At 54.8% G+C, this 115,343-nt stretch carries 97 protein-coding genes, 4 tRNA genes and 2 pseudogenes (2 of these 103 only partly in view); 53 read left to right on the top strand and 50 right to left on the bottom strand.

Features of this window, described 5'->3' with window-relative positions; translation table 11 throughout:
* Both livH and CFI10_RS15445 read right to left on the bottom strand, forming a co-directional pair.
* On the bottom strand, positions 1-299 hold the 5' end (the start) of the coding sequence (livH, locus tag CFI10_RS15450) for a high-affinity branched-chain amino acid ABC transporter permease LivH (protein WP_091827273.1). The gene continues 628 nt to the left of window position 1, outside the view; only the first 299 of its 927 coding nucleotides appear in the window; its start codon is at positions 297-299; its stop codon lies beyond the left edge, outside the window.
* A 57-nt stretch (positions 300-356) separates the two neighbouring features.
* Positions 357-1,481 carry a high-affinity branched-chain amino acid ABC transporter substrate-binding protein gene (locus tag CFI10_RS15445; protein WP_091827274.1) on the bottom strand — a complete coding sequence of 375 codons (1,125 nt, stop codon included), beginning with the start codon at positions 1,479-1,481 and terminating at the stop codon, positions 357-359.
* 219 nt (positions 1,482-1,700) lie between these two features.
* Between CFI10_RS15445 and CFI10_RS15440 the strand changes: the two genes are divergently transcribed.
* From CFI10_RS15440 to CFI10_RS15405, 8 genes are all read left to right on the top strand, one after another.
* Complete coding sequence (locus CFI10_RS15440; protein ID WP_206836084.1) at positions 1,701-2,270, top strand: hypothetical protein; 570 nt, start codon at positions 1,701-1,703, stop codon at positions 2,268-2,270.
* Positions 2,271-2,293: 23 nt separating this feature from the next.
* Positions 2,294-2,644, top strand: coding sequence for a putative quinol monooxygenase (locus CFI10_RS15435; protein WP_206836082.1), 351 nt, complete (start codon positions 2,294-2,296; stop codon positions 2,642-2,644).
* 143 nt (positions 2,645-2,787) lie between these two features.
* Positions 2,788-3,207 carry a hypothetical protein gene (locus CFI10_RS15430; RefSeq protein WP_206836080.1) on the top strand — a complete coding sequence of 140 codons (420 nt, stop codon included), beginning with the start codon at positions 2,788-2,790 and terminating at the stop codon, positions 3,205-3,207.
* Between the two features lie 46 nt (positions 3,208-3,253).
* Entirely contained in the window at positions 3,254-3,634 is a 381-nt protein-coding gene (locus CFI10_RS15425) for a hypothetical protein (protein ID WP_206836078.1), read from the top strand.
* Between the two features lie 52 nt (positions 3,635-3,686).
* A complete protein-coding gene (locus CFI10_RS15420; protein WP_206836075.1) occupies positions 3,687-4,277 on the top strand; it encodes a CBS domain-containing protein in 591 nt (196 codons plus the stop codon).
* 128 nt (positions 4,278-4,405) lie between these two features.
* The gene (gene nifJ, locus CFI10_RS15415) at positions 4,406-8,050 is read left to right on the top strand and encodes a pyruvate:ferredoxin (flavodoxin) oxidoreductase (RefSeq protein WP_242530017.1); all 3,645 of its coding nucleotides are present in this window, start codon (positions 4,406-4,408) and stop codon (positions 8,048-8,050) included.
* A complete protein-coding gene (locus CFI10_RS15410) occupies positions 8,043-9,044 on the top strand; it encodes a dihydroorotate dehydrogenase-like protein (RefSeq protein WP_206836072.1) in 1,002 nt (333 codons plus the stop codon). Before nifJ ends, CFI10_RS15410 begins: the two co-directional genes overlap by 8 nt.
* 166 nt (positions 9,045-9,210) lie before the next feature.
* A complete protein-coding gene (locus tag CFI10_RS15405) occupies positions 9,211-10,992 on the top strand; it encodes a sensor domain-containing diguanylate cyclase (protein WP_206836070.1) in 1,782 nt (593 codons plus the stop codon).
* Here CFI10_RS15405 and CFI10_RS15400 read toward each other — a convergent pair.
* Positions 10,967-11,872 carry a MurR/RpiR family transcriptional regulator gene (locus tag CFI10_RS15400; protein ID WP_206836067.1) on the bottom strand — a complete coding sequence of 302 codons (906 nt, stop codon included), beginning with the start codon at positions 11,870-11,872 and terminating at the stop codon, positions 10,967-10,969. The two genes, CFI10_RS15405 and CFI10_RS15400, sit on opposite strands and share 26 nt — an antisense overlap.
* A 192-nt stretch (positions 11,873-12,064) precedes the next feature.
* Here CFI10_RS15400 and CFI10_RS15395 point away from each other — a divergent pair, with 192 nt between their 5' ends.
* The 5 genes and pseudogenes from CFI10_RS15395 to tnpC all read left to right on the top strand — a co-directional run.
* Positions 12,065-13,327: a pyridoxal phosphate-dependent aminotransferase gene (locus tag CFI10_RS15395; protein ID WP_206836064.1), complete on the top strand. Its 1,263-nt coding sequence runs from the start codon at positions 12,065-12,067 to the stop codon at positions 13,325-13,327.
* A gap of 105 nt (positions 13,328-13,432) precedes the next feature.
* Complete coding sequence (locus tag CFI10_RS15390; RefSeq protein ID WP_206836061.1) at positions 13,433-14,344, top strand: Tar ligand binding domain-containing protein; 912 nt, start codon at positions 13,433-13,435, stop codon at positions 14,342-14,344.
* Positions 14,301-14,618: an IS66 family insertion sequence element accessory protein TnpA gene (tnpA, locus tag CFI10_RS15385; RefSeq protein ID WP_206836058.1), complete on the top strand. Its 318-nt coding sequence runs from the start codon at positions 14,301-14,303 to the stop codon at positions 14,616-14,618. The genes CFI10_RS15390 and tnpA overlap by 44 nt, the downstream gene beginning before the upstream one ends.
* Positions 14,619-14,650: 32 nt before the next feature.
* Positions 14,651-14,986 (top strand): IS66 family insertion sequence element accessory protein TnpB, encoded by a 336-nt coding sequence (tnpB, locus tag CFI10_RS15380; RefSeq protein WP_206835047.1) that lies wholly within the window; start codon positions 14,651-14,653, stop codon positions 14,984-14,986.
* A 235-nt stretch (positions 14,987-15,221) separates the two neighbouring features.
* A pseudogene (gene tnpC, locus CFI10_RS15375) lies at positions 15,222-16,718 on the top strand (IS66 family transposase); the annotation flags it as partial.
* Between the two features lie 319 nt (positions 16,719-17,037).
* Here the strand turns inward: tnpC and CFI10_RS15370 are convergent.
* Positions 17,038-18,075: an IS110 family RNA-guided transposase gene (locus tag CFI10_RS15370; RefSeq protein ID WP_206836051.1), complete on the bottom strand. Its 1,038-nt coding sequence runs from the start codon at positions 18,073-18,075 to the stop codon at positions 17,038-17,040.
* Positions 18,076-18,164: 89 nt separating this feature from the next.
* Here CFI10_RS15370 and CFI10_RS15365 point away from each other — a divergent pair, with 89 nt between their 5' ends.
* Complete coding sequence (locus CFI10_RS15365) at positions 18,165-19,028, top strand: methyl-accepting chemotaxis protein (RefSeq protein ID WP_206836049.1); 864 nt, start codon at positions 18,165-18,167, stop codon at positions 19,026-19,028.
* On the opposite strand, the gene acnA is transcribed toward CFI10_RS15365, so the two are convergent.
* The 5 genes from acnA to CFI10_RS15340 all read right to left on the bottom strand — a co-directional run bounded on the left by acnA (position 19,029) and on the right by CFI10_RS15340 (position 28,821).
* On the bottom strand, positions 19,029-21,746 hold the full coding sequence (gene acnA / locus CFI10_RS15360; RefSeq protein WP_206836044.1) for an aconitate hydratase AcnA: 2,718 nt from the start codon (positions 21,744-21,746) through the stop codon (positions 19,029-19,031).
* 45 nt (positions 21,747-21,791) lie between these two features.
* Positions 21,792-24,221: a Lon protease family protein gene (locus tag CFI10_RS15355; RefSeq protein ID WP_242530016.1), complete on the bottom strand. Its 2,430-nt coding sequence runs from the start codon at positions 24,219-24,221 to the stop codon at positions 21,792-21,794.
* Positions 24,209-25,459, bottom strand: coding sequence for an MgtC/SapB family protein (locus tag CFI10_RS15350; protein ID WP_091827286.1), 1,251 nt, complete (start codon positions 25,457-25,459; stop codon positions 24,209-24,211). The genes CFI10_RS15355 and CFI10_RS15350 overlap by 13 nt, the downstream gene beginning before the upstream one ends.
* Before the next feature lie 158 nt (positions 25,460-25,617).
* Positions 25,618-27,132 carry an acetyl-CoA hydrolase/transferase family protein gene (locus CFI10_RS15345; RefSeq protein ID WP_206836041.1) on the bottom strand — a complete coding sequence of 505 codons (1,515 nt, stop codon included), beginning with the start codon at positions 27,130-27,132 and terminating at the stop codon, positions 25,618-25,620.
* Between the two features lie 327 nt (positions 27,133-27,459).
* Positions 27,460-28,821, bottom strand: coding sequence for a DEAD/DEAH box helicase (locus tag CFI10_RS15340; protein WP_206836038.1), 1,362 nt, complete (start codon positions 28,819-28,821; stop codon positions 27,460-27,462).
* A gap of 139 nt (positions 28,822-28,960) precedes the next feature.
* Here CFI10_RS15340 and CFI10_RS15335 point away from each other — a divergent pair, with 139 nt between their 5' ends.
* The 8 genes and pseudogenes from CFI10_RS15335 to CFI10_RS15295 all read left to right on the top strand — a co-directional run bounded on the left by CFI10_RS15335 (position 28,961) and on the right by CFI10_RS15295 (position 37,247).
* Positions 28,961-29,422: a C40 family peptidase gene (locus CFI10_RS15335; protein WP_206836035.1), complete on the top strand. Its 462-nt coding sequence runs from the start codon at positions 28,961-28,963 to the stop codon at positions 29,420-29,422.
* A gap of 516 nt (positions 29,423-29,938) precedes the next feature.
* Positions 29,939-30,913 carry an ABC transporter substrate-binding protein gene (locus CFI10_RS15330; protein ID WP_206836031.1) on the top strand — a complete coding sequence of 325 codons (975 nt, stop codon included), beginning with the start codon at positions 29,939-29,941 and terminating at the stop codon, positions 30,911-30,913.
* Positions 30,897-33,688, top strand: a pseudogene (locus tag CFI10_RS15325) (bifunctional diguanylate cyclase/phosphodiesterase). Before CFI10_RS15330 ends, CFI10_RS15325 begins: the two are co-directional and overlap by 17 nt.
* A gap of 78 nt (positions 33,689-33,766) precedes the next feature.
* Positions 33,767-33,854, top strand: a tRNA-Ser gene (locus tag CFI10_RS15315).
* 23 nt (positions 33,855-33,877) lie between these two features.
* Positions 33,878-33,953, top strand: a tRNA-Asn gene (locus CFI10_RS15310).
* 44 nt (positions 33,954-33,997) lie between these two features.
* Positions 33,998-34,073, top strand: a tRNA-Lys gene (locus tag CFI10_RS15305).
* A 15-nt stretch (positions 34,074-34,088) separates the two neighbouring features.
* Positions 34,089-34,164: transfer RNA gene (locus tag CFI10_RS15300), tRNA-Lys, on the top strand.
* 239 nt (positions 34,165-34,403) lie between these two features.
* Positions 34,404-37,247: a transporter substrate-binding domain-containing diguanylate cyclase gene (locus tag CFI10_RS15295; RefSeq protein ID WP_206835979.1), complete on the top strand. Its 2,844-nt coding sequence runs from the start codon at positions 34,404-34,406 to the stop codon at positions 37,245-37,247.
* Positions 37,248-37,364: 117 nt separating this feature from the next.
* Here the strand turns inward: CFI10_RS15295 and CFI10_RS15290 are convergent, their stop codons facing one another.
* The 4 genes from CFI10_RS15290 to CFI10_RS15275 form a co-directional block, all read right to left on the bottom strand.
* Complete coding sequence (locus CFI10_RS15290) at positions 37,365-38,351, bottom strand: TRAP transporter substrate-binding protein (RefSeq protein ID WP_242530201.1); 987 nt, start codon at positions 38,349-38,351, stop codon at positions 37,365-37,367.
* 104 nt (positions 38,352-38,455) lie between these two features.
* Positions 38,456-39,664, bottom strand: a complete 1,209-nt coding sequence (locus tag CFI10_RS15285; RefSeq protein WP_206835977.1) for an NAD(P)/FAD-dependent oxidoreductase — start codon at positions 39,662-39,664, stop codon at positions 38,456-38,458.
* A 24-nt stretch (positions 39,665-39,688) separates the two neighbouring features.
* Positions 39,689-40,009, bottom strand: a complete 321-nt coding sequence (locus CFI10_RS15280) for a 2Fe-2S iron-sulfur cluster-binding protein (RefSeq protein WP_206835973.1) — start codon at positions 40,007-40,009, stop codon at positions 39,689-39,691.
* Positions 40,010-40,011: 2 nt separating this feature from the next.
* Complete coding sequence (locus tag CFI10_RS15275; RefSeq protein ID WP_206835970.1) at positions 40,012-41,151, bottom strand: aromatic ring-hydroxylating dioxygenase subunit alpha; 1,140 nt, start codon at positions 41,149-41,151, stop codon at positions 40,012-40,014.
* A 186-nt stretch (positions 41,152-41,337) separates the two neighbouring features.
* Here CFI10_RS15275 and CFI10_RS15270 point away from each other — a divergent pair, with 186 nt between their 5' ends.
* Complete coding sequence (locus CFI10_RS15270) at positions 41,338-42,117, top strand: helix-turn-helix transcriptional regulator (protein WP_091827297.1); 780 nt, start codon at positions 41,338-41,340, stop codon at positions 42,115-42,117.
* Between the two features lie 30 nt (positions 42,118-42,147).
* Here CFI10_RS15270 and CFI10_RS15265 read toward each other — a convergent pair whose 3' ends face one another.
* The 5 genes from CFI10_RS15265 to greB form a co-directional block, all read right to left on the bottom strand.
* Positions 42,148-43,221, bottom strand: coding sequence for a sensor histidine kinase (locus tag CFI10_RS15265; RefSeq protein ID WP_206835967.1), 1,074 nt, complete (start codon positions 43,219-43,221; stop codon positions 42,148-42,150).
* Positions 43,208-44,401 (bottom strand): response regulator, encoded by a 1,194-nt coding sequence (locus CFI10_RS15260; RefSeq protein WP_206835964.1) that lies wholly within the window; start codon positions 44,399-44,401, stop codon positions 43,208-43,210. The genes CFI10_RS15265 and CFI10_RS15260 overlap by 14 nt, the downstream gene beginning before the upstream one ends.
* A complete protein-coding gene (locus CFI10_RS15255) occupies positions 44,385-44,522 on the bottom strand; it encodes a hypothetical protein (protein ID WP_206835960.1) in 138 nt (45 codons plus the stop codon). Before CFI10_RS15255 ends, CFI10_RS15260 begins: the two co-directional genes overlap by 17 nt.
* 20 nt (positions 44,523-44,542) lie before the next feature.
* The gene (locus CFI10_RS15250; protein WP_206835956.1) at positions 44,543-49,258 is read right to left on the bottom strand and encodes a PAS domain S-box protein; all 4,716 of its coding nucleotides are present in this window, start codon (positions 49,256-49,258) and stop codon (positions 44,543-44,545) included.
* A 161-nt stretch (positions 49,259-49,419) separates the two neighbouring features.
* Positions 49,420-49,920: a transcription elongation factor GreB gene (gene greB / locus CFI10_RS15245; protein ID WP_206835952.1), complete on the bottom strand. Its 501-nt coding sequence runs from the start codon at positions 49,918-49,920 to the stop codon at positions 49,420-49,422.
* Positions 49,921-49,993: 73 nt separating this feature from the next.
* Here greB and CFI10_RS15240 point away from each other — a divergent pair, with 73 nt between their 5' ends.
* On the top strand, positions 49,994-50,425 hold the full coding sequence (locus CFI10_RS15240) for a hypothetical protein (protein ID WP_206835949.1): 432 nt from the start codon (positions 49,994-49,996) through the stop codon (positions 50,423-50,425).
* 56 nt (positions 50,426-50,481) lie between these two features.
* Positions 50,482-51,396, top strand: a complete 915-nt coding sequence (locus CFI10_RS15235) for a DMT family transporter (RefSeq protein ID WP_206835946.1) — start codon at positions 50,482-50,484, stop codon at positions 51,394-51,396.
* On the opposite strand, the gene CFI10_RS15230 is transcribed toward CFI10_RS15235, so the two are convergent.
* The 9 genes from CFI10_RS15230 to CFI10_RS15190 all read right to left on the bottom strand — a co-directional run bounded on the left by CFI10_RS15230 (position 51,364) and on the right by CFI10_RS15190 (position 59,123).
* Positions 51,364-52,338, bottom strand: coding sequence for a zinc transporter ZntB (locus CFI10_RS15230; protein ID WP_206835942.1), 975 nt, complete (start codon positions 52,336-52,338; stop codon positions 51,364-51,366). The genes CFI10_RS15235 and CFI10_RS15230 overlap by 33 nt on opposite strands.
* Positions 52,339-52,351: 13 nt before the next feature.
* Positions 52,352-52,744 carry a hypothetical protein gene (locus tag CFI10_RS15225; protein WP_206835940.1) on the bottom strand — a complete coding sequence of 131 codons (393 nt, stop codon included), beginning with the start codon at positions 52,742-52,744 and terminating at the stop codon, positions 52,352-52,354.
* Positions 52,716-53,003, bottom strand: coding sequence for a hypothetical protein (locus CFI10_RS15220; protein WP_206835936.1), 288 nt, complete (start codon positions 53,001-53,003; stop codon positions 52,716-52,718). The genes CFI10_RS15225 and CFI10_RS15220 overlap by 29 nt, the downstream gene beginning before the upstream one ends.
* On the bottom strand, positions 53,000-53,827 hold the full coding sequence (locus CFI10_RS15215) for a putative RNA methyltransferase (protein WP_206835933.1): 828 nt from the start codon (positions 53,825-53,827) through the stop codon (positions 53,000-53,002). The genes CFI10_RS15220 and CFI10_RS15215 overlap by 4 nt, the downstream gene beginning before the upstream one ends.
* Positions 53,824-54,966: a succinyl-diaminopimelate desuccinylase gene (gene dapE / locus CFI10_RS15210; protein WP_206835930.1), complete on the bottom strand. Its 1,143-nt coding sequence runs from the start codon at positions 54,964-54,966 to the stop codon at positions 53,824-53,826. Before dapE ends, CFI10_RS15215 begins: the two co-directional genes overlap by 4 nt.
* Before the next feature lie 75 nt (positions 54,967-55,041).
* A complete protein-coding gene (dapD, locus tag CFI10_RS15205; RefSeq protein WP_206835927.1) occupies positions 55,042-56,073 on the bottom strand; it encodes a 2,3,4,5-tetrahydropyridine-2,6-dicarboxylate N-succinyltransferase in 1,032 nt (343 codons plus the stop codon).
* Positions 56,074-56,115: 42 nt separating this feature from the next.
* Positions 56,116-56,463: an ArsC family reductase gene (locus CFI10_RS15200; RefSeq protein ID WP_206835924.1), complete on the bottom strand. Its 348-nt coding sequence runs from the start codon at positions 56,461-56,463 to the stop codon at positions 56,116-56,118.
* A 10-nt stretch (positions 56,464-56,473) separates the two neighbouring features.
* Positions 56,474-57,670 carry a succinyldiaminopimelate transaminase gene (dapC, locus tag CFI10_RS15195; RefSeq protein ID WP_206835921.1) on the bottom strand — a complete coding sequence of 399 codons (1,197 nt, stop codon included), beginning with the start codon at positions 57,668-57,670 and terminating at the stop codon, positions 56,474-56,476.
* A 76-nt stretch (positions 57,671-57,746) separates the two neighbouring features.
* The gene (locus tag CFI10_RS15190) at positions 57,747-59,123 is read right to left on the bottom strand and encodes a class II fumarate hydratase (protein WP_206835918.1); all 1,377 of its coding nucleotides are present in this window, start codon (positions 59,121-59,123) and stop codon (positions 57,747-57,749) included.
* A 203-nt stretch (positions 59,124-59,326) separates the two neighbouring features.
* Here CFI10_RS15190 and CFI10_RS15185 point away from each other — a divergent pair, with 203 nt between their 5' ends.
* Positions 59,327-60,328 (top strand): hypothetical protein, encoded by a 1,002-nt coding sequence (locus tag CFI10_RS15185; protein ID WP_206835916.1) that lies wholly within the window; start codon positions 59,327-59,329, stop codon positions 60,326-60,328.
* Here the strand turns inward: CFI10_RS15185 and CFI10_RS15180 are convergent.
* Entirely contained in the window at positions 60,325-61,017 is a 693-nt protein-coding gene (locus tag CFI10_RS15180) for a hypothetical protein (protein ID WP_206835912.1), read from the bottom strand. The two genes, CFI10_RS15185 and CFI10_RS15180, sit on opposite strands and share 4 nt — an antisense overlap.
* Positions 61,018-61,125: 108 nt before the next feature.
* On the opposite strand from CFI10_RS15180, the gene pdxH reads away from it, so the two are divergent.
* Positions 61,126-61,773, top strand: coding sequence for a pyridoxamine 5'-phosphate oxidase (pdxH, locus tag CFI10_RS15175; RefSeq protein ID WP_091827312.1), 648 nt, complete (start codon positions 61,126-61,128; stop codon positions 61,771-61,773).
* Between the two features lie 49 nt (positions 61,774-61,822).
* Here the strand turns inward: pdxH and CFI10_RS15170 are convergent, their stop codons facing one another.
* On the bottom strand, positions 61,823-62,083 hold the full coding sequence (locus CFI10_RS15170; RefSeq protein ID WP_091827313.1) for a hypothetical protein: 261 nt from the start codon (positions 62,081-62,083) through the stop codon (positions 61,823-61,825).
* 437 nt (positions 62,084-62,520) lie between these two features.
* On the bottom strand, positions 62,521-62,715 hold the full coding sequence (locus tag CFI10_RS15165) for a hypothetical protein (RefSeq protein ID WP_091827314.1): 195 nt from the start codon (positions 62,713-62,715) through the stop codon (positions 62,521-62,523).
* 186 nt (positions 62,716-62,901) lie between these two features.
* Between CFI10_RS15165 and CFI10_RS15160 the strand changes: the two genes are divergently transcribed.
* Complete coding sequence (locus CFI10_RS15160; RefSeq protein ID WP_175527677.1) at positions 62,902-63,039, top strand: hypothetical protein; 138 nt, start codon at positions 62,902-62,904, stop codon at positions 63,037-63,039.
* 60 nt (positions 63,040-63,099) lie between these two features.
* Here CFI10_RS15160 and dacB read toward each other — a convergent pair whose 3' ends face one another.
* The gene (gene dacB / locus CFI10_RS15155) at positions 63,100-64,509 is read right to left on the bottom strand and encodes a D-alanyl-D-alanine carboxypeptidase/D-alanyl-D-alanine endopeptidase (protein ID WP_206835909.1); all 1,410 of its coding nucleotides are present in this window, start codon (positions 64,507-64,509) and stop codon (positions 63,100-63,102) included.
* 99 nt (positions 64,510-64,608) lie between these two features.
* On the opposite strand from dacB, the gene CFI10_RS15150 reads away from it, so the two are divergent.
* The 4 genes from CFI10_RS15150 (at position 64,609) to CFI10_RS15135 (ending at position 71,093) form a co-directional block, all read left to right on the top strand.
* Entirely contained in the window at positions 64,609-65,199 is a 591-nt protein-coding gene (locus tag CFI10_RS15150) for a DNA-J related domain-containing protein (protein ID WP_206835907.1), read from the top strand.
* A 154-nt stretch (positions 65,200-65,353) separates the two neighbouring features.
* Entirely contained in the window at positions 65,354-66,727 is a 1,374-nt protein-coding gene (locus tag CFI10_RS15145) for an efflux transporter outer membrane subunit (protein ID WP_277987761.1), read from the top strand.
* Positions 66,724-67,950, top strand: a complete 1,227-nt coding sequence (locus CFI10_RS15140) for an efflux RND transporter periplasmic adaptor subunit (RefSeq protein ID WP_206835902.1) — start codon at positions 66,724-66,726, stop codon at positions 67,948-67,950. The genes CFI10_RS15145 and CFI10_RS15140 overlap by 4 nt, the downstream gene beginning before the upstream one ends.
* A complete protein-coding gene (locus tag CFI10_RS15135) occupies positions 67,947-71,093 on the top strand; it encodes an efflux RND transporter permease subunit (protein ID WP_206835900.1) in 3,147 nt (1,048 codons plus the stop codon). The genes CFI10_RS15140 and CFI10_RS15135 overlap by 4 nt, the downstream gene beginning before the upstream one ends.
* A gap of 4 nt (positions 71,094-71,097) precedes the next feature.
* Here the strand turns inward: CFI10_RS15135 and CFI10_RS15130 are convergent, their stop codons facing one another.
* Positions 71,098-73,791: a DUF2339 domain-containing protein gene (locus CFI10_RS15130; RefSeq protein WP_206835897.1), complete on the bottom strand. Its 2,694-nt coding sequence runs from the start codon at positions 73,789-73,791 to the stop codon at positions 71,098-71,100.
* A gap of 106 nt (positions 73,792-73,897) precedes the next feature.
* Here CFI10_RS15130 and CFI10_RS15125 point away from each other — a divergent pair, with 106 nt between their 5' ends.
* Positions 73,898-74,281, top strand: a complete 384-nt coding sequence (locus CFI10_RS15125; RefSeq protein WP_206835892.1) for a DNA-J related domain-containing protein — start codon at positions 73,898-73,900, stop codon at positions 74,279-74,281.
* A 24-nt stretch (positions 74,282-74,305) separates the two neighbouring features.
* On the opposite strand, the gene CFI10_RS15120 is transcribed toward CFI10_RS15125, so the two are convergent.
* Together CFI10_RS15120 and CFI10_RS15115 are read right to left on the bottom strand one after the other, a co-directional pair.
* On the bottom strand, positions 74,306-75,628 hold the full coding sequence (locus CFI10_RS15120) for a multiheme c-type cytochrome (RefSeq protein ID WP_206835890.1): 1,323 nt from the start codon (positions 75,626-75,628) through the stop codon (positions 74,306-74,308).
* A gap of 10 nt (positions 75,629-75,638) precedes the next feature.
* Positions 75,639-76,190, bottom strand: coding sequence for a cytochrome c3 family protein (locus CFI10_RS15115; protein WP_206835887.1), 552 nt, complete (start codon positions 76,188-76,190; stop codon positions 75,639-75,641).
* Between the two features lie 146 nt (positions 76,191-76,336).
* On the opposite strand from CFI10_RS15115, the gene CFI10_RS15110 reads away from it, so the two are divergent.
* From CFI10_RS15110 to CFI10_RS15100, 3 genes are all read left to right on the top strand, one after another.
* Positions 76,337-76,906 carry an NMCC_0638 family (lipo)protein gene (locus CFI10_RS15110; protein WP_206835884.1) on the top strand — a complete coding sequence of 190 codons (570 nt, stop codon included), beginning with the start codon at positions 76,337-76,339 and terminating at the stop codon, positions 76,904-76,906.
* The gene (arfB, locus tag CFI10_RS15105; RefSeq protein WP_206835881.1) at positions 76,907-77,320 is read left to right on the top strand and encodes an alternative ribosome rescue aminoacyl-tRNA hydrolase ArfB; all 414 of its coding nucleotides are present in this window, start codon (positions 76,907-76,909) and stop codon (positions 77,318-77,320) included.
* 118 nt (positions 77,321-77,438) lie between these two features.
* Positions 77,439-78,287 carry a pirin family protein gene (locus CFI10_RS15100; RefSeq protein ID WP_206835879.1) on the top strand — a complete coding sequence of 283 codons (849 nt, stop codon included), beginning with the start codon at positions 77,439-77,441 and terminating at the stop codon, positions 78,285-78,287.
* A gap of 147 nt (positions 78,288-78,434) precedes the next feature.
* Here CFI10_RS15100 and CFI10_RS15095 read toward each other — a convergent pair whose 3' ends face one another.
* Together CFI10_RS15095 and CFI10_RS15090 are read right to left on the bottom strand one after the other, a co-directional pair.
* A complete protein-coding gene (locus tag CFI10_RS15095) occupies positions 78,435-80,048 on the bottom strand; it encodes an IS1182 family transposase (RefSeq protein ID WP_242530015.1) in 1,614 nt (537 codons plus the stop codon).
* A 46-nt stretch (positions 80,049-80,094) separates the two neighbouring features.
* A complete protein-coding gene (locus CFI10_RS15090) occupies positions 80,095-80,637 on the bottom strand; it encodes a periplasmic heavy metal sensor (RefSeq protein ID WP_206835871.1) in 543 nt (180 codons plus the stop codon).
* Between the two features lie 312 nt (positions 80,638-80,949).
* Here CFI10_RS15090 and CFI10_RS15085 point away from each other — a divergent pair, with 312 nt between their 5' ends.
* Both CFI10_RS15085 and CFI10_RS15080 read left to right on the top strand, forming a co-directional pair.
* Complete coding sequence (locus tag CFI10_RS15085) at positions 80,950-82,254, top strand: IS1380 family transposase (RefSeq protein WP_206835870.1); 1,305 nt, start codon at positions 80,950-80,952, stop codon at positions 82,252-82,254.
* 259 nt (positions 82,255-82,513) lie between these two features.
* On the top strand, positions 82,514-82,909 hold the full coding sequence (locus CFI10_RS15080; protein ID WP_425270405.1) for an SPASM domain-containing protein: 396 nt from the start codon (positions 82,514-82,516) through the stop codon (positions 82,907-82,909).
* Between the two features lie 25 nt (positions 82,910-82,934).
* Here CFI10_RS15080 and CFI10_RS15075 read toward each other — a convergent pair whose 3' ends face one another.
* Together CFI10_RS15075 and CFI10_RS15070 are read right to left on the bottom strand one after the other, a co-directional pair.
* Positions 82,935-83,624, bottom strand: coding sequence for a DUF3087 family protein (locus CFI10_RS15075; protein ID WP_242530014.1), 690 nt, complete (start codon positions 83,622-83,624; stop codon positions 82,935-82,937).
* Positions 83,625-83,643: 19 nt separating this feature from the next.
* Complete coding sequence (locus CFI10_RS15070) at positions 83,644-84,567, bottom strand: LysR family transcriptional regulator (RefSeq protein ID WP_206835869.1); 924 nt, start codon at positions 84,565-84,567, stop codon at positions 83,644-83,646.
* Between the two features lie 95 nt (positions 84,568-84,662).
* On the opposite strand from CFI10_RS15070, the gene CFI10_RS15065 reads away from it, so the two are divergent.
* Positions 84,663-86,594, top strand: coding sequence for an FAD-dependent monooxygenase (locus CFI10_RS15065; protein ID WP_206835866.1), 1,932 nt, complete (start codon positions 84,663-84,665; stop codon positions 86,592-86,594).
* A 125-nt stretch (positions 86,595-86,719) separates the two neighbouring features.
* Here the strand turns inward: CFI10_RS15065 and pobA are convergent, their stop codons facing one another.
* From pobA to CFI10_RS15040, 5 genes are all read right to left on the bottom strand, one after another.
* Positions 86,720-87,940 carry a 4-hydroxybenzoate 3-monooxygenase gene (gene pobA / locus CFI10_RS15060; protein ID WP_206835863.1) on the bottom strand — a complete coding sequence of 407 codons (1,221 nt, stop codon included), beginning with the start codon at positions 87,938-87,940 and terminating at the stop codon, positions 86,720-86,722.
* Positions 87,941-88,093: 153 nt separating this feature from the next.
* Entirely contained in the window at positions 88,094-88,999 is a 906-nt protein-coding gene (locus tag CFI10_RS15055) for a helix-turn-helix domain-containing protein (protein ID WP_206835860.1), read from the bottom strand.
* Between the two features lie 72 nt (positions 89,000-89,071).
* Positions 89,072-90,358, bottom strand: coding sequence for a TRAP transporter large permease (locus CFI10_RS15050; protein WP_206835857.1), 1,287 nt, complete (start codon positions 90,356-90,358; stop codon positions 89,072-89,074).
* A complete protein-coding gene (locus tag CFI10_RS15045) occupies positions 90,355-90,867 on the bottom strand; it encodes a TRAP transporter small permease (protein WP_206835854.1) in 513 nt (170 codons plus the stop codon). Before CFI10_RS15045 ends, CFI10_RS15050 begins: the two co-directional genes overlap by 4 nt.
* A gap of 26 nt (positions 90,868-90,893) precedes the next feature.
* Complete coding sequence (locus CFI10_RS15040) at positions 90,894-91,913, bottom strand: TRAP transporter substrate-binding protein (protein ID WP_206835851.1); 1,020 nt, start codon at positions 91,911-91,913, stop codon at positions 90,894-90,896.
* Positions 91,914-93,474: 1,561 nt separating this feature from the next.
* Between CFI10_RS15040 and nadC the strand changes: the two genes are divergently transcribed.
* Together nadC and CFI10_RS15030 are read left to right on the top strand one after the other, a co-directional pair.
* Entirely contained in the window at positions 93,475-94,311 is an 837-nt protein-coding gene (nadC, locus tag CFI10_RS15035; protein ID WP_206842211.1) for a carboxylating nicotinate-nucleotide diphosphorylase, read from the top strand.
* Between the two features lie 143 nt (positions 94,312-94,454).
* Complete coding sequence (locus tag CFI10_RS15030; RefSeq protein WP_206835848.1) at positions 94,455-94,916, top strand: MarR family winged helix-turn-helix transcriptional regulator; 462 nt, start codon at positions 94,455-94,457, stop codon at positions 94,914-94,916.
* A 310-nt stretch (positions 94,917-95,226) separates the two neighbouring features.
* Here the strand turns inward: CFI10_RS15030 and CFI10_RS15025 are convergent, their stop codons facing one another.
* Positions 95,227-96,507 carry a Rieske 2Fe-2S domain-containing protein gene (locus tag CFI10_RS15025; protein WP_206835845.1) on the bottom strand — a complete coding sequence of 427 codons (1,281 nt, stop codon included), beginning with the start codon at positions 96,505-96,507 and terminating at the stop codon, positions 95,227-95,229.
* A 313-nt stretch (positions 96,508-96,820) separates the two neighbouring features.
* On the opposite strand from CFI10_RS15025, the gene CFI10_RS15020 reads away from it, so the two are divergent.
* From CFI10_RS15020 to CFI10_RS15000, 5 genes are all read left to right on the top strand, one after another.
* A complete protein-coding gene (locus CFI10_RS15020; RefSeq protein ID WP_206835842.1) occupies positions 96,821-97,750 on the top strand; it encodes a PDR/VanB family oxidoreductase in 930 nt (309 codons plus the stop codon).
* A complete protein-coding gene (locus tag CFI10_RS15015; RefSeq protein ID WP_206835838.1) occupies positions 97,707-98,897 on the top strand; it encodes a Gfo/Idh/MocA family oxidoreductase in 1,191 nt (396 codons plus the stop codon). The genes CFI10_RS15020 and CFI10_RS15015 overlap by 44 nt, the downstream gene beginning before the upstream one ends.
* A gap of 3 nt (positions 98,898-98,900) precedes the next feature.
* Positions 98,901-99,887 (top strand): ABC transporter substrate-binding protein, encoded by a 987-nt coding sequence (locus tag CFI10_RS15010; protein WP_206835835.1) that lies wholly within the window; start codon positions 98,901-98,903, stop codon positions 99,885-99,887.
* Positions 99,888-99,990: 103 nt separating this feature from the next.
* Positions 99,991-100,575, top strand: a complete 585-nt coding sequence (locus CFI10_RS15005; RefSeq protein WP_206835833.1) for a putative antibiotic biosynthesis monooxygenase — start codon at positions 99,991-99,993, stop codon at positions 100,573-100,575.
* 483 nt (positions 100,576-101,058) lie between these two features.
* On the top strand, positions 101,059-101,802 hold the full coding sequence (locus tag CFI10_RS15000) for a class II aldolase/adducin family protein (protein ID WP_206835830.1): 744 nt from the start codon (positions 101,059-101,061) through the stop codon (positions 101,800-101,802).
* A gap of 27 nt (positions 101,803-101,829) precedes the next feature.
* On the opposite strand, the gene CFI10_RS14995 is transcribed toward CFI10_RS15000, so the two are convergent.
* The 6 genes from CFI10_RS14995 to CFI10_RS14970 form a co-directional block, all read right to left on the bottom strand.
* Positions 101,830-102,702 carry a DMT family transporter gene (locus CFI10_RS14995; RefSeq protein WP_206835827.1) on the bottom strand — a complete coding sequence of 291 codons (873 nt, stop codon included), beginning with the start codon at positions 102,700-102,702 and terminating at the stop codon, positions 101,830-101,832.
* 41 nt (positions 102,703-102,743) lie between these two features.
* Positions 102,744-104,651: a TRAP transporter permease gene (locus CFI10_RS14990; RefSeq protein ID WP_206835824.1), complete on the bottom strand. Its 1,908-nt coding sequence runs from the start codon at positions 104,649-104,651 to the stop codon at positions 102,744-102,746.
* A gap of 37 nt (positions 104,652-104,688) precedes the next feature.
* The gene (locus tag CFI10_RS14985; protein WP_206835821.1) at positions 104,689-105,684 is read right to left on the bottom strand and encodes a TAXI family TRAP transporter solute-binding subunit; all 996 of its coding nucleotides are present in this window, start codon (positions 105,682-105,684) and stop codon (positions 104,689-104,691) included.
* 336 nt (positions 105,685-106,020) lie between these two features.
* Positions 106,021-107,016 (bottom strand): aldo/keto reductase, encoded by a 996-nt coding sequence (locus tag CFI10_RS14980; protein WP_242530013.1) that lies wholly within the window; start codon positions 107,014-107,016, stop codon positions 106,021-106,023.
* A 28-nt stretch (positions 107,017-107,044) separates the two neighbouring features.
* A complete protein-coding gene (locus CFI10_RS14975) occupies positions 107,045-107,998 on the bottom strand; it encodes a Gfo/Idh/MocA family oxidoreductase (RefSeq protein WP_206835818.1) in 954 nt (317 codons plus the stop codon).
* Positions 107,999-108,148: 150 nt separating this feature from the next.
* A complete protein-coding gene (locus CFI10_RS14970) occupies positions 108,149-109,369 on the bottom strand; it encodes a LysR family transcriptional regulator (protein ID WP_206835814.1) in 1,221 nt (406 codons plus the stop codon).
* 147 nt (positions 109,370-109,516) lie between these two features.
* Here CFI10_RS14970 and CFI10_RS14965 point away from each other — a divergent pair, with 147 nt between their 5' ends.
* The 7 genes from CFI10_RS14965 to ltrA all read left to right on the top strand — a co-directional run.
* Positions 109,517-110,530, top strand: a complete 1,014-nt coding sequence (locus CFI10_RS14965; RefSeq protein WP_206835811.1) for an amidohydrolase family protein — start codon at positions 109,517-109,519, stop codon at positions 110,528-110,530.
* A 15-nt stretch (positions 110,531-110,545) separates the two neighbouring features.
* Positions 110,546-111,223 (top strand): 4-carboxy-4-hydroxy-2-oxoadipate aldolase/oxaloacetate decarboxylase, encoded by a 678-nt coding sequence (locus CFI10_RS14960; RefSeq protein ID WP_091827346.1) that lies wholly within the window; start codon positions 110,546-110,548, stop codon positions 111,221-111,223.
* Positions 111,216-112,280: a 4-oxalomesaconate tautomerase gene (locus CFI10_RS14955; RefSeq protein ID WP_206835808.1), complete on the top strand. Its 1,065-nt coding sequence runs from the start codon at positions 111,216-111,218 to the stop codon at positions 112,278-112,280. Before CFI10_RS14960 ends, CFI10_RS14955 begins: the two co-directional genes overlap by 8 nt.
* A gap of 20 nt (positions 112,281-112,300) precedes the next feature.
* Positions 112,301-113,173, top strand: coding sequence for an amidohydrolase family protein (locus CFI10_RS14950; protein ID WP_206835805.1), 873 nt, complete (start codon positions 112,301-112,303; stop codon positions 113,171-113,173).
* Positions 113,174-113,187: 14 nt separating this feature from the next.
* Positions 113,188-113,550 (top strand): protocatechuate 4,5-dioxygenase subunit alpha, encoded by a 363-nt coding sequence (locus CFI10_RS14945; RefSeq protein WP_091827348.1) that lies wholly within the window; start codon positions 113,188-113,190, stop codon positions 113,548-113,550.
* The gene (locus CFI10_RS14940; protein ID WP_206835801.1) at positions 113,543-114,382 is read left to right on the top strand and encodes a class III extradiol dioxygenase family protein; all 840 of its coding nucleotides are present in this window, start codon (positions 113,543-113,545) and stop codon (positions 114,380-114,382) included. Before CFI10_RS14945 ends, CFI10_RS14940 begins: the two co-directional genes overlap by 8 nt.
* A gap of 509 nt (positions 114,383-114,891) precedes the next feature.
* On the top strand, positions 114,892-115,343 hold the beginning of the coding sequence (ltrA, locus tag CFI10_RS14935; protein WP_242530012.1) for a group II intron reverse transcriptase/maturase. It continues 955 nt past the right edge of the window; only the first 452 of its 1,407 coding nucleotides appear in the window; the start codon lies at positions 114,892-114,894; its stop codon lies beyond the right edge, outside the window.

The following is a 115,343-nucleotide window of genomic DNA, read 5'->3' as shown; positions in this document are numbered from 1 at the left end:
CGCAGGGGCCGATAGGCCACCCGCTCGATTGCATAACCATAGGTGGATGAAATAATCACCGCCGTGATCAGTGCCAGCAAAAGGATGATCGGTAATGAACCCACCCCCATGGTGACCAATCCGATGATGGTGATGAAAGCGGTATAGGTGCCGATCATGTAGACCTCGCCGTGGGCGAAGTTGATCATGCCGATAATGCCGTACACCATGGTGTAACCGATGGCGATCAGAGCGTAGGTTGAGCCGATGGTCAGTCCGTTGATCAGCTGCTGCAGGACATAGAGGGCGGTTTCACTCATCTGCATTCTCCAGGCTGCGAGCCCCGTCAGGTAGACGGGGCTCAGACGGGACGGAGTTTATTCGCTGAGAGCGGTCTTGCTGCCATCGGCGTGGAGGCGGTACACCATGAAGGTGGATTCGGTCAGGTCCCCCCTTGCGTCGAAACCAATCTCGCCGATGGTGGTATCAAAGCGGTTGGCTCGAAGATATTCTGCCAGCGCATAGGGGTCGGTTTCGCCAGTGGCCTTGATGGCGTCGGTCATAACCTGTATTGCGGCATAAGCCGGGAACACGAACGGACCTGAAGGGTCTTCATTTCGTGCCTTGAAGGCTTCGGTCAACGCGGCATTTTCCGGGTTCTGGTCAAAGCTTTTCGGGGCGGTGGCCAGTACGCCTTCCATCGCCTCGCCTGCAATGGCAGCCAAGTCCGAATTCACTACCCCCTCAGGACCCATGAACGGTACATCAAAGCCCTTTTCACGGGACTGTCGCAGAATCAGCCCCAACTCCGGGTGGTAACCGCCGTAGTAAACGAAATCAATATTGTTGCGCTTGAGCTTGGCGATCAGCGCCGAGAAGTCCTTGTCGCCAGGGGTAACACCTTCAAACATCTCGGCTTCGATGCCATCGGCAGCCAGCAGATCCTTAACGGTTGTGGCAAGGCCTTCACCGTACTGCTGTTTGTCGTGAATAACGGCCAGCCGCTCCGGTTTGACGTGATCACGGATATGCGCCGCCGCCAGGCTGCCCTGAAGACTGTCCAGGCCGATGGTGCGGAAAATCAGCTCATATCCCTTTTCGGTAATGGTGGGAGAAGTGGATGCGGCGGTGATCATCAATACGCCCTCTTCCTCGTAAATATCCGAGGCCGGTTCGGTTGAACTGGAGCAGAGGTGGCCGATTACGTGCCGAATATCATCATTGACGATGCGGTTGGCGACGGCCACAGCCTGTTTGGGGTCGCAGGCATCATCGTAAATAATGCCTTCAAGCGTCTGACCGTTGATGCCACCGGCCTCATTGATCTGGCGGATCGCCATCATCGCGCCGATCTTTTGCATGTCACCATACTGGGCAACGGGGCCGGTAACAGGGCCTGCAATACCGATTTTCAGAGATTCAGCCTGTACGCTGGAGACTGCGGCCAGCAGTGAACCTGCCGCCAGCAGGGTTTTTCCGAAAGATCCGAACGTCTGCTTCATGTTATTCCCCTATGGGCTTCTAGTCAGGGCGGCCGTCCCGGCTGAGGTGCCGCCTGTTATATTTGTTGGTGACTATCGGTTTGATTATTACACAGTTTTTTTATATCTGCGTAACCTCGATAGGTGGCACCTGCAGGATCTGCTACACTCGCGCCATCATACGGGGCCGCGATTGAAACCAGCAAAACCCTTGCCACTTTTAACACCCGAGAGGTGCCTATGCGCGCGTATTTCTCATCTTGTTTTCTGTTCATGTTCCTGCTTGCACTCCCGTTGGGAGTGCAAGCGGACAGTTTGGGTGAAGCGGCGATAGAGGCTTATATCGATAGCCTGGGGCCGGTGCGGCAGCTGGGTGAAAAGCTGCAGGCCGAAGGCAAGCAAAGCTTCCTCGAACGTGAAATCACGCCGCGCAACGGTGAGCTGTTTGACCCCCACACCCGGGGGGTAAAAGTGTTGCAGCGAGAATCAACTGATGACTACAGCGAGCTGGGTCGGATTGTGCGCCAATATGGCTTTACCAGTGCGGAGAGTTGGGCGCTGACCGGTGACCGTGTTGTGCTCGCTTACGGTGCGATCAAGGCCGAGGCGGAAAGCCCTGAAATCCTGCAGCTGGCACAGCAGATGCAGGGAATGGATCCGCAAATGCTGCAGCTAGTGCCACCGGAGATGCGTCAGCAGATGGAGCAGGCGGTGAGTATTGCGCGCACACTGGCGCAGGTACCGGCGGCAGACAAGCAGAGTGTTAGGCCCTACACAGCTCAACTGGACCGTATTTTTTCCCAACCCTGAACACCAAAGTAAGGAGAGGCGGCATGTCCTCACTGGTTTATTGCACTGCCCAGTTCAAGCCTCGGCCCGGCAAGGAAGCCGAGCTGTTTCGCGCATTACAGATGCTGGAACCCAACGCCCACCGTGAAGATGCCTGTGTGCAGTACACGGTGACGCGTCAAATCAGCAGCCCCTTTGCCGAAGGCACCAGTTTTCCGATTGTGTTCCACGAAATCTGGAGCGATATGGAAAGCTTTGAGGCGCACTGCCAGCGCAAGGAAATCGTCGAATTCTTCGAACGTTATTGCAAGGCTGAAGATGGTCTGGCCGAAGACTGGAATGTTTGTATATATACTGACGAGCCGGAAAACTTCGACGCGCCCCAATTCGGATAGGTCTTTGCACCATTCAGGTGCAATTTTCCGGCCGGCGGACCTGTTCTAGCCCTGAAAACGCGGCGAGTGGGACTGGTCCGTTTCTTGCTTGAGTCCTTCTGTATCCGAGTAAAGTTAGCGGTCATGGATAAACGGAGGCGACCATGGGCACACTTGCGGCTGATTTCGGTGGACTGACAGCGCAACTCTTTGAACTTGTTCAACTGCGGGCAACAGGCACCCTGTTTGTGGTCAGTGCAGATAACCATGCGGCTCAGGTTGTGCTGTCCAAGGGGCAACTGCTGGGTGTTGCATATAATGGGCTGCACAATGAAAACGCAGTGGCTCAGCTGGCCAGTCTGGCACCACTGCGTTTTTCCTTTACACCCGAGCTGATCTATCCACTGCTGGAAACCCTGTTGCCTGACCAGGCGGAGCAGTTGCTGGAACGCCTGGGGTATCGCGACACGCCGGCTGTTGCACATCCGCTCGTTGAAGAGGACGAGCCGACCGACTCTGTGGCAGCGCCGGATGGGTCCAGAACCCCACTGATGGTGTACCGCGGGCGTGTTATTCAGGGGTAACCCTATTGACACTCAAGCTGACAGGCCTATCCTGAATTTGACACCTTTGTCTGTTGAGGTTGATCCGTTGCGATCAAAATTTGCCTGTTGGTTTCATGTTGCCGAGATGCCTTCGGCAAGAACGATCGGAAAGCCGACTGTTCTGTTTCTTTTGGCAGTATTGCTGTTTTACGGTTTTGAGGGCGGTGCAGTCCCCAAACCGGGAGACGAAAGCCTTGCCGTCATCAGTACCGACTTGCTGCTGGATAACACCCAGACTGACACCGATTTGTTTCTGCCGCAGCCATTACACACCTCCTGTGACAGCCTGCCTGCTCCTTGCCTCGACGAAATAGCTGATCAAAGGGAATCAACCTTTGAGGCTTCTTACCGGTCACGCGCACCGCCGTTCGCCTGCTTTTGTGGCAGCCATAACACTATCGGCTAGAGGCCGATCTGGATTACCGAACGGAGCGCTGGTACAGCGCGAGGAAAAGAACATGAAGAACTACCATGAGCTGAAAACCATCGGTCTTGAGGACTACACCCGCCTTGCTGAAGGTGCAGATCACGCCATCACCAACCTGGATTCACCGGCACAACTGGTGATGACCGATTTTCGTCAAACACCACCACTGACCATGAATCTGACCGAAAGCATCAGTGATGCCACCCAGGCGATGCGCAAGGTGCATGTGCGTTCGGTCATCGTCACCGACAGCAGCAAGGCTTTCCGCGGCATCCTGACCGTGATCGATCTGGAAAGTCGCAAGGTGCTCAGCCAAGCTACCAGCCTGGGCCTCAAGCGTGAGGACCTGAGTATCAAGGACGTGATGGTCAGTCGTGACAAGCTGCGCGGAGTGCCATTTTCAGCCCTGCAACAGGGTACCATCGGCGATCTGCTCAAGACGCTGCGTCATGAAGGTAGCATGCACATGCTGGTGGTTGACCCGGAGTCACAGGAGATCTGCGGCATTATTTCTGCCAGTGAAATTGCCCGTCGTTTGCAGGTGCCGGTCGAAATCAATCTTCAGGCGTCCAGTTTCCGCGATCTTGTGGATGTGCTTTTCGGTCGTGGAGAGTCCGTTTGATCCCTTTGTTAACGGACCCTAAGTTCACGGGGCGTTGAATGAGCGTGGCTGAGGTTGGCACAGGTCAATCTCGGCTACTGCAGGATCTGCCATACTGAACGCTTAATCCCGGATAACAGGAGTTGGGCATGGCCAGGTCAGAAACACGGATGATGGATGGCAACGAAGCAGCTGCCACCATCGCCCACCAGCTCAATGATGTCATCGCCATCTATCCGATAACGCCGGCTTCGGTGATGGGTGAGCTGGCTGACAGCTGGAGCAATGCGGGGCGCCCCAATCTCTGGGGCAGTGTGCCGGAAGTGATTGAGCTGCAGAGCGAAGCCGGTGCCGCTGGTGCCGTACACGGTTCACTTCAGGCCGGAGCCAAAACCTGCACCTTCACCGCCTCGCAGGGGCTGCTGCTGAAAATCCCCAACATGTTCAAGATTGCCGGTGAGCTGACGCCGACGGTGTTTCATATTGCGGCGCGCTCGGTGGCAACTCACGCACTGTCAATTTTCTGTGACCACAGCGATGTGATGGCTGCACGCACCACTGGCTTTGCTATCCTGGCTTCAGGCAATGCGCAAGAGGTGATGGATATTGCCACCATTGCCGAGATGGCCACGCTGGAAGGGCGGGTGCCGGTGCTGCACTTCTTCGATGGCTTTCGTACCAGCCACGAAATCAGCAAGGTAGAGCTGGTTACAACGGCCCAGCTGCAGCAGCTGATCGATCCCGGTTTGATCAGGGCCTGCCGTGACCGAGCACTGTCTCCCGAGCACCCCTTTATTCGCGGCACCTCACAAAACCCGGATCTCTTTTTTCAGTCACGCGAAGCGTGTAACCCCTATTACGACGCCTTTCCGGCCATTGTGCAAAACGCAATGGATCGCTTTGCAGCGGTTACGGGCCGCCAATATTCGCTGTATGAGTACAGCGGAGCCAACGATGCCGAACGGGTCGTTGTGGTGATGGGATCAGCCAGCCAGACGGTGGTTGAAACCGTAGAACATCTCAATGCCGAAGGCGAAAAGGTTGGGCTGCTGAACGTACGCCTGTTCCGGCCTTTTGCCTCTGAGCGGCTGCTGCAACAGCTGCCGGACACTGTGCGTGCCATTGCGGTGCTGGATCGCACCAAGGAGCCTGGCTCGGATGGCGAGCCGCTGCTCAAGGATATCACCACAGCTGTTTTCAACGCCTGCAGCGAAGATGCCTGGCGGGGCACTGGACTGCCGCGCATTCTGGGTGGGCGCTTTGGCCTGTCATCAAAGGAGTTTACTCCCGGCATGGTCAAGGCGGTGTTCGACCATCTGGCCCGCCCGGAAGGCAAGCGTGAATTTACCATCGGTATTGACGACGATGTCACGCGCCTGAGCCTGCGTTGGGATGAAAGCTTTCGCAACCGTGCCGCGAGACAGCAGGTGCAGGCCGTTTTTTACGGCCTGGGAGCAGACGGAACGGTATCCGCCAACAAGAACAGCATTCGCATTATCGGAGAAAAGCCAGGTCGGTTTGCGCAGGGGCACTTTGTCTACGATTCGAAGAAATCCGGTGCGGTCACCGTCTCGCATCTGCGTTTTGGTCCTGAGCCAATACGCTCGGCCTACGAGGTTCAAAGCGGTGAGGCTGATTTTGTTGGCTGTCATCAGCCCGTTTTTCTGGGTCGCTATCCGATGCTGGAAAAGGCAAAACCGAAAGCCACCGTGCTGATCAATACGCCTCTGACGGGAGAGGTTTTCTGGCAGTCGCTGCCGCAGCCGGTGCAGCGGCAGATGATCGACAGGCAGCTGAAGGTTTGGCTGATCGATGCCTATCAAGTGGCGGCTGATGTCGGGCTTGGCAAACGCATCAATACCATCATGCAGACCTGCTTTTTTGCGCTGACCGATATTCTGCCTAGAGATGAGGCGATTGCGCAGGTGAAAGCCGCTGTTGAGTCCACCTACGGCAAGCGCAGCGCGCGTATTGCACAGATGAATATTGCAGCCATCGACAATGCGCTGGCACATTTGCAGCCCTTTGACGTGCCGGATCAGGCACAGAGCCTGATACCGATGCACCAAGTGAATGCTGCTGACGCGACTGCTTTTGTGCGCGAAGTCACGGCAGAGTTGATTTCTGGGCGCGGCGACAGGGTACCGGTCAGCCGGATGCCCATCGACGGTACCTGGCCCAGTGGCACGGCGGCCTATGAAAAGCGGGATCTGGCACTTGAGTTGCCGCAATGGGAAGAGGAGCTCTGTACCCACTGCGGCAAGTGCGTCTTCGTTTGCCCGCACTCGGTGATCCGTTCCAAGGCGTTCCCCGAAACGCTGCTGAAAGGGGCGCCCGAAGGCTTCAAGGCAGTGCCAATCAAAGGCGCGAAAGACTTCCCTGAGGGTACATTGATCAGATATCAGGTCTCGCCTGATGATTGCACTGGCTGTACCCTCTGTGTCGAGATATGCCCAATTCATGACAAATCGAACCAGAGCCGCAAGGCGCTGAACATGGTTCCCAAGGACGATATCCTGGTACGTGAACGGGCTAACTGGGAGTTTTTCCGCCAGCTGCCGGAGTTTGACCGTACCGGGCTCAAGGCCAGCACCATGAAAGGATCCATGCTGATGCAGCCGCTGTTCGAGTTCAGTGGCGCCTGCTCCGGCTGTGGTGAGACGCCTTACATTCGGCTGCTCAGCCAACTGTTCGGTGATCACATGCTGGTTGCCAACGCAACTGGCTGTTCGTCTATTTATGGCGGCAACCTGCCGACTACTCCCTGGACGATGAACGCGGAAGGGCGTGGACCTGCCTGGAACAATTCCCTGTTTGAAGACAACGCCGAATTTGGCCTCGGCATGCGGGCCGCGCTGGACAAGCAAACGGAATACGCTATTGAGCTGCTGCAGGCCTTGAGTGACCGACTGGAAGCGCACCTGGTGGAGGAGTTGCTGCAGGCTGATCAGAACGATGAGGCCGGTATCCGTGCCCAGCGAGAGCGGGTTGCGAGGCTGCGCCAGCGCCTGCAGGGAATGGATGACTTGCGTGCGCATGAGCTCTATCACCTGGCAGACAAACTGTGTCGTCACAGTGTCTGGATTATCGGTGGTGATGGTTGGGCCTACGATATTGGCTACGGTGGGCTTGATCATGTGCTGGCGTCCGGTCGTAACGTCAATATTCTGGTGCTGGATACCGAGGTCTATTCCAATACCGGTGGCCAGACTTCCAAGGCAACGCCGCGCGGTGCCGTCGCCAAGTTCTCCGCCGGCGGCAAGCCGGTGGCGAAGAAGGATCTGGCCCGTATCGCCATGGATTACGAGCACGTCTATGTCGCTCATGTTGCCTATGCCGCCAAGGATATGCAGACATTGCACGCCTTTCAGGAGGCTGAAAGCTGGGACGGTCCTTCACTGATCATCGCCTATTCACCCTGTATTGCGCATGGTTTTAATCTGGCTGGCGACAACCATGCGCATCAGCGCCTGGCGGTAGAATCCGGTCACTGGCCACTCTTCCGCTACGACCCGCGCCGGGCCGAGCAGGGCGAGAATCCGCTCAAACTGGATTCCAAACCGCCTTCCATCCCCTATGCTCAGTTCGCCCGTTCCGAGGCGCGTTTCAGCATGCTTGCACGGGCCAACCCCGAAGCGTCCAAGGTGTTTCTGGAGCAGGCCCAGAGGGAGGTTAACGAACGCTACCACCGCTATGAACAATTGGCCGGACTGAGCTGGTCCGCCGTAGAAAGTGCATCGGCAGAGAGTGCGCTTGCCGGCACAGAGCCGGAAACAGGAGGCCAGAATGAGTAAGCGATTGCATACCCGCTATCTGGGGTTTGAACTGGATAGTCCACTGGTGCCTTCAGCTTCACCGTTGACAGCCACACTGGATGGCGCCTGTCGGCTCGAAGATGCAGGAGCCGCGGCCATTGTCATGCACAGCCTGTTTGAGGAAGAGTGCAGCCGTGACCATGAGCTGCTGCATCATTTCTTGTATGAACAGGAAATAGGGCACTTTGAATCGGATGATTTTCTGCCCGTACCTGATGCCTTCCGTACCGCTGAAGAGCATTATCTCGAAAGGCTGCAGAGTATGAAGTCGCGCCTGAAAGTACCGGTGATCGCCAGCCTCAACGGGGTCAGCCGAGACGGCTGGGCAGAGCATGCCGTGCAACTGGCACAGGCCGGCGCCGATGCACTTGAGCTGAACATCTATCATATAGCGGCTTCGGTACGCGAGAGCGGCGCCGAAGTGGAACAGCGTTATCTGGATATCCTCACCTCAGTACGGGCAGCCGTACCGCAGTTGCCGCTGGCGGTGAAGCTGTCGTCCCGCTTTTCCAGCCCGGTGCATATGGTGAACCTGTTGCGTGAAGCGGGTGCTGATGCGGTGGTCCTATTCAACCGCTTTATTGAGCCAACGCTGGATCTGGATACGCTGAAGATAAAACCCCAATTGCAGCTGTCCAGCCCGGCCGAGTTGAATGAGCGTCTGCGCTGGGCTGCAATCATCCGTGCTCAGGTGGCGCTGGATATGGCGATTACCGGTGGCGTGCATACCGGTGAAGATGTTATTCGCACTCAGCTCGTCGGTGCCGAAGCCGCTCAATTGGCCAGCGTGCTGATGCAGCAGGGAGAGGGTGTGCTGAAGCAGATGCGGGACACGATCCTGAACTGGCTGGATCAACATGAATATGAATCTTTGGATCAGCTGCGCGGCAGTGTCAGTTATGCCCGTGCCGAGGACCCCTCCGGCTGGGAGCGGGCCAACTATCTGGATACACTGGATCAGTGGTGCCCTTGAGGCAATGCGCGAAAGAAATGTCTTATAAAGGGAAAAGATTTTTCATTGAGCGGATTTTTTACTTTTCTCGGTTAACCGATCAGTTATCATCTATAGTCATTCAATACATTCATATGTCACCAAATAGTGACACACCCTCAGGGTCGAGGAAGGGGAGAAGTGCTGGTTGAATCTTAAATCAAGGCTCAGCCTCCTCGCAGTCGTACTGATTCTTGCGTCAGCCGCTGCTGTCTGGATCTCGGTTCAGACCCTGGCAGAACGGATCATTACGGAGTGGGCGCTCAGATACGTTGAAAAGCAGGTTCTTTACGATAAGGAGCGGGTGCTGCAACCGCTGCTGCGTGAGATCGTGCTTGCACGTCAGCTGTCGAGTTCACCGGTGTTGATCGAATGGCTGGAAGACCCGGATAACATCCTCGCCGAGTATCATGGCTTGATGGAGCTGGAGCGTTACCGCGAAAGCTTTACCGACAGCAACTATTTCCTCGGTATATTGCGCAATGGGCACTATTATTACAACAATGCCGAAAACGAGTTTGCCGGCGACCAGATGCGTTACCGGCTCAGTGCCTCTGAGCCGGCAGATCGCTGGTTCTTCGATTTGATCGAGCAGAACCGCGACCTGCATATCAATGTTAACCCTGATGCTCACCTCGGCGTTACCAAGCTATGGGTGGATGTGCTGCTGCGTAATCCCTCGGGTGAGGTTCTGGGAGTTGCCGGTACCGGCCTCAATCTCAGTAGTTTCCTCAATGATATTGTCGACAGCGGTGAAGAGGGCATCACCAGCCTGTTCGTGAATCATCAGGGCGCGATCCAGCTCTATCGCGATCAGTCGATGATAGATTTTGCCAGTCTCACCAAGAATGACAATGAACAGAGCCGTTTGAGCGTGATGATGCCGGGCGAAGACTACACACAGTTGAAGCAGGCCATGGCGCAGGTGAAGGAAGACCCCCAGGAAGTGATCAGTCGGTTTGTCACCCTCGATGGCAAACGCTATCTTGCCGGGGTGGCATATCTGCCTGATATTGATTGGTATGAAGTCACCCTGATGGACCTGCACCGTTTGCTGCCGCTAAGCCGGTTCAACTCCATTCTGATGATATTTGGTATTTCGCTGCTGATTACGGTACTGGTGTTTCACATTGTACTGGGCCGGGTGGTGCTGGAGCCTCTTCAGGCGCTGGACCGGGCCATTCGACGTTTCCGTAAGGGAGAATACACCGGCGAGCCACTGAATGTGCGTGCCAGTGGTGAAGTCGCACGGCTGGTGGAAGAGTTCGAAAAAATGAGTCGTGAGGTATACGAAGCGCGCACCAACCTTGAGCAGAAGGTACAGGAGCGGACCGAGGCGCTGAACCAGCTCAGCCAAACCGACCCATTGACCGGCTTGCTGAACCGTCGTGGCATGGATCAGCGTTTGCGGGAAGAGCTCAAGCGCAGTGCCCGCGAAGGTCGTCCACTGGGTATCATCTGGATTGATCTAGACCTGTTTAAGGAGATCAATGATCGCTACGGTCATGCTGTCGGCGATGAAGCCCTGGTGGTGGTGGCGACGGTGTTGCGTTCGGTGTTGCGTGAGTATGACGCGGCCTCACGCTGGGGGGGGGACGAATTCCTGATCATGATCCGTGATGCAGACAGGGGCTTGGTCGAACATATCTGTGAGCGTCTGCTGCGAGTAATCCGCGGTCAGGTAGTCAGAACACCCTGTGGTGCATCCCTGAGCATGACCTTCAGTATTGGTGCCAGTCTGACCCACACCGAAGACCATGAAGAGGTGCTGCGGCAGGCTGATGCCGCGCTCTATGCGGCTAAACAGGATGGGCGTAACGGTTATCGGCTTTACACTGAGGTACTGGAGACCCAGTCTATCCTTGAAGTTGTGGATCAGACGGAAGGTCTGGCGGAAGCCGGTATTAAAATTCGTCATTCAGTCGATTGATTAACTCCTCTCGCAGGCTCAGCCGTTTCACCGCATCTTCACCGAGCAGGCGGGCCGTTTGCAGCAACAGGGTTTCACTCAAAAACTGGCTGGCAATCATGCTGTTGGTGTACAGCGGACTGTCGCCAGAGCTGATCAGGGTACAATCGGCCAGCTGTGCCAAGGGGGAGTGATGGCTGTCGGTGAGGGTCAGCAGGGGCAGGCCATATTGATGTGCCACCTGGGCAAGCATCACCGAATCCCGACTGTACGGCTCGGAACCGAACATCACCAGCAGGTCGCGCTTGCCCAGCTCGGCCAGCGCCTGCGCCTGACCTTCTCCGGCCGCGCCGACCACCGCCGTATCATCGCGAATCAGTCCCAGCATGTAACTGAACATTACCGCCAAGCCGAATGACTGGCGCCGCCCCGCCACACGGATACGGCGCGCCTTGACCAGCATCCCGGCAGCCGTCAGCAGCTGCTCTTCATTCAGTTGGCCGGCGCTTTGGGTCAGGTTGTGGATCTGACGCTGCAGATGCTGACCGACCCGGCTGGATATGCTTGCATTTTGATCACCGCTCACCAGTGCGCTCGCCTGTGCGCTGTAGTAGCGTCCCGGTTGGCTCAGTGCCTGACGGAACAGGGCCTGAAACTGCACAAAACCGGTAAAGCCCAACAGCTTGGCCAGCCGGGTCAGTGAGGCGGGGCTGACCCCCGTGGCTTGTGCTAGCTCGGTGATGCTTTGGGTCGCGACCAGACGAGGATCATCCAGCATCAGACAGAGCGTGTTCAACAGCCGCTTGCCCATCGGCAGCTGCAACTCGCCGCGCTTGAGCAGGGATGGTAGCTTGCGCAGCTGAGACAGTGAGCCGGGCGGAAAGGTGAAAGGGGTGCTCATCGCATTTTTATTCATTTTTATCCCGGTTTTGCCCCGTATTCCTATCTTCATGAAAATAAAAGATAAATAACGGCTCTGATGAAAAATCTGTCTGAATTATGAAAATACTTTTCCATATATTAGTCCATTATTGAAAAGATTTTCAGCTGGTCCATATTACCCCACATATCAATACCCACAGGACCCGCAATCATGTCAGTCGATGCCTATCTTCGCCCCATCAACCACTCCGAAACACTGCTGATCAACGAGCGCTCAGGTGCACTTGAAGCCAGCCGCAAGGTGTTTCGTTTCGGTTTTGGCCAGTCACCCTTTCCGGTGCCGGCGGAGGTGTCGACACGCCTGAGCGAGCACGCCGCAGAAAAATCCTACCTGCCGGTGCAAGGGCTGAAGCCTCTGCGTGAAGCTGTAGCCACATTTCATCGAGAACAGGATGGTGTGGACTGGCAGGCTGAGCGGGTACTGGTAGGTCCGGGCAGCAAGCTGCTGATTTATGCAGTGATGGCGGCGTTTACTCGCGCCGAAGTGCTGTTGATTTCTCCCAGCTGGGTCTCCTATGAGCCGCAGGCGCACTTGGCCGGTCATGCGGTACATCGACTGCAGACTACAGCAGAAAGTCATTGGCGACTGGGCGCCGAGCAACTGGAACAGTTCTGCGTCGAGCGTGAGCAGCCCGAGCTGCCGCTGATTCTGGTGCTGAACTACCCCGGCAACCCCAGTGGCACCACCTACAGCGAAGCCGAACTGCAGGCGCTGGCCGGGGTGATGCAACGCTACAACATTCTGGTGATCAGTGATGAGATCTACGGCATGCTCAACCATACAGGTCAGCATCGTTCGCTGGCGCGCTACTATCCGGAAGGCACACTGGTAACCGGTGGGCTGTCCAAGTGGTGTGGAGCCGGTGGCTGGCGCCTGGGTGTTATGCATGTGCCGGAAGCCTTGGCGGGAAATCTGTTGCCGCGTCTGCTTGGTGTGGCATCCGAGACCTGGTCCTGCGTCAGCTCTCCGGTGCAGTATGCCGCCATCGAAGCCTATGCCTTTGGGCCGGACGTTCAGGCCTATGTAGCGCGTGAGCGTGAAGTGCTAGGCCTGATCGGCAACGCGGCTGCAGCCCGTTTGAACGAGGCGGGTGTTGCCACTGCTTCACCTGAAGGCGGCTTTTACCTGTTCCCGGACTTTGCCGCCTGGCGTGACCAGCTGGCACGACGTGGAATCCACGGCTCGGATCAGCTCTGCACAGCGCTGCTGGAAGAGGCCGGTGTTGCCCTGCTGCCGGGCACGGCATTCGGCATGCCGGCGCAGGAACTGGTCGTGCGGCTCTCCTATGTGAACTTTGATGGCGACTTGGCGCTGCAGCCGGATGCCGATCTGGAGCAAGTTGCAGAGCCGGTACTGGAGGGTATTGGTGCCATCAATCACTGGCTGACGCAGCAGGGCCAGGAAGCAGCCTGAGGCTGCAACACAGCGTTGCTGATTTGAGTTGTGCCTTCTGCGACTGAATACGCGAAAATCCTAATCGTTTACAGTCGCATTTAAACAACAGTTTAGAAGGCCCTCATGAAACTCAACCATGTAAAAATTCGTACGGCACTGCTGGTCATTCTGCTGACCTTCAGTGCCGTACTCGTTCTGACCAGTATCAACGCCTGGCTGGCCGCCCGTGATGCCCATCGTGCATTGGCCGAACTGGATCGGATCACGCGTGAACAAACGGTGCCCGTCACCAACACCCTGATCACTGTGCTGCGTGCCCGACTCGCGGTGATAGGTGCCGAAGCCGAATACCAGAATGGTAATCTGGACAATGCCCGCTTCAGTCATGATGCTTCGGTGCGCTTTGCGCGGGAAGCGGCCGAGCTGTTCCAGCCCTTTGTTGTTACGCAAAAGTCTGACTTGATCCGGCCGATCGCGCAGCAGATGGAGCGCCGTTTCGCACAGTTCCAACAGGCGATTGAGCGTCTGAACAAGGCGCTGGAGGCCCGTAACCGCGACGCATTCCTGGCAGCGAACCTGGAAGCCCGGGACGCCAGTGAGGGTTACTATGCGGCGCTGTTGGAGTTTCAGCAACAGATGCGTATCAACAACGCCAAGCGCATGGAAGCGGCGGAAGGCACCTACCATCTGGCCACGGGAGAAGCGATAGCGGTGACTTTGCTGGCACTCCTGCTGGTGAGTCTGAGCCTGTGGTTTGTGCGGCGTCAGGTTATCGACCCGCTGCTGCTGGCGCAAAGCCATTTTCAGGCGATCGCATCGGGCGACCTGACCCGTACAATTGATACCGCAAGCCGTAATGAGATCGGTGATCTGTTCCGTTCGCTGCAGGAGATGCAGCAGACCAAGCGTAAGCGCCAGAGAATCAGCACCTTTTTTCCAGCCACTGACCGCCGCACACTGATTCCATCGTCACCTACGCGAGGAATCCACCATGAACTCAGCCGAGCGCACTTACCACTGGCAACAGCACATTGAACACTGGCGTGATACCGGGCTATCCGGCGTCGCTTTCTGCAAACAGCAATCGCTGTCCTATCACCAGTTTGTCTATTGGCGCCGCAAGCTCGAAGGTACAGATGATGCGACCGAGATCGAGCGTGTGCCTACATCCGGCTTTGCTCGCGTCACCCAGCTGGCCGCTACACCGGTGTCGAGTGATCTGACCCTGAGGCTTCCGGGTGGCATGGCCATTACAGGGCTGCATGCCGGTAATGTCGATCTGCTCGGTGCGATCCTGAGGCAGCTCTGATGAAGCCACGGTATCTTCGTCCCTCTCGGTCAATGCCTGAAATCTATCTGTACCGTGAGCCCATTGATTTTCGCAAGCAGGCCAATGGTCTGGCGGTGCTGGTTGAGCAGGAGCTGGGACATAGCCCCTTTACCGGTGCACTGTATGCCTTCACCAACCGGCAGCGTAACAAGATCAAGTGCCTGATGTGGGAAGACAACGGTTTTATCCTCTACTACAAGGCGCTGGCCGAAGAGAAATTCAAGTGGCCCAGCCCGGCTGATGAGCTCATGCCGTTGACCGGCGAACAGATCAACTGGTTGCTCGATGGTTATGACATCAGCCTGCTGCAAGGCCATAAAACCGTGCATTATGAGGCCGTTGGATAGCGGGTTTTGGGTGCTTCAACGGGCTGTTTTTGATATAATTTTGCCCATGAAAACACAGCCCAAAACCACCTCAAAGACGCCTGATATCAGCGGTTTATCGACCGCTGACTTGCTGTCGATGGTGGCCGGGCTGCAGCAGCAACTGGCCTCGAAAGAGGACGAGCTTGAGCAGCAAAACCAGGTGCTTGAGCAGCGGGATCAGGTCGTCAAAGAGCGCGACCGGCAACTCCAGCAGCGCGAGCAATACATCCTGTTGCTGGAAGAGATGCTGCGCTTGCAACGCATCCAGCGGTTCGCGGCCAGCAGTGAGAAAACGGCCCACCAGATCCACCTCTTCGATGAGTCCGAACTGGAAGCCGAGATCGATCAGCTGCGGGATCAGCTCCCGGACGATATTGAAGTTGCTGAAGACGATACCCCTGCTGCAGCGTCTACACCCAAACGCCGTCAGCGCGGCTTCTCCGATAGTTTGCTGCGTGAGCGCATCGAGCTGCTGCTGAGTGATGAAGAGAAGGCCGGGGCCGTCAAAACCTTCTTCACCAAGGTGAAGGAAGAGCTTGAGTACATCCCCGCCCAGCTCAAGGTACTGGAATACTGGCAGGAAAAAGCGGTGTTCGAGCAGGACGGTGATGAGCGTATCCTGGCCGCGGCTCGCCCGACACACCCGCTGGGCAAATGCATCGCCACTCCGGCCCTGCTGGCTTACCTGATCACCTCCAAATATGCCGATGGCTTGCCGCTCTACCGTCAGGAGCAGATGTTCAAGCGTCTGGGCCATGAGCTAAGTCGCACCAGCATGGCCCACTGGATCATCCGTCTGGATGAAGTGTTCAAACCGCTGATCAACCTGATGCGGGAGGCGCAGAACAGCGCGGCCTACCTACAGGCTGATGAAACCCGGATCCAGGTACTCAAAGAGGATGGCAAGGCTGCCCAATCCGATAAATGGATGTGGGTGACCCGAGGCGGACCACCCAGCCAACCTTCCGTCCTGTTCGCCTATGATCCTTCCCGAAGCGGAGCGGTACCCGTACGCCTGCTCGATGACTTCAAGGGTGTCCTGCAGGCCGATGGTTACTCCGGTTATGCGCAGATCTGTTCAGCCAATAAGCTGACCCGCATCGGCTGCTGGGATCACGCCCGCCGCAAGTTCATCGAAGCGACCAAAGCGACCAAACCGGCGGGTAAAGGCAAACAGGCCAAGCTGTCCAAAGCGGATGTGGCACTCAGTCATATCAACAAGCTCTATGCCATCGAACGTCAGATCAAGGACCTGAGCGTGGCCGAACGCTATCAGATCCGTCAGGCATCGAGCCTGCCTCGACTGGAAGCCTTCAAGACCTGGCTGGACGCCAACGCAGGACGTGTGATGAAGGGTGGACTCACCCGCAAGGCGATAGAATACACCCTGAACCAGTGGCCCACCCTGATCGGCTACTGTGAGCGGGGTGACCTGCACATCAGCAACGTGCTGGCTGAGAATGCCATCCGTCCGTTCGCTGTGGGGCGCAAGGCATGGTTGTTCGCGGATACCCCGCAGGGCGCTCACGCCAGTGCTACCTGTTACTCCCTGATCGAAACGGCCAAAGCCAACGACCTGGAACCCTCGGCGTACATCCGGCATGTGCTGGAGCGCATCGCCAACGCCGACACACTGGAAAAGCTGGAGCGACTGCTGCCTTGGAATGTTGAGTTGGAGCGGTCTTCAAAAAAAGTGGCGCAGTACAGTTAAGGGCAAGTGGGGCGTTTTAACGGCGTGTATGGACTCCTCCTCTTTTGCAAGCACTTTGTCAGATCGCGACTAAGGTACGACTGCCTACGTGTATCCGGTCTCTTTAATGATGCCGTTGTGTAGGCATCGAACCCTGATGGGCTATTCGCACACTGGTTCCCAATCGCTTACACGAGCTCAAGGCTCTAGCCGTTAAAGGGGTTTCCCAGTGCCGGTTCGACCTGTTCGCCATCAATCAAAATGCCATGCAATCGTGGTGGTGAATACCTCTGTAGAAACTCTGTTTAACTTGCTAGCGCACTATCGGCCGAACGCTCTGTCACCGGTTGGCCGCAGCCAGGCTCTCGTCATAGCCCGTATCGTTATGTACCAGCGCCCAGGCAATGCGGGCCGTCTTATTGGCCAAGGCTACCGTTGCCACATTGGCATGCTTCCGAGCGACCAGGGCTTTCAGCCAATGACTTAATCCATCGTCTTTGCCCTCAACATGACGTAGCACAGCCCGTGCCCCGTGAACGAGCAGCTTGCGCAGGTAACTGTCGCCACGCTTACTGATTCCCAGTAAACGATCACGTCCCCCAGTGCTGTGCTGCCGAGGCGTCAACCCCAGAGAGGCGGCAAAGTCGCGCCCTTTGCGGAAGGCCTTCCCGTCGCCCAGAGCACCTGACAAGGCACTGGCTGTAAGCGGCCCCACGCCTCGCAACGTCATCAAGCGCTTCGCCACAGGATCCTGCTTAACACTGTCACTGATCCGATCATCAAGCGCTTGAATGCGGTCATCAAGGTGGCGGAGATCTTCCGCCAGCCCATTCAGCAGAATGCGGAAACTATCGCTAAGTCCGTTTTCAGCATCTTCCAGCCATCCTGGTAAGGCGCGGCGAAGCTGTTGGATGCCCACTGGCGCAATAATCCCATACTCGCCAACCAGTCCTCGTATCTGGTTAGCTTTAGCCGTCCGCTGCCCTACAAGCTCTTCCCGAATACGGTGAGCGGCCTGAATGTCTTGTTGAGCAACCGTCTTGGGGGCAACAAACCGCATGTTAGGACGACTCATGGCTTCACAGATCGCTTCCGCGTCAACCCGATCGTTCTTGTTACTCTTGACGTAGGGCTTGACAAACTGAGCCGCGATCAACCTGACATGATAGCCTCGGCTTTGTAGCTCACGCGCCCAGTGATGAGATGAGGCGCAAGCTTCCATGCCAATCTCGGCGCCGACGGGTACTTTCCGGCTCACAGCGTCAAGCCACTTATTGCGAGAATACTTGCCTTGCCATCGCGTTTGGCCATAACGGTCTACGCCGTGAACGTGAAACACTGACTTGGCAATATCAACACCGACGCGGATAATATTCATCTGGACTTCTCCTCATCTTTACGATGGTTGACGGTTCACTCACCATTTTGGCACGTAGATGCCGGTTAGGTGAGGAGGAGTCCATCCCATTGGTTACGACCAAGCGCAGCATGATCCGCTCGCTGATGGAGTCATCCAGCCAGCTGGCATCGGCGGCGGAAGAGCTTAACTCTGTGACCGATGAAAGCCAGCGCGGCCTGCAGCAACAGAGTGATCAGTTACAGCAGGCCGCCACGGCCATAACAGAGTTGAGCACGGCGGTGGATGATGTGGCCGTCAACGCGGTGACCACTTCCGAAGCATCGCAGGCATCCAATCAACTGGCGGTGCAGTGCCGTGAAGGGGTACGTATCACCACTACCGACATCCATGCGGTTGCGGAAGATGTGGCGCATACAGCCAAACAGGTAGGTGAACTTGCCGAGCACAGTCGCAACATCGGTCAGATTCTGGATGTGATCCACAATGTGGCGGAGCAAACCAACCTGCTGGCGCTGAACGCAGCGATCGAAGCGGCGCGGGCGGGAGAGACCGGGCGCGGTTTTGCTGTGGTGGCGGATGAGGTGCGCACGCTGGCACAGCGTACACAGTCTTCCACCTCGGAGATTGAGCGCTTGATTCAGGCGATGCGTGAAGGTACCGACAACGTGATGCAGTCGATGCAAACCAGCCGTGAGCGCGCCGAACGCACATTGCAGGGGGCCAATGCTGCCTCAACCGCACTGGAAGAGATTTTCCAGTCAATTGGCCAGATCAATGACCGCAATTTGGTGATCGCCAGTGCCGCCGAAGAGCAGGCACAAGTGGCCCGTGAAGTGGATCAGAATCTGGTCAACATCCGTGATCTGTCCACCCAGACCGCAGCCGGTGCCAACCAGACCAGTGCCGCCAGCCGCGAACTGTCACGGCTGGCGGTGGAAATGCACGATATGGTGGTGCACTTCCGAACCTGATCAGGCAGCGCCGATCATCCGGCGCAGCACATAGTGCAGAATCCCGCCATGGCGGAAGTAGGCCAGCTCGTTGCCGGTATCGATGCGGCAGCGCACGCTGGCCTGAACATCGCGTCCGTCAGGGTAGCGGATGCTCAAGGTCAGCTGCTGCTGTGGCTTGAGCTGATCCAGCCCGGTCAGACTGATCTCTTCCTCGCCGGTCAGGTTCAGCTGCCTGCGGTCGGTATCGACAAACTCCAGCGGCAATACCCCCATTCCCAGCAGATTGGAGCGGTGGATACGCTCGAATGACTCGGCTATTACCGCTCGCACGCCGAGTAGACGCGTACCCTTGGCGGCCCAGTCGCGTGACGAGCCGGTGCCATATTCCTTGCCGGCGATCACCACCAATTCGCGTCCGTCCTGTTGATAGCGCATGGCCGCATCGTAAATCGACAACTGTTCACCACTGGGGAAATGGCGGGTTTCACCCCCTTCTACCCCGTCCAGCATCTCGTTACGAATACGTACGTTGGCAAAGGTGCCACGCATCATCACTTCATGGTTGCCACGGCGAGAGCCGTAGGAATTGAAGTCTTTCTGCGCTACTCCAAGTTGCTGCAGGTAGCGACCGGCAGGGCTGTCCGGTTTGATCGCACCGGCCGGGGAAATATGATCGGTGGTCACGGAGTCGCCCAAGAGAGCAAGAATACGAGCAGATGTGATGTCCCGTACCGGGTCAGGCTCGCGGCTCATGCCGTTGAAGAACGGCGGTTGTTGTATATAGCTGGACTTGGGCCAGTCATAGGTTTTGCCGGTGGCAACTTCAATCGCCTGCCACTGAGCATCGCCATCAAAAACTGCCGCGTATTCACGCTGGAACATCTCGGTGTTGACCCGCTCCAGTGCTTCGGCAATCTCGGCCTGGCTGGGCCAGATCTCTTTCAGGTAGACCGGTTTGCCATCTTGGTCTGTTCCGAGCGGCTCATCGGACAGGTTGATATCCACCCGACCAGCCAGCGCAAAGGCAACCACCAGCGGTGGTGAGGCCAGCCAGTTGGTTTTGACGGCAGGGTGAACACGGCCCTCGAAGTTGCGGTTACCGGAAAGTACGGATGCCACCGTGAGATCCTGTTCGCGTACCGCGATTTCGATTGGTTCCGGCAGCGGGCCGGAGTTGCCGATACAGGTGGTACAACCGTAGCCCACAAGGTTGAAGCCCAATTGATCCAGTGCGCTATTCAGCCCGGCTGCCTGCAGGTACTCGGTCACAACCTTGGAGCCGGGTGCCAGTGAGCTTTTGACCCAGGGCTTGCGTTTCAGGCCCCGGTTGATGGCCTTCTGGGCCAGCAGTCCCGCCGCCAGCATGACGCCGGGGTTTGAGGTGTTGGTACAAGAGGTAATGGCGGCAATGACCACCGCACCATGATTGAGTCGGAAACGTTCTCCGGCGTATTCAACGTCCGCTCCACCCTGAGTGCCCGGTGCGGTCTGCCCACCTTCGGCTTCCAGATCGCTCACTGCATCGGCTGGAGGGGCACTGAGGTTCAGCGCCATCAACTCGTCAAAACGAGATTTCAGCTGGCTCAGAGCGACTCGATCCTGAGGTCGCTTCGGGCCTGCCAACGACGCTTCTACGGTATCCAGATCCAACTCCAGTGTTGAGGTAAAAATCGGCTCATCGCCTGTGTTGCGCCACAGGCCCTGTTCCTTGCAGTAAGCCTCGACCAGCGAAACCTGCTCCTCGCTGCGACCAGACAGACGCAGGTAGCGCAGGGTTTCCTCGTCCACCGGGAAGAAACCGCAGGTAGCACCATATTCGGGCGCCATATTGGCCAGAGTGGCGCGGTCGGCCAATGGCAACTGCGCCAGACCGTCGCCGTAGAACTCGACGAACTTGCCCACCACCCCATGTTTGCGCAGCATGTCGGTCACGGTCAGGACCAGGTCGGTGGCGGTGATCCCTTCGCGCAGCGCGCCGGTGAGCTTGAAGCCTACAACCTCGGGAATCAGCATGGAGATCGGCTGCCCCAGCATCGCGGCCTCGGCCTCAATGCCGCCCACGCCCCAACCCAGAATGCCAAGGCCGTTGATCATAGTGGTGTGGGAATCGGTCCCCACCAATGTGTCCGGGTAAACCCAGGTTGTGCCGTCGTGCTCCTCACGCCAAACCGTCTGACCCAAATACTCCAGATTGACCTGATGGCAGATGCCGGTGCCCGGTGGTACAACGCGGAAGTTGTCAAACGCGGTCTGGCCCCAGCGCAGGAATGCATAACGCTCGTGGTTACGCTCCATTTCGAGTTTGACGTTGTCATGAAAGGCATCGGCGCTGGCAAAATGGTCCACCATCACCGAATGGTCGATCACCAGGTCCACTGGCGACAGCGGATTGACCTGTTGTGGGTCGGCCCCGAGCGCTGCAACGGCATCACGCATGGCGGCCAGGTCAGCCACACCGGGAACGCCGGTAAAGTCCTGCATCAATACACGAGCCGGGCGGTAGGCGATCTCACGCTCGGAGTGGCCGCCTTGATGCTGCCAGTCCACCAGTGCCTGCAGATCTTCAAGCTGTACCGCATCGGTATCGATATGGCGCAGCAGATTTTCCAGCAGTACCTTGAGTGAACAGGGCAGTCGGCTGATATCACCCAATGAGTCGGCAGCCTGTTTCAGACTGCTGTAAGTATATTGTTTCGACCCCAGTGTAAGGGTTTGTGTCACCTCATCTGCGTTCATCGTTTGAATCCTCCTGCCTGTGGCGTGAGTGAAAGGTTTACAAGACTAGTCATCTCCCTTGGCGGCGAGCTTGCGCGCCTGTTCTGCCCAGTCCGACAGTTGCAGCTGTACCATGCCGTTTACCGTAGAGGGTGGGTAACGCCCTTCACGGTCGGCAGCCCCGGCTTCTCGTCCGAACAGCAGTTCAATCAGCTGATCCAACTGGCTGACAGCGTGAATGGAAAACTGTCCTTCGCGACAGGCATCCACCACTTCTTCACTCAGGATCAGGTGTGGCTCGTTACTGGCCGGAATGATGACGCCGTGACTGCCATCCAGCCCACGGGAGCAACACAGCTCAAAGAAGCCTTCGATTTTTTCGTTGACGCCGCCAATTGCCTGAATTTCACCATGCTGGTTGATCGAGCCGGTAACGGCAAAACTCTGTTTCAGCGGTAAACCGGTGATGGCGGACAACAGCACGCAAAGCTCGATGGCTGAAGCACTGTCGCCATCCACCGGGCCATAGGACTGTTCGAACACCAGACTGGCGTTGAGTGAAAGCGGCTGGTTACGGGCATAACGGGCACCGATGCAAGCCCCGAGGATCATCACCCCCTTGGAGTGTAGCGGCCCCCCCAGTTTGATTTCACGCTCGATATCCAGCATGCGCCCCGTACCCATTCTGGCGGTGGCCGATATTCGACTGGGTTTGCCGAAGCGTTGATCGCCCAGCTGGAATACCGACAATCCGTTTGCTTGCCCAACGGCGCTGCCGCTGGTGTTGACGATCAGGGTGCCGCGTTCGATCTGCTGTTGCAGCAGTTCGGAATACTGGCTGCTGCGGTAGCGCTGCTGCTCAATCGCTTTCTGCACATGGCTGCGACCGGTTTGTGATGCGCCCTGGCGCAAGGCCCAGAAACTGGACTCGCGCAGCAGGTCGATCAGTTGCCCGCGGTTAAGCGACAGCTTTTCGCTGTCGTCCATCTGGCGCGAGCTGTGCTCGATCACCGCTTCCAGCGCACTGCGGTCAAAATGCGTCAGACCCTCTTCACGTACCAGCATGGCGATCAGGCCGATATAGCCCTGCAGGTTCTCGCGGTCACGATCAAAGCCTTCGGCGAAGTCGGCATAGACCTTGAACAGGGTGGTGAACTCCGGATCGTAATGCTTGAGCAGATAGTAGAGGCGCCGGTCTCCGATCAGCACCACGCGCACATTGAGCGGTACCGGCTCCGGCTCCAGCGAGCGGGTGCCACTGATGCCGTACATCTTTTCCAGCGGGTCGATGCGAATCTCACGGTTGCGCAGGGCACGTTTCAAGCCCTCCCAGGCAAAAGGGAAGGAGAGCAGTTTCTGGGCATCCACCACCAGGTAGCCGCCGTTGGCGCGGTGAAGAGCACCGGGCTGGATCAGACTGAAATCGGTGCTCAAAGTGCCGAAGTGAGCTTCGTACTCAATTCGACCGATCAGATTCTGGTAGCTGGGAATGTCCTCGTAGACAACGGGCGCACCACCGTTTTTCTCATGCCCCACCAGCACATTGATTTGATAACGGCGGAACTTACCGGAGCGGGCACGTTTGTGCAGCGGGGCACGCTCCTCTTCTTCAGAGGGGAAAAAGTCGTCCACATTCTCAATCATGTCCTGATGGATGGTATCGAGGAAGTCGAGCACTTCGGTATGGCTGCCGTATTTCTGCCGGAGATTATTCAGTGCCGGGTCTATGACACCCTGTGTGGTTTCCTGCTCCAGCTCGCGGATGCGTGCCTGATGTTCCTGATGCATTTTTGGAACCTCATGCACCAGCTCGGTCAGTTCCTCGTTCAGCTCGTCCACCGCCGCCTTGATTCTGGCCCGCTCTTCCTCCGGCAGTTGGTTGAACTGATCCGGCGTCATCAGCTTGCCGTCACGTACTGGCCCCAGCGTATAACCACCGGGAGTACGCATCAGAGTGATACCGGACTCGCGCGCCTTTTGCCCCAGTGCCTTGAAGTTTTGCTCCTCTCGCGCCTGAAACTCGTCGTTCAGTTGCTGCAGCTGGTTACGATATTCATCACTTTTAAACTGCGCCGGAACACGCAGCAGCAGGACTTCAATCAGCTTGCGAAGATCTTCATGCAGGTTTTGCCCCATGCCTCGGGGCATGATCAGTTTGAACGGCTGGTTGGGGCGGTCGAAATTGTGGATGTAGCAACAATCACTCGGTTCTTCACCGCTGGCGGCCTCGGCGCTGACGATGCGGGATACCAGTTCCCGTTTGCCGACGCCGGTAGAGCCGCTGACAAAAATGTTGTAGCCGGGATGATCCATGCCGATGGCAAACTGAATCGCGTCCAGCGCCCGTGATTGCCCCAGAACCGAGTAGTCCGGCGTGATATCGGTGGTTGAGGTGATGCCCAGCGCTTCAAGGTCACAGCGATGGCGCAACTGTTCGGGTTTCAGCAAGGTCTCGTGCATGTCAGCATCCATTGATTGCGGATTCAGAGTATCCATAAGGTTAGCAGTGCCAGGGCAACGGCGAACAGCAAGCCGGGCCAGAGCGGGCGACACAGTGAAGCATGGCCGGCAAACAGTGCCAGACCACCCTTGACCAATGTGTTGGTGATCGCGGCCAGGGTAATTCCGGTGACGGCCGTTTCGCTGCCGATGCTGTCCTGTGCCATGCGAGCCAGCGTCAGCGTGATGGCATCGACATCGGTCAGGCCGGCGACAATGGACACCAGCCACAGCCCCTGCTCGCCCATATGCTCTCGAATGCCGTGAGCGATCAGCAGGATGGCCGCCAGTAAAAGGCCGAACTGAAGGGCCGGGATCAGTTGGAAGGGCTGTGTCGAGAGCTTGCTGGTATCCACTTCTGCATAGGGTTCTCGTTTGATCCAGAGCCACACTGCGCTGATTACGCAGGCCAGCATCATGGCCAGCATCGGAGGCAGGAGCGGCGGCAGTAACTCGGGGTTGATCACAGCCACTTCGAGCAGAATGCGTGGATACATGATGGCCGAGGCCAGCAGAATGCCACAGGCCAGCAGCCGAGGCATGGGCACGCGGGCATTCATGCGTGCCAGACTCAGGGTCAGTGCGGTACTGGATGCCAGCCCTCCCAGAATGCTGGTAATCATCACCCCCTTGTCGGGCCCGGTCAGGCGCATGGCAAAGTAGGCCGCCAGACTGATACCGGCAATCAGCACTACCATCAGCCAGATTTCGTAGGGGTTAAGTGCATCCCAGGGGCCGTAGCTCTGGTTGGGCAGTACCGGCAGCAGTACAGCCGAGATCAGAGCCAGCTGCAGGATACCGCGCATCTCGCTGTCGCTCAGGTGCTCCAGCGCCTGATGCAGTGTCTGCTTGAAGTGCAGCACGATGGTGGTGATGACCGCCACGGCAACGGCCAGGCTCAGGTCACCCAGTACGGTGAGCAGGCCGGTCAGGTAGGTGACGATCCCGGCCACAACGGTGGTCATGCCGTAGTCGTGGTCATCGTTCGAATCGAGCCAGTGCGCCAGCCCCAGCAGCAGTGTCACTGCCAGCCCCATGGCGATGGCGATGCCGGGTCCCAGTGGCGTTGTCAGCACTCCGGCCAGTGCGCCGCTGAGGGCCAGCAGACCGAAGGTGCGGATTCCGGCAATACGACCGCCGGCGGGTGTATTGCGCTCGTGCCAGCCGCGCTGCAGCCCGATCAACATGCCCAGCGCCAGCGCCACCAGTAACAGCAAGAGTTGAGAGTTGTCCATGTACCCTCCTGCAGGACTGCCAAGGCAGCCCGATTGACTCACTACAGGGTAACAGATCCTGTACGGAACGGGAGTCCGGGCGTCGGGGAATACGAGGCAAAAAAAAGGCGCCTCAGGAGGGGCGCCAAACGCTTAGAGCATCGGGATGGAGGGGCGGGTTACATCCGCCCCTCGGTTTCGTAGCGCTGGTGCCAGCTCAGGGCTTCATCCAGCAGGTGTGGCGTATGCATGCCGCGACCGCTGGCACAGGCGCGGTTGAAATAGTCCAGCAGGCGTTCGCGGAAATCCGGATGTGCACAGTTGTTGATGATCGCATGGGCACGCTGGCGGGGTGACAGTCCGCGCAGATCCGCCAGACCCTGTTCGGTGACGATGATCTTCACGTCGTGCTCGGTGTGATCCACATGGGACACCATCGGTACGATGGACGAAATCGCTCCGTCCTTGGCGGTAGAGGGCGAAACGAAGATCGACAGGTAGCCGTTGCGGGCAAAATCCCCTGAACCACCGATACCGTTCATCATCCGGCTGCCCATGATGTGGGTCGAGTTCACGTTGCCGTAAATATCGGCTTCGATCAGCCCGTTCATGGCGATGATGCCGAGCCGACGGGCAAGCTCCGGATGGTTGGAGATGTCCTGCTGGCGCAGAATGATCTTGTCGCGGTACAGGTCGATATTCTCATCGAACTCGCGGATGCCGTCGGGACTCAATGAGAAGGCGGTGGCCGAGGCAACGCCCAGGGTGCCGGACTTGAGCATCTTCAGCATGCCGTCCTGAATCACTTCGGTGAAGGCAGTTAGGTTCTTGAACGGGCCTGCATCCAACCCTTCCAGTACCGCATTGGGGATGTTGCCCACACCGGACTGAATCGGCAGCAACTCTTTTGGCAGGCGACCGATTTCGATCTCGCGCTGGAAGAATTCGAGAATGTGCTCGGCGATCCGCCTGGAGGTGGCATCCGGTGCCTTGAACGGGGAGTTGCGATCCGCTGCCGAGGTTTCCACCACCGCGATCACTTTATCCACAGGGCAGTGCAGATAGGCTTCACCAATGCGATCCGCCGGGTGGGTCAGCATGATCGGTTTGCGGTTGGGCGGCAGGGCGGTGCCGTAATAGATGTCGTGCATCCCTTCCAGCTTGGCGTTCTGCTGGGCGTTGACCTCAAGAATGATTCTGTCGGCCTGCTCGATCCAGGTCTTGTTGTTGCCGACGGACGAAGAAGGGATCAGGCTGCCATCCTCGCGGATACCGGCGACTTCGATCAGGGCGATATCCATCTTGCCGAGAAAGCCTGACCAGGCGTATTGCGACACTTCAGACAGGTGGTAATCCACATACTCCATCGTGCCACTGTTGATCCGTCCGCGGCAGATCGGGTCGCTCTGGAACGGCAGCCGCATTTCGATGCCGTCCACTTCCGCCAGTGCGCCATCCAGCTCGGGAGCAGTGGAGGCACCGGTCCAGACATTGATCCGAAACGGTTTGCCGCCGGCGGCATTGTGATGGCGAATACGCTCGGCCAGCGCCGCGGGTACAGCCTTGGGATAACCGGCACCGGTGAAGCCGCTCATGCCGACGTTGGCGCCGGGAGAGATCAGTTCAGCGGCCTGTTCGGCGCTCATGATGCGCTCACGCAGACGCGAACACAAAATTCGTGAAGTTGAAGACATGGTCGTTCCTGTTTGTTGTCAACAAGCCTGCATATTCTGATAGTGATTAATATTTACGCAGTCTGGTGGAGGCGGATTCTAGCAGTGAATGCGGGAATGTATGTAGTTTGATTGTTGCAATTATGTAAAACAGTGGCCTGGATTGGGCAAAAATAATGCTTTTTGTTGTCGTTTTTGCGAAATTAAGTTGCGATTATAACAACAAAGAGCGATCGCTCTTTGGGTGAGAGCTCTGATGCGCTGGGGACAGGTCGGGTTGGAGGCGATGGTGAAAGCCGGCCACTGCAGGAAGCAGCGGGCCGGCATCAGTGGCAGTACAACGCGGGATTAGCTGTCGCTGTCGGAACGTTTTTTCTTCAACGGCATAAAGCCATCGGCCAGATCGGCAGGGGGCTTGGGTGCTGCGGTCGTACGGCGCTTGCCCACCTGTTTTCGATCACGCAGGCGCTGTTTGCCTTCGGATTTGGCGGCTGACTTCTTGCCGTCCTTGCCGTCACTCTTTTTCTTTTTGGTACCGGCAGCCTTGCCCGAGGCTTTCAGCTTCTTCGGCCCTTTGTAGTTGGCTTCCACGCCTTTCAAAGTGCGGCGCTCGAATTTGATGCGCAGGTAACGCTCAATGCTGGACATCAAATTCCATTCGGTATGCTCGATCAAACAGATCGCCAACCCCGGCTTGTCCTGGCGTCCGGTACGGCCGACGCGGTGCAGGTGTTCGTCACCCTTGCGTGCCATATCGAAGTTGATCACCATGTCCAGCCCCTGAATATCGAGGCCACGGGCGGCCACGTCGGTGGCTACCAGAATATTGATCTTGCCGCTGCGCATCAGCCCCATCACATGCTTGCGCTCATCCTGACTCATCTCGCCGTGCAGGACTCCGGAGCGGCGGTTCTGGCGCTGCAGGCTCTTGGCCAGCCACTGCGCCTTAACGCGGGTGTTAGTGAAGATGATCACCTTGTCATAGGTTTCGTTGGCCAGCAGCCACTCCACCAGGCGCTCCTTGTGTTTGTCGTCATCGGCTAGAATCATCTGCTGCTGAATATTGGCCTGCGCGTTTTGCGGCGTGTTCAGCAGCAGCTGTTCCGGTTCGTTCAACACTCGCGGCAGCAGGTCATGCACCCCGGGGTGGGTCAGGGTGGCGGAAAACACCATCGACTGGCGATCCTTGCGGCAGATCTCGGTGATCGCCAGCACCTCGTCACGGAAGCCCATGTCCAGCATGCGGTCGGCTTCGTCCAGAATCAGGAATTCCAGATCTCCGAAATCCAGGGTTTCACGCTCAAGGTGCTCCATCAGGCGGCCCGGAGTCGCCACAAGAATTTCCGGGTTCTTGCGCATCTCGGCGGCCTGCTCCTTGAAGCCGGTGCCGCCACAGACGGTCATGGTGGTGACGCGGGTAAAGGTGGCCAGATCCTTGACGCTTTGACACACCTGCTCGGCAAGCTCGCGTGTGGGGGTCAGGATCAGGCCACGGGTACCGGTATTGGGCGATGGGTTATCCAGAAAGTGCTGCAACATGGGAATAACAAAGGCGAGCGTTTTGCCGCTGCCGGTTTCGGCGCCCACGATCAGATCCTTACCCTCCAGTGCCGGGGGCAGTGCCGCCAGCTGTACGGCTGTAGGTTGGGTAAAGCCAAGTTTATCGATCGCCTTGAGCAGGCGGTCATGCAGCATCAGGTCAGCAAACACGGGTTTTTTCTCGCTTGAAATCAGTTGCGAGCATACTAGCAGAAAGCGCGTGATAGAGCTGCACTGAAGCGGGTTATTGGCTTGACCTTGAATGCCTTGAGTGGTTAAACATTAAACATGAATACTTCAGGAGACGGTCATGCCACGCTCACTTACGTTGCTGACACTCATGGCGCTGCTGCTGGCGGGTTGCAGCAGCGCTCCGCGTTATGGCCATACGCCCGTTGATCTGCATCATCCACAGCGACAGCAACTCCTTGACCACTACAGCCAGTGGGCAGGTACCCCCTATCGTTACGGTGGCCAGGACCGTTCAGGTGTGGACTGTTCCGGCTTTATCCAGCGGGTCTATGCAGATCTAAATGGCACCCAGTTGCCCCGTACAACCGAAAAACAGGCCCGTATAGGTTCTCCGGTAAAGCGGCATCAGCTGCAACCGGCTGATCTGGTATTTTTCAAGACTGGCTGGAAGCAGCGACATGCCGGCATCTATATCGGCAATGGCGAATTTATCCACGCGTCTACCAGTCGTGGCGTGATGATCTCGCGGCTGGATAACCCATACTGGGAAGACGCGTGGTGGATGGCGCGGCGTCCCTGAGGAACATTCTGGACTTTCATCCTCAGCCCATACAGGTTTCATGCACAGGCCCAAGGAGGGGTGTTTTATGATCCTGTCTGGGTGTGAATAAAAATCATGCTCTACTTCAGATAAAGCGTTAACTTAACGGAATTGGTGCCTGGATTGGGGTTGACAAAACAGGCCTGAGGAAAACCATCCCTATCTCGATCAAGAATTGTACGCTTTTGAAATATCTTTTATTTACAGATAGTTATTGTTTTGTTTTGCACACTTTCCCGAACTTATCCATGAGGTTTTGCACAGAATATGTGAGCAAAACGGATCAGGTTATCAACCGCATCGAAAAGGCTTGTGGATTGTGAATACTTTAGTGCATAACATGTATGCATGAAGGCAATTCGACTCGGGTCTCTAGAGTAATTCACAGGGTATGGAACTTTGGTATCGAGCATCCCGTTTTGGTTCCGGCAGCGAGGACTTGGCTACCCGGTTGCGGTAAACTGTCGTCATATTTAGTCATGGAGAGTTGCCGGGATGCGGCTTAAGAGACGACTGCAAACACTGTGCCTGCTGCTGATCCCCTTTCTGGTGACAGCAGGCTGTCTGTCACCCCCTCCATCCCCCGTCAAACTGGGTACAAACCTCTGGCCCGGTTATGAGCCGCTTTATCTTGCACGCGAACAGGGCTATCTGTCGGGAGATAGCGTCGCGTTGGTTGAGCTCTTGTCGGCCAGTGAGGTCATGCGTGCCTACCGCAACGGTGCCATTGACGCGGCAGCGCTGACACTGGATGAAGTGATCAGTCTACGTGAAGCTGGCCTGAAGCCGGTGATTGTGCAGGTGGCGGACATATCCAACGGGGCTGACGTCATTCTGGCGCGTCCAGGTTTTAAGCAGATACAAGATCTGAGTGGCAAGCGTGTCGGGGTAGAGGCGACGGCACTGGGTGCCTACATGCTGTCACGTGCGCTTGCATTGCATGGGATGAGCGCCACGGATGTAGAGATTGTTCATCTTGAAGTTAACGAACACCATGAAGCTTGGCTCAAAGGCCAGGTGGATGCGGTGGTGACGTTTGAACCCGTTCGTCAACAGTTGTTGGCGCAGGGGGCGGTCATACTGTTTGACTCTTCAATGATTCCAGGAGAAGTGGTGGATTTGCTGGTAGTGCGTGAGTCACTGCTGAAATCCCACCGCAGGCAGATCCATCATCTTATAGATGCCTGGCATCGGGCGCTGGAATATCTGCACCAGTCGCCAGAGGCGGCGGCCGAGGTGATGACGGCCCGTATTGGCGGTTCGGCCGCTGAAGTACTCAGAAGCCTGCAACAACTGGAACAGCCGGGCCCGAAACGCTCCTCAGTCCTGATGAGCGGCAAGCCTTCTGAGCTGCAAAAGCAGGCAGAAGCGCTGGCAAGGCTGATGCTTGAGCAGGGACTGATGCAACAGTTGCCTGACCTGTCAGGGCTGGTCTACGCGGATTATCCGAGCTATGAAACTGATCACTGAGTTGCCGCTGCGGCGTATCATTCCGGTTACCATCGTGCTGTTTGCACTTCTGATGCTGGTACTGGCCTTCGGTCTGATCAAACCCTATCTGGGCCAGCTTCTGCATCAGAACATGGAAGACGGCCTGCGTTATACGCTGAATAGGCTGCAGGGGACGACCGAATACATGCTCGGTAGAGGTGATCTGGAAGGTGTCAAACGTGAAGTGGCCGCCAGCAGCGCCCATCGTGAAGTCAAATACCTGCTGGTGACCGACCCTCAGGGCCAAGTAATTGCATCCAGTCGTATTGCTCAGGTGGGAAACCCCCTGAGCAGCCTCCACCTGCATTTTGATCCGGAGCTGATTGCTCAGGCGATCAGCTCTCGACAGCCTGTATATCAACACCAGAGTGTGGGGGAAAATACCCTCTATGGCTTGATGCCCTATATCTACTTTGATGAGCAATCTTCCCTGCAGGACAACTGGGGCCTGGTGCTGGTTGAGCTGGATCTTGAGCGTTCCATGGCGCCCCTGTTGCATCGGCTGGATCGTCTGTTCGTGTGGGTGGCACTGGCAGTCGTGCTGTTGGCGGGACTTGCCTGGGTGCTGATTGAACGGGCGGTGAGTCGGCGTTTGTTGCTGATTACCAATACGGCGGCTGCGTTGGCCGCTGACGAGCTGGGGCAGCGTACGGGCCTCAAGGGGCGTGATGAGTTGAGCCTGATCGGGCAGGCCATCGACAAAATGGCGGCACGGCTTGAGCAAAGCCGGGGGCAACTGCTGCAGGCCAATCGGCAGATGGAAAATATCCTGCGCTTTATTCCCTCCATGGTGTACATCAAGGACCCCAAGGGGTTCTATCGCATGGTCAACGAGCGATTTATCGAGACCCTGGGCAAGCCTGATGAAACCGGCACTACCGTGTTCGATCTGGTTCCCGAGCCCTGGGCCGGCGAAATTGCAAAGCGTGATCGCGAGGTGGTGCAAACAGGCAAGGCGATGCAGTTCCAGGCGAGTTTCCCGGTAAACGGTGAGATGCACAACTGGTTCATGGTCAAGTTTCCGCTGGTGGCCGAGGACGGTGTCCCCTACGCCCTGTGCACCGTTGCCACCGATGTGACGGAGCAGGAGAGGAACGAGAATCTGGCGCGTATCGCCCAGCGCATCTTCGAACACACGGCCGAAGGCATCATGATCACCGATGCCGACAATCGCATAGTGGACGTAAACCAGTCGCTGCTGGAGATGACCGGCTATAAGCGTGATGAGTTGCTGGGGCAGTGCCCTTCAATTCAGAAATCGGAACATCAGGACGCGGCGTTCTACGTCCGCATGTGGCAGGACATCCAGCGCAATGGCAAGTGGAACGGTGAATTGTGGAACCGGCGTGCCGACAAAACGGTCTATCCGGTGCGTCTGTCGATCAGTACCATCCTCAACCGCAAGGGAGAGCTGGATGGCTATTTTGGCATTTTCCAAGATATTACCGAAGAGAAAAACGCTGAGCGCAATCTGCACCAGCTCGCCTATCACGATACCCTGACCGGTCTGTACAACCGCACCGAATTCATGCGCCGAGTGACAGAGGCGCTGCGCCGGGGCAAGCGCTACGGTGAAACCTTTGGTCTTTTGTTTATTGATCTGGACCTGTTCAAGGAAGTCAACGATACCCATGGTCATGCCGTGGGCGACCAGCTGTTGTGTCAGGTGGCCGAGCGGCTCAAGGGCTGTCTGCGTGAGTCGGACAGTGCCTTCCGTCTGGGAGGGGACGAGTTCACCGTACTGCTGCCGCAGCCGGAAGGGGATGACAGCCTGGCCGCGGTCGCCGACAAGCTGATTGAGCAGCTGAAAACCCCGTTCAGAGTCGAAAGGCATGATGTGCGCATCGGCTCCAGTATCGGCATCGTCAGTTATCCGCGTGATGGCGAGGATCAGGACACTCTGGTCGGCCATGCCGATGCCGCCATGTATTTTGCCAAAGAGCAGGGGCGAGGGCGCTACGCGTTCTTCGATCCGCAAATCAATGCTCGTAACCAGCGCAATATGCGCATCAAAACTGGGTTGAACGAAGCGCTTGAGCGTGACGAGCTGTATCTGGTCTATCAGCCCAAGGTACTGCCTGGCGGCGCAGTCTGCGGCTACGAGGCATTGATGCGCTGGCACAGCCATGAGTTGGGGCTGGTATCGCCGGCCGAGTTCATTCCCATTGCGAAGCCAGCCAGGCGCTGGAGTCGATGACGGTCTGGCTGTTGCATCAGGTGGGGCGAGACCTGCAACAAACGCCGCTGAACGGCCTTCAGGTCGCTATCAACCTGTCGCCACGCCAGTTCCAGAGTGGCAGCTGGGTGGATGCACTGCGTGAGGTTTTGGAAGAGTACCACCTTGGGCCAGAGCAGTTCTGTATCGAAGTAACGGAGAGCGCACTGGTGGAAAGCTTCAACACCACTGTGGCGCAGCTCTCCGAGGTGCAGGCACTCGGTGTTGAAGTGGCGATTGATGACTTTGGTACCGGTTACTCATCACTGGAGTACCTCAAGCGCTTGCCGATTGACTACCTCAAGATTGATCGCTCTTTCGTACGTGATATTGGTACCGATGCTGATGACAGGATTATTGTGCAAACCATCATCCTGCTGGCCCACTCGTTGGGGTTGAAGGTGGTGGCCGAAGGAGTTGAAACAGCCGAACAGGTGGAATTCCTTGGGCAGCAGGCCTGCGATGAACTGCAGGGCTATCTGTTTGCTCCACCGCGAAGGCTTGAAGATCTGGGCGATACAGCCGTAAAAAGGCAGTGAATTCGGTAACTTGCAAAATAATTTGGCCTTCGCGCTTGACACTTCGGCGCAGGACTGTAAAATCTGCGCCCATCCTTTGGAGGGATGGCTGAGTGGTCGAAAGCACCGGTCTTGAAAACCGACGGGTCGAGAGGCCCCCAGGGTTCGAATCCCTGTCCCTCCGCCATTAAGGATGATGATTTGGACAGTTCCTCGATAGCTCAGTTGGTAGAGCAGTAGACTGTTAATCTATTGGTCGCTGGTTCGAGTCCAGCTCGAGGAGCCAAATCATTATGACCTTGCCTGTCTGGCATGGTCACTGCAAAGAGCGGGTCGTTAGCTCAGTTGGTAGAGCAGTTGGCTTTTAACCAATTGGTCATAGGTTCAAGTCCTATACGACCCACCACTCTTCGCTGCCGGAGGGTCGTTAGCTCAGTTGGTAGAGCAGTTGGCTTTTAACCAATTGGTCATAGGTTCAAGTCCTATACGACCCACCATTTCCGGATTCCTTTCTGATCCAAGCCATCGTTTTTCCTGCCAAAGCCGTTATCATGTTCAGAGCGTGATTGGCATATGCCTTTGCATGTCTAATTTTGTTGTGCTGTTCACATCATAGTGGCTGTTTTATCCGCTAACGGCTCCATAACCACAGGTTGCCTGGTGTGAATAAGAGGCTGTGGCATCAATAATGGATTTTATGAAGCCCTTTCAACTTCATTTTGCTGTGCTCATAACAATGGCTCTGTGCCTGTTGACGATCCAGGTCAGGGCGGAGCCTGAGCACTCTCCGGTCAGCATCGGCATTGTTGCTGACAATGCACCCTATTCAAGCCTTGGGCCCGGCGGCCTGCGTGGTTTCTCCATTGATATCCTCGAAGAATTGAGTCGCACCCGTGGTGTTGAGTTTGAGTATCGCGTCGGGAGTTGGTCGGAAATCTATGGCGCTTTTTTGCGTGGTGAGCTGGATGCGGTAGATGAGATTTCATGGCGCGAAGACCGAGCTGACAAAATGTTGTTCACTCGGCCTTACCATCTGCGCCATACCGTTATCATGCATGATGAAAATCGACCGCTGCCCACCATCGAGGCGCTGTCCGACCTGAAGGGATATCGGATTGGCACTCTGACTGATATTTATTACGCAGGCATCTTGAAAGAGTCCGGTCTTGAGGTTGTGGAATATGGCTTGCAGCCGGATCTGGTACGTGCATTGGCCTTTGGCTGGGTTGATGCGATTATCGGCCCGGAAGTGACATTGCGCTACATGGCTCGCCAGCAGGGGTTTGTGAATATCGAGCCCTTGGCTGCAGCACCCTTGGGTGGGCAGGAAACGGAAGATTTCAGAATTGCCGTTCACCTGGATCAGCCCCAGCTGTACCAGAGGCTTGATGAAGGACTGGCGGCCATCGACCCGCACTGGATTGAAGCCTTGCGCGAACGCTGGCAGGAGTTCGGCGGCAAGGCTTTGGATAACAAGGCCTTGAAGCTTACGCCGGCCCAGCAGCTGACAGTGCGTCAACAGGCCCCTCTGAGAGTGGGGCTTATGAGCGATTACGCGCCACTGAGTTTTGAGGATGGTGGGCGCGTACAGGGACTCTCGGTGGACATCCTGACACGCGTGATGGATTTGACCGGCTTGCAGGCAACACCTGTGGTTGATCAATGGAGCGTCTTGATTGAATTGTTTCAACAAGGTGAAATAGATGTCATCGCGAATATCTCCGATCTGAAAGAACGCAGAAGCTTCACGCGTTTCACACAACCTTACCACCACGTGCCTATCGTGGTTTTTACCCGCAAGCCTGGCTTCCGCCTGAACTCGCCCGATGATTTCCGTGGTCAGAAAGTCGCCATCAGTACCGGCATCTTCTACGAACGCAAGGTACGTGATCTGGCGTCTGAAGGGGTCATTAGCTTTGACAATCAGGCCTCCATGTTCCGGGCTTTGGCCTCCGGCACGGTGGATCTGGTACTGGCTGCCCTTCCAAACGGCAATCATTGGGTACGTGAATTGGGCCTTACAGATGTCCGCATCGCCGGTGAGCTGAGCCTGCCCGATGTGAGTGGCGAGGATCTGCGCTTCGGCTTGCGTCCCGAGCTTGAGCCACTGGTTCCGATCATCGATGCGGCCCTTGCCGCCATTACGCCAACGGAAATGCGAACTATCGAGAACCGCTGGTTGGGTGCACAGCTTGAGACCAACTCGGCGTTTACGGGGCTAAGTGCTGCAGAACAGGATTTTCTTGAAACACGCAGCAACGGTCTCAGCTACTGCATTCATCCTGACTGGATGCCGCTTGAGGGGCTGGATAGCAAAGGTCAGCACCAGGGGCTTTCAGCCACACTGTTGGATATCTTTAGCCACCGCTCAGGGGTGACCTTTAATTTGCGTCCGACCCGGAGTTGGAGGGATTCCCTCGCGGCGTTGAAGCAGGGGCAATGTGATCTGGTGCCGCTTATTGGACGATCAGAGGGGCAGTCTGAAGGGCTTGCCCTCACTTCTGCATTTTACACATTGCCAAGCATTGTACTTGGTCGCATTGAGGCCCCCTTTATCGGCAGTCTGAGTGATATTGACCAGCACCCGATCGCAATTGTGCGCGATTCACCATTGTTGTCAGAGTTGCGTCGAAGCTACCCGGGTCTGAACCTGATAGAAGTAGACAATGAAACGGAAGGGGTGCAAGGGCTGCAGCGTGGGGAGTGGTATGGTTACATCAGCACCTTGGCAACGGCCAGTCAGAAGCTGCAGGACCTTGGGCTGGCTGATATTCGTGTTATTGGCCGTGTCCCCATGGATCTTGAGCTAGCCCTGGCGACCTCGGCGGCTGATCAACATCTGGGTACGCTGATGCAAAAGCTGGTATCAAGCCTGAGCAGTGAAGACCTGCATCGAATGGACAGTGAGTGGCGTACCGTCAGGCTCCAGCAGAGGGTGGACTACTCCCTGTTGTGGCAGATTCTGTCGGTAACAGCCATTGTTCTGTTTATGCTGTTTTACTGGAATCGCAAGCTGGGTGCCCTCAACCGGGAGTTGGCAGCTGCCAACGAACGACTTGCTGTTACAAGTACAACGGATGAGCTGACCGGCCTCGGAAATCGAACCAGTTTTGAGCAACACTATGAAGCCTGTTACCAGGTATGTCAGCGCAATGGCTTGTCGTTTATGGTGGCCATGGTGGATGCCGATCACTTCAAACAGGTCAATGACCGGTTTGGACATGCTGTGGGAGATGAGTGCCTGCGTGCAATTAGCCGTACCATGCGTGAACACTTCCGGCGCGAAACCGATTATCTGATTCGCTTTGGCGGGGAAGAGTTCGTTATTTTTGCAGTGGCCAATTCGCCTGCTGATGCCGCTGAGCGGCTGGAAACACTCAGGCGCGGAATTGAGCAACTGCGAGTGCCAACCTCTGATGGTCAGGAAGTTCGTGTGAGTGTCAGCATCGGTTATTGCCGACTGGTGCCCGAAATAGGGCAGCGCTCTGAACAGTGGCTGCGCATGGCAGACCGAGCGGTTTACGAAGCCAAGCGCAAGGGACGCAATTGTGTTGTTGATGCGGGAAAGGATGTTGTCTAGAGCGGGCGCGGTGCGGGTCTTGGGCTTTGGTCAAACCGGGCTTGCGTGACTAAGCTTCGATTCAAACAACCTTTCACGAAAGCCCCCTCCCGTGCAATCAGGAGGGGGCTGAGGTGTTTAATTGCTGGTGGCAGTACCCTGCATTTTTTGTTTAAGCTCCAATGCCAGGTGACGCAAATGTTCTAATGCTTCTGCCGCGTCCGGATGATCACGCTCGACCTTTTTGCTCCAAGCCTGGTCCATACCTGATGTCGCTTGCTGAATCTCCTTCATTAGTGGATCGTTGGCATCGACAAAATGTATATTCACACCTTCTTTCTTTGCCATTTCAATACCTTCTCGGTCAGACTGATCCCAGGCCTTACCGGCCATGGCTGACAGGCGTGCCCCGGATACTGACATGATTGCTTCACGATCTTCAGGGCTCAGGCTATCCATGAAATCTTCATTGGCAATGATTGCAAAGCTGCCCAGATAAAGTCCTCCGGGCAGCAGTGTCAGGTGGGACGATACTTCGGCCAAGCGAAAATCACGTTGACTGGCTGCCGGCATGAATACACCGTCCACGATGCCCTGTTGCATCATCTCGTACACCTTGGGGCCAGGTGCCGCAACTGGCGTGATCCCCAGACGCTTGCCCAACTCCTGTTGAACACCACCGCCAAGACGGATTTTGGCACCTTTGAGATCACTCATGGAGTTGATCGGCTTGCGGCTGTGGATCTGGCCCGGGCCATGAGTAAACAGTCCCATCAGGACAAGCCCCTGGTGTTCAGGTGAGTCTGAAAAATAGCGGTTATAGGTCTCCCAATAGGCTTGTGACGCCAGTTCAGCGTTGACACCCAGGCCGGGCAGCTCAACCATTTCTGATAGTTGGAATCGACCGGGAACATAGCCGTGAAAACTCCATGCGGCGTCCGCCACACCATCTTCCACCATTGAAAAATAGGTACTTTGATCTCCCAGATTATACTCTAGCTTTACTTTGACCCGGCCTTCCGTTGCCTCCTCCACCCAACTCGCCCATGTCGGCAGAACTACACTGTTCTGAACATGGCCAGGAGGACCCGCGGTTGCAAAGTGAAGTGTGACCGGTTCTGCCATGACCGGCAGGCAGATGGAACAGGCAAGCAGTGCAATCTTGGTGCGTTTGAATGTCAGCATAGGTGCATCCTTTTTATTGTTATCTCGTGATGAAATTGCTGGAATCAGGCGATACATTGGCTCAATGGAATGTTGATATCCTCCGCTTTTGGGATGTCGATTTGGGTTTCCGTCATGATCATTTTCTTGGCTTGCAAAAAGTCCGCCGGTCGATTGATTGCATCGCATGCAACCAGTCGGCCCTGTTTGAGATAAAGCCAGCTGCGCGCCTGAGTATCTTGACCACGCGCGATCAGCTGGTCGTAATCCGGATTCAGACCTGCAATTTGCAGGCGTGCTTCGTACTGCGTTGACCAGAACCAGGGAACAGCTGGCTCGGGTATTGGTTGCCCGGTCAGCTGTGCCAGGATGGTCTGAGCGTGGGCGCTGGTGTTTTGAACCGACTCCAACCGCAGGTTACGGTTGTAAAGGGGGCTGAACTGAACAGCACAGTCACCGCCAGCAAGGATGGCGGGGTCAGAGGTGCGACAGCATTGATCGATCACAATGCCGTTGTCACATTCAAGGCCTGCCTGCTGTGCAAGTGAAACCTCCGGGACTACCCCGATCCCCACCACAACCTGATCCGCGGCCAACACTTCCCCATTTGTCAGACGTACCGCCTCAATCGCTTGCTGGCCCATAAAGTTCTCCACACCGACACCCGTGCGGATATCAACGCCATGATTCTGATGCAGCTGCATGAAACAGTCGGACACCTCAGGAGCTACCACGCGTCCAAGAATCCGTTCGCCGGCTTCCAGAACCGTCACGTCCATGCTGCTTTGACGTGCAGCAGCTGCTATCTCCAGTCCGATAAAACCGCCACCGATCACGGCTAGACGTTTGCCGGGCTGCAGTGCGCCGCGCAACTGTCTGGCGTCAGACAGGGTCTTGAGGTAATGAATACCTGTCAGCTCATGACCGGGGATATCCAGCCGACGCGGCGTTGTCCCTGTAGCCAGAACCAGTTGGTCGTACGGTATGAGGTGGCCGTTGGCCACCACGGTTTTCTGCTGTCGATCAATTTCACTGACTCGGGTATTGAGTTGACAGGTGAAGCGCGGGTCGTCCCAGACGTGTTGTGCAACCAGTGCCAGTCCCTCCTCTGTCAGTTCACCCTTGAGGTACTCCTTGGACAGGACCGGGCGGTTGCAGGGCAGCGAGTCTTCTGCGCTGAGCAGTGTCACTCGACCGTCAAAACCCTGCCTGTACAGCCCCGTAATCAAGGCGGCAGCCAGATGCCCACCGCCCACAATAACCAGATGTTGCATACCGACTCTCCCGAAAGTTAAGGCTCAACATTCAGCCGGCACAATGCGCAGGCTAAGACCATCCATCTCTTGGCTCAGGCGCAGTTGGCAGCTCAGGCGTGAGCCTGATGTACGCTCATCCAGTGCGTCCAGCAGTGCCTCTTCTTCCGGTTGGGCTGTACCCAGCAAGGGTTGCCAGTCGCTCTCCAGTACGATGTGACAGGTGCCGCAGGCACAGCAGCCGCCACAGATGCCTTCAACGCCTGAGGATTGATCCCGCAGCAGTTCCATCAGGCTGCTGCCGGGATCGGCCTGCAACCGCTGCTGATGGCCGTTGGCATCGGTCACATGGATTTGGATGCTCATGTTTACACCTCTACTGCTGTATTGATGGCAGGCTGTGACTGAACTGCCCCTGGTGCGGAGTGCTGACTGCGTTCAGCCTCGGCACGGCGCTTGAGGTAACGACGCATGGCTACGCTGGCAATATCGGACTTTACTGAAATTTCAAAGAACTCATCTTCAGGTGACATATTGCTGAGCAGCTCTTCCATCGCTTCCAGTCCCACAATGTCTTCATGGAAGGCAGCCATTAGTTGTTGGTGCATGAAGTCGGTGATGCTGTCGTCCTCGGGGGCAAAATTGCGCCCATGAACAACGAAGTAATGGGTAGAAGTCGCGGTCTCGGGCGTGGGAATATGGGCCGTCTTGATACGGGTATCGGGTCGCTCAGACTCAGGCAGGGCGATGTCATAAAACTGAGCATGCACGATATGCAGTGCCGGTGACACGAAATCTGACGTGGTGATCCGTGCCGCATCCCGTCCTTCAAGGCCGGTGGGCTTGGCCCAAACCGGTGGCAACCGTGTGGGTACCACGTAGCGCTTGAGGATAAAACGATCTTCGCTGATTTCGGTATCAAACTCGGCGGCGGCATAGTCGGGTGTACCGAAGGTATTGGCATGCAGGAAGCTCAGATGGGTCAGATCAAGCAGGTTTTCATGCAGGTACACGTAGCTGGCCTTAAGAGGCATGTAGTCGCAGGAGGTGATCCAACCCTGGTCCAGCATCGGCATGGCGGGAATCTGTTTCGGATCAGCTTGATCAGGCTCACCCATCCAGATCCAGACAACGGGCCCTTGCTCGACAAGTGGATAGCTGCGGATCGATATGCCGGCGCAGTTGCACTGTGATGGCACCTCGACACAGCTGCCGCTGGCATCATAGCGCAGACCATGATATCCACAGACAATGGTGTCACCTTCAAGACTGCTGCGTGATAGAGGGAAGGAGCGATGGCCGCAACGGTTATCCAGCGCCACGGGCTCGCCGTTTTCCTGACGGTACAAAACCAGCTGACGACCCAGAATGGTGCGAGCCTTAAGTTCCCGCCCAATCTCATGACCAAGGGCGGCCACATACCACTCGTTGAAGATGAACGGGGTTTGTCGATTGGCCAGTGTCTTGCCAGCGGCCTGAGCTGCTCGCTGTACTTTGGTAAGAGCCATAAGGCATCCCTCCGAGTTTTTATTCTTGTTTAAACGTGGTTTCAGGCTACTCGGGCGGGGAGGGCCCGGCACTCACAGGATCTTGTGAGCTGTACTCGAAATTGTGGCAACTGCATGTAATACTCGGATCAAGGTGTCCGCCAGAGATACCATGCATAACAAGAACAGGGCCCTGGAGGTCTGACAATGAACCCGACAACCGTACAACACAGCCTGGCTAGCCTTGTGGGTGAGATTGGCCGTCAGGGGTTTGAACACCGCCTGATGCAGTGCATGCATGAACTGACCGGTGCCGACCATTGTGTTCTGATCAGTTATGATGCCAGCCGTACAGCGCCCATAACGCTGTTTTCATCTGGAGCCATCGATCAGCCACTGGCACAGGAATGCCGCCGCCTGTACGACGAGGTCTATTACGAGCGCGACCCGAACCGGGCCTTACTGGATGCCGGTGCACATGAACCCTCAACACAACTTCTCACGCTACGCCCGGAAGAGTTGAGTGACCCGGAGTATCGTCGTACCCTGATTGAGCGCTGTGGCATCCGTGAAAAACTGGCGTTTATAGGCCATGGCCGCGAGCAAGCTTATTGCCTGAACCTGTACCGGCTCAAATCGCGCCAGCGTAAAGGTCTACTGATGGGAGCTCTACAGGACAACACGGCACTGATAGCCGCCACACTGGAGCGTCATATCAGTCTTTCGACGGAGGCCCAGGTCAGATTTGATCTGCCGTGGGTTAGAGCACGGCTGTCGCGCAGCTGCGGTGATCGCTTAACCCAGAGAGAGATGGATGTGGCCTGCAGAATAGTGTTGGGCTATAGCTCGGAAGCCATTGGACTGGATTTGGGTGTGAGCGTAAATACCGTGCTCTCACACCGCAAGAACCTCTATGAAAAGTTGGGTATTGGAACGCAGAATCAACTGTTTGCCATTGTGACCGAAGGGCGCTGTGCTTGGGTATGAGCTTGATTTGATGCGAGGTTACCAATCTGATCAAGCATCGCGGTGATCATCCAGAATTAATCGCGCTCGAGTAAAGTCAAAGTCATGCAGAGCACTGCGTAAACGGATGGCATCAGTCCCCAAGTAATTTTCCAGCGCAGCCGCATGGCGCCGGGCCAGTTCCAGGCAGCTGAAATCCTCAAGCAGCAGTCGTTGCTGCAGATCTGCCATCAGTAGCTCAATGCTGGTGCCGGCACCGGGCAGAGGACGCCGACGCGGGGGGAGGACCTCGGCAATGCTGGCCTGATGGCCACTGTCGTCACGGACTGATAGGTTTTTTTGCCCGGACCAATGTTCAGTGCAGGAATGTTCGGCTGTTTGGGCGGGCCTGAGCTGTACTGTAAACCAGAAAGCCGCACCCGGTGATTGTGGTGTGATTATACCGGCATCACCGTTCATCAGCTGAGCAAGCAGCCGTGCAATGCGCAGGCCAATACCCTTTTTTTGATTTTCGCTGCTGCCGGCCTCGAGTGTTTTCTCACTGTTGCGAAACAGTGCCATGCCCAGCCCCGGTGGCAGTCCGCTGCCGGTATCCTCAAGAATAAAATGTAGACGAATACTTTTGCGGTTACGTGCGGCCATTCTCACCTGCAGACGGATCTCACCCTGCTGGGTGAATTTGATGGCATTGTCGATGAAACAGTTAATCAACTGCTTTAGGCGCGAGGCGTCGCCGTTAAGTGTGGCCGGGATTCGCTCATCTGTGGTGAGCGTGAACTCCACGGCACGCTTGCCCAGACGTGTGATCACGTCTTGAGTCACGTCGTCAAGCAGGGATTTGAGCTGGAAGTTGGCGGGGACCAGTTCCAGTGTACCCTGTTCCAGCCGTGACAGATCGAGCAGGTTGTTGACGCTGTGCATCAGCTGTCGGCTGGTGCTCTGGATGTTGACCAGATACTGGCGTTGCTGTTCGGAGTCAGCCTGAGCAAGCGCCAGGTGAGTCAGCCCCAGTATGGCATTGATGGGCGTGCGCAACTGGTGGCTGACACCGGAGAGAAACTCACTCTGAACGTGTGTCAGGTCGATCGAATTGCTTGCTGCTGTGTTGGCTTCAGGTTTTTGCATGTTGATCACCCTGAACAATTTTCTGGCATCCCACCTTCACCGCATCCTGTATTTTGCTGATCAGAGTCGCCTTGTTGTAGGGCTTGACGATATAGTCTGACGCCCCTTTGCTGATGCACTCCAGTACGGTTTCACGCTGGTTCTGACCGCTTATAATGATGATCGGGACCGCTGCTGTCACTGGATCGGTCTTGATCTGTCGCGTGGCTTCGATGCCGTCCATGCCCGGCATCAGAATATCCATCAGGATCAGATCCGGGCGCTTGTGCTGAATTTGATCCAGTGCCGCTTCGCCACTAGTGGCAAAACTGAGACTGTAGTGCTCGCTGGTAAGAATGCTGCTGAGCACCTGACGCTGGAAGTCATCATCATCCACCACCAGTACATGGCCGTTATGGATGCGGCGGTTAACAAAGATGGTGCTGGCCTCATCCTCCATCCGGTTCAGCGAGTCGATGAACGTACGCGACAGCTGCTTGATTTCACGGAAGCTGCTGACCGAGTGCTCGATACCACCGCGTACGCTTGAAAAGGCCTGTTGTGAAGGCAGGCCGGCTGTACCCGTGGCCGCTTGATCCAGTACTCGATTGACCAGATGATCGTAGTGGTTAAGGGTTTCCGACAGCAGGTGAATCAAGCTGGACAGCTGGGTGTCCACTTGTTGGCTGTAGCCTTGTCCCTGCTTGCTGTGCTGCTCAAACACCTGCTGCAGTTTTCCGATATTTTGCTGCTGGCGTACCAGCACTCGGTCGTTTTCCTGCGCATTAAAGTTGTGACGCAGATCGGTCATCGACTGGTGTACCGACATGGCCAGCCGAAACGGGTCATAGGTCAGGGGCCAGAACACAATATAGTCGGTGAACCGGTCGCTGTTGCACAGATCATAGGCGTGTTTGACCTCACGCTTGTTGCACAGGGCAATGACGCGGTGTGGCTTTTGGGCCGGATTCTGGTCCTTGTCCTTTGGGTACAGCCGGTCATACACCTGCTCACACTTGTCCAGCTGGTCATAGCCCAGAATGATTACATCCGGGTTATGCTGGCGGTAGGCGTGCAAAACGCCTTCCATATCCTCGGGGATGATCAGCCGGTCAAATTCCGCCAGTTGGGTCTGTACAATCTCGCTGGTGCTCTTGTTATCAGATGCCACCAAAATGACGGGATTATTGTGTGTGGTCATGCTCTGGCTCCTCAACAGGTGGCATGGCGCCAACGCCGCCATCGAACTCATGCACCTCACACGATTGGTGGCTCATCAGGTGACGGATAAACGGGTCGTCATCAATAATAAAAACTCGCATTGTTGATTCCTGCAGGCCGATTAGAGATGATCCAGCGTATTGGCAACAGCAGCATCAGTTTCAGAGTACAGTTCCTCAAAACACTGCATCAGAGTGCTTATCTCGTCGTGATCATGGGCACGGCAAGCCATCTCCATATCTGCGCATAAATCGCCCAGCGGCAGTGCACCGATGGAGCGTGACGACGATTTGAAGCGGTGTGCCACTGAACTCATGGTGCCGGTATCCTGGGCTTCAAAGGCTTGACGCAATTCTTCGATCAGGGGAGCTGACGAACTTCGCCAGATAGTCAGGAACTCTCGTAACAGCGCGGGATCGGAACCGACCAGTTCGCGCAGAATATCCAGATTCAGGGTGTCCACTGCATTGTTGTTGACTGCTGCCGTGTCAGGTGCATCTGTCTTGGGATCAGAGGGAGCACTTCGCAGCCATTGCTCCAGGGTTTGTTTCAGGTGCTCCAACTTGACCGGCTTGACCAGGTAGGCGTCCATACCCTGATCCAGTGCCCGATTGGATTCTCCGCGCAGAGCGTTGGCGGTCAGGGCAATGATCGGCATGTGCCGATCGGCGGGTTCCTGCGTGCGGATGGCTGCAGCCAGACTGTAGCCATCCATTCGTGGCATGTGCAGGTCGGTCAGCAGCAAGGCATAGCGGCCCTTTTGCCACAGTTCCAGCGCTTTGATGCCATCATCGGCCACCTCGGCGGTATAACCCAGCAACGCGAGCTGCTGCAGAATCACCAGCTGGTTTACGCGGTCATCCTCTGCCACCAGAATCAGTGTGCCTTCTGCACGGGCATCGCCAATAGAGAGGGCTTCAGAGCCGTCGGGCAGATTATCCGCTGTGCTTGGCATGGCACTTGGTGAGGCCTTGCCGGCGGCAACCGCTACGGCGTTGATAAACTCCGCCCGGCTCAGGGCATCCATATCCAGACTCACCGTGGTGGGGGTGGTGATGCGTCCGCGTCGGCGCAGGCCGTGGGCCAGTTGCAGATAGTGGACCCGTTTCGGCAACGGTTCGGATTCACCGGGGCTCTGGTCACTGATCAGGATGCAGGGCTGACCTGTCTGCTCAATCCGTGTCGGCGCATCACTGGTCTGTTGCAGAAGTACAACATCGGCTCCGGAGTACTCCAGGTAGCGGCATAAGTCGTCGTTGTTGTAATCACGGCTTTCAACCAGCAGGCAGCGTACCCCCTCTAGCCCGGGCAACGGGGCCTCATCTTCCGGCGGTGCCGCCGGGTGCATTGACAGACCGAGAATAAATACCGTACCCACATCGGGTTCACTGATCAGTCGAATGCCGCCGCCCATCAGGTCCACAAGGTGTTTACAGATCACCAGTCCAAGGCCAGTTCCGCCAAAACGGCGCGTGGTCGAGCTTTCTGCCTGGGTAAAGGGCGCAAACAGCAGTTTTTGCTGCTCGGCACTGATACCGATGCCGTTGTCCGCCACGCGAACCTTGAGCTGCAGCGGATCTTCGCCGCTGAAGCCAACGCGCACGGATACTCGCCCCTTGATACCGTCACGGCCGGAGCAGAACTTGATGCCATTGCCGATCAGGTTGTACAGCAGCTGGCGCAGCCGGACCGGGTCCGACAGGACCCAGCCGGGCAGCTCGGGGTCAATGAACAGAGACAAGTCTACATTGCGCTGGTGCGCCACCGGGACCAGTGAGGTGCACAGGCTTTCGATCAACTCCACTAGATTGAAGGGCTGAGACTCCAGCTCCAGTCGCCCCGCCTCGATCTTGGAAAAGTCCAGAATATCGTCGATCAGGGTCAGTAGGCTGTTGGCTGAGTTGCGGACAGTTCCCAGCAGACGGGCCTGATGCTCGTCGAGCTGACTGTTTTCAAGCACTTCAATCAATCCGACCACGCCATTCATAGGGGTGCGAATTTCATGGCTCATGGTGGCCAGGAAGGTGGACTTGGCGTTGTTGGCGTGCTCTGCCTCATCTCGAGCCAGGGTCAGTGCATCAATCATGGCCTTCTGTCCACTCACATCGTGCAAGGTACCGGCAAACATGGTCTGACCGTTGATCTGATATTCGCTAACTGCCAGTTCCAGTGGTATCAGGTGACCATCCTTGTGCTGGCCAACCACTTCACGGCTGGTGCCGATGAAATGAGGCTCCCGTGTTTCCATGTAACGGGCCAGGTAACCATCATGGCGGCTGCGGTCCGGGTCTGGCATCAACGTGGAAACGTTTTGACCGATTAGCTCATCCGGTCGGTAACCGAATATGGACTCTACTGCCGGGTTGGCACTGTTGATCAACCCTTTGTTGTCGATGGTAATCACGCACTCCATCAGATTGTTGAGCAGAGTGTTCAGCTCGGTTTCCTTGGCCTGAATGGCGTGGTTCTTGAACTGAATTTCCTTCACCTGTTGATTGAGCAATTTGTTCATCTGCTCAAGCTGTTCGGTCGATTCATGACGTTCAGTGGTGTCATGTGCCGAGGCAAAGATTAGCCCGTTGGGCTGGGGCAAGGCGCGCCACTCGATCCAGCGATAGGTGCCGTCACGGCAGCGGTAGCGGTTCTCGAAGTGGAGTGCCAGCTTGCCCGCTTCAAGCCCGCTGATCTCTTGTCGTGTCACTTCCAGGTCATCAGGGTGAACCAGATTGATGAACGGCTGGCTCAACAATTCATCCTCGCTCCAGCCCAACGTTTCCTTGAAGGCAGGATTGATGCGGCGGAAATAGCCTCTGGTATCGGCGATACAGAGTAGATCCAGTGAAACAGTAAAGAAGCGCTCAAAGTCCTCTTCTGCTTTCAGGCGGGCACTGATGTCCTGCAGCATGCAGAGTACGGCAGAATGGCCGTCAAATTCGCAGCTGACAGCAGTGAGTTCAGCAATGAAGGGGCGCCCGTGGAGGGTGCGGCAGTTGACTCGGTCGAGGCGAAGCGGCTCGAAGCTGGCCTCCGCCTGCTGCAAGACAAGTCGTGCCTGCAGTTGATCACCGCTCTCAATCAGCTGCATGGCTGGAGTGTCCAACAGCGCCTGGCGAGAGTCTGCATCCATCAGCGCGATGGCAGCGTTGTTTACATGGATCGGCTTGCCATGGTGAATGATCAATTTGGCAAACGGTGAGGTTTCAAACAGCTGGCGGTAGCGTGTCTCACTGGATCTCAGCTCAGTTTCAGCCTCGAGGCGTCGGTTCAGCTCGCGATTCAAGTCACGGGTACGACGCCGGACAGTGAGCTGTGTGGCCAGATCACGTTCGGCCATGCTGAGCGTTGTGTAGGCAGCCAAAAGCGCGCTCAGGATGGAAAACAGGAAATAGAGACGCTCAACTCCACTGGCACCGGCGGTGTACAGAGGTGTGAGCAGGGCAAAGTCCAGTTGCCAGTTGCGCCCGCCCGTTTGCAGCAGGTTGGTACGAAAGATGCTGCTTTTTGGAGGCATTCGATCAATCAGAGCCTGCGGACGTTCAGGGTCGGTAACATCACTGATGCGTACGGCCAGGTTGCGATTTCCGGCCTGCCGCAGCAAAGGAGCAAACAGCTGGTTGATATCAAACACGCCTACAACAACACCAAGGTGCCGGGAAGGGCGGTTATGTTCAGCCGATGTAATGACCGGTTGGAATGCGAGGAGGGCGTTGACCCCCGTTCTGATCAGTGGCGACGCACGGGAAAGCTGAAGCTGTCCGGTTTCCAGAGCTTTAGCAATTACGTGGCGTCGCTGGGGATCCCAGCCGTGGTCAAGTCCCAGTATGTCTTTGCCCAGTGCAGGAGGAGTGCTGTAGAACACCGGGAAATACTGGCTGCGTGCCAGTGCTTCGATATACGTGACTTGCGGGTTGAGGTCGCCGACGGGCTCCATAAATGGCCGTCCCAGCTGCTGTTCGAAACGTTCGCGTGCTGCAGCCGATACTCGCGGAGCCCAGTCAATACTGATCAGGGCAGGGTCCTGATTAAGCCATGCGGCAAACTGACTGAACTCTTTTTCAGTCAGTTCAGGCCGAGCCTGGATCAGTTGTGCCATAGCCTCGAGATTATCGAGATCGTTGTTGATCGATACAAAATAAAGCTGACTGAACCGATCCAGGCTGGCGTTGATGTTGGACTCGGCTTCGCGCGTTTGGAAATGAGACAACAGGAGGTAACCACCCCCGAGCAGAACCGCCATGCCAAGAAGTGGTAAGGCGGTTCTGAATCTGCCAATGCGATGACTGGCTTCGTGTGCACGCGTGCGCCCAAGTACCAGTAGTGTAAGTGGTGCAAACAGCAAAACACCAAGGGTATCGCCACTCCACCAGATCAACCATTCGCTCAGAGCTGTGTCCAGACTGAGTTGTTCGGTGGCCAACCTTGTCATGACCCCAAGGCTGGGTGCGGTAAGGCATGCCAGGGGGCCTGCCAGCAACAGAAACCTGAGGATGTCAGCGTCACGTACCAGTGTGCTGCTGCGTCTGAGCAGTGTGCGTGTTAGACGATAACCGAAATAGGCCTGCAAGGTGGCCGCAAACGCATTGGGAATCGCTGAAAGCAGAGAGTTCAAACTGAGTTCAAGATAAAGATCAGTCAACAGTGCGGCGATGAAAATCGGGAAGATGGCGCCATGGCGGTAGACCAGCAACATGCCCACACCCACACCCGCTGCTGGCCAGACTGACATGGCATATTCGGTTGTGAACCCCAGCTGCAGGGTCAGGACGCTGACCAGGAGGTAGATCAGTGTGAGCCAGAGTGTCCTGAGCAGCATCGATGTGTGAGGCGCAATCGGCATCAGCATTCCAGTGTCCAATATTAATATGTATATATTTTACAACATTTATAGCGGTCCTCAGTATCACTTATGGCATGTCGCTGGAGTACCATTGCACTCACAGTCTGTTTTAGCTGGGTTTACACGCCTGATGTGTGTTTGAAGTGTAGGCGTATTTTGGCTCACTTATACTCAATCGTTACGACCTCCAGCCAGAGTTCATCCTGATCAACCCGCTCGATGGTCACGTCATCGCCCACCTGTTTCTTGAGCAGCTGCCGTGCCAGTGGTGCATCAATGCTGATATAACCTTTGGCCGGGTCGATTTCATCTGCGCCGACAATACGGTAGCGACGCGTGTTGTCATCCTCATCGGCCAACGTGACCCAGGCGCCGAAGAAAATTCGGCTGGTGTCGTCAGGGGCGCGATCCACCACCTTGATGTGTTCCAGCCGCTTCGACAGGTAGCGGACGCGACGGTCGATCTCGCGCAGCTGTTTCTTGCCGTAGATGTATTCAGCGTTTTCGGAACGGTCACCCTGGGCAGCAGCCTCTTTTACGGCCTGCGTAACCTCGGGGCGTTTGACCTTCCACAAGTATTTCAGCTCGTTATTGAGGCGCTCATAGCCCTCCAGCGTGATGTAGGGCGAGCTTTTGGGTTGTGCCGGACGCCAGCGTGCCATGTTTTTTCCCTGATATTGAAGAAAAGGTAAAGGATTACAGTCGCTTGCCGATAATACCAGCTCAGGCGGAGGCATGATGCAGACAGATCCTATCCAGACACGAATTGAGAACTATACGGCCTCACTGCCACAGGCAGTGCAGTCGCCCAATGGTGCCCAGTTTGCGTTTCTGCTCAGTCTGATTGCATCCAACCAGGAAATCTATCGCCCGCAGGCATCGGTTCAGCCCGGCAGCGGCTTCGAGTTGCCTCCGGCAGCGCCGTTGAGCTATCCCGATCTGAATGAGCTGCACACGCCGGAAGTGGTGTCGCGGCTTAATCATTCCATCAATGATCATATTCCCGGCGACTACGCCTATCTGGTGAGCCGGCTGGACACCCAGGCCCGGACACCCCGTGCGCAGGCACTGCGGTCAGACCGTTTTGAGCAGGTCGCCCTGTATGCCGCCAGTGAACTGGCCGGTACCATCGAGACCGCACGCCATACCTTGACCGCAACGGCCTGACAGGCCAAGCGCAATATGTTTTCCTAGTCGGTTTGTGTCTGCAAGGATCATAACCCATGTCGGAAAAATCACAGTCGCGGGCCATGCTGCTTGGACTCAGTGCCGTTTTGCTCTGGTCCACGGTGGCGACGGCGTTCAAGCTCTCGTTACAGGTCATGACGCCGTTGCAGCTGCTGGCCTGGTCCGGCCTGTTCTCCACATTGGTACTGGCAGCCTGCGTAAGCTGGCAGAAGCGCTGGCGTGAGTTGCTGCAGCAGTGGCGCAAGCGTCCCGGCCTCTATCTGCTGTTGGGGGCACTGAATCCGGCACTGTACTATCTGGTGCTGTTTAAGGCCTATGATCTATTGCCGGCGCAACAAGCTCAGGCCCTGAATTACACCTGGGCGCTGACCCTGTCACTGCTGGCTGTGCCGCTACTGAAGCAGAAGCTGCAGCGTTTAGATCTGCTGGCCATGACACTGGGATACTTTGGCGCACTGGTGATCGCGACCCGAGGGCAGCTGTTAGCACTTCAGTTTGACAGTACGCTCGGAGTGGCGCTGGCATTGGGCAGCACTCTGATCTGGGCACTGTACTGGATTCTCAATGCGCGGGCCGAGAGTTCTCCTGCGGTCAGCTTGTTGCTCTGCTTTCTCTGCGGAACGCCGCTGGTATGGGGGTTGATGCTGTGGCAAGGCGAAGTGCAGTGGCCCGGCACGCAGGGCATTCTCGGGGCGCTTTGGGTCGGGGTGTTCGAGATGGGGCTGACGTTCATGCTCTGGCTGGGCGCACTGCGTGCCGCGACTCATGTCAGCCGGGTGTCCAACCTGATATTCCTGTCGCCCTTTCTGTCGCTGGTGTTTATCTACTTGCTGTTACACGAGCCTATTGCCCCGGCAACCTTCATTGGCCTGGGGCTGATCGTTACGGCAGTGGTGGTGCAGCAGCGCGCTCGGCGTTCAGAGCCAGCGCCAACGCCGGAACAGGATTAACAGGCCGCCGACCAGCAGGCCCAGCAACAGCAGGAAAATCAGGAAGGCATAATCGTTATCAGCACCTGGAATACCGCCTACGTTGATCCCCAGAAGCCCGGTGAGAAAGCCCAGAGGCAGGAATACCGCTGATATGATCGACAGTACATACATGCGCAGGTTGAGCTGTTCACCTTGCTGGCTGGCCAGCTCTTCCTGTGCCATGGCGGCACGCTCACGAATGATGTCCAGATCCTCTATGTGGCGCAGCAGCTGATCACTGATTTCACGCAGTTCCAGCTTCATTTCAGTGGTAAACCAGCTCAGGCGTTCGCTGAGCATCTGGTTGAAGGCGTCCCGCTGAGGGGCAAAGTAACGCCGCAGGGTAACGGTCTGGCGGCGCAGACTGCGCACGGCCTGGCGCATCTCGCTGCCGGGTTGGGTCAGCAGGTCCAGCTCAAGGTCTGACAGTTGCTCTTCAAGTTCTTCAACCGTCACTCCCATCCGCTCCACCAGCAGTTCGCTGAGGCGAATGACCAACTCGGCGCTGCTGCGAGGGCCTTCCCCCTGCTCGAACAGCGCCAGCAGCTTAGCGACGGACATCAAACGGCGTTTGCGGGTTGATACCACCAGTCGCGCCCCGACGCAGAGGCGAATCGAGACCATATCTTCGGGATCGGCCCCCGGGTTGGTATTCACACCGCGCAGCGCGAGCAGAAGGTGTTCATCCAGAATGGCGGCGCGGGGGCGGGTGTTTTCGGCCAGCAGGGCGTCGATGGCCAGCTCCGGCAGGCCACTGTCCTGTTCCAGCCACTGGCGCGTGGAGTCGAGGGTGTAGTCCAGATGCAGCCAGAGAATGCCATCTTCTGGCTGCCAACGTTCCAGCTCCTCGGAGGAAAGAGAACGGGCGCCGCCCCGTCCATCGAGGATCAGTGCGTGCAGTGTTTCGCGGGCGGGTGTCATGGCTGTTTTCCTGTCAGTCGGTGCGCCAGGTAATTTTGTTTATTTCACCCCCTTCGATTTTCCACCATTCGTCCGGGTCGTCACCATCCTGCCATCCAGAAACGATGCAACGAACCTGGGTGTCCAGTGCGGCGGCGACTTCATGGGCACAGTCAACGTCACGTATCCAGGGGGTGGCATCGGAGCGGAACCAGACGCTGATCCAGGCTTTGCCAACCGCCTTTTCATGGATCATGACCGGAATGCGCTGACCGCTGAAAATGGCTGTGAGTGAGTGCGTGCCGCCGACACTGTTGTGTGATTCAACATTGTCGGCCCGATCGCGCAGCCACTGCAGTATCTGTTCCAGGGAACGGTTCTTGATATAGATCTCAATGTCAGGGTGGCGGATCTCGGTGCTGCTCATCGTCGTCGTCCAGAATGTGCCAGATGCGCAGAACGCTCAGGCTTAGGTAACCAATAAGGGCGAGTATGCTGCCAGCGATGGTCAGGATCAAGCCGGCCAGTGCCAGCAATTCTGCCTTGAGCCCGGGTGGGAGGCTGTATTGGGCCATGCTGATGCCACCGACGCCACAAAAGAACAGCCCGGCTCCACTGAGCAGCAGGCGCAGGTTGCCTCGGGAGTTCTGTGCCCGCTGGCGAAGCCAGTCCTTGAGTCGACTCATCGCTTGCGTAACAGGCTCAGTCTGAAATCGGCCTGTTCGGTCAGAGCGGAGCAGGCGGCAATGCGCTCACGGGCGGCGCTGTTCAGGCGCTGGCCGTGTGGTGTCATCGCCAGCAGGTCCTGCACCGCCTCGGCGTTGTCGAGCCTGAACTCGAACGCCAGCCTTTCCAGTGCGACGGGCTCGAACTGTTGCGCCAGTGCCTGCTCAGGGCTGAAGCCCGAACTGTCACGAACTTGTTCATAGATCAAACCGCGCAGGGCACGCAGGTGCTCAGGGCCGGGGTAGACCACCAACATGAGACCACCCGGTTTGAGAACACGAGCGGTGGGTTCCGGCAGCAGGCGGCCGAAGATCAGACTGGCCATGTCGACCGATTCATCGGCCAGCGGGATATCCGCGCCAGTGGCGACCATCCAGAGAATATCGGGGTTGCGTCGGCTGGCGGTGCGTACCGCCGGTTTGGAAATATCCAGCCCGGCCACGTTCAGTTTCAACTGGCGCTGCAGTTGATCGGTGTACCAGCCCTCGCCACAGCCAAGATCCAGAAGTTTTCCGGCCTGAGTTGTCTGCACATAAGGCTGCAGCAGATCAATAATGGCCTGTGCCAGCGGGGCATAGTGCCCCGCCTGCAGGAAGCGCTGTCGTGCCTGCACCATGTCGGCACTGTCGCCCGGCTCCTTGCTGCGTTTGCGCTGCGGCAGCAGCAAGTTCCAGTACCCCTGACGGGCGCGGTCAAAGCTGTGGTTGTGTTCACAGCCAAGCCGTTGTTCCTGCTGTTGCAGGGGCGACTTGCATACCGGGCAGATCAGCGCAAATGTACTCATGCCTGAACCAGCAGCCGAGCCAGAATGTTTTCGTACAGGTGCGACAGATCATCCAGATCGCTGGCCCGTACACGCTCGTTGATCTTGTGGATGGTGGCGTTGCAGGGCCCCAACTCCAGTACCTGAGCCCCGGTGGGTGCAATAAAACGACCATCAGAGGTGCCGCCGGAGGTGGACAGCTCGGTTTCGTAACCCATTACAGAGCGGATTGACTCCCGTGCCGCATCCACCAGACTGCCGGCAGCGGTGAGGAAGGGGTTGCCGGACAGAATCCAGTCGATATCCCACTCAAGGCCATGCCGGTCGAGGATCTCGCGCACACGCACCTTCAGTTCATCGGCGGTCACTTCAGTGGAGAAGCGGAAGTTGAAAGCAATATCCACATGGCCGGGAACCACGTTGGTGGCACCGGTGCCGGCATTGATATTTGAGATCTGGAAACTGGTGGGCGGGAAGAATTCATTGCCTTCGTCCCAAACGGTGGCTGCCAGCTCCGCCAGTGCCGGAGCGGCTTCGTGGATCGGATTGCGCACAAGATGCGGGTAGGCCACATGGCCCTGAATGCCACGTACCTTCAACGTGCCGCTGAGTGAACCGCGGCGACCGTTTTTGATCACATCACCCACTTTTTCCGTGCTGGAAGGCTCGCCGACGATGCACCAGTCGATCTTCTCGTTGCGTGCTTCCAGATGGTCGATCACGCGGGTGGTACCGTTAATGAAGGGGCCTTCTTCGTCGCTGGTGATCAGCAGGGCGATGGAGCCCTGATGGTCCGGGTGGTTGGCGACAAAGCGCTCCACGGCGGTAACAAAGGCGGCCAGGCTGCCTTTCATGTCCGCCGCGCCACGACCGCAGAGATAACCTTCCTCGATGCGCGGCTCGAAGGGCGGAAACTGCCACTGCTCTTCGGGGCCGGAGGGCACCACATCGGTATGCCCGGCAAAGCAGAACAGAGGGCCTGAATCACCACGGCGAGCCCAGAGGTTGGTCACCTCTTCAAACGGCAGTCTCTCGATACGAAAGCCGAGTTTTTCCAGCCGGCTGATCATCAGTTCCTGACAGCCATCATCCTCGGGGGTGACGGAGCGGCGGCTGATCAGCTCCATGGCCAGATCCAGCGTAGGGGAGGTCGAAGTCATGTTGAATCCTGCGGCTTGAAAACAATAAAACCCCGTACACCATTGGGTGAACGGGGTCGGTCAGCGCTGTTACGCTCAGTTGTGCTTGTGCAGCTCGGCGTTCAGCTCGATGGCGCTCTTGTTGGTTTTCACCTCGATGCGACCATTCTGCGAGTTGCGGCGGAACAGCAGGTCCGGGGTGCCGGCCAGTTCGCCAGCCTTGACTACGCCCACTTCCTGGTTGTGCTCGTCCAGCAGGGTGACCTTGGAACCACCGGTAACGTACAGGCCCGCTTCGATGGTGCAACGATCACCCAGCGGCAGGCCGAGACCGGCGTTGGCGCCCAGCAGGCAGTTCTCACCCACAGAGATCACCACGTTGTTGCCACCGGACAGCGTGCCCATGGTGGACGCGCCGCCACCGATATCGGAGCCGTTGCCCACGACAACACCAGCGGAGATTCGGCCTTCAACCATGCTCACGCCCAGGGTGCCGGCGTTGAAGTTGATGAAACCTTCATGCATCACGGTGGTGCCTTCGCCCACGTGGGCGCCCAGGCGGATACGTGATGCGTCACCGATGCGAATGCCGGCCGGTACCGCGTAGTTGGCCATTTTCGGGAACTTGTCGACGGAGAACACGTCCAGCACCTTGCCCTGAGCACGAGCCGAGAGCTGACGGCGCGGCAGGTCGTCCAGTGCCACGGCACCTTCATTGGTCCAGGCTACGTTAGGCAGCAGCGGGAACATGCCGCTCAGGTCGATGCCGTGCGGTTTGACCAGACGGTGCGACAACAGCGACAGCTTCAGGTACACCTCGGCGGTAGTTTGTGGCGCAGCGTCGGTTTCCAGGATGCAGAGCACCAGCGGCTGCTGGGTGCCTTCCAGAATCTCGACCACTTCAGCCTGAGCTTCGGCATCTACGGACAGGAAAGCCGCTTCCAGCGCCTTCAGCTGGGAGGCGTTCAGTTCGATGGTCTGGTTGCCACCGGCGTAACCCACCTTGTCGGCCACGGCGGCAATCAGCGTGTCATCCGCGTTCAGCAGCGGTGCGTTGTAGTACACCTCCAGCCAGTCGCCGGCAGACGATTTTGTACCTACACCCAAACCAAATGCGAAATTCGCCATTGTTAACTCCGTTGTTCAATTCATCAAAAAGAGAGGCGCTGTTCAGTCGAACAGGGCCGCGTAATCGGTGTCTTTAAAGCCGACTTCAACCCGACCGTCGTCCAGTTCCAGCACCGGACGCTTGATCAGTGTCGGCTGCTCGACCATCAAGGCCTGCAGGGCTTGCTCATCGGTAGTGGCCTTGACCTCATCCGGCAGCTGGCGCCAAGTGGTGCCGCGCTTGTTCAGTACTTTGTCCAGCCCGACTGCATCACACCAATGGGCGACCTTGTCAGCGCCGAGGCCCTGTTTGCGAAAGTCATGAAATTCAAATGCAACACCACGGGCTTCCAGCCATTTGCGCGCCTTGCGCACGGTGTCGCAGTTGCTGATGCCGTACAGCGTGGTCACGGGCAACTCCTTACAGGGATTCAATATAGCGGCGAATGCGTTCGGCCGCTTCAACACACTCGGATACCGTTGCCACCAGTGCCATGCGCACAAAACCGGACCCCGGCAGCACGCCGTCCACTTCGCGGGACAGGTAGCGGCCCGGCAGCACGGTCAGATTCTGCTGTGCGAACAGACCTTTGGCAAATTCATCATCCGCCATCGGGGTGGGTGCCCAGAGATAGAAGCTGGCATCGGACTGTTTCACATCCATCACCGGCTGCAGTACGCGCAGCACCGCATCGAACTTGTGTCGATACTGGCAGCGGTTTTCGTATACGTGGCCTTCGTCATTCCAGGCGGCGATGGAAGCCAACTGGTGCTGAACCGGCATGGAGCAGCCGTGGTAGGTGCGATAGAGCAGGAAAGGTTCCAACAGGCTGGCATCACCGGCGATAAAACCGGAACGCATGCCGGGCAGGTTGGAGCGCTTGGAGAGGCTGTGGAACACGATGCAGCGGGCATAGTCGTTCCGGCCCAGCTCGGCACAGGCCTGCAGTAATCCGGCCGGCTTGTTGTCCTCGTCCGGGTACAGCTCGGAATAGCACTCATCCGAGCAGATGATGAAGTCATGTTCATCCGCCAGGGCGATCAGCTTTTTCAGGGTCTCGACACTGTGCACGGCCCCTGTTGGGTTACCCGGTGAGCAGACAAACAGCAGCTGGGTCCGCTGCCAGATATCCGCTGGAACGGCATCATAATCGGGGATAAAGCCGTTTTCGGCCAGGCAGTTGAGGTAGTAAGGTTCGGCCCCGGACAGATAGGTGGCCCCTTCATAGATCTGATAGAAGGGGTTGGGGGACATGACCAGAGCACCGGGCTTGCGCTCGACCGCCGCCTGAGTGAAAGCAAAGATAGCTTCACGGGTACCGTTGACCGGCAGAATGTTGCGCTCAGGGTCCATGCTCTCGGTCTGCAGACCGAAGCGGCGTTCGCACCAGCTTGCCATTGCCTGACGCAGTTCCGGCATCCCCTTGGTGGTCGGGTAGGTGGAAACACCGCTGAGGTTTTCCGCCAGTACATCGGTTACGAAGGGCGGAGCCGGATGTTTGGGCTCTCCAATGCCGAGCGAGATGTGCTCAAGGCTTTTGGGGGGCTGAACACCGGCCTTGAGGACGGCCAGTTTCTCAAACGGGTAGGGCTGCAGTCGGTCGAGATCGCGGTTCATGCAAGTTTCCTGTCATACCCTGCAAAGTGCAGGGTTTTAGGCCAGATTTCAGGCGCAAAAGTATAGCGGAAGCGGCCTATTCGATGCCAGTTAAGCGCAGCGGATCGAGCAGACCTTCCACCTCTTCGCGCTCAAGGTCGGTCTGTTCCACGACCACGTCGACGATGGGTCGACCTTCGGTATAGGCCTGTTTGGCAAGGGTGGCCGCCTGCTCATAGCCCAGAACCGGGTTGAGTGCCGTGACTAGAACCGGGTTGCGCGACAGGGCCGCCTCGATATTGTCGCTGTTGACCGTAAAGCCTTCGATCGCCTTGTCGGCCAGTGTGACGGCAGCGTTGGCGACCAGCATCTCGCTCTGCAACAGGTTGTAAGCAATCAGCGGCAGCATGGTATTGAGCTGAAAGTTGCCGTGCTGGCCACAGATGCTGATGCTGACATCGTTGCCACACACCTGAGCGGCGGCCATCATGACTGCTTCGGAGATCACCGGGTTGACCTTGCCGGGCATGATGGAAGAGCCAGGTTGCAGGGCAGGCAGGGCGATTTCGCCAAGACCTGCCAGTGGGCCGGAGTTCATCCAGCGCAGATCATTGGCAATTTTCATCAATGCCGTGGCGCAGGTCTTGAGCTGGCCGGACAGCTCAACTGCCGTATCCTGACAGGCCTGAGCCGTAAAGTGGTTCTGTGCAGGCTGCAGGGTCAAGCCAGTACGAATGCTGAGCTGACGGCAGAACAGGCGTGAGAAGGCGCGCGGGGCGTTGACCCCGGTACCCACCGCCGTTCCGCCTTGAGCCACCTGCAACAGTCGCGGGCGCACGCTTTCCAGTCGTGCGATGCAATCCTGTATCTGTGTCAGCCAGCCTGATACCTCCTGATCCATGCGGATAGGCATGGCATCCATCAGATGGGTACGACCGGTCTTGACGATCTGGGACAGCTCAGAGCGCTTGCGCGTCAGAATGCCGACGAGATGGCGCAGTGCCGGGATCAGGCTGTTTTCCAGCTGCAGCAGTGCGCTGACATGAATGCAGGTGGGGATCACATCGTTCGAGCTTTGGCTCATGTTGATGTGATCATTCGGGTGCAGCTCAAGGCCGGTGCGCTGCTTGATCAGCGCACTGAGCACTTCGTTCATGTTCATGTTGCTGCTGGTGCCGGAGCCGGTCTGGAATACGTCCACCGGGAACTGGTCGAGATGTTCACCGGCGATCAACTGGTCGGCTGCGTCCACAATGGCATCTGCCTGCTCTTTTTCCAGCAGGCCCAGCTCCGCATTGGCACGTGCGCAGGCTGCCTTGATCTGGGCCAGCGTTGTGATGAACGAAGCCGGCAGGCACAGATCACTGATTTGAAAGTTATCCACAGCCCGTTGGGTCTGTGCGGCGTACAGGGCATCACGGGGTACCTGTACCTCACCCATGCTGTCATGCTCGGTGCGAAATTCCGGATTCATGCTTGGCTCCCTGTGCGTTTTTAAATGGTCCCGAACCGGGTGTTGTACAATCAGTTTATACACAATCCGGGGCGGATGCGCATAGCGTCAAATACCGTTTGATGGGTGCAGGATCACCCCGGAGTGCAGAGTATCGGTGTTTGGATAATATGGGGTAGACTCTCGTTCCGTTCATCTGTTCCCTGCTTCAAGAGTGATCACCCATGAGTTTGCTTACTCGCTGGCCGCGCGACCAGCTCTGCCTCAGTGTTGAAGAACGTCGTCATGCCGTGCAGGCGGTGGAGCAGGCGTTCGCTGCCACCCTGGAATCATTGAAGGTGGATATCGGCCTGAAGGAGATGTTCGAGGAGATCTATGTGCCGCTGGCTGCCTGGATTCTGGCGCGCAAGCGACAGCAGGAAGGACCGCTGGTGCTGGGCATCAACGGTGCGCAGGGTGCCGGCAAGTCGACCCTGTTCAATCTGTTGGAAGTGATTCTGGGTGAAGGGTTTGATCTGCGAGTGGTGGGTTTCTCCATCGATGATATCTACAAGACTCGTGCCGACCGCGAGGCTCTGGCGCGCAGCATTCATCCCCTGTTTGTCACCCGGGGCGTACCCGGCACACATGATGTAGAGCTGGGCATGGAGATTATCGACAGCTTGTGCGCCGATGATCCCGAACGAGTGACCAAAATTCCGGTGTTCGACAAGTCGATCGATGATCGCTGCCCCGACTCGGTGTGGCAGGAATGGATCGGCGGAGCGGATCTGATCGTGCTGGAGGGGTGGTGCGTCGGCGCGCAGCCGCAGCAGGAGGAAACGCTGGTTGAGCCAGTGAATATTCTTGAGCGCAACGAAGACCCGCATGGAATTTGGCGGCGGCATGTCAATGAACAGCTGAAAGGGCCCTATCGAGAGCTGTTTTCACGTTTGGATGTATTGCTGATGCTCTGCGTACCGAGTATGGATGCGGTGTATGAGTGGCGTTCGCTGCAGGAGAAAAAACTGGCCGAGCGGATCCAGTACATCTATGACACTCAGCAGCCGACTGACCATCTGCGAATCATGGATGGTAACGAGATCAAACGTTTCATTCAGCACTATGAACGCCTGACCCGGGCCATGCTGGACGAAATGCCTGACCAGGCTGATGTCACCCTGTTCCTGAACGAAAACCACAAAATCGCGGATATTCGCGTACTTAAGCCGTTGTGTGGCAGCTAGATCGGCAGCAAGGTGGTTGATGCGATGCCATGCACCACGGTATTGATCGCCCGGTTGGATGAGTCAGAGACAATTTTTGCCATCATGTCCTGATGGGCGATCAACTTGGACATAATGCGCTCGTAGCTTAGATTGGTTGGGCTGTTGGCGTACAGGAAAGGCTCACCGTTTTCCTGCCGGTAGGTATTGAGTCGCCAGGCCACGGCTTCCAGATTACGGGCGCAGTTGTACAGTTTTTGCTGATCCATCTCGTTGAGCATGTAAAACTCGTCACGATAACTGTACGAAGCGTGCAGCATCCCGGTAATGCCGACCATCAGTGCAAATACCCGGTCGCCCTGAAACGCGGGATCAAACGCCAGTGGCACGGCTTTCTCTGCATACAGGTTGTTCAGTTCTGGGTGGGTGATCAGTCGGGGGGAGTTCAGCAGCAATTCCAGGCGTCTTTCAATGGTCATACCGGGTACTTTCGCCAGTTCCCGCGGGTTGCGCTTGTACAGCTTGATAGCCAGCTCTCGCGCCAGTTGATTAACTGTTTCAACATGCAGATCGGCGACCATATCGATCTCGGACTTGCCCAGGTTTTTAAACTGGAACGGACGCTCATTGCCACTGGCTGCACAGCCGCCAAGCAGTAAGCCTATCAGCAATAACCCAAGGATCCGTCTTGTCTGTTTTGGTCCATGCATTGATTTCAATCTCCTTGATCTGAACTGCATCCCGCGTGATCCCGGGCAGTATAACCCTGATTGTTTCGGTTATAGTAACCGCTTGAGCCCATTCGACTGGAGAAATCTATGAGTGATACCCCCGAAATCAGTGCCCTGCGCCGCGAATATGTGGCGGCGGGACTGAGTCGTGCCGAGCTGGCGGCTGACCCGCTGGAGCAGTTTGGTCACTGGATGCAGCAGGCGCTGGAGGCCTATCCCGACGATGCAACCTCAATGACTCTTGCCACGGCCGGTGCGGATGGCTGGCCAGCCGCACGTATTGTGCTGCTCAAGCGTTTCGATGCGGATGGTTTCTGTTGGTTCACTGATTTTCGCTCCGAGAAGGGGGAGCAGTTGCAGCAGAACCCGAAAGCCGAGTTGCTGTTTTACTGGCGCGGACTTGAGCGTCAGGTGCGGATCCGTGGACGTGTCGAGCAGCTTGATCACGCAATGGGCGAGACCTACTTTCACGAACGGCCGCGCGGCAGTCAGCTGAGTGCGGCAGCTTCGCATCAAAGCTTCCCGATTGATCATCGTATCACGCTGGAACAGCGCGTAGCCGAACTGGATCAAACCTTTGAGGGAGCCGTCATTCCCTGTCCGTTAACCTGGGGTGGTTATCGGCTGATACCCGAGCTGTACGAATTTTGGCAGGGACGGGAGAACCGCCTGCATGATCGCTTCCGCTACCAGTACAATGACACCGGCTGGCAGATAGAACGTCTGCAACCCTGATTAAACCGCTACACGGGAGTTGGCTGGTTGTTGACCTGTCGACTCCTCCTCAAGACACCTTTTCACGCCACTGCAGGTCACCGATCTGCACGTTCAGCCAGTCAAACCCGATTCGACGGGCAACCGCTGCAGCCCCATCCAGGCTTTTGAATTCTCGTTCCCCTTTTGAGCGCTGCAGGTTGAGTGTCACCACCTCCTGATCACGCGTGATGAATTTCAGGGTCCAGCCACGCGACATCGAGACTGGAATCGCCTGACAGGAATCAAATACCCCCGCCTTGAAAAGCAATTTAATTTCCTTCTCTTGCATCGTCTTAATCCTTTTGTGATTCATCATTTATCAATTAATGATAATTATAAATGCAATAATGATGAATGGCAAAAAAACTGGCCTGTTTTTTCCTATATAAGCAATTGAAAATAAAGGATTTTTAAGATTTTATTCTGGATTTGTCGCGGCTGGATGTGCTTTTTTATAACCTATTGTTTATAAAGGAAAACATTGAATTTTTACTTAGATCTTTTTGTTATTTATGAATATTTTGATTGATCGAAATGATATTTATGATTAATCGTTAAGCAATTTTTGATTTTTCATTGCTGGGTATGGTCGATAGCTGCCTGGGAGGATGTAAAAGCAGATTATGAGTCAGCTCAGGTTCTGGCAGTGGGAGGGGGGCTAAGGGGCAAGATGAAGCGGGGGAGACGGGAAAAGCAGGCAGCCTGAACGGCTGCCTGGTGAGCGGATCAGTTTGAGCGCTTGGTCTCGAGCCTGGTCTGCAGGATTTGCTCAACTGCATCGAGCTGCTTACGCATCTGCTCAACAGCGCTGTTGTCATCGTTGGAGGGTGAAAAACGGAACATGTCCAGCATCTCGATCAGGAATTTCTCTTCGTTCATCTTGCTGATCTGTTCCGGCGTCCAGTTCTTGTGTGAGTACATGGTGATCTCCTTTTTGAATGTGCTGATTTAGATATGCGCCAGATGTGAGCGTTTTTCAAGTTGGATTGCACTGATGAGCTATGCTGAAAAGTCGAGAGGAGGACTCGTTGAGCTGAGTCAATATGTGCTCCAGGCTTAAGAGGTAATCTGTTCCCAACTAGGGTAACGAACGTAAAGGTGATTGTGATGTTCGGGATTGATCTGTACAGCTTCGAGGTATTGGCGCCGAGCCTGCTGGGTATTGTGGGTATGGCTGCAGTGATGGTGTGGGCCTTCATCAAGGTTCGCAAGCTGATGAATGAAGACGGCAAAAAACAGAAATAATCTTTCTGGCCGCCAACAGGACATTAAAACAAACCCGCCGAACTTGGCGGGTTTGTTTTTTCAGCCGTTGTGGTAAATCCATTCCAGCAGCTCACGTTCAAATGCCGTGATCGGGCTGGGGCCGTGGAATTTTTCCGGCAGGCTGATACTGCTCAGCAGCAGTACAAATACATAGCGTTCACCTGAGGCCGTATCGATGTATCCGGCCAGATTGCGGCTTCCGTTGACGGTGCCTGTTTTCGCCTTGATCGCTCCCTGCAACGGGGGTTGTCGTGTGCTGGCACGGTATTTCAGGGTGCCGCTGGCACCCGAAACCGGCAGTGACTGGTAGCTGTGAAGTTCGGAGTGGGCAGCCAGCCAGCGCAGCAGGTTGGCCAGCTGGCGGGCCTGAATCAAATTGTCCCGTGACAGGCCTGAGCCGTCACTGAGGGCCGCCAGATGCAGGTCAACACCGGTATGCTGCTGGATAATCGTTTTCATGGCGCGGACGCCGCTTGCAAAGCTGCCGGCTTCACCGGAGTGGATCGGCAGGGTTTTAAGCAACAAGTCTGCAATCAGGTTGTCGGAACGCTGCAGGGTCTGTTGCAACAGTTCAGCCAACGGCGCTGACTGTACCTGCGCCAGCAGCTGCCAACCCGAACCCAGAGCCCCCGGCACAATATCGCCTCTTAGTACGATACCCTGTCGGCTGAGTTCCTGACGAATACGTGCCTTGCCGTGGGCAACAGGGTCGTTGATGGCAAACTTGAGCGGCAGTACATCACGCTGATCACTGATGCAGCCGCTGAGATGGTAACGGTTGCCAGGACCCAAGTGAGCTTCCAGTTCGCACAGCTGTTGTTCGATCTGTTCTTCTGGCAGCACCATTACGCTGGACGTGACTTCGATCGGCTGATGGGCCGGCACAAAGAAGCGGGCGGGCTTACCGCTGCCGCTGCTATTCAGGCTTGCCTGAATACAGTTGCCTTCGAGGGTCAATGCCGTCACGGGTGCGCTGTAACACACGCCCAGATTATTCCAGGGCCAGCCGTGGGCACGGTCGTAACCGCTGAAACGGCTGGTATCGAGCAGAATGTTTCCCTCTATTTCGCGTACACCTTGTTGGCGCAGTTGTGTCAGTAATTCACCCAGCTGGGCCACGCTCAGGTCAGGTGCGCCGGTGAATTCAAACAGCAGGTCACCCTGCCAGCGACCACCCTGCTGTTGGCCGCGTTGCCAAAGGCGAGTGGGAAAGCGGTAGTTCGGCCCCAGTGTCAGCTCGGCGGCTGTGGCGGTAAACAGTTTCAACGTGCTGGCCGGAGGCAGCAGAGTGTCGCCGCGGTAATCGATCTCCAGGGCACCCGTTGTACTCAAGGGTGCCACCACAAGTGCCATCTGACTGCCTTCAGGTGCCAGATCAAGAATTTTTTTCCACTCCTGAGCATGGACAACAGGCGCCAGTAACAGCAGGATAAAAAGTCGCAACAGCATGGTGAGTCTGCCTTTTGTTTGAGCTGGGGAGTTGAATCGAATAATAGGTGCATTGTGCCAGACCGCCACTGAACAAATACAGCGCTGAACGGAGTCGAAATGAGCCCTGACATAGCTTCAAACCCCCTGATCCCTGAACTGCTGGCCCTGCTGAGGGCCCATCCGGACGGGATCAGCGAGTTCAGGCTGATGAAAGGGCTGGAAGCGCATCCTGCCTTTGCCGAACTGGCCGATGACTATCAGCTGCGCCTGTTTCAGAAACACTTCATGATCATGCACGGTCTTTATACTCTGCAGACCCGCCTCTGGTACGAAGAACAACTGAGACTTGAAATTTCTCCGCTTAGTGTACGCTGCCATGCTGACCCGGTAGACAGTATCACCGAGCAGGCATCCGTCCCCGGAGCGGCCGATCCTCTGCGTGACTACTATCTTGACTGGACGCAGCTGCAACACACCAGTGCACGAGATGTACAGCGCCTGCTGGCCGGCTTCATGGAACAACTCGATCACCCCGGTGCGCGGCACAAGGCGCTGGAAACACTGGAGCTTGACGCCGGTGCCAGCCAGGAAAAAATTCGCAGTCGTTACCGCCAACTGGCCGCTCAGCTTCACCCAGACAAAGGGGGAGACAGTGAGGCGTTCATTGAAGTTCGCCGTGCCTACGAACTGCTCCGCTCCGGCGGCTGAGCATGTAAAGATCTGTAAAAGCCGCTGCCGCTAAAGGAACAATCCTCTAATATAAGGCTCTCACGGGACTGGCTGGCGCACTGTATGGTGCGTGCTGCCGGTTTGTATCCGTACGAAACAGGGAACCGATGTGCGAATCCTACTCCTTTTACCCATGCTGCTGGTGCTGAGCGCCTGCAGCAGCCCGCCAAAATTGATGTCGCCGCAACCCGAACTGCCCGACAACTGGACCAGCGCTGAAGGGAGCGACACGGAACCGGTCTCGGAAGAGCTGCGTGGCTGGCTGGTGCAACTGAATGATCCACGTTTGCAGGAACTGGCGACGGAAGCCCTGGCGGCCAATCCCGGACTGCAGGCCGCTCGGTACAATGTGAGTCGCAGCCGTGAAGCTGTGGATATAAACCGTGCAGATCGGTTGCCTTCGCTGGCACTTAATCTGGGCAGTACCCGCAGGGAAGACAGTGATCGGGTAGACTCCCTCGATTTCAGTATCAGCCTGGATCTGGATCTGTGGGGCAGACTCAGTGCGCGTCAGCGTCAGGCCCGACTTGATCTGGCTGCGGCTGAAGCCGGGTTGCGACAACAGGAACAATCGCTGGTGGTCAAGCTTGGCACTCAGTGGTTTGCTCTGCAGGAAGCCCAGCTGCTGCTCGACCTGTACCGTCAGCGTCGTGACAATCTGGCACAGAATGTCGAGGTGATTGCATCCGGCTATCGCCAGGGGCTGAATGAGGCGTTAGACCTGTATCTGGCGCGTAACAACCTGCATGCCGAAAACGCCCGTGTTGAACAGCAAACTCAGCAATTGGCTGAAATTCGTCGTGAGCTGGAGTTGCTGCTCGGGCGCTATCCGTCCGCTCGGTTGATCGCAGAAGCCGCGTTGCCCTGGCTGGAGACTGACATACCGGCAGGTTTGCCGGCCGATGTGTTGACCCGTCGCCCCGATCTGCAGCAGCAGTGGCTGGAACTATTATCAGCCGATGCGGCTCTGGCCGCTGCCCACCGTGATCGCTTTCCCAGCCTTGGTCTGACCAGTACGGGCCTTGGGGGCAGCAGTGATGCCCTCAGTGATCTGTTGTCACTGGGCAACCTGAGCTGGAGCATAGGTGCGAGGCTGACGCAAACACTGTTCGATGCCGGTCGCAAGGCATCGTTGCAGGATCAGGCGCTGGCGCGTCGGCAGGAGCTGGAACAACGCTGGCTGGAAGCAGTGTATGCCGCATTGGCCGAGGTGGAAAATGCATTGTCGCTTCGACAGAGTTTGCTCGAACGCCACGCTCAGTACCTTGAGGCTCAGCGCAATGCCGTGCATGCCGAAAACCTGGCCTTTGAGCAGTATCAGAAGGGCTTGACCAGCTACACCACCGTTCTGGAAGCCCAGAGACGCTCCTTTGATGCCCAGACCAGTGTATTGGGGCTGCGCCGCCAGCTGCTCCAGAACCGGATCGAGCTGTATCGTGCGCTGGGCGGCACTTTTCAAACCGACCTTCCAACAACAGAGCCTGAGCAGGAGCCTGCCGGACAATGATCAAACGTATTCTTCCCCTGATCGTCATTCTGGTAATGGCCACATTCGGTTGGCTTATATACAGCAATCCACCTGAAGTGCACCGTGGTAAGCCGCCGCAACCGGCCAGAATAAATGTAGATACCCAAACCATTGCTGCTGCTCCCTACCGGGTGATGATCGAAAGCTACGGTCGCATTCGGCCACGTACCCAAAGCACTCTGCAACCGCAGGTTAGCGGTGAGGTTGTCTGGCTGGCCGCTGATTTCCGTGCTGGAGGCTTTTTCGAGAAGGGTGAAGAGCTGATCCGGCTGGATAGCCGTGACTATGCGGCCGAAGTGGCGCAGGCTGAAGCCAGCGTGATCAGTGCCCGACAGCAACTGGCCGAAGAACAGGCACGGGCCGACCAGGCCGCTGCAGACTGGGAGCGTCTGGGGAACTCCGGACAGGCACCGGCACTGGTGTTGCGCAAGCCTCAACTGGCCAGTGCCCGTGCCAGTCTGGCGTCGGCCGAGGCGGTGTTGGCCAAGGCGCGGCTTAATCTGGAACGGACCCGCATCCGTGCCCCCTATGCCGGCCGTGTACTGGAAAAAAGTGTTGATTTGGGGCAGGTGGTGTCCAGCAATACCACCCTTGCCGAGATCTACGCAGTGGACTATCTCGAAGTGCGTCTGCCGTTGCAGAGTCGTGATCTTGGCTTTGTGGATCTGCCCGAAGAATATCGCTTTGACCAGACCGGTGGCACACAGCCACGGGTTGAGCTGATCTCTGATCTGGTTCAGCGTGAAGTTTGGAGCGGCCGTATTGTGCAGACGGAAGGCGCTATCGATGCCACCAGCCGTCAGTTACATGTGCTGGCGCAGCTGGATGACCCCTATGGCGAGAAGGCAGTTGATCGGGTTCCGTTGAAAGTGGGTCAGTACGTCACTGCGCGCATCGAGGGGCGGGAAATTCCGGATGCAATCGTGATTCCCAACCGTGCCATCTATCAGGGCAGTTATGTCTACCGTGTTGAAAACGGTGTACTGCAGCGTCAGCCGATCCGCATTGACTGGCAGAATGAGACCGAGGCCTTGATCGGCGAAGGGCTTGAGCCCGGTGACGAACTGGTGCTGACGTCGCTCGGTCAGGTGATTTCAGGTACGCCGGTCAAAATTCGTGGTGCGGCCAAGCCTGAATCGGAACAACACTCCGAAGGGCCTGCAGTACAAGGTCAGCGCCGTGCAGCAGGAGAACAGCCATGATCGCCTGGTTCGCACGCAACCATGTGGCCGCCAATCTGCTGATGGTGACCATTCTGTTCACCGGCTTGATGTCGCTCAAATACAATATTCCGCTGGAGGTTTTTCCCAGTTTCGAGACCGACACCATCAGTGTCAATGTCAGTCTGCGCGGCGCAACTCCTGAAGATGCCGAGCTGAGTCTTGCAACTCGGGTCGAGGAGGCGGTCAGTGATCTGGAGGGGGTGAAACAGATCAACAGCCGTTCAGTAGAAGGGGGGGCGACGATCACGATCGAAGTCGACAGCGGCTACGATGCCCGTGAGTTGTTGGCGGATGTGAAGTCGCGCGTGGATGAAATCGGCACCTTCCCCAGTGAGGCGGATCAACCGGTCATCTCACTGGCCACTTTCAAGCGTGACGTGATTACGGTCGCCGTCGCCGGAGAGCTGAGTGAACAGGAGCTGCGCGGCTATGCCGAGCGGGTGCGTGATGATCTGTTGCGCACGCCGGGGATTACTCAGGTCGAGCTGGACGGGGTACGCAACTACGAGATCGCCATCGAGCTGTCACAGGATCAGCTGCGCGCCTACGATCTGACGCTGTCGGAAGTGGCCGAGCGGATCGGCAACAGTTCACTGGATCTCTCAGCCGGCAACATCCGCACCGATGGCGGCGATATTCTGATCCGGTCCAAGGGGCAGGCGTACTATCGTGACCAGTTTGAGCCGCTGGTCATCAAGGCCAACACCGATGGCAGTCTGCTGCGACTGAGGGATATCGCCAACGTGACCGATGGCTTTGAAGAGTCGGCGTTGCGTACCCGGTTTAACGGCAAACCTGCAGCAATGTTGGATGTCTATCGTGTCGGTGATCAAAGTGCCATCGAAGTGGCCGACAAGGTCAAGGCCTATGTTCATGAGCAGCAGGCCAACCTGCCGCAGGGGCTGGAGCTGAGTTACTGGGGCGACGGTTCACTGCTGGTCAAAAGCCGAATCAAGACGCTGACCACAAACGCACTGCAGGGCGGCATCCTGGTGTTGCTGCTGCTGACTTTGTTCCTGCGCCCCTCCATCGCGTTCTGGGTGTTTATCGGTATACCGGTGAGTTTTATGGGCGCCTTTCTTGTTATGCCACTGTTCGGCGTTACCCTGAACGTGCTGTCACTGTTCGGCTTTATTTTGGTACTGGGGATTGTGGTGGATGATGCCATCGTCACCGGTGAGAACATCTACAGTCACCTGCGCAATGCCGAGTCCGGTCTGCAGGCATCCATTCGTGGCACACAGGAAGTAGCGGTACCGGTGACCTTCGGTGTGCTGACCACGGTTGCAGCATTCTTGCCAATTGGCTTTATCGAGGGTGCCCGTGGTGCGCTGTTCGCCCAGATACCGGTCGTTGTTATTCCGGTGCTGCTGTTTTCGCTGATCGAGTCCAAGTTCGTATTGCCGGCCCACTTGAAGCACCTCAAGCTGCGTCAGAACGAAGTTGAACAGCAGGGAAGGCTGTCGCAGATGCAGCAGCGTTTTGCCGATGGTTTTGAGCGCATGATTCTCAAGTATTATCAGCCGTTGCTGGCGCTGAGCCTGAAACATCGACTGACTACACTGGCGCTGTTCAGCGGCGTGTTCATTCTGATACTGGCCTTTATTCTGTCGGGCTGGACACGCTTCGTGTTTTTCCCGCGGGTTGAAGCGGATACGGCGCGCGCTTCGCTGACGATGCCCAGCGGTACCCCCTTTGAAGTGACCGACCGCCATATCGTGCGGATGGTCGAAGCGGCTCGGGCACTGCAGGAGGACTACCGGGATCCGAATACCGGTGAAAGTGTGATCATGAATATATTTTCCACTACCGGTGCCGGTGGCAGTGCCGAAACGGGCCGAATTCGCTTTGAGCTGCAGCCGGCTGAAGAGCGGGAGCAGGAGGTGAGCGCTTCGACACTCATTAACGAATGGCGTGAGCGAATCGGGCCGATCCCCGGAGCCGAGACGCTGACTTTCAGAGCGGAAATAGGGCGAGCCAGTGATCCGGTCAGCATCGAGTTGCGCTCGGGAGATGTGGATGATCTGCGTGCCATGGCGCAGCAGGTAAAGGCGCGACTGGAAACCTATCCCACCCTGTTTGATATCGCCGATAACCTGTCAGACGGCAAGGAAGAGCTGCAGCTGGAGCTGACACCACAGGCTCATCTGCTTGGCCTGACTCGCAGTGACATCATTCGTCAGGTGCGGCAGAACTTTTTCGGTATCGAGGTGCAGCGGGTACAGCGTGGCCGAGACGATGTAAGGGTGATGGTACGTTTGCCGCTGGAAGAGCGTCAGGCGATTGCCGGCCTCAAGGGGATTCTGATTAACACCCCGGGTGCCGGGCAGGTACCGTTGGATGAAGTGGCGCAGCTGGTGCCGGGCAAAAGCCCTTCGGCCATCTACCGTGTTGACCAGTATCGTACCGCCAATGTGGTCGCCGATATGGACAAGGTCAACACCAATACCACGGTGCTGAATCGCGATCTAAACGAATTTTTGACTGAGCTGGTGCTGCAATATCCCGGTGCAGAATTCAGCCTTGAAGGGGAGGCCGAAGAGCAGCGGGAGTCTTTTGCCTCGCTGGCACTGGGGCTGGCATTCGTGTTTTTCGTGATCTACAGCCTGTTGGCAATCCCGTTCCGCTCCTACCTGCAACCGCTGATTGTGATGTCGGTGATTCCTTTTGGCGCCATTGGAGCGATTGTTGGTCACTGGATCATGGGGATGGACCTGACCATCATGAGCCTGCTGGGGTTGATGGCTCTGATTGGCGTAGTGGTGAACGACAGCCTGGTACTGGTGGACTTCACCAACCAGCGGCGCAAGGAGCTGCAGGCGGGAGGAGAGCACTCACACTTCGAGGCAACGCGACAGGCGGTGCTGGTTGCGGGGGTTGCACGCTTCCGACCTGTGATGCTGACTTCGCTCACTACTTTTATCGGCTTAATGCCACTGTTGTTTGAAAAGGCGGTGCAGGCCCAGTTCCTGATCCCGATGGCAGTTTCGTTGGGCTTCGGCATCATCTTTGCGACGGTCGTCACATTGATCATGGTGCCGGTCAACTTCATGCTGTTGGAAGATCTGCGCAGACTCGGGCGTCGGCTGGCGAAGCGACCCGAGCCTGTCAGCACTCACTGACCCTTCACGAGCCTGCTCCGGTCCGACCCGCGACCGGGGCAGGCTCGTGCGGCAGGTCTTCTGCCGGCGTTAGCCGTTGATGCAGCCATGCCAACGCCAGCAGTCCCAACCCTAGCCCCATGAAGGAGGCTACCCGCCAGAGCCCTGTCAGGTCTGACATGTCGATCAGGAATAGCTTGGCGACCACAACCAGCAGCAATGCCATTCCACTGCGGTAGAGTGTCCGACTGTGGAGCCAACTTCCCCCCAGCAGTGCTGCCGAGGCCAATAGCAGCCAGATGGCGGAGTAGGTGTACAGCTCTCCATCCGGAGTCGGTCTGGCCAGACTCAGTTCACCCTGCCACAGGTGGCGGATTTCCATGGAGATGAACAGCAGCAGGCTCAGCCCGGCGGCCAGTCCTGCCCAGCGACCTATTGCTGCAGGCAGCTGTCGCCATAGCAGTACCAGCAACAACGAGGGGGCACCGTAACTGATTAGCAGCAGGTTCCACAGCGGGGTGTCACTGATCTCGGTACTACTCCAGAGCGGGTTGAAAATTAGTAAAACCCATATCAGGTGATTGGCGGCTGCAGCGAGCAGATGGAGTGTTGCGATCACCTGATAGAAACGTGTCAGATGCTGGCTGAGTCGCGCACGCCACAGGTAGATGCAACCGGCACTGCCCCAGATCAGGGTGTTGAGGCTGGCTTCCAGAAAACTGTATTCCTGCCGGAAAATATCGCCATCATACAGCCACCAGCGGACTTCGGCTGCCAGCGTGAGTATCAGCAGGTGGGCTGCACCGCCCTGTAGCCAGGCAGTCATTTTCACATCACTTCGCAGAATCCAGGCAGCGGCGGCAGCACAGGCGCTGGCGCCACCGTAGGTCCAGAGTGACCAGTGGCTGTCGTTGGCATAGCTCAACAGCCAGGGGTTGAAGGTCAATCGGCATACTACGATGGCGAGCACCAGTCGGATAACCCAGGGCAACCACTGCAGCTGGTAGTGACGTTGCAGCAATGACAGGCTGATCAACTGAACGGCCAGTGCCAGTGTCAGTGTCGCATCCACCAGCCAGATAACGGCTGCCAGCGACAGTCCCAGGTGGGCACTGCTGATCAGCAGTACTCGCACCAGGTCGCTGCCGGGCTGCTGCAGGGCGATTCGTGACAGAGCCAGGTAGATCAGCCCCAGTATTAATGCGGCACCGCCCCAGGCCCAGTCACTGCTGAAAGCGGTAAACAGGTAATAGCTCAGTGCCAGCATCAGCAACGGCGTCAAACAGCCGAGGCCGATCCAGAAGGCGGCATGTTGCACCCGCCTGAACACCAGCCATGCAGGGCCTGCCGTGAACAGAATGGTCAGCATTACAAAGCGGGAGACCAGTGCGGCCTGAGTGGTTGCATCGGGAGCTGTAAACAGTAGCTGATCGCCGAAATAACTCAGCATCGGCATCACCACAGCCAGCGCGGTTGTTGCCAGTATCAGTGCCGGCAGCGGGTTGAAAAGTGGGCGCCGGCTTGCTGCCAGCAATAACAGTGCAGGCAGTAGCAGCAGAGTGAGGTAACTGCTGGCATGGACGGTTTCAAGTGCCAGTGTGTAACCCTGAGCCAATACGATCAGAATCAGGGTTGGCAATACCGGCCAATGGCGTTGGCCACGAACCTGATGCAACAGATCGAGCCAGCGGTTGGCAGAGGGCCCTGTCTGTTGCAGTAGCCAATCCTGAGTGGGTACGGCAAGAAACAGATACGCCAATGCCAGCAGATAAAGCGAGCGCACCCCGTCAGCAGGTGTAGTGGCAAGACTTAAACCCCACCAACCGAGACTGCCGATGATGACACCTGCCCAGAGCCAAAGGCGTTCCACATAGGCCAGTAACCAGAGCGAAAACAGTGTCAGGATGCTGATGTAGACCAGTGCCAGTTCGATCTGCCCAGAGCCGGTGCTGACCAGAATGGGTACCAGATAGCCGCCCAAAATGCCCAGTGCTGCCAGCACGGGCCCGTGCCTCAGGGCAAGTGCCAGTGTGGCAAAGGACACCAGCGCCATGCCCGCGAATATCAATCCGGGTGAAATACTCTCCAGCAGCTTGAAAGCGGCAAAGAGTGCGGCATACAGAATGATACTGGCTCCACCGGCAAGCGCTGCGAATACATCATTCTGGCCGCGTTTGCGCCTGAGCCACTCGGCCAAACCATGCAATCCCACACCTGCGATCATGGATAGAATGACCCGAGTTTCAGGTCCCATCAGCCCCTGCTCGATGGAGTAGTGCACCATGAACACTCCGGCAAGGCCGACACAGATGCCACCCAGCCAGATCATCCAGTTTTCTTTAAGGCTGTCAGTTAAGCGTCTAACCAGCCCTGCCTGCGATTGAGATGGCGGTTTGTCAGGCGTTGGGCGCGATGAAGATGGTGCGGCTGAAGCTGCAGAAGTTGAGGTGATGATGCCCCAGTTGGCATCTGCCGGGAGCTCCTGTACAGGTGGTATGGGTGCTGCCTGAGCGGCCGAAGCTGGCCGTTTTTCCTGATCAGGTTGCGAAGTGCTTGATGACGGATGGAAGCCCTGTTGCGTCAGCGCCTTCAGCTGGTGTTGCAGCTGGCTTACCTGTTCACGCAGTTGGCGGGTCACTACCCAGGCCCGAATGCCAAGCGCCGCGCCGACCAACAAAAACAGGGGGAGGGCCAGAAAAAGCAGCCAGAGTTCATCCATACTTGACCTCGCACATATCCTTTGTCTGCCGTATTGCCGGCGCTGGAATCACATTGACTATAATGCAACAGGTCCAATACAGAAAGACAGGTGCAGAAGGTGTCGCATGATCAATCCTATCCTGCCGCAGGTGCTCAATGAACTGCGACAACACCCAGAAGGGGTCAGTGAGTATCATTTGATGCGTACGCTGGAACAGCAGCACGCATTCGATGAACTGAACGCGGACGGTGCATTGGCGCTTTACCGCAAACACTTCATCATCATGAATGCGTTGTATGATTTGCAACAAGTGCTTTGGGAAGAGGAACAGCGTGTACTGGTTATTTCACCGATGCATATCGAGTTGCACAAGGCGCATGATGAATCGGATCAGGTGCAGGCCAACCCATTGTTGAGCGAGTATTACCTTGATTGGCACAATTTTGAACAGACCAGTGCTGAAGACGTACAGCAACTAATGGATTCGGTGACCGGCCCTCGTCATTGAGGGCGGTCACCGACCGCTTGAGGGTCAGTCCTCTATTTTTCCACTTTTGATCCGTTTCTCATACAGTGCTTCCAGCTTGTACATGTCCTGCTGCAGCTCGAAGAAACCGTGCCAATGAGCGTAGTCCGGGCCTGCCATCATGGCTCCATGACGGGCGCGACGGCCTTCGTGATGCCAGAGGTGGTAAAAAGTAATCTGGAACTCATCGGTCCATGGATTCTCTTTAAGCAGTCCCTTGGCTCTCAGATCCTCCAGCATCTTCTTGGCAGGGTCATAATATTCCACGTTGTAGAGCATGACGGCCTTGTCACCCTGAGCGAAGAAGCCCTTGGTGTGTGACTCACCGTGACAGGAGCTGCAGACCTGCATCATCAGCTTGCGACCGCGATCCCCATCCCCCAGCAACGGACTCATCACGTCAGTGGAGTTGCGCTTCTCGGAACGCTCATCCCAGAGGTTCCAGTACAAGCGTTCGGTAATGTTGTGGGTGGAGCCGAGTTTGCCAATACCGCTCATGTGGCAGGTGGCGCAGGTGGGGGCGCGATAGTCACCGGGCTCCCAGCCATCGGCGGGGCTGTCCCAGGTCCACTCATGGCCTTCTGTCGCGTATATCTGGCCGTGCTTGCTGTTCTCGAATACTTCAATATCGGGATGGTCAGGCCCCATGTGGCAACTGGCGCAGGCGGCTGGCTTGCGCGCTTCAGCCAGCGAGAAACGATGGCGGGTGTGGCAGGCACCGCAGTTGCCGGTTGCCCCGTCCGGATAGATGTTGCCCATACCGGAGTTGGGCCAGGTTGACGGATCAGGTTTGCCATCGGCCATCAGCTTGATCTCGGTGCCGTGGCACTGCATGCAGCCGGTCTCGTCCGGGGCGTTGCCAAGTTCGGGGTTATCACGACCTTCATGGAACTTAACCAGCGCGTGCAGGCTGTTCTTTGGAATGATCTGACGATAGGCGCGGAAGTGACCGCTGTGGTTAAACTCATCCTGCTCCTGGGCATGGCAGCGACCGCAGGTGTCGGGCGAGACCAGCGGTGTGATATAGACGTTGCTGAGACCTTCCTCGGCATGCAGCTGGGCGTCCACATCTCCCTTGTTGGCAGCGTGACAATCATTACATCCCACACCGACATGGCTGTGGCGGCTCTTCTTCCAGTCGGCCACAACACCCGGGTGCTCATCCTGGTGGCAGCTGACACACTTCTGGTCCAGCTCGGTCAGGCTTTTGCTGAATACGATGCTACGTACCGGATTCATGTCGATGCCACCGCCCTCTTCAGCAAGCAGGGTGGCAGGACCGAGTATCAGGCTCAGCAGCAGTAACCAGCGTATTCTGATCAGTCTCATGACGGGTTCCTCATCCTTCAGTCGCGGGCATGGGCGAGAGTTGCGGGGGTGGGGGCAGGAAGCGTTCCAGGTCGGTATGACCGACGCGGTGGCAATCGACACACTGGTCCTGGATAGTGCCGAGAAAGTAAGGTTTGTGAGCGACGAATTGGGCGTTGTCGAGCTCAGAGCCGGACTGCAGGTTGTTGTGGCATTTCAGGCAGCCGGAATCGTAGACATATTCACTCGCTCTCAGCCGCTTGGCATGCCAGTCTACGTCTTCGGCGCCGACGACAAACTCCATCCATACATCCCAGGCACCGCTGCGGGCTTTTTGAAACAGATAGCTGACATAGTTGTCATGGGGCAGGTGACAGTCGGAACAGTATGCCTGCACGCCAGTGGTGGAGCGGCCACCATGGGGATCGCGCAGAAAGGAAGCCTGCATCGGCTTCATGCTGTGACAGCTGCCACAGAACTGCTGGTCAGATGTCATGTTGAGCGCGGTATCCGTCACCGCCCAGCTGACCACGATGCCAAGCCCGGCCAGTGTCAGTATCAGCAGTGCCTTGATCCAGAACATGGCGTTAATATCCCTGCAAAATGCATGTTTTATTGTTATGCCCTGCAGCCTAGTAGATAACATCAGGGTTGTCAGGTTTATGCGGCTTGCCTGACCTGTTGCCAGCGTTCAAACTGGTGTCAAACATTTAAGCAAGGATTACACCCGTGACATTGAAATTGCCTTCGGCGCTGCTAACCCTCCTGATGCTGATACCGACTACAGCTCATGCTGAAGAGCGCGCCCTGTTTCTGCAGAAAGTGTACATGTCGTTCTGCCTGAAGCATTTTGATGATTATGGTGCGTTGAGGGCGAATCTAATAGAGCAGGGGCTGCCCAAACTGTCTGTGCAACAGGCAGCCCCTTTTTTGCAGGGGCGTGAAGGTGATGCCTGGCCGGTGCCCTATGAAGGTCAGTTCGGCCAGTTTGTGCTCACACTTCCGGCCGGCGACAATCTCTGTGCGGTGATGGCGCGCAGAGCTGATCCGGACAGTACCGGCCGCTGGTTTGCCACTTTGGCCAAAACGGCACCGGAGCCGCTGGAAGTACAGCAGGTGCTGGATGAATCGACATATACTCCACTCAACGGAGAGGCATACACGCGAGCCTGGCGTTGGGCGGCTCCAGCAGCGCTGCAGCAACTGCAATTGACTCTGACGACGGCCCGTGAATCTGACGCGGCCATTCAGGCCATGGTCTCGCTGGCGGTAATTCGTACTGAACAGCAGGAGCGTTAAGTGTTACAGATATCCAATGCCGTCAGTATTGCCGACAGTGAAGTCGAGCTCAATGCGATTCGATCCCAGGGCGCCGGCGGTCAGAATGTCAACAAGGTCGCCAGTGCGATCCATCTGCGCTTTGATATCCGTGCCTCTTCCCTGCCGGAGTTCTACAAGGAGCGGCTGCTGGCATCCAACGACAGCCGCATCACTCAGGATGGGGTGGTCGTGATCAAGGCGCAGCAGTACCGAACTCAGGAGCAGAATCGCGAAGATGCGCTGCAACGGCTGGTTGAACTGGTCCGCAGCGTGACGCGGGTGGAGAAAGCGCGACGCCCGACACGACCCACTCGAAGTTCACAGCGCAAGCGGATCGAGAAGAAAAAGCAGCGCGGCAATATCAAGTCGATGCGTGGGAAGGTTGATTCCTGATTATCAATAAAACTGATTTTTAATCGCTGTTTTTTACTATTCCTGATCTGCATGGTAGATACAATAATGGGGTCATTCCATTCATATCAGCGTTGCCCCGTGCACGAGGAGTCTTGAGATGACCGACCGTACCATTAAGCGCCGTATCACCGCCCGCCCCAGCCGTGACGGTGCCGGTGTAAGTCTGCTGCGCAGTGTAGGCCAGTCTCCCGGCCAGCGTATCGATCCTTTTCTGATGCTGGACTGTTTTTTCTCCGATAACCCGGACGACTACATTGCCGGCTTCCCGGCTCACCCTCATCGCGGTTTCGAGACCGTCACCTACATGCTTGATGGGCAGATGCGCCATCGAGACCATCTGGGTAATGAGGCTGTACTGGGCAGCGGAGGCGTGCAATGGATGACCGCTGGACGTGGCGTTATCCATGAAGAGATGCCGGAGCAGCAGGAGGGCCTGATGCGCGGTTTTCAGCTCTGGATCAATCTGCCTGCAGCCGAAAAAATGACTCCGGCGCGATACCAGGAATTTGCAGCCGAAGAGATCACCAATATTGAGGACTTGCAGACAGGGGTGCGTGTGAAACTGATCGCAGGCGATATCACGCTGAACGGACAGACCTATTCGGGTCCCGTCAGCGGCATCAGTCGAGCTCCTTTGATGCTGGATTTGAGGTTGCCGGCCAATACCACGTTCAGTGTGCCCCTGCAGGATGACAGAGCCGGATTCGTGTATCTGTTTGAAGGTAGCGCACAGCTGTACGATGCAGGGTTGAATCTGCATGAGGCGGCCGAGCTGGGTGAAGGTGAGCTGATCCAGCTGCAGGCGGGTCCGGAAGGGGCAGCGCTGTTACTGCTGGCGGCGCAACCGATTAACGAGCCGATTGCACAATACGGCCCCTTCGTCATGAATACGCCGGAAGAGATTGATCAGGCGATCAATGACTATCGCAACGGGACGCTGGTCTAGCGCCCGTTGCCAAAACGGGCGTTACTGCCACGGACGGAACATTTGACGCTGCAGCTGCCACATCTGCTGGCGCTGCTCTTCGGTCAGCACTTTATTCATCCGTCTTGCGCGAGATATCCCGGACTTCCAGAGGGTGTCGCAAATCGCTTAGCGCGGCATTAGGCAGCAGGTGTTCGGCGATGTCGCGGGCTGGTACGCTTCGCTATTGAGCACCCGTGCGGCCGAAAGCATTTTCCAAGCCAGGCAAACGTCCCTCAGACATGTCCACCTGTAAACCCAGATAAGACAATAAAGGCTTAGCGAGACGGCGCGAGCCACATTATAGGCCAGAACATGCAGGGCAAACTCGCGCTTGACACCCGCCAGTCCTCGGCGTCGGAAGCGTGTCAGACCCTGCTGCTGACGTAGTGCGGAAAATACCGGCTCGACCATGGCCTTGCGCTGTCGAAAGACGTTTTGGGCACCCGGATGTGTCATGACCTGCTGCAGGGCCAGACGGACCTCATCTTCCGGGTAACGCTTGATTCGGCGTCCTTGGGCAGAGCGGGTACACGCCGTGCGTTGTGGGCAGGCCGCGCATTGATCACACGCATAGACGAACTGTTCACGCGTGCGTGCCGATGCACGTGCATGACTGATACACCGAAGCCGCTGTCCTGCCGGACATAGGTAGACGTCCTGATCTGCATCGTAGGCGAACTGGCTTTTATGATAAAGGCCACCCACTTTGTCTGTGGTGCTGGGTTTGGGCGGGCACAACAGGCTGACATCACGCGCCAGTGTTGCCGCAATGACGCCATCATCAAAATAGCCAGCATCCAGTAGCAGTTCGCGCTGAGTCTCTGGAACCACGCGCTCACTCTGATCCAGCAGTTCTCCGACCACGCGTGTCTCACTCGTGGGATCTATGGCATGCGCCACGATAATACGTACCTCATTAGCCAGAACGGAGGGCGTATAAGCCGGTGCAAAGCCGCGCCCTCGCTTCTGACGCTGTACAGCGGCCTCTGGTTCGGTGGGACTAACGCGCACCGTATCGACACGCTTGCCGTGGCGCCGTCGTGCCGCGATCCGCGCGTCAAGAACCTTTTCACAGGCCTGCACTTTCTCCAACTGCTGCTGCGTTTCATCCTGCTGCTCAGGAGAGGCCTGTTGATGGTCTTTCAGGGCTTTACTGACTCGAGCACGTACCGCCTCGTCTTTAAGCAGGCGGTAGTGAGAACAGGCTGCTTCGATCACTGTCCCATCACCTGCCAGGCATGTGGTCGAAGCTCCGATTCTGGCCAGAATGGTGCGGGTCAGCGCTTCGAAAAACGCCTCTGAAAGTGATTGTTCATGCAGGCAGATAAAGCGTCCGATGTTGGCATGATCGGGGGCAATACCTCCGGTCACCCACATAGCCCCCAGGTCTACACGAGCCAGCCGCTCCAGCGAGCGCAACGACGAAGCCCCGTTCATGATCCCGTAGAGAATCAACCCCATCATCGCGCGTGGCGCATAGGGGGCGCGCCCCGTGGCTGCATAACGATTCTCAAAGGGCTTCCAATCCTGGTCATCCAACAGGTCGGCCACTACAAAAGGGGCGCTAATTCCTGACAGCCGTAGATGATCTTCAAGCGGTGTCATGCCCAGGAAAATCGCCTTGGCATCACCTTGTATGAAGCGCCGTCCTGACGATGCAGTCGTAACACGGGAGGGCGGAGGAGGCGAGGCAGGCAATGCCTGAAAAAGCGCGAACTGCCTGTCATCAGGTGTGGGCATACATGCTGTCGACACGGTAAGCTCTCGGGCAGATAAAAGGTTTATTTTAAGGCTTTACCCCTTTCGCGACACCCTCTTCAGGGAGGGGAGCCGTCAACTCGTCCTGTGCCTTGAGGCGTGCTTCAAACAGTTTCAGCTGACGTTCCTGCATCTGCTTGTGTGCCTGCAGCAGCTGTTTGCTGTCAGGCTGACCGTCCTGGTAAAGCTTCATCATTTCCTGCTTGTGTGCCTGCATCTCCTGCATGTGGGATTGTTGCTGTTGCCAGAGCTGCTCCTGTATTTTGCTCATCTGTTTCTGTTGCGCTTCGTCCAGCTCGACGGCATATCCGGCACCCCCCTGAAGGCCTCCCATCATCGGACAGGGCATCATGCCCATACCACCCATCATCGGGCCGCCATGCATCATTCCCATTCCCATTCCCATGCCATATCCCATCATGGGACCATAACCGCCCATCATGCCCGGTCCCTGCCCCTGCATGTGTGGACCAGCGCCCATCCCCACGTAACCCTGAGCTGAAACCGATGCACTGAGGCCCAGACCCAGTGCCAGACCCAGCAGTGAGCGGGCCATCGTGTGCGTATTCATGACGATCTCCTTGCGTAGTTTGTTCAGCGTTGAATATCGCGTGTTCCAAGCATGGCACAGGCTGGGGCATGCGCAAGCAATAGGGGCTGCAGGAATCTACTAAAACCGATCAAGATTGTGCAATACAGAGAGAGCGTATTAAGGGTAAGTTTGCCATGACTATAACTATAAGATCTGGTGAATGTATGAAAATCATTATCCTGATTCCGTGACTTAAAACTCAGCTTCGCATCTCCACACACCTGTAACCACGCGGCCTGCGGCGGTAATATGGACGCCATTCTCGATTCACCCAGACAGTGATATCTGACTATGCGTACCTTCAAGCTGGAACAGTCCAAAACCGAGATTATCACACCCCACGGCGGTCTGGCGCTGGTTGGCCACAGTGTCAACAGAATGACCTCCCTGGCCAAAACCTCGCGCGCCATCGTCAAGCGCCATGGCATCGCTAACATCGATCTTATTCGCACCTACCTGGGGTTGATTTGCCTTGGCAAGAGCGACTTCGAAGCGGTCGAGCACGCACGCCATGACCCCTTCTTTAAAGCGGCCATGGGCATCAAGCAATCACCTTCATCCGCTCGGCTGCGTCAGCGTTTTGATGAAGATGCCTGCGCACTGATCCCGTTGTTGGATGAAGCCAGTGTCGAGTTTCTGTGTAATGCGTCGGTGCCTGTCGGCACGCTTGCCACCGGTCACGCGCCGCTGGATATAGACGTATTCCCCATGGACAACAGCAACACTAAAAAAGAGGGCGTGGCCTACACCTACAAGGGGCATGACGGCTACGCCCCCATCGCGGCCTACCTGGGCACGGAGGGCTGGTGTCTGGGCTGTGAGCTGCGACCGGGTAACCAACACGCCAACAAGGAGTTTATCCACACCCTCGACCGGGTGCTGCCTCGGGTCCGTCAGCTGACCGATGCACCGCTACTGGTACGGCTTGACAGTGCCCATGATGCCGCCGAGAACCGCGCGTACTTCCGTACGCACGGGGTGGACTATCTGATCAAGTGGAACCCTCGCTCACAAGACGGTTTGGCCTGGGTGGACAAGGCTCATGCTGCCGGCGCACTCTGGTGCCATACCCGGCCGGGCAAAATGGAAACGCTGGTGAGCGAATCGCTGGATGGCACTGACGACCGCCTGATCGTCAAGGTGACGGTGCGCCACAGTGACAGTACAGGGCAGCTGTTTCTGGAGCCCGAGGTGAGCCTGGAAGGCTGGATGACTTCGCTCAAGCCGGACGCGGCGGATCATGCCAAGGTGATTGCGCTCTACCAGGATCACGCCACCAGCGAACAGTTCCACAGTGAGTTCAAGACTGATCTGGATCTCGAACGTTTGCCGTCAGGGAAGTTCGATACCAACGACCTGGTCATGGTGTTTGCCGTACTGGGCTACAACATATTGCGCTGGATGGGACAGCACGCACTGCTGGGACCGGATGCGCCGGTGCGTCATCCGGCCAAACGTCGGCGGCTAAAAACCGTCATGCAGGAGCTGATGTATATGGCCTGCCGCCTGGTCAGCAGCGGCCGCCGTCTTTACCTGCGTTTTGGCCAACATTGCCCCGGGTTCAGGGCGTTCGGTTGCATCTACGAGTCGGTCTGATCCACTCGGCTTAACTCACCTCGTTCAACCGCCAAGCCACAAAGCGCCATGCATGGCAGGATGTTTTGTGGTTCCCGATAGCATTCAGAGCAAAAAAACGTCGGAGAAGACGGTGAATGATGCTGCAGTAGCGCAGATGCGGCGGCAGAATCCGGATAAGATCGAGCGGTGTTAAAGAATGTGGTTATATTCAATGCGGTGGCACGGCAATAGCAGATGAATTCACTGATTCAGGTACGAAGAGAGGCCGAAGAAGTGTATGAACGGCTGGGGCGAAATCTTCCTCACCGTGACGCCCGACGGCACTGCGCTGCCGTGTCACAGTGCCCGCATGCTGCCGATCGAATTTCCCAACGTGAAGGACCACAGCCTGAGCCACATCTGGCAGGACTCCTTCGGCTTCAACCACTTCCGCGGTGACGACTGGATGCAGGAGCCCTGTCGCTCCTGTGACGAGAAGGAGCACGATCTGGGCGGCTGTCGCTGTCAGGCCTATATGCTGGCCGGTGACATGAACGCGGCGGACCCGGTGTGCAGCAAGTCACCGCATCATCAGAAAATTTTGGATGCCCGTGCCGCTGCCGAACAGAGCGGCGAGTACACGCCGATCACCTTCCGCAACGAACGCAACTCAAGGGTGTTTGCGCGGGGGTAAAAGAGGGAGTGAAATCAGACCAGCATCAGGGCTTTTTCTTATAGGCCGCTTTTAGCTGTTCGACCCAGTCGGGATCAAAAGTGCTTTGATCGGTGTCGATATCCAGCGCTTCAAGCCGGGCTGCGTGCGCTCGGCTTTCCGGCAGTAGGTCGGCCAAAGCGCTTTCGTGGTTTTCGAGCCGATACATCTGCTCCAGACCCTGGTGATAGAAACGCATCGCTTTCATTGCCACCGGGTCTTGTGCCTCAACGCCCGCCTTAAGCTGGTGAATGATGTTAGTCAGGCTCATCAGGCTGCGTTTGAGTCGCCAGTTATAGCGGGCTGATTCCATCCAGGGCTGTCTCATATAAAACAGCCTGAAAATGGCGGTGGTAACGATGATGCCAGCGATAACGCCGGCCAGATTCCAGCGGAAGTTGCCACCCTCGGGGTTACCGAAAAAATTCACACTGAGCGTAGCCAGAGTCATGGCAATCACAGCAAAGGTACCCATAACAATCAGGTTGCTCTTGCGGGTTTCCTGACGGAACTGCTCGGGGTTGCGGGGTTCAAGGGTAAAGGGGGCAGACATGGTGGGCTCGCGCTGGAATATCGTGCTGAGGGTAACAGGAATCGTTCGAGTGGCAAAGCGACAGTAAAGTGATAAAGGTACCTGGATCCGCGCCAGAATATTGGTGCGGGCAATACTCGTGAGCTGCAGAACCCAATCGAACACGTTGTGATAATTAATGATGTCAAAGATCCAGCCCGTAGCAGGGGGTATCGTGGTCCAGCTCAGTGATCAGCCGGCTCAGCAGTTCCTGAACCTTGAGCATTTCCGGGCGCCCCTCCTGCTCGACTCGTGACCAGAGTGCCAGGTCGCGCCGGGGGCCTGGTTGGCCTTCTACCTTGATCATCTGTTCCGGTGCTACCTCACCGGTCATCAACGTCAGTCGTGCCGGCAGACGCACCAGCAGATCGGTGGTGTTGAGCAGGTGCAGCAGCGAGCGGATACTGCCGGTCAGCGCCATTCTTGCGGCTTGTGGTTCTGTCAGTGCACGTTGGGTATCGAGAAAGCCAGCACTTGCACCGGCGATCATCCAACGGTGCTGTGCCATTTCTTCACGAGAGATCGGCAGCTGGCGCCCTATCAGCTTTGACAGCTTTCCGGCAAAGATGCCAGTACGGTCGCGAAACAGAATTTCGCGCTGTAGTGCGCTTTGTGCCACCGACAGGTGGGCGTGTGAAATCAGAAAGTCAAGCTTGCCTTCCTGTAACATCTCGATCTGAGCTGCTGCGGAAGCGGTGCGCAGATGAAACACAAACCGATTCTCACGCAGTAGCTCGGATGTCAGTCGACTGACCGCCGCGAACTCAAGCAAAGGATCGATGCCGATGACGAACTCGTGGTGGTAACCACTGTGCCACTGCCTGATTATCTCTTTACCATGTTCCGACTCCGCCAGTATGCGCTCGCCAATCTGAGCCAGTCGTGCACCTATCTCAGTGGGTTCGACGCCGTAGCGGGTGCGGATGAGTAAAGGGGCGCCCACTTTCATTTCCAGCTGTTTGATGCTGCGTGTCAGGGTAGGTTGGGTAATGTACAGCTGTTCGCAGGCGCGGCTGATAGAGCCCTGTTTGACGACTATCGCCAGTTGCTGCAGCAAATTGGGGTTCATATGCGTTTTCTTTTAGTCTGGTATTAAAAACCTATTTTTACTGATAGATGAATCTGTTTAAAGTGATTCGCACAATAAATAGAGGAGAACATCCAATGCAGTTTCATCTTAATGGTTTTCATCCAGGCGACCCTCGTTTCAATGATCCGCAGGATGCAGTCGTGGCACCGCCGATCAAGCGCCCGCTGCCGGATCAGGTTGATGTCCTGATCGTGGGCTGTGGCCCTGCCGGTCTGAATCTGGCGGCTCAACTGTCCAAGTTCGGCCTCGATATTGCCATTATTGACCAGAAAGATGATCGTCTGCTGGTCGGTCAGGCTGATGGTATCGCCTGCCGTACCGTAGAGATGTTCCAGGCTTACGGGTTTGCCGATCAGATCATCCAGGAAGCCTATCAGGTCAATGAGGCCGCGTTCTGGAAACCGGATGCCGACAATCCGGATCAGATCGCTCGCAGCAGCAAGGTACAGGATGTGGCCGATGACCTGTCTGAAATGCCGCATCTGATCATCAACCAGGCACGCGTGCACGACATGTTCCTGGATGTGATGCGCCAGAGCCCGAGCAAGGTTGAGCCGCATTATCAGCGTCGCCTTTTGGATCTGGAGATTGATCACAACGGCGGTGAGTATCCGGTAACCGCCACAGTCGAGCGTCTGGTGAACTTCTCCCAGTACAGCCAAGTGGTGGAAACCGTCAAGGCCAAGTACGTGGTCGGCTGTGATGGTGCTCGCTCCAGCGTGCGTACCGCCATTGGCAAGGAACTGGTCGGCGATGCGCTTAACCAGGCCTGGGGCGTGATGGATGTACTGCTCAACACCGATTTCCCGGATATCCGTCTCAAGTCACTGATTCACTCCAACAACGAAGGCAACATGCTGATCATCCCGCGTGAGGGTGGTTACATGGTGCGTCTGTATATCGAGCTGGACAAGCTGAACGAAAACCAGCGTGTAGCCCGTGATCAGATGACAGCTGATGTGCTTATTGCCGCTGCCAACCGTGTGATGAAGCCCTACACCCTGGACGTGAAAGAAGTTGCCTGGTGGAGCGTGTACGAAATCGGTCAGCGCATCACCACCGCGTTTGACGATTCCGACGAAGGCCACATGCCGCGTGTGTTCCTGGCCGGCGATGCCTGCCACACCCACAGCCCGAAAGCGGGTCAGGGTCTGAACACCTCGGTAATGGATACCTGGAACCTGGGCTGGAAACTGGCGCACGTGCTGACCGGTCTGGCCAATGAAGATATCCTCAAAACCTATTCCGACGAGCGTCGCGAGTACGGTCAGGCATTGATCGATTTCGACCGCGAGTTTTCACGCATGTTTAGCGCCAAGCCGAAGTCGGCCGAGAACCCGGACGGTGTTGATCCGGCCGAGTTCCAGCGCTACTTCCAGCTGTTTGGTAAGTACACCGCCGGTGTTTCCATTCAGTACCGTCCGTCGATCATGGTCAGCGAAGGTGCGCATCAATCATTGGCAACCGGTCTGACTGTGGGCAAGCGTTTCCACTCTGCACCGGTGGTGCGTCAGGGTGACGCCAAGCCGATGCAACTGGGGCACTGCCATCTGGCCGATGGTGCCTACCGCGTGTACGCCTTTGCCGGCAATGCTGAACCGATGTCCGATCAGTGCGGCGTCAGGGCGCTGTGCGAGTTCCTGGCCAACGATGTCAATTCGCCGCTGAAGAAGTACACACCGGCCGGTGCCGACGCGGATTCCGTCATTGACGTACGTGCCGTATTCCAGCAACACCATCAGGCGGTTGAAACCGACACCTTGCACCCAGTGCTGGCACCGCGCAAGGGCAAGTACGGTCTGCGCGACTTCGAAAAGGTATTCTGTGTCGACAGCCGTCCGGAATCGTCCGGAGGTGGCAAGAACATCTACGATATGCGCGGTATCGACAAAAAGCAGGGGTGTGTAGTGATTGTACGCCCGGATCAATATGTGGCGGAGGTACTGCCACTGGATGATTACAAGGGGTTCTGTGATTTCTTCAGCAATGTGTTGCTGGAGGCCTGATTTCAGCAATAGGACCCTTGCCGGTAATTGAAAAAAGGGGGGCAGGATAGCATTACTATCCTGCCCCCCTTTTTCATGAAAAATAAGTTCTGAAAGGCATGCTTTCAGATATGCGCTCGTTGTTATTAATACTCTTTCAGCTCTTCGTAGGGCAGGCCTACGTACTGTTCGGCAATAACCCTGCGACCGTTCTCGGAGTTCAGGTAGTAATCAAACTCGGATTCCATAAAGCGTGTGAACATCAGGCCATCAACACCGTTGTTGCTCACTTCGTCACCGAAGTCGTGCATCATGTTGGTCATCCACCAGCTGAAACGCTCCCCATGCCACACACGGCGGAGTGCTATTTCAGAGTACTGCTCGATGAAACGGCGGTCACCGGTCTCGTACACGCGTGTCAGAATTTTATAGAGTGTGGCTACATCGGATGCCGCCAGGTTCAGACCCTTGGCACCGGTGGGCGGGACGATGTGAGCAGCATCACCTACCAAAAACAGGTTGCCATACTGCATGGGTTCGCAGACGAAAGAGCGCAGAGGGGCGATGCTCTTTTCGATGCTGGGGCCGGTGACTACGTTGGCGGCAATTTCGTCTGGCAGGCGCTTCTTCAACTCATCCCAGAAAGCTTCGTCAGACCAGTCCTCGATTTTGTCGGTCAACGGTACCTGCAGGTAGTAGCGTGAACGGGTCTCGGAGCGTTGGCTGGCCAGTGCAAAACCTCGTTCGCTCTTGGCGTAGATCAATTCATCATGGCAAGGTGGGGTATCGGACAGCAATCCCAGCCAACCGAACGGGTATACACGTTCATGTTCGGTGCGCACATCTTCGGGAATGGTCTGACGTGACACGCCATGAAAGCCATCACAGCCAGCGATGAAGTCACAGTCCAGACGATACTCTTCACCGTCGTGGGTAAAGGTAATGAAAGGCTTGTCTCCCTTTACATCATGGGGCTGAACGTCGCTGGCTTCGTAGTAGGTGTCCAGTTTTGCAGCCTGCCGTGCCTCCATCAGGTCCTGCGTAATCTCGACCTGACCGTAGCAGACGACCACATCACCGCCGGTCAGTTCTTTCAGATTTATACGGGTGCGTTCGCCGTTGACAACCAGTTCAACGCCTTCATGCACATGGCCTTCACTATTCATCCGTTCGGCTACACCTGCTTCACGTACCAGGTCGACAAATCCCTGTTCCAGAATGCCAGCACGAATACGGCCAAGGACGTAATCGCCAGTTACACGTTCTACGATGATATTGCTGATTCCCTTGCGCGCCAGAAGTTGTCCGAGCAGCAGGCCGGAAGGGCCCGCACCAATTATAGCTACCTGAGTCTGAAGTGTTTTCATGGCGTTCTCTTATAATATTAGATCATGTTGAAAGGGGTGTTCACCCAGTCACTATGATTCAATACAGAGCACTCTCGATGAATGGAGAAAGTCGACGCTTGCAGGTACATTTCAAACACTGAGTTAGCATCGTAATGTGTGGGCGGGTTCGCTTCAGTTTTGTTCGCGGTGCTCACGGAACACGGATGGAGTGGTGCCGATACGACGTTTGAAAAAGCGCGAAAAGTAGGCTGGGTCAGAAAAGCCCAGCTCATAGGCAATCAATGACACAGGTGCCGATGAATAGATCAGCATGCGCTGGGCTTCAAGCGCTAAACGATCCTGAATCAAGTCCCCGGCACTCTTGCCGGCAACCGCCTTGCATGCCCGGTTAAGACCAATAGTGGTTGTACATAAAGCCTCTGCATAAAACTGACAGGGCTGGTGTTCCCGGTAGTGCTTTTCGATCAGTTCACACAGTTGCTGATAACGGGTTTCATATTGGCTAACACTGCGTTGACGACGGTTGGCATGTAAATGACGTCCCATCTTGATCAAGATCGAGAATAGCAGACACTCGAACAACTGCTGTTTGCCCGGCTGGTTATGACTGTATTCATACACGAGTTGTTCAAGTGTTTGGTCAATGAACCGTTGATCTGCCTGGTGATCGCATAACAGTATTGCGTGTGCAGAGCGCATCAGCTCTTCCTGAAGGTTTAAGCTTCGCCCCATACGGTCTTCGCTTATTAACAGCCGCGATAATGTAATTACAAAGCCGGTTGTAACATCATGCTCGAACTCAAAGCCATGTGCGACCGATGGAGGAATGGTAAAGAGACAGGGGCCTTCAAAGGCATGCTCCTGGCCGTCAAGGTGAGCGCGAACAGCACCGCTGTGCACGTAAACCAGTTGGAACATGCGCGGGTGGCTGTGAATTCCGATGTTCCAGTTGAAAAGGCGCGCACGGGACTTGATATCCTCGATATGGAAAAACTCGGGATCTTTGAGAGAGGGTGCCTCGCTGTAGAGTGAATAGGTCGATATGCCCGATAGGCGAGACGAAGCCGCCGTATGCATGATGTGAGGCCTCCGGTTGAAAGTACAGGGGCTTGAGGCCGTTATTGGTAGCCTCAAGCCCAGGGTGTTCTGTTACACCAGCCCCAGAGCCAGCACAGGGAAGGCTATGATCAAGGCAAGGCGAACGAGATCTGACAGCACAAACGGCATTACCCCTTTGTATATGGATCCGATCGGCACATCCTTGGCAAAGGCCTTGATTACGAACACATTCATCCCAACTGGGGGAGTGATTAACCCCAGCTCAACGGTGATGACAGCAACCACACCGAACCATACCGGATCAAAGCCAGCCGCCTGTATCAGCGGGAATACAACAGGAACGGTCAGCAGCAGCATGGCGATACTGTCCATAACACAACCGAGCAGCATGAACAGCACAAGAACGGCGAACAACACCATAAAGGGAGAAAGGTTCAGAGCATCCACATACTCCACCAACTCAAACGAGATGCGCGATACACTCAGGAAAAAGCCGAAAATCTCTGCGCCCAGAATCATGAAGAAGATCATGGCGGAGGTGACAAGTGTTTCTTTCAATGCATCGACAAAACCAGTCCAGCGCATGCCGCGCTGAATGGCAATCATCAGAGTACAGAACGCACCTATTGCAGCTGCCTCAGTGGGGGTGAAAAGGCCAAGATAGATCCCGCCGATGATGATAACGAACACACTGGTAAATGGCAGTAGACCCTTGAGCCCTGCCAGCTTTTGCATCAGGGAGGTTGCTTCGCCCGGCTGAGCCAGTTCAGGTTTTAGACGCACCAAAACGGTAACGGTGACGCAGTACAGCACAAGTCCCAGAAGGCCTGGAATCAGGCCTGCCATAAACATGTCACCCACAGACTGCTCGGTAATCAACGCATACAGCAGCAGGGCGATAGAAGGAGGAATCATGATGCCCAATGTGCCGCCAGCGGCCAGGGTGCCGGTTGCCAGCGAGTCGGCGTAACCGTGCTTACGCATTTCGGGCAGTGCCACACGAGACATACTGGCCGCCGTAGCGACAGAGGAGCCGGATATGGCCGAAAAAATACCGCAGGACATCAGGGCCGCCAGCGAAATACCGCCGCGCCATGCGCCAAACAGTGACCGGGCCCCCGAGAACAGCTGATTCGACATGTTCGAGCGTGAGGCCAGCACACCCATTAGAATGAACATTGGGATGGGGCTGAAGTTGTAATTGGTTAATGTTTCGAAAGGAGCGCTTTCGAGGATGGCCATGGCTGGGTCAAAGGCGATGATCCATGCGAAGCCTACAAATCCTGCAATAGCCATGGTCAAGGCAATAGGAATGCGGATCGCCAGCATTAACAGCATCAGGCCGATACAGATAAAACCTATAGTGGAGCTGCTCATGCTTTACACCCCATTACCTTACCGATTTGTGAGCCGGTCAGCATAAGTGAGCGCAATGCCAGCATGGCAGTGCCGATCAGGGTAGCAACAAAAATGTAGGACATCGGAAACATCAGATCCTGAGTGGTTTCGCCGCTGATGTGCGATGATTCGACCGCATGCCAGAAGCGGATGCTCATGCCCAGTGCCAATAGTGTGTAGCCGGCAAAGCACAGAGTGTCGAGCACTGCCTTAGAACGATCGGAGAGGTTTTCTGTGAACAGGTCAACCACTACCTGTGAACGATCAACGCACCAGGGCAAGGCGTAGAGAATGGCAAACAACAGCGCAAAGCGGACCAGTTCGATCCCACCATTGAAGGTGAGATCGAAACTGCCGTCAGTGAGCCTGAACAGTGCGCGGGTGATAACGTCAGCCAGTACAACCAGCATCATTACGGTCAGCATCATGGCACTGATCCACAGCATGCCTCGACAGATGGTATCAACCAGACGGGCAAATCCAGACATTACAAACTCCTACCTGAACGCAGGGTTTAGAGGCACTGCTCGGAAAGCTCGAGGGCACGCTTGTAAACATTGCGCGCCGGCATTCCCTTGTCTTCGAGCTCTTGCAGGTAGTTTTCAGTGGTAGCATCCAAAACCGGCTTCCATGCCGGGTTTTCTGCACCGCCTTCAATAGTGATCATGGTATGGCCCAACTCAACAGCTTCGGCACGGCCCAACTCGTCAACCTGATCAAAGATCTTGCCGGACTGCTTGGCCAGCTCCAGGCCGGAGTGCTTATCGATAACCTGTTTGAGGTCATCAGGCATGCTGTTGTAAACGGACTTGTTCATGGTCACCATAAACGACAGGCTATACAGTCCGATTTCGGTGTGAGAGTCTGCCAGTTCGTTGATGCGGAAAGAGTTCACGCCTTCCCAGGGCAGAGACACACCGTTGATTACACCGCGTTGCATGGACTCATAGGAATTCGGTGCAGGCATGCCTACGGGCTGAGCTTCAAGGCCTTCCAGCATTGACCCGACTACCAAAGTGGGGCGACGGATACGCAAGCCCGCGAGATCAGCGGGTTCACGTACCTCCTTGCCTTTCAGATGCAGATGCCCCTGACCATGGGTGAACAGAAACAGTGGACGGGTATCCTTGTACTCATCGGCAATCAGGCCCTCCTCATAGAGTGACTGAATGACACAGGACCCCTGCTCAGCGGTCTTGACGACCCCCGGCAACTCGACAACCTGAGTCAGTGGAAAACGGTTGGCGGTATAGCCCTGCACCGTAGCCGTCATATCGGCAATACGGTTTATGACAGCATCATACTGGGCAGGTGGCTTCGACAGAGTGGCGCCGGGATAGATTTCAACTTCAATGCGGCCATTGGAGTCAGCCTCTACGGCATCCGCCCAACCCTGGAATATTTCTTTGTGAATTGGCGAAACTGCTGGCCAGAAATGTGCAAAACGCAGCGTAACATCTGCGGCCTGTGCAGCGGATGTCATGGCAATGGATGCGGTTAAAGCAGCAACGGTTTTGTTGAGTGTTATTTTCATTATTATGCTCTCTGCGATGTTGTTATTGATTGTGTAGATGGTGTCGGAGGGGCCTTATCAGACAAACTCCTCGGTATCGATCTCAGCTAAGGGAACGTTGCGCCGACGCATTGCATTCGAACCAAAACCTACCATCGGCCCATGCATTTGAGTAATTGAATAACCTCTTGCGCTATTCAATTTTTGCAAAGCTAAGAGTTTTTAGATGTCGGAATAACGTGAGGCCTCTTTATTCAGCATTTTGATAAAGCGGCCTTGGGTTAGTGTGTTCTGCCAGTATTAAACCGGTGGCAATTTAGATCTAGAAATCCGGGCTGTAAGCCCCATGATTGCAGGGGGTGCTCCGATCGAAACTGCCGCCGGGTTAATAATGGCGCAGGGCAAGTCCGATAGGTCAACTTGTATGGCTTAGGGAGTAGGGTATAACCCCGAATATGCCCTGGCGCTGATGGGTCAAAATCAGGGACAGACGGAATAATTTGCGAATGAATATTTGTGAGCTGGTTTCAACGAATCGTGTAGGTTGTCGGCTGCCGGGATCATTGAACGGGGTGTCGAAAAATGCACGTGCGGGTGTCCCGGTGAGCGGGACAACCCAACTTACAGGCCTATATTTTCAAGTGTGAGCGAGTAGCGTTGGCGAAGCGGATGGTCCTTGTGGCCGATGATGGCCAGCGGTGCTGCTAATAACAGTCAATGCTGACTCACGACCATCCGCGAGGACTAACGTGATGAGTCCACTAGTCATGTTCAGGTGCGCGATGTAGTTGTCCCCAATAACTATCTATACTGTTGTAATACCGAGGGAGCTGCGAATAAGTCCGATTCAAGACTTTGAAATGTGGTTGTTACTGCCTCAGAAGCGGAAAGTTGGCACTTTTCATGCCTTTTAACCGATCACAATCGCCTTCTCAGGCGGTACAGGCAATTTGGTCCACCCGCACAGCGTTGGCCAGTGCGGACAACATCGCAAGTTTGCTGCCGTTCTTCTTTAGACCGCGGCAGCGGGCTTCTACAAAACCGTACTGACACATGATGGTCCGAAGTGGATGCACAACTTTCGCACAGACAGATAGGAGCCTTTAGGTACTCTGTTTGAATCCTGGCTTGTTGGTAAGGGGTATGACCGACGGCCACTACTGGCCTTAGGATAGTGAAGCTCCATGCCGGTTTCGAGACGCCTCCCACAGGGTCAGCTTGTCCATTCGGCCCAGGAACTTCTCCGTAGGTAGGGATCTGACGGCGCTTATTGCTGAATGCGCTGTTCGTGAATGTAAGTTGCTGATTTATCGGTGCGTCCTCAATCGTGTGTAGCGGCATTCTCTCGTATTTTGGTCATTTTATCGCTGGGTTCATGTCTGAAATTAAGATATATTGTTATGTATCTAATTTTTCATGTTGGCATGTAATTCATGTGGTAGAATGTATATTACAAAAATACTACTTTAACAGCTAGTAACACTGTCGAAGTTTTACGAGTATGTCTCATCAAGGTTCTTGCTAAAATTACCATAGTGTAATATCAGATAGAAAGGGGTTTATAGTGTACGAACTGGATAATATGGCGTTACAGATTGCAATAGCAACAAATGTAAGTGCGGCTCTTACTGAGGATGTTGCAAGTGGTGACATTAACGCATTATTGATTCCCGAGTCTCAAACTGCTCTCGCGAAAATCATTACACGAGAAGATGCGGTGCTGTGTGGAACACCTTGGGTTACTGAAACCTTCCGTCAAATTGATCCTTCAGTTGAGTTACGTTGGTACTTTAATGATGGTGATATCCTCAAAGCCAATGATCTTATTTTAGAAATTAAAGGCCCCGCACGCTCTCTCCTCACTGGAGAACGGACAGTACTTAATTTTCTTCAATTAATGTCGGCTGTTGCAACGAGAACTAGATACTTTGTTAGTAAAATTAGTGGAAACCCACTGGAACTCATCGATACACGAAAAACGATACCGGGACTAAGATTGGCTCAAAAATATGCAGTCACCTGCGGTGGCGGAAAAAATCATAGAATGGGTCTTTACGATGCTTTTTTGATAAAGGAAAATCATATCGTAGCTTGTGGTAGCATCGGTAAAGCAGTAGCTGCTGCACGTACTTTAGTACCAAATAAATTAATAGAAGTTGAGACTGAAACCCTTGAGGAGCTGCAGCAAGCTCTCCATTCCGGTGTAGATATAATTATGCTGGATAATTTTTCACTAGAAGATACTAGAAAAGCGGTAAAATTGAGTCGTGGTAAAGCAAAAATCGAAGCTTCTGGCGGTATAAATGACGATACACTAATAGATATCGCACAAGCTGGTGTCGACTACGTATCAATGGGTACCCTTACCAAAGATATTAAAGCCGTCGATTTGTCGATGCGATTATACATGAATGTATAATCGCATCCTACGATGACTGATCGTGTGTATATAAATATGCAATATTACTGAGCTAACCTGATATGTGAAAGCACCTGTAAGCCTAGGGCTGTCAAAACTAAGTTTACAGGTCTGATGCTATGAGAGATTTCAGGATATAAAATATGTCTGAAGAGAAATTTAATGCTGCGCCAGACCTCAAAAATGAGAGGATGGCACACATCGTTCGAGAGCTTTCTAAGCAGTACTTTAATTCATTAGAACGGCGATTACTTCCCTACGGTGTTAACCATGGATTTTGGGCATATTTACGTGAGCTATGGAATGAGGATGGGATATCTCAGAAAGCCTTAAGTGAACGAGTTGGGCTTACTGGCCCCACAACAAACTCCGTTGTTAAGCGAATGTTATCAGCAGGTCTTATTGAACTTCGTCCTATCGTTGAGGGGAAACCACGGCAAGTGGTTTATTTAACTGAATATGGAAAAAGCCTGAGGGAGACTCTTGAGCCTCTAGCAAAAGAAGTAAACGATGTGGCTCAAGATGGTATAGGAACTGAGGAAATAGCAATTGTTCGAAAATATTTATTGAATATGTATTTTAATCTTTTGAAAGATAATAACTAGTCAGGAATCAGGAACTCCCTTTGGTCTAAAGTATAATGATGATGCCTAATTTTATATTAGCAATAACCAGTAATATCTTCTATTAGGCTAAATTAGATATGAAGTTATGATTTTTATATATGCCATTTAAATATATAAAAAAGATCTATTTGTAAGATGAAATCGAAAGACCCATAGTAAAATTTTAAAGATAAGACCCAGCACGATACTTTATCCATACTGGGTCTCTAGAGCTTTTATTAGCTTAATGAAGTTTATGGTTCATTAAGCCTAAGCCCAATAAGGTTCCCTTACAGAATCTTTGAGGTTACTATTCCGCTGACACGTTATCTTTCCAAAGTTCGCGCCAATCTGACTCTTTCGGTACTACGCCTTGGAACGAAGCGATTGATGTCTGAACAATTGATTCGCTAGTGCCAATGGCAGGTTCGCCGTCAGCAACCCTCTGAGCAGCGTCAACCATGGTACGACGAAACTCCACAATAGCCAAATCAGAAGAGCCAAGAATATCATCTGTACGATTAACAATTTTTCCCATTGAAACCCACATTGCTATATCTTGGTTTGGAATACCGGCAATACCTGTAAAGTCGCCTTCCTTCATTTTTGTTCGATCTTGGCGAAAACGGTTTTCCATAGTGCCCACCGTAGCCCAAGTAATTGGATCTACATCTATACCTGGCACTGCACGAGCAAACTTACGCCACGCATCAGTATCTGGCGTAGTTTCTGGGTTACCCCAAGCGATGAAGTGGAAATTACAGTTTTCGTTATCAATTGGAACGATAACCGCCGCGACGTTGTACGAAGTATTAGGCGGAATCAATGCATAGTACGGAGCAACGTATTGCGTTATACGGATATAGTCATGAGTCGATGCGTTAGTAATCGGACGACGGATCGCCGCATATTGGAAACCATAATCGGTTCTCGCAGACTGCATACGCGGAGATTTGTCCGTAGATGGACGGTACCAACCTTGGTCATCAGCCGCAGCACTCTCAACTTTAGCAGGAACCATATCGGAGGAGTGTAGTGAAGAAGAGTGCGCAGAGTCAATCTGGCCTTCCAAAACCTGCGCCCAGTTACAAGGTAGGCGGATTTTTAGAATTGATACCTGGACGTCTTTATTAGGTGCAAACGCTGGTTTTTTGAATTCAGGAGCGTTGCCTTCTCCCAGCCAAGCCCAAAGGAAACCACCCCATTCAATAGTTTTATAAGATTTGTGCTTCACTTTAGAGCACATAGACTTTTCTACTTCTGGTGGTTCTGATGCCATTGCCACAGCATTGCCTTCTACATCGAACTTCCAACCATGATACAAGCAACGGATACCACAATCTTCATTTCGGCCGAATACCAAGGAAGCCAAGCGGTGGGGACAAAGCTCATCTAAGAGTCCGACTCGACCTTCAGTATCACGAAATGCGACGTAACGAGAACCCAATGCTTCAACAAGCACTGGTGTTCCATCGCACTCCTCTACCTCTTCAAGTAGGCAAACAGGGGTCCAATGCTGACGCATAAGCCGCCCCATAGGGTCCGTTGGCATAACATGAGTTAACAATTCGTTTTCTTGTGGTGTAAGCATCGTGCCGTTCTCCGTTTTATTTTACTTCACATAACTGGCTAAAACGCACTAAGGACCTTGCTGGCCAAATATGTGTTAGCACTTTTGGGCTTGTTGCTGAATGCGATGAGAGGCGAAAGGATGTCTAGCACACCCTTACCCTCGACCATCGAAATAATAGATAGCTAATCTTTCAGTGTCAACAAAATTAGAGGTCTAATTTTGTTGACTGGCAATAATTAGATTGCTAACATTGATGCAGGTCATGGGTAATCCGATATAAGGATTTCTGACAGAGGATTCATGTACTTAGCGACACTCAGAGAGAAAAATAATGAAGCTGAAAGTGACTGCTCGGCGCACACTTACGCCAGAAATTGAAGAATTCACACTGACGCCTGTTGATGGGCAACAGTTGCCACCAGCGGAACCTGGTTCGCATGTTTCTATCACCACGCCCTCAGGAGCCCATCGTTACTATTCACTAGTTCATCCAGGTGACAATCTAAGCGCGTACACGGTTGCTATAAAAAAGGAGCTGAATTCACGGGGCGGTTCAAGGTCGATGCATGAGCAAGCAACAGTGTCAACCGTCCTTGATGTAGAAACTTCTGATAACGAATTTCCACTCGGTCCAAAGCACGACGCTTTGTTAATCGGCGGCGGTATCGGCATCACACCGATTTACTCTATGGCTCAACGACTAAAAGTAGAGGGCAGGAAGTTCAGAGTTGTTTATTTAGCCCGCAGCTATGAAAAAGCAGCATATGCTGATGAACTTAAAGAGCTTTGTGGAGATAGCATTATTATCCATTATAGCGAAGGCGATAGTTCAAATGCTTTCGATTTTTGGGATTTATTGATGAATCCAACGCAAGAGCATATCTATTGTTGCGGGCCAACCTCTTTAATGGAAGAGGTGAAAGGAGGCACGGGACATTGGCCTGATGGTCGAGTTCACTTTGAGGAGTTCATGCCCGTTGAAATCATTCGAGATACTGATACAGAATTTACCGTCGAACTTGCTAAATCAGGTGAAACGATAACCGTCCCCGCAGATCACACGATTCTGGAAGCTCTGCGCGCTAATGGACACGACTTTTCCAGCTCTTGTGAAACAGGAACTTGTGGTACCTGTAAATGTAAGTACAGGGAAGGTGAAGTTGATCATCGTGATTTGGCTTTAATGGATGACGAAAAGTCTGACACAATTATGCTGTGTGTCTCCCGAGCAAAAGGTGATCGCCTTGTCCTCGATATCTAATCCAGTTCGCCTTGGGGTGGCAGGTTTAGGGAGGGCCTTTGCGCTATCGGCCCCTGCTATCCACGCACACCCAGGTATTATATTAGTTGCTGCCGCAGAGCCAAACTCTGAACATCGGAAGTCATTAGAAAAAAATTTTGGTGCCAAGACCTATACTGATGTCACCGACCTTGTCAATGATCCGGATGTAGAAGCGGTCTATATATCAACACCTCACGGATTGCATAAAGAGCATGCTTTAGCCGCTATAAACGCCGGTAAGGCGGTCCTTATTGAGAAACCGATGACAGTTTCATTAGAGGATGCATCATTATTGATTGAATCAGCAAAAAAAGCGGCAGTAAAGATAATTGTTGGTCCTAGCCATAGCTTTGATGGTCCGGTTAAACTTGCCGAAACCCTAATTGCTGAAGGTAAGATTGGGCGTGTAAGGATGATACATGCGCTCTATGCCACAGATTTTTTATATCGTCCAAGAACAGCCGCTGAGCTTTCAACTGACTTAGGTGGTGGTGTGGTGTTTAGTCAAGCCGTCCATCAAATAGACCTTGTGCGTCGCTTGGCAGGAGTCCCTGCTCAACGAGTCACGGCAAGGACAGGTGGAGCCTGGGATACAAACCGACCGACGGAAGGTGCCTACAGCATGCTGATAGATTTCAGCGAAGGTGTTTATGCCAACCTAACGTACTCAGGTTATGCACATTTTGACGGCGATCGGCTGATGGAGAATACTTCTGAATTAGGTATACCCAAGCCGGATGAATTCAAGAATGCCCGTAAAATATTAGAATCAATAGAAGACGAGTTAGAATTTAAGTCGTCACGTGGATTTACATCACTCGAAACGTGTCCTCAAGCCAAAACTCATGAGCACTTTGGGCAGGTTTTCGTATTCGGTGATCGCGGAGACATACGTCTGACTCCGAACGGTGTAGAAATAACGTATTGTGATGGCCCTATTTTCTACCCAGCACCCTTTAGAACCGCACGAGCAGAAGTTTTTGACACGCTTTATACAGCACTACGTGAACAAGCTTCACCATTACAAGATGGTGAATGGGGTCGTGCCTCACTCGAAATATGTCATGCACTACTTAAAAGTAGTGAAACTGGTGACGCAGTCATACTCAATTACCAAAAAGGATAAAAAATGTCTAAGCTTCAACTTTCCCTAGCTATGGGTGACTATGATAGAACTCGTCCAATTCATGATGGTCGCGTACAAATCGACGGTATCGATCCGATCACATTTCTTCAGTCACCCGAAGAAATGTTTTTTAACGCATTTCGCCACGAGACATGTGATATTTCAGAAATATCTTTAAGTTCATACTGTGTTTCGTTGACTAGAGAAAACCCTCCATATATCGCAATTCCTGTTTTCCTTAGCCGTGCTTTTCGTCATTCTTCTGTTTATATTCGTGCGGACAGAGGAATAGAAACACCTCAAGACCTCAAAGGCCGTCGCATTGGTATTGCGGAATATCAACTGACAGCAAACGTATGGGTTAGAGCAATCCTTGCAGATGCAGGTGTCACTCCTGATCAGATTATTTGGGTACGTGGAGGGATGGACAAGCCAGGACGTCCTGAAAAGATCAATCTGGATCTACCAGACAACGTGACTATCGAAAACGCACCAGAAGGCTCCACGCTGAATCAGATGCTAATCGATGGTGAGATAGATGGTTTCATTGGTCCTAGATGGCCACGTTGTTACCATGAAGGCCATCCTCAGATCCGTCGCTTATGGCAAGATGGTTTGTCTGCAGCACTCCAATGGCATCAAGACACCGGGTTATTCCCAATCATGCACGTTCTGGGTGTACGTCGCAGCCTAGCCGAACAGCATCCATGGTTACCGGGAGCACTTCTAAAAGCCTTCACTGAAGCTAAAACAATAGCACTTGACGCCCTATCGGATACTTCGGCAACTAAGGTTACGATGCCGTTTGTCGAAGATATTTTGGGTGTAACGCAAAAAATGTCTAAAGATCTTTGGTCATACGGGGTCACACCTAACGTCAAAACATTAGAATATTTCCTGCGTAACCACTACGAACAGGGGCTGAGCTCAAGACATCTATCTGTAGATGAACTGTTCCACCCCGCAACTACTGAGGTCTATTCTTTGTAACTATATTTAGCTATTAGCAAATATAAGAGAAAACCAGCCAGGTCATACCTCGCTGGTTTTTCCTACAATTTGATCCTGAGAGTGATATATAGGCATTCAATGCATGAAGGATGATAACTTACTCGATGTTGGGCACGATACAGTTCCTTCAGCATCATATTTGGTTTCTCTACGTATCAATCACTCAGCAATTGATAGGTTAGCCACCCATCTCTCTCAATTGAATCTTTTGTTGAAAGATCATGCTGGATTTGAGTCTATTGATATAGTGCGTCGAGATGATGGCCAAGGTGTCGAAATATTTTGTATTTTGAGGTTTAAATGTAAAGATGACCTGGAATCATGGAAGCTTTCTTCAGATGGAAAGGCGATACTTAATCCTACTGAAGCATTATCCGTACTCGACGTAACAAGACAACAGGCCTGTGGCTCAAGTATTTGGTTTGAGCCTGTTGTTAGACTTCCTATCCCCCCGAAGCCTCCACGCCTGTGGAAACGGTGGTTGGTTAGCTTAGTCGCTGTTTACCCTGCTCTTATTGTGCTTATTTACCTGCTCAAGCCAATTACGTCGAAGGTAGCAGAACCTATTGGTCTATTGTTAGTCGCCACTGTACTTACAGGGGTTACTACTGCTCTAATCGCACCTTGGCTCTCGAAGAGATTACACAAATGGCTAATCTCCAACTAATTTAAAAATAAATTTTCTATAAAAACATTATAAATAAATATCTGACTAAAGAATAATATAAATTATCTAGTCCATCAAGAGTGGTTAGTAACCGTAAAATATCTCTTTGTTAACAGGATTTTTCTTTATCTGTTGATATGTCATTACTGAGATCTAAATATTCCATATATACGATAAATTAGTATATTTTTCAGCTTTACCCTTATAAAAATTATCCAGTCATATTATACATACCGATCTATGATTATTGTAAATAAAACTGTGCTCCGTCCATCTGGCTATATATCATAATAAGATAGTCTCCTAATTAGTTAGCAATAATTATTTTATATCCTAGAGGGTGGCTGGAATATTGGCATTTATTTATTTTATTGAAAATCCAAATGAAATATAATTATTATGTTGAAATTTAAATCTTGATCTTGATCTTGATCTTGAATTGGATTAAACCTATTTAATAATCAAAATAAAGAATAGAGTCCTATGAATAATATAGAAATTGAAAAACTTATCGATGACTTGGTATCTGCAAATTTAATTCTATTCAACGAAGGTGTTTTAGATGCTTTTGGCCACGTTAGCGTGAGAAATCCTAATAATAGAGATCATTTTTTCTTAGCAAGAAACATGGCGCCAGGTCTCGTGACCAAAGGAGACATCCTTGAGTTTAACATGGAGGGTGAAGTTGTAAACGATGATTCTAGAAAGGTCTATCTTGAACGCTATATTCATAGTGAAATATATCGGGAACGAGATGATGTCGAAGCGATTGTTCATAGTCATTCTCACTCGATCGTCCCCTTCAGTGTTGTAAAGTCCGCTCCCTTAAAGCCACTATGCCACATGAGTGGTTTCATAGGTACCCATGTTCCTATATTCGAAATACGCGATGTGACCGGTAATGATTCAAATATGCTGGTTACTAGCAAAGCACTTGGCGCATCATTAACTCAATCTCTTGGAAAAAATACCCTCGTACTTATGAGAGGCCATGGCTCTACAGTTGTTGCACCGAGCCTAAAGCAAGCTGTCTATCGAGCTATTTATGTCGAAGTTAATGCACAATTACAGATTCAAGCGTCCAGGCTTGGACCAATCGAATTTTTATCTGAGGGAGAAGCACGCGCGACTCAAATAACTAACGAAGGACAAGTAGACCGTCCGTGGAATCTATGGAAAAGCCGAGCAATTAAGGCTCAGAAATATTGGCTATCGGAAGTTTCATAATTTACTTTTATCAAAAAAGTCACATTGCTAGTCTTTAAATAAGGTTAGTAGTGTGACCCCGATAACTATACCAAATGTTCCAATAGTTTTTTGGTAGTTAAAATTCTCATTACTCTTTGAATATAACCAAGTTCCAACTAGTACAAATAGCGGAGTCGTTGCCGCCAATGGCGCGACCACCAGCAAGTTTCCAATTGCCAATGATAGATAAAGAAATACCGGCCCAATACTCGAAAGAATTCCAGCGAATAAAAAATAAGTAAACTCTCGACGATTACATGAAATTTTAAATTTAGTAACCAATAAATAAAAGCTTAATATAATCCATGAGACAAAAACCGTTACTGTACTGGCAAGTACAGGCGAATTAAGCAGGTCTATGCCTAATTTCCTAAGAGCAATAGATATACCATAAGTTAATGATGCCAGGAGAGGGTATAGGAAATATATATGATGATCACTATAATTTATTGAATTGCTATTCGATCCAGAAAATATGGCGATTAATAATGATCCTGTTATTATTAAAAATGCACCAAATATTTGAATGATATTTCCGGACTCGCCTAGAAATAAAAGCCCTATTAATACCGTTACCAAAGGATGCGTCAGTGTTAAGGCTGTCGTTGTATTCGCACCTAATCTAGACATACCAACGAACTGAAATAACCGACCAAGTAATGGAGCAAATATACCCGAAATTATAAAGAATTTAAGATCAAGTAGTGAAATGGATTTAGGCAGGTCTATAAATAAGTTCGATAAACCAAGGATAAATATATTGACGGTAAGAGTGATCCATAAGATAGAAAGGTGCGAGGCGGTTTCACGACCTATTTTTACTAGTAAAAATGTGGCCGCAAACATAATGGAAGATAATAATGCATAAATAACTTCCACTATGTGCCTCGCTTTAAAATAGAGATTAATCTTTCTGAAAGTTAAGCCGTTTTTGCTCGGTATCTCAGATGAGGTGTTGCCAGGACGGCAGCCACAACCAAAGCGACAGCTACACCCAGTGCGATGATATTCGGTGCTAAGAACATTAAGCCAGCTACCAACAACATAGTTTGCGCTATGCGTGATAGAGGTGCTTTCCAGTATCCTTCAATACCAGCACTTAGTACGATAACGCCTATAGTAGCAGTGAGACAGTTCAGGATTATCCCCATTATCGGCCCTTCAAGAAGCAGCCCCTCTCCATACATGAATGCAAATGGAACAACGAATGCGGTAATCGCAAGCTTTACTGCACCAATAGCTATTCCAAGAGGTTTTGCATCCGCTATAGCCGAAGCTGCAAATGCTGCCACCGCAACGGGTGGTGTCATCGCTGAAAGAACTGCGAAGTACAGGATGAACATGTTTGACTGCATCGCTGAGAAGTCGAGAGAACTCAAGGTCGGCCCAACCAATACCGCAGCAAGTATAAATGCAGAAGGTGTTGGCATCCCCATGCCTAGAATAATTGCCAAAATTGCAGAAATGATCAGAACCAAGATACTGCTATTTCCAGCGAGCATGAACACGAGATCAGCAAACTTACCACCGAGTCCTGTCATCGAAATACCACCGATAACCAGACCAGCAGCGGCACAAGCAGCTGTTACTGAAACCATTCTAAGTGTAGTTTCACCGAGCGCTTCCCAAATGGATTTTAGTCCCATGCGAGTTGAGGGTTTTATCGCGGCAACAGCAATGACGCTTAAAGAGGCAAATGCTGCAACATAAGTTGGCGAATATCCCATAACAAGAGCTACAGAAAGGACAAGTAAAGGAATTATGAACAATCCGCCGTTCGACATTGCTACTTTTACTGTCGAAACTTCGTCTTCATCCAGTCCTTTAAGACCCATTTTTTCAGATCGTAAATGGATCTGTGTATAAACACACACGTAGTAAAGTAATGCTGGTACGATACCCGCGATAGCTATATCACGGTACTCAATTCCTGTATATTCAGCCATGATGAATGCAGCTGATCCCATGACAGGAGGCAATAGGCTACCGCCAGTCGATGCCGCAACTTCAACGCTTCCAGACAGTGATTTTCCGTAACCTAAACGTTGCATCATCGGAATTGTTATAGATCCCGTAGTTACAACATCTGATGTCGGACTACCAGACATGGTTCCGTATAAACCAGACGAGATTACAGCGATTTTTGCTGGTCCGCCAACACGCCTTCCTGCAATCGCTGATGCAAGATTAAAGAAGAAATCCGCACCCCCTGCTCGAGATAAGAAGGTACCAAAGAGCACAAATAAAAATGCATAAGTTGCGGCTACACGAAGCGGTACACCAAAAAGGCCATCGCTGGTAAACATCATAATATCGAGAAAGTGGTTATATCCTACTTCACGGAAACCGAGCCCTGCGGGTAAACTATGCCCAAAGAGATTGTAGAGTACAAAGGCAGCTACTACGCTGGTTAAGCCAACCCCGACTGTTCTGCGTGTTGCTTCAATAGTCAGGAAAAATAATGCCGAACCGGCAAGAAGGTCTGGTGTTTCTAGAGGGAACAGTAATGTGATCCGCTCTACGATACGGTCGCTTTCTATTAGAAAATAAATGCCTGCGGCAACACTCGTGAGCGAAAGTACCCAGTCGGTTAATCCTGGAGAACTAGTACGTCCCCAAGGTCCTGGTGTATACAGCAAGAATAGAAGAGCTAGCATTGATGACAAAAATACGATCGTCATAGCAAAAAGATCGACGTAGACGATAGTAGTTGTGTAAATCACTCCTAACGCAATTATTGCTGCAATTGATTGGAGTATTCGGGCAAGCCCGGGACTCAACTGACGTTTAGTACCGGTCTCTAACATTGATGAAAGTATATTCGACATTTGACTAGCTCTTATAATTCTAGATGGCTGTGCTCGTTTAATGTAAGCCTGCTTCTTTCAGATATTTTAATGCACCTGGATGATAGGGGACTACATTAACGGAAGCCATTACTTCTGGGTTCAACGCTTTCATTGCCGGGTGCACACCTGCAATTTTCTCGTAGTTTTCAAAAATAGCCTTTGTTAGGTTGTACGCTTTTTCGTCATCCATATCAGCTCTTACTGCGAGGGTTGCGCCTAATGATGGGGTATTGACCTTAGCTGGAGACCATTCATAGGTCCCCTCAGGGATCAAAAATGAAATCGTTCCACTAGCTTTATTCACTGTTTCAACCGTCGAAGAATCCATAGACAACAATGTTACATCGACACTATTGGCCACCTGCTGAATAGAGCTATGACGAACAAATAGTGAGTTAATCATGAGGTCTGCTCGGCGATCAGTAATCAATCCTACTTGCTCGGCCGAAGCCGCATAAATAACCTTTCCACCCCAGCTTTCAATATCTTTTTCAGTAACACCGATAGCAGTAAGCATTTCAACTGCTACATTTGATGCAATGTTTCCGCGTTTATTTATTGCAATAGTGATGGGTGGTTTAACCTTTGCGATGTCTTCAAAAGTATTAATGCCGTACTTTTCAGCAAAGTTTTTACGAACAAGCGCCTGCATCGGAGCCCAAGTATACATATAGGATAGAACTCGAATAGAGTCTATCGGTTTCTGGAAAGGTGGTTCGCCTTTTTTTGCCAGCAAAAGTTCAGCATCGTGGATAAGTGCCAAATCAGCTTGATTTCGATCTAGTTGACCAATATTTGCGATGCCACCGCCTGACGTTTGATAGGTGATTTTTGAGCCAGGATATGCTGCTCTGACGCTTGTATCTACTCCTGCTCCTAACAAACTCCAAAGTCCCCCGGGTGAAGCGCCCGCTACTGTCATTTCATAGGCTTCAGCCTTTGAAACAGGTGAATGAAGTAGTGCTGCTGTTGTTAAAGAAACAGCAATGTATTTTTTAAAACTGGATAACATAGTTAAATTCCTCTTATTTTTAACTTTGTTGGTCAACCAACTATGTACACTGATTCTATTATTACCATTAACCGTCTTTATATTTCTATGGTTATAAGTTTGTGAACCCTCCTCTAAAAATTACATACGGACGAGAAGAAACGGGAAAAACGCAAGGAGTAATCAGCAGTCATTCCACTGTAATGGTAGCAGCGGCAAAAAAGTAACTTAAAACCAGTAGTATTGATTGATTTTTTCATGAAGTATGTCCCAGTTTTAATTATGTTCTTGTATTTTTGCGTGCGTTTTTATACCGATAGTTTTTATATGTGTATGGCTAGAACCATTCATCTGTGATCATGTAAACTCCTCGGTATCGATCTCGGCCTGCTGTACAGCACTGTAGCGAGGGCCGTGAACGGTATTCTGGTTGATCAATTGATCCAGGCGCGTGACCACATCTGCGGTCAGGCTGACGCTATCGGCAGCCAGGTTTTCTTTCATGTGTGAAACAAAACGGGTGCCCGGAATCGGCACAATAAAGTCGCCCTTGGAGCGAACCCAGGCCAGTGCCAACTGTGCCGGTGAGCAGCCCACTTCGTTGGCGATTGCAACATATCCCTCCAGCAGGTTCAGGTTCTGCGGATAGTTCTCCTTGTAGAAGCGGGGCATGTTGTTGCGGATATCCTTTTCGACCAGCGTATCCACGTCCAGCAGGGTGTTGGTCAGGAACCCGCGCGCCAAAGGACTGAAAGCGACAAAGGCAGTGCCTGATTCGCGGCAGGCATCCAAAACCGCAATCTCGGCGTTGCGAGACCAGAGTGAGTACTCGGTTTGCAGGGCGGCAATCGGGTGCACGCGCTGGGCACGTTTAAGGGTAGCTGCGGAGACCTCAGACAGACCGATGGCGCCGATCTTTCCTTCGCGTACCAGGTCTGACAGGGCGCCGACACTGTCTTCGATCGGAGTATTGGGGTCGAGACGGTGCAGATAATAGAGATCGATGTGGTCGGTTTGCAGGCGACGCAGACTGGCTTCGCACTGGGCACGCAGGGTATCGGGTCGGCCGTCAATCTCTTTCTTGCCGCTTTCCTGACCTATCGCCATGCCGCACTTGCTGGCAAGGAACAACGATTGACGCTGATCCTTCAGAGCCTTGCCGACCACTGTTTCGTTGCGCCCGCCACCATAAAGGGTAGCGGTATCGAAATGGCGATACCCCATGTCAAACGCCTGACGTAATGCCTGAATCGCATCTGCTTCAGGCAATGGCGTGCCGTAAGCGTGTGACAGATTCATACAGCCAAGGCCGATGCCGGGCTGGTTGAAGTGGCTGTTAAGCGTTGTGCTCATGTGGTGATCTCCATCGATATCAGGATGATTAGCTCTCGGCCTGCAGGCACTGTTCCAGTTGATGCAGGGTTTCCATCGCAGGCAGACATTGAGCCACGCTGGAATTCGGCTCACGTCCTTCCCGAATGGCGGCGATGAACTCCCGATCCTGCAACTCGATACCGTTGTTGGAGACAGCCACGCCGGTCAGGTCGATCTTGTTTTCGTTGCCGTCGTACAGGTCGTCGTAACGGGCAATGTAGGTGCCGTTGTCACAGATATAGCGGAAGAAGGTGCCGAAAGGACCGTCGTTGTTGAATGACAAAGACAGAGTGCAGAGCGCGCCGTTTTCGGCCTTCATGCCGATGCTCATGTCCATGGCGATGCCCAGGTCTGGGTGGTGCGGACCTTCCATCGCCTGCACCTTGGTGGTTTTTTCACCGGTCTGGTATTGGAACAGGTCAACTGTGTGGCAGGCGTGGTGCCACAGCAAGTGGTCGGTCCAGGAACGGGCCTGACCCTTGGCATTAGTGTTGGTGCGACGGAAGAAGTAGGTTTGCACATCCATTTGCTGAATTTTCAGTTCACCGGCCTGGATCTTGTTGTGGATCCACTGGTGGCTCGGGTTGAAGCGACGGGTGTGGCCTGCCATGGCAACCAGACCGGTCTTCTTCTGCACTTCAACCAACTTGCGCGCATCTTCAATATTGTCAGCCATGGGGATTTCCACCATGACGTGCTTGCCGGCCTCAAGGCACTGGATCGCCTGAGACGCATGCAACTGAGTCGGAGTGGCCAGAATGACGCCGTCAACGTCATCACGCGCCAGAGCTTTGGCCAGGTCAGTGGTGTAGTGGGGAACGTTGCGTTCTTCAGCGAACTGGCGGATCACATCGATCTTGGTGCCTACAACCGAGGTAACAGTTGCGCCATCGATAGCAGCAATTGCGTCCATATGTTTCATGCCAAAGGCGCCGCTTGCGCCCGCTACACACAGTCTCATGCATGTATCTCCTGATACTGAAGCCAAAAATCAAATAAGGGAATGCTGCGCCGGTGCGTTGCATTTGTACCAAAATCTACCACCGGCCCACGCAGTTGAGTAATTGAATAACCTCTTGTGCTATTCAATTTTTGCAAAGCGATGAGTTTCTTAGATGTCGGAATAACGTGAGGCCGCTTCTTTCAGCATTTTGATAAAACGGCTTTGTGTCGGTGTGGGTTGCCAGTCACGGCGCAGTGTAAGCCCTATGGGCCGTCTTGTATGGCTTAGAGAGTAGGGTATAACCCCGAGTATGCCCTGGCGCAATTCATGCTCTACCTGGTGGGTCGAAATCAGGGTCAGTCGGTCGCTGCCACTAAGTAGCTCTCGAATAAGTATTTGTGAACTGGTTTCAACGAGTCGTGTAGGTTGTTTGGCGCCGCGATCACTGAACAGGGTGTCGAAAAATGCACGTGTGGGTGTTCCGATTCGAGGTACAACCCAACCGTATTGACCAATATCCTCCAGTGTAAGCGTACGGTGTTGCCGAAGAGGGTGATCTTTGCGGCCGATGATGGCAAGCGGTGGGGCCAATAACTCTTCCTGAATAATGTCATCGGCAGGGGGCGGAAAGCGCAGTGCACCGATCAGCAGGTCCAGATCACCATTGCGCAGGTGGAACAGCAGGTCGTCATAGGGTGCATCCACCACGTTAATGCCGATATCCGGGTGAGCCATGCTGAAGCGGTTGATGACATCCGGCAGGATGGATGTACGGGCCAGTGGCATGCTGCCCATGATGATCCTGCCGACTTCACGGAACTGCAGGGCGCTGATTTCATAATGGCCCTGCTTGATTTCGGCAAATCCCAGCTTGGCGGCGCGAGCCAGCAGTTCGGCGGCGCGGGTGGGAGTAATACCGGTCCTGGCCTTTTCGAATAATGTGATACCCAGCAGATGTTCCAGCTCGCGTCCGGCGCGGTGCAAAGATGATTGCGACAGATCCAGGTTGCGGCTGGCGACGCTGAAACTGTGGCTTTCGGTGATGGCGATCAGGGCCCTCAGCTGTGTCGTCGTCAGCAGTGGCAGCAGGCTTGATGGGCCACCATTCTGGGATTGAGCGCTCTTTTGAGCGGCTCGGATACCGCGCTCAAGATAACCCATGCAGCGACTGATACGGTTATACAAGGCTTCGCCGGACGGGGTGGGAAACATGCCGTTGGAATGGCGTTCGAATAACTCGGTTTCAAGCTGTGCTTCCAGTTTTCCTATCGCTTGGGTGATTGCGGGCTGAGACAGGAAAACCAGTGGTGCCGCTTTGCTGATGCTGCGGCATCTGGCTACTTCCATGAACACCCGCAGGTGTCTCAAGTTGGGCATGGTGAACTGCATGGTCCCTCCCGGGAAGGCTGTTTCCTGATAGGGTGTTCTCAAAAATCAATAGTATTGTGGTCAAATTGAAATAGCCAGTCCTGTTACACAGGCGAATACTAGATGCACTGACATTGAGCGTTAGAACCGATTTATAAGGTGCCCGAGATGATTATCGATTGCCATGGTCACTACACCACCACGCCGCCGCAGGTAGGTGAGTACCGCGAAAAACAGAAACAAGCCGTTGCCAAGGACCCCAACTTTATCGGTGAAAAGGGCCAGATCATCATCAGCGATGACGAGATACGTGAAACCATCGAGAAGAACCAGCTGCGTTTGCAGCAGGAGCGTGGTACCGACCTGACCATCTTCTCTCCGCGTGCCAGCTGGATGGGTCATCACATCGGCAACGAGCATACCAGCCAGTTCTGGACTGAACACCAGAACGACCTGATCCGTCGCGTGTGTGATCTGTTCCCGAACAACTTTGCCCCTGTTGCCCAGCTGCCGCAGTCTCCTGGTGTTGATCCGGCCAAGTCCGTTGCGGAAATAGTGCGTACCGTTGAGCAGATGGGCTTCATCGGCATCAACCTGAATCCGGACCCCAGTGGGGGGCACTGGAATGGTTCCTCCTTGGCGGACCGCTCCTTCTACCCGATCTACGAAAAAATGGTCGAGTACGATATCCCGGCGATGGTGCACGTGAGCGCCGCCTGCAACGACTGCTTCCACACCACCGGTTCCCACTACCTGGGTGCCGACACCACTGGCTTCCAGCAGTTGATGATGTCCGATGTGTTCAAGGACTTCCCGGATCTTAAAATCATCATTCCGCACGGCGGCGGTGCCGTTCCCTACCATTGGGGGCGTTTCCGCGGTCTGGCGCTGGATCAGGGCTTTGAACTGGAAGAGCGCGTACTGAACAACATCTATTTCGACACCTGTGTCTACCATCAGCGCGGTATCGACCTGCTGCTGGACATCGTGCCGACCAAGAACATCCTGTTCGCCTCTGAAATGATCGGCGCCGTGCGGGGTATCGACCCGGAAACCGGTCATTTCTTCGATGACACCAAGCGTTACATCGATGGTAACAAGGCGCTGACCGTCGAGCAGAAGCAGGACATCTTCGAGCACAACAGCCGTCGTGTATTCAGCCGTCTGAAAATTCCGGCCTAACAGGAGTTTTTTGTCATGAGAGAAAATGTAGTCGTTCAACATATTGAACGCGCCGATCAGGCGGTTATCGATGGTCTGGCTGAATGTGGTGTGGCCACCATTCACGAGGCCCAGGGCCGTGTTGGTCTGCTGGCGCACTATATGCGTCCGATCCAGCAGGACGTGGCTGTGGCCGGTTCTGCCGTGACCATTTCCGGCGCTGCCGGTGACAACTGGATGATGCATGTGGCGATCGAACAGTGTCAGAAGGGCGACATGATGGTGTTCGCGCCGACCTCTCCCTCTGTTCATGGTTTCTTTGGTGACCTGCTGGCGACATCGGCTCAGTCACGCGGTGTGGTGGGCCTGATCATTGATGGCGGTGTACGCGATACGCGCGACCTGCGCCAGATGAACTTCCCGGTGTGGTCGAAAGCCGTCTTCGCCGAGGGTACGATCAAGGAAACTCTGGGCTCAGTAAACATCCCGCTTGCCTGTGCCGATCAGCTGATCTACCCGGGTGATGTGATTGTCGCCGACGACGATGGTGTGGTTGTCGTTCGACGCGAAAAGGCCGCCGAAGTGCTGGAGCTGTCGCGCAAGCGCATGGCGCTGGAGGAGTCCAAGCGCGTACGCATGGCCAACGGCGAACTGGGCCTGGACATCTATGACATGCGCCCGCGTTTGAAAGAGAAAGGACTGAAGTATGTCTGATGGCGTCCGCTGCATGTGGATGCGAGGCGGGACTTCCAAGGGCGGTTACTTCCTCGCGTCTGATCTGCCGGTCGACACTGCCGAACGCGACGCCTTTCTGCTGCGGGTCATGGGGTCGCCCGACCCGCGCCAGATCGACGGTATGGGCGGTGGCGATCCGCTGACCTCCAAGGTAGCCGTGGTCAAAACGTCCGACCGGGACGATGCCGATGTGGACTATCTGTTCCTACAGGTATTCGTTGATCAGGCGATCGTCACCGATGCACAGAACTGCGGCAACATCCTTGCCGGTGTTGGCCCCTTTGCCATCGAGCGTGGCCTTGTGGAGGCGCAGAACGGCGAGACCGAAGTGCGTATCTTTATGGAAAACACCGGCCAGATCGCCCGCGCCCGTGTCAGCACCCCTGAAGGCCAGGTCAGCTATGTGGGCGATGCCTGCATTGATGGCGTGCCCGGCAGTTCTGCGGCTGTGCCGATCACATTTGAAGATACCGCCGGTTCCAGTTGCGGTGCCTTGTTGCCCACCGGTAATACGGTCGATGTGATAGATGGTGTCGAAGTCACTCTGATCGATAACGGCATGCCCGTGGTGGTGATGCGCGCCGAAGACATGGGCATCAGCGGCACGGAATCCCGTGAAGAGCTGGAAGCCAACATTGTGCTGCGTGAAAAGCTGGAAGCCATCCGTCTCAAAGCCGGTCCGCTGATGAATCTCGGCGATGTCAGCGCAAAATCGGTACCGAAGATGAGCATGGTCAGCCGGGCCACCAACGGCGGTGCCCTGTCAACGCGTACGTTCATTCCGCACCGCTGTCACGCTTCCATCGGTGTACTGGGTGCGGTCAGCGTAGCGACTGCGGCGGTACTGCCCGGTTCACCCGCCGCAGCGATTGCCGAAGTGCCGGAAGGTGCACGCAAGATGCTGTCGGTTGAACACCCGCTCGGCGAGATGAGCGTGATCCTGGATATGGATGCCAGAGGTCAAGTGGCCTCCGCCGCGATTCTGAGAACGGCCCGCAAGCTTTTTGACGGTGAAGTCTTTACCCACAATAACTGATTCCAAGCAGGTGTAATGAGATGATGGATCCTGACTACCTTCCTTTCCACGCCAACCCGAGCAAGCCTGAGTTCAAGGCGCCTGCCGGAGCCGTTGATGCGCACTGCCACGTATTTGGGCCGGCGGACACGTTCCCTTACCACCCCAAGCGCAAGTACACCCCTTGTGATGCGCCCAAGGAAAAGCTGTTCGAGCTGCGTGACTACCTTGGCTTTGAGCGCAACGTCATCGTGCAGGCATCCTGCCACGGTACCGACAACGCTGCGCTGGTCGATGCACTGGAAAGCGCCGGTGAGCTGGCGCGCGGTGTGGCCGTCGTAGATCCTGCGATCACCGTGGAAGAGCTTAAAGCGATGGATAAGGCCGGTGTGCGTGCCGTGCGTTTCAACTTCGTCAAGCGTCTGGTCGACACCACGCCGAAAGAAGTATTCCTGTCGATTGCCGAGAAGATCAAGCCACTGGGCTGGCATATTGTGGTCTACTTCGAAGCACCGGATCTGGAAGATCTGATTCCCTTCCTGAATCAGCTCGACACCACCATCGTAGTCGACCATATGGGGCGTCCGGATGTGACCAAGGGCGTCGATCACCCTGATTTCCAACGTTTCATCGATTTCATGGGCGGCAATGAAAAGGTTTGGGTGAAGACCACCTGCCCCGAACGCCTGACCCAGACTCCACCGGATTACAGCGATGTGGTGCCGTTCATGAAGGCGCTGGTCGAAAAATTCCCGGATCGTTGCCTGTGGGGTACCGACTGGCCGCACCCCAATATGAAGTCTCATACCCCTGATGACGGCAAACTGGTGGACGTTATCCCGCAGATCGCAACCACCGCCGAACTGCAGCAAAAGCTGCTGGTCGACAACCCGATGCGACTTTACTGGTCCTGACAGGAGAACTGATCATGAGCTCAACGCACCGCGAGATACCGGGTACGATCTTTTTCGACGGCCCCATGTCCACCAAAGGCTATCCGCTGAACAAAATGTGCTACTCCTTCAACAACGCTGACGCCCGTGAGGCTTTCAAGGCTGATGAAGCGGGGTACTGTGACAAGTTCGGCCTGACCGAAGCCCAGAAAGAAGCGATTCTCAAGCGTGACCTTAACGAACTGCTGCGTCTGGGTGGCAGTGTTTATTATCTGGCCAAGTTCGCCGGTCTTCTGGGTCTGAATATGCAGGATATTGGTGGCATGCAGACCGGGCGTACCAAAGAAGAGTTTCAGGCATACCTGGATAGTCAGGGAAGGGGGAAAAACAATGGCTAAAGTTATTGGCGGCATCACCACATCCCACATTCCGGCGATCGGCATCGCCATGGATAAGGGGTTGGAAGACACTCCTTACTGGAAGGATTTTTTTGCCGGTTACCCGCCAGTGCGCGAGTGGCTGAACGAACAGCAGCCGGACATTGCTATAGTGTTCTACAACGACCATGGTCTGGAAATGTTCCTCGACAAAAAGCCCACCTTCGCACTGGGTTGTGCGCCCATGTACGAAAACGCCGATGAAGGTTGGGGCATCGCCACCATCCCGCCGGTAACCGGTGAGACCGAGCTGTCCTGGCATATCGCCAACGAACTGATCGAGAACGACTTTGATCCGACCATCTGTCAGGACATCAAGGTGGATCACGGTCTGACCGTGCCGCTGTCGATCATGTACCCGGGCCACAACTACAAGCATCTGAAAGTGATTCCGGTGTGTATCAACTGCGAGCGTTACCCGATGCCGAAACCCTCCCGCTGCTTTGCACTGGGTCAGGCAATCGGCCGTGCGGTTGAGTCCTTCGCCGGTGATCAGAAGGTGGTGGTATTCGGTACCGGTGGTCTGTCACACCAGCTGGATGGTGAACGTGCCGGCATTATCAACTCCGATTTCGATCTGGAGTGTATGGACAAGCTGGTAAGCGATCCAGAAGCTCTGACCAAGTACAGCAACGATGATCTGGTCGAGATTGCCGGTGCACAGGGCGTCGAGCTGAACATGTGGCTGGCCATGCGCGGTTGTTTGCTGGGTAACGTGAAGGAAGTGCACCGCAACTACGTGGCACCGATCTCCAATACCGGGGCAGGTCTGCAGCTGTTGTTGAATGACTAAACATCGGATCGCCTGCAGTAATTGAAAAAAGCCCGAGAATCTCGGGCTTTTTTGTGCGTGCGCCAGGCATGGCGCGTAGCGCCGTGACGGGCGCTGTTCCGATGCGCGTGGTGGCGGTCGGATGACTTGGAGGTGCAAGTCCTCTGTGGGCCCGGCAAGGGGAACCACTAGCCGAACGGCAAGGGTGTCCATCGCGAGGTGGAATCTGAAGGAAGCCGAAGGCAAAGCACTGACCTGACGAACAGAAATCGCATACGAGGCGGCAGCTGTGGGTGAGGAGTCTACTATCTTCAAAGCCCGGTACTTGCACGGAGCGGCGGTCGTAAATGCGGCAGGTATAAGTGTGAAGGTCGCGCGTCTTACCCTGGGAGGTCTGTTGTCCTGCCTTTGGCTACGGCTGTCGTGAGGCGGCCGGATGGGACCACAGAATTCAGCAGACGCCATAGTAGGTGACTTACCGGTCACTGAAGGGCTGAACATGATAAACGAATCGGGAGCCCTGCCCCTTGATGACCCTGAACAACACTGAACAGATGGCTGAGACGCCATCACTTGCCGAGGCGGTGACCGGGCAGAACCCGGTTGCGGTCCCGTGCGAGGTGTTGCCGGTTACAGCGGGCGCAGGATCACTGCCGAGCGAGGCTGACAGGGATCTGATGTCAGCGGTACTGGCCCGCAGCAACATGCTGCTGGCCTACGATCGGGTTCGTCGCAATAAAGGCGCGCCCGGGGTGGATGGGATGACAGTCGAGGCGCTCAAGCCTTACCTGAAAACCCATTGGCCCGAGATCAAACAGCAACTGTTGGAGGGGCGGTACACACCCCAGCCGGTGCGCAAGGTTGAAATCCCCAAGCCCGGGGGAGGCATCCGTATGCTGGGTATTCCCAGTGTTCTGGATCGCCTGATCCAACAGGCATTGCATCAAGTGCTTAGTCCACGCTTTGAACCCACGTTCTCTGA

Source organism: Marinobacterium iners (assembly GCF_017310015.1).
Classification (GTDB): domain Bacteria; phylum Pseudomonadota; class Gammaproteobacteria; order Pseudomonadales; family Balneatricaceae; genus Marinobacterium; species Marinobacterium iners.
Note: the sequence above shows the minus strand (reverse complement) of the source record. Positions and strands in the feature narration are given on the sequence as shown.

What these genes read in the sequence shown, in the direction of transcription:
- CFI10_RS15445 (WP_091827274.1), bottom strand. Translation starts at nt 1,481, where the DNA reads ATGAAGCAGACGTTCGGATCTTTCGGAAAAACCCTGCTGGCGGCAGGT.
- CFI10_RS15440 (WP_206836084.1), top strand. Translation starts at nt 1,701, where the DNA reads ATGCGCGCGTATTTCTCATCTTGTTTTCTGTTCATGTTCCTGCTTGCA.
- CFI10_RS15435 (WP_206836082.1), top strand. Translation starts at nt 2,294, where the DNA reads ATGTCCTCACTGGTTTATTGCACTGCCCAGTTCAAGCCTCGGCCCGGC.
- CFI10_RS15430 (WP_206836080.1), top strand. Translation starts at nt 2,788, where the DNA reads ATGGGCACACTTGCGGCTGATTTCGGTGGACTGACAGCGCAACTCTTT.
- CFI10_RS15420 (WP_206836075.1), top strand. Translation starts at nt 3,687, where the DNA reads ATGAAGAACTACCATGAGCTGAAAACCATCGGTCTTGAGGACTACACC.
- nifJ (WP_242530017.1), top strand. Translation starts at nt 4,406, where the DNA reads ATGGCCAGGTCAGAAACACGGATGATGGATGGCAACGAAGCAGCTGCC.
- CFI10_RS15410 (WP_206836072.1), top strand. Translation starts at nt 8,043, where the DNA reads ATGAGTAAGCGATTGCATACCCGCTATCTGGGGTTTGAACTGGATAGT.
- CFI10_RS15400 (WP_206836067.1), bottom strand. Translation starts at nt 11,872, where the DNA reads ATGAGCACCCCTTTCACCTTTCCGCCCGGCTCACTGTCTCAGCTGCGC.
- CFI10_RS15395 (WP_206836064.1), top strand. Translation starts at nt 12,065, where the DNA reads ATGTCAGTCGATGCCTATCTTCGCCCCATCAACCACTCCGAAACACTG.
- CFI10_RS15390 (WP_206836061.1), top strand. Translation starts at nt 13,433, where the DNA reads ATGAAACTCAACCATGTAAAAATTCGTACGGCACTGCTGGTCATTCTG.
- tnpA (WP_206836058.1), top strand. Translation starts at nt 14,301, where the DNA reads ATGAACTCAGCCGAGCGCACTTACCACTGGCAACAGCACATTGAACAC.
- tnpB (WP_206835047.1), top strand. Translation starts at nt 14,651, where the DNA reads ATGCCTGAAATCTATCTGTACCGTGAGCCCATTGATTTTCGCAAGCAG.
- CFI10_RS15370 (WP_206836051.1), bottom strand. Translation starts at nt 18,075, where the DNA reads ATGAATATTATCCGCGTCGGTGTTGATATTGCCAAGTCAGTGTTTCAC.
- acnA (WP_206836044.1), bottom strand. Translation starts at nt 21,746, where the DNA reads ATGAACGCAGATGAGGTGACACAAACCCTTACACTGGGGTCGAAACAA.
- CFI10_RS15355 (WP_242530016.1), bottom strand. Translation starts at nt 24,221, where the DNA reads ATGGATACTCTGAATCCGCAATCAATGGATGCTGACATGCACGAGACC.
- CFI10_RS15350 (WP_091827286.1), bottom strand. Translation starts at nt 25,459, where the DNA reads ATGGACAACTCTCAACTCTTGCTGTTACTGGTGGCGCTGGCGCTGGGC.
- CFI10_RS15345 (WP_206836041.1), bottom strand. Translation starts at nt 27,132, where the DNA reads ATGTCTTCAACTTCACGAATTTTGTGTTCGCGTCTGCGTGAGCGCATC.
- CFI10_RS15335 (WP_206836035.1), top strand. Translation starts at nt 28,961, where the DNA reads ATGCCACGCTCACTTACGTTGCTGACACTCATGGCGCTGCTGCTGGCG.
- CFI10_RS15330 (WP_206836031.1), top strand. Translation starts at nt 29,939, where the DNA reads ATGCGGCTTAAGAGACGACTGCAAACACTGTGCCTGCTGCTGATCCCC.
- CFI10_RS15295 (WP_206835979.1), top strand. Translation starts at nt 34,404, where the DNA reads ATGGCTCTGTGCCTGTTGACGATCCAGGTCAGGGCGGAGCCTGAGCAC.
- CFI10_RS15290 (WP_242530201.1), bottom strand. Translation starts at nt 38,351, where the DNA reads ATGGCAGAACCGGTCACACTTCACTTTGCAACCGCGGGTCCTCCTGGC.
- CFI10_RS15285 (WP_206835977.1), bottom strand. Translation starts at nt 39,664, where the DNA reads ATGCAACATCTGGTTATTGTGGGCGGTGGGCATCTGGCTGCCGCCTTG.
- CFI10_RS15280 (WP_206835973.1), bottom strand. Translation starts at nt 40,009, where the DNA reads ATGAGCATCCAAATCCATGTGACCGATGCCAACGGCCATCAGCAGCGG.
- CFI10_RS15275 (WP_206835970.1), bottom strand. Translation starts at nt 41,151, where the DNA reads ATGGCTCTTACCAAAGTACAGCGAGCAGCTCAGGCCGCTGGCAAGACA.
- CFI10_RS15270 (WP_091827297.1), top strand. Translation starts at nt 41,338, where the DNA reads ATGAACCCGACAACCGTACAACACAGCCTGGCTAGCCTTGTGGGTGAG.
- CFI10_RS15265 (WP_206835967.1), bottom strand. Translation starts at nt 43,221, where the DNA reads ATGCAAAAACCTGAAGCCAACACAGCAGCAAGCAATTCGATCGACCTG.
- CFI10_RS15260 (WP_206835964.1), bottom strand. Translation starts at nt 44,401, where the DNA reads ATGACCACACACAATAATCCCGTCATTTTGGTGGCATCTGATAACAAG.
- CFI10_RS15255 (WP_206835960.1), bottom strand. Translation starts at nt 44,522, where the DNA reads ATGCGAGTTTTTATTATTGATGACGACCCGTTTATCCGTCACCTGATG.
- CFI10_RS15250 (WP_206835956.1), bottom strand. Translation starts at nt 49,258, where the DNA reads ATGCCGATTGCGCCTCACACATCGATGCTGCTCAGGACACTCTGGCTC.
- greB (WP_206835952.1), bottom strand. Translation starts at nt 49,920, where the DNA reads ATGGCACGCTGGCGTCCGGCACAACCCAAAAGCTCGCCCTACATCACG.
- CFI10_RS15240 (WP_206835949.1), top strand. Translation starts at nt 49,994, where the DNA reads ATGATGCAGACAGATCCTATCCAGACACGAATTGAGAACTATACGGCC.
- CFI10_RS15235 (WP_206835946.1), top strand. Translation starts at nt 50,482, where the DNA reads ATGTCGGAAAAATCACAGTCGCGGGCCATGCTGCTTGGACTCAGTGCC.
- CFI10_RS15230 (WP_206835942.1), bottom strand. Translation starts at nt 52,338, where the DNA reads ATGACACCCGCCCGCGAAACACTGCACGCACTGATCCTCGATGGACGG.
- CFI10_RS15225 (WP_206835940.1), bottom strand. Translation starts at nt 52,744, where the DNA reads ATGAGCAGCACCGAGATCCGCCACCCTGACATTGAGATCTATATCAAG.
- CFI10_RS15220 (WP_206835936.1), bottom strand. Translation starts at nt 53,003, where the DNA reads ATGAGTCGACTCAAGGACTGGCTTCGCCAGCGGGCACAGAACTCCCGA.
- CFI10_RS15215 (WP_206835933.1), bottom strand. Translation starts at nt 53,827, where the DNA reads ATGAGTACATTTGCGCTGATCTGCCCGGTATGCAAGTCGCCCCTGCAA.
- dapE (WP_206835930.1), bottom strand. Translation starts at nt 54,966, where the DNA reads ATGACTTCGACCTCCCCTACGCTGGATCTGGCCATGGAGCTGATCAGC.
- dapD (WP_206835927.1), bottom strand. Translation starts at nt 56,073, where the DNA reads ATGGCGAATTTCGCATTTGGTTTGGGTGTAGGTACAAAATCGTCTGCC.
- dapC (WP_206835921.1), bottom strand. Translation starts at nt 57,670, where the DNA reads ATGAACCGCGATCTCGACCGACTGCAGCCCTACCCGTTTGAGAAACTG.
- CFI10_RS15190 (WP_206835918.1), bottom strand. Translation starts at nt 59,123, where the DNA reads ATGAATCCGGAATTTCGCACCGAGCATGACAGCATGGGTGAGGTACAG.
- CFI10_RS15185 (WP_206835916.1), top strand. Translation starts at nt 59,327, where the DNA reads ATGAGTTTGCTTACTCGCTGGCCGCGCGACCAGCTCTGCCTCAGTGTT.
- CFI10_RS15180 (WP_206835912.1), bottom strand. Translation starts at nt 61,017, where the DNA reads ATGCATGGACCAAAACAGACAAGACGGATCCTTGGGTTATTGCTGATA.
- pdxH (WP_091827312.1), top strand. Translation starts at nt 61,126, where the DNA reads ATGAGTGATACCCCCGAAATCAGTGCCCTGCGCCGCGAATATGTGGCG.
- CFI10_RS15170 (WP_091827313.1), bottom strand. Translation starts at nt 62,083, where the DNA reads ATGCAAGAGAAGGAAATTAAATTGCTTTTCAAGGCGGGGGTATTTGAT.
- CFI10_RS15165 (WP_091827314.1), bottom strand. Translation starts at nt 62,715, where the DNA reads ATGTACTCACACAAGAACTGGACGCCGGAACAGATCAGCAAGATGAAC.
- CFI10_RS15160 (WP_175527677.1), top strand. Translation starts at nt 62,902, where the DNA reads ATGTTCGGGATTGATCTGTACAGCTTCGAGGTATTGGCGCCGAGCCTG.
- dacB (WP_206835909.1), bottom strand. Translation starts at nt 64,509, where the DNA reads ATGCTGTTGCGACTTTTTATCCTGCTGTTACTGGCGCCTGTTGTCCAT.
- CFI10_RS15150 (WP_206835907.1), top strand. Translation starts at nt 64,609, where the DNA reads ATGAGCCCTGACATAGCTTCAAACCCCCTGATCCCTGAACTGCTGGCC.
- CFI10_RS15145 (WP_277987761.1), top strand. Translation starts at nt 65,354, where the DNA reads ATGCTGCTGGTGCTGAGCGCCTGCAGCAGCCCGCCAAAATTGATGTCG.
- CFI10_RS15140 (WP_206835902.1), top strand. Translation starts at nt 66,724, where the DNA reads ATGATCAAACGTATTCTTCCCCTGATCGTCATTCTGGTAATGGCCACA.
- CFI10_RS15135 (WP_206835900.1), top strand. Translation starts at nt 67,947, where the DNA reads ATGATCGCCTGGTTCGCACGCAACCATGTGGCCGCCAATCTGCTGATG.
- CFI10_RS15130 (WP_206835897.1), bottom strand. Translation starts at nt 73,791, where the DNA reads ATGGATGAACTCTGGCTGCTTTTTCTGGCCCTCCCCCTGTTTTTGTTG.
- CFI10_RS15125 (WP_206835892.1), top strand. Translation starts at nt 73,898, where the DNA reads ATGATCAATCCTATCCTGCCGCAGGTGCTCAATGAACTGCGACAACAC.
- CFI10_RS15120 (WP_206835890.1), bottom strand. Translation starts at nt 75,628, where the DNA reads ATGAGACTGATCAGAATACGCTGGTTACTGCTGCTGAGCCTGATACTC.
- CFI10_RS15115 (WP_206835887.1), bottom strand. Translation starts at nt 76,190, where the DNA reads ATGTTCTGGATCAAGGCACTGCTGATACTGACACTGGCCGGGCTTGGC.
- CFI10_RS15100 (WP_206835879.1), top strand. Translation starts at nt 77,439, where the DNA reads ATGACCGACCGTACCATTAAGCGCCGTATCACCGCCCGCCCCAGCCGT.
- CFI10_RS15095 (WP_242530015.1), bottom strand. Translation starts at nt 80,048, where the DNA reads ATGCCCACACCTGATGACAGGCAGTTCGCGCTTTTTCAGGCATTGCCT.
- CFI10_RS15090 (WP_206835871.1), bottom strand. Translation starts at nt 80,637, where the DNA reads ATGAATACGCACACGATGGCCCGCTCACTGCTGGGTCTGGCACTGGGT.
- CFI10_RS15085 (WP_206835870.1), top strand. Translation starts at nt 80,950, where the DNA reads ATGCGTACCTTCAAGCTGGAACAGTCCAAAACCGAGATTATCACACCC.
- CFI10_RS15080 (WP_425270405.1), top strand. Translation starts at nt 82,514, where the DNA reads ATGAACGGCTGGGGCGAAATCTTCCTCACCGTGACGCCCGACGGCACT.
- CFI10_RS15070 (WP_206835869.1), bottom strand. Translation starts at nt 84,567, where the DNA reads ATGAACCCCAATTTGCTGCAGCAACTGGCGATAGTCGTCAAACAGGGC.
- CFI10_RS15065 (WP_206835866.1), top strand. Translation starts at nt 84,663, where the DNA reads ATGCAGTTTCATCTTAATGGTTTTCATCCAGGCGACCCTCGTTTCAAT.
- pobA (WP_206835863.1), bottom strand. Translation starts at nt 87,940, where the DNA reads ATGAAAACACTTCAGACTCAGGTAGCTATAATTGGTGCGGGCCCTTCC.
- CFI10_RS15055 (WP_206835860.1), bottom strand. Translation starts at nt 88,999, where the DNA reads ATGCATACGGCGGCTTCGTCTCGCCTATCGGGCATATCGACCTATTCA.
- CFI10_RS15050 (WP_206835857.1), bottom strand. Translation starts at nt 90,358, where the DNA reads ATGAGCAGCTCCACTATAGGTTTTATCTGTATCGGCCTGATGCTGTTA.
- CFI10_RS15045 (WP_206835854.1), bottom strand. Translation starts at nt 90,867, where the DNA reads ATGTCTGGATTTGCCCGTCTGGTTGATACCATCTGTCGAGGCATGCTG.
- CFI10_RS15040 (WP_206835851.1), bottom strand. Translation starts at nt 91,913, where the DNA reads ATGAAAATAACACTCAACAAAACCGTTGCTGCTTTAACCGCATCCATT.
- nadC (WP_206842211.1), top strand. Translation starts at nt 93,475, where the DNA reads ATGGCGTTACAGATTGCAATAGCAACAAATGTAAGTGCGGCTCTTACT.
- CFI10_RS15030 (WP_206835848.1), top strand. Translation starts at nt 94,455, where the DNA reads ATGTCTGAAGAGAAATTTAATGCTGCGCCAGACCTCAAAAATGAGAGG.
- CFI10_RS15025 (WP_206835845.1), bottom strand. Translation starts at nt 96,507, where the DNA reads ATGCTTACACCACAAGAAAACGAATTGTTAACTCATGTTATGCCAACG.
- CFI10_RS15020 (WP_206835842.1), top strand. Translation starts at nt 96,821, where the DNA reads ATGAAGCTGAAAGTGACTGCTCGGCGCACACTTACGCCAGAAATTGAA.
- CFI10_RS15010 (WP_206835835.1), top strand. Translation starts at nt 98,901, where the DNA reads ATGTCTAAGCTTCAACTTTCCCTAGCTATGGGTGACTATGATAGAACT.
- CFI10_RS15005 (WP_206835833.1), top strand. Translation starts at nt 99,991, where the DNA reads ATGAAGGATGATAACTTACTCGATGTTGGGCACGATACAGTTCCTTCA.
- CFI10_RS15000 (WP_206835830.1), top strand. Translation starts at nt 101,059, where the DNA reads ATGAATAATATAGAAATTGAAAAACTTATCGATGACTTGGTATCTGCA.
- CFI10_RS14990 (WP_206835824.1), bottom strand. Translation starts at nt 104,651, where the DNA reads ATGTCGAATATACTTTCATCAATGTTAGAGACCGGTACTAAACGTCAG.
- CFI10_RS14985 (WP_206835821.1), bottom strand. Translation starts at nt 105,684, where the DNA reads ATGTTATCCAGTTTTAAAAAATACATTGCTGTTTCTTTAACAACAGCA.
- CFI10_RS14980 (WP_242530013.1), bottom strand. Translation starts at nt 107,016, where the DNA reads ATGAGCACAACGCTTAACAGCCACTTCAACCAGCCCGGCATCGGCCTT.
- CFI10_RS14975 (WP_206835818.1), bottom strand. Translation starts at nt 107,998, where the DNA reads ATGAGACTGTGTGTAGCGGGCGCAAGCGGCGCCTTTGGCATGAAACAT.
- CFI10_RS14970 (WP_206835814.1), bottom strand. Translation starts at nt 109,369, where the DNA reads ATGCAGTTCACCATGCCCAACTTGAGACACCTGCGGGTGTTCATGGAA.
- CFI10_RS14965 (WP_206835811.1), top strand. Translation starts at nt 109,517, where the DNA reads ATGATTATCGATTGCCATGGTCACTACACCACCACGCCGCCGCAGGTA.
- CFI10_RS14960 (WP_091827346.1), top strand. Translation starts at nt 110,546, where the DNA reads ATGAGAGAAAATGTAGTCGTTCAACATATTGAACGCGCCGATCAGGCG.
- CFI10_RS14955 (WP_206835808.1), top strand. Translation starts at nt 111,216, where the DNA reads ATGTCTGATGGCGTCCGCTGCATGTGGATGCGAGGCGGGACTTCCAAG.
- CFI10_RS14950 (WP_206835805.1), top strand. Translation starts at nt 112,301, where the DNA reads ATGATGGATCCTGACTACCTTCCTTTCCACGCCAACCCGAGCAAGCCT.
- CFI10_RS14945 (WP_091827348.1), top strand. Translation starts at nt 113,188, where the DNA reads ATGAGCTCAACGCACCGCGAGATACCGGGTACGATCTTTTTCGACGGC.
- CFI10_RS14940 (WP_206835801.1), top strand. Translation starts at nt 113,543, where the DNA reads ATGGCTAAAGTTATTGGCGGCATCACCACATCCCACATTCCGGCGATC.